The following is a 115,343-nucleotide window of genomic DNA, read 5'->3' on the forward strand; positions in this document are numbered from 1 at the left end:
TATATCGGCGGTGTCCACCTCTTCCCATTCCGAACAGAGAAGTTAAGCCCGCCAGAGCCGATGGTACTGCAGTAAAATGTGGGAGAGTAGGTCGGTGCCAAACCTTATCGTCTATAGGACGTTAAACCAAAGCCCCTTTACGAAAGTAGAGGGGCTTTTTTTGTGCCTATGCTTTTCGATAACAGCACCTCCCCACAGCCCCTCACCCTAAACCCGATAGGCGGGAAAGCTTTTGCGAAGCGAAGGATCCGGGCGTACGGGCAAAACTTGGACAGATAGCGGGGCCGAACCACCGCCACTGGCAGGGAATGCTCGTTTTCATATACTCTTTCGTATCTTAGTTTAAATGACCAACTACAATTTAAATTAAATGATAGATATGGAAATAGTCGCAAACCACAACACCTCTATAGAAAAGGGAAAAGCGCTTTTCCATATCACCTGGCTAACCGCACTGTATTTGATATTCCTCGCGTTAAACACCTACGTTTTTAAACTAAACTTCGTGTTGATCGGAGTTGTGCAGGAAATTATTACGATCCCTTTGATTCTTACCCAATTTGTGATCTGTGGATGGGCCTTGTATCGACTGATCAAGAGCGGTTTCAATTCAAGAACTTACCTGTTATGGACTTTTGTGATTTCGCTTTTAAATAGCGCGGCTGTGGTGGGGAGTTTTGTATGGTCGTAAAAATAGCAAAGCCGCACTTGGCGAGTGCGGCTTGCTAAACTAAACAATATTTCAATAGAGAAATTAAAAGGCGTTCTGTCGGGTGCCGGCTTTGTAGTAAAGCTCGGCGAGGGTTTTTTGGTAGCCGGCTACCATGCTTTCGCGTTTGATCTTCATGTCGATCAGTTTGGTTTCGCGACTGTTGATCAGGAACAGGGTGCTTTCGCCCAATTCAAATTTTTGGCTCTCGCCTCTTAGTAAGGTCTGCTGATTGTTGATGCTTTGTACCTGCACGGTCAGCTGGTCTGCATAGGCCGAAAGATCGTTATAAGCCGAACGGATATTGGTATTGATCTCGCGTCCGGTCTGTTGAAGGTCGTAATCGTTATCCAGTTGCTTCAGTTTCACTTCACGAAGTTTACCACGCTCCGAACGTAGGAACAACGGAAATGCAAAATCAAACCCAAATTTGTAATTGTTGCGATTGAAATCGTAATAGCTTGGTACGTAGCCGTCGAAACTGGTACGGGTCGATATCAATGTTCCGCTGATATTCAGCTTGGGTTTTAATACCTCCTGGCGATAGCTGCGCTCGATAGCCAGCTGACTGCCCTTGCTGCGCAATTTCAGCAACTCGGGATGTATGTTGGTGGCGTTACCCATCAAACTGTCCAGCATGATCTGGTTGGGTTTGGCGATTGCCCCGGGTATATCCTGCGGACGAGCATTCGCGGGTAACTCCATCGGGTTACCTTGCTCGCTCCATAGATGGTTTGATAGTACTAAACTGGCATTCTGCAACTCAATGGCCGACTTGGTCTTTTGGATGATGCGCTCCTGAACAGTGATATAAGCCTCTACCGAATCTATCGACGGCTTATCACCAAGGACGGTCTGCCGGGCCAAGGCGTCAAAACGGCGTTGAGCCAATTGTACACCCTCGTTAACCAGTTGATATTGTTTGTAGGCATAATACCAAGCCCAATAATCCTTAGCAATATCGTACCAGGTAGCGTTGATCTGTTTTACCTGCTCGGCCTCGGCATATTGTACCATTATTTTTGATTGACGCAGGGTATTCCTCCGCGCATCAATAATTAAGCCTTGCCCCAAAGGAATACTCAGACCAACGCCAGCCAAACCCGGCATCGGTGTGCGGGTCTCGGGGTTGGTGTAAGTGCCGACGCTGCGGTCGTAGCCAACTTTAAGGTCGGCACCGGCCAGCCATAGGGGGACCTTCAGTTCGCTGTTCCAGTTGTTATAATAATCGGTATTGCCGAAAACTTTTTGGCCAAAGCCTGCCTTTAATGCCGGGTCGAAATAACCCAAGGATTGCAGCACTACGGCGCGGGCGCTCTCGCTAAGCAGCCCCGCTTGTTTCATTACGGGATGATAGCGGAAGACCAGCTCCTGCAGGTCGCTCAGGGCGAATACTTTGCCTGTGTCGGTGGAGGCGGCCGCTTGTCGGATTTGCGCTATGCTTGCCGTTGATGTTAGTAGCATCGAGACGGACAGCAGCAGTGGCGCGAACCATTTTTTATTCAATTTCATCTGCACATTCCTCCCTTACTTCTTTTTGGCCGCGCTTTCGTCGGTCGGTTCTTTATCCAAACTTGGCGGGAAGCCGTTCAGCTGTCGCCATATCTCGTACCAAAGGGGCACTGAACGCAATATGATACGCCCGTAAACGCCTGAACCTTGGCGCAATTGTGTAGGCCATGGATCATCATTAGTAGGTACAGGATTTGCCGGCCTTATCAAGATACGGTATTTACCACTTGCGCTGCTTACCCTGTCTATCGCGCTTATCTTGCCGGCGAAAGTACCTACAGCTACCGACGGCCAGCCCGAGAATTGTACCGACGGCCAGCCTTCAAATTGTAAACGCACATCGCTGGTGTCAAGGATAAGCGGGACATCCATCGCGCTGACATACAGATCTACCGCCACCATTGGGTTGAGCGGTTGCAGGGTGGCTACCGATTCACCTTCTTTGATGTTTTCGCCGATACCGGCTTTTAAGGTCTTCACTACATAACCATCCTGCGGGGCACGGACCACGTACAAGCCACGGCGGACGCTGATATTGGCGATATCGTTACGCAACTTGGCTACATCCCCCTGGGCGCTGGCTTTGCTGGACAAGGCCGAACCCAGATCTGACTGTGCCTTAGCGATCGACTCCTGATATTTAGCCCGGATGTTATCCAGATCTATTACCGCGTTAAGCCAGTTCTGCGTAGAGTTATCCAGCTTGTTATTCGCGCTGATCACCTTGGCATTATCTTCCTGTAGTTTTAACCGGCGGGTCTCGATGTCGGTTAACGAGAAGAGGCCATTTTTGTAACCTTCCTCGTAACGCGCTAATCGAGCTTTGGTGGTCTCGTAAAAATTTTGGGCCGCTTGCAGGTCGGCGCTGTCCATTTTTACATAGTTGCGTGCTTGCTTCACCTTATTTTCGGCGGCCTTTAATTGCAGGGTGAGGCCGTTGCTCATGGCGCCCATTTGGTTGTTGGTAGCGTCAATTTTTTGCACTGCGGCAAGTTCGCTCGCTCGTTTAGCTTCTAACTGCTCGTTTAAACGCGTTGGTAATTCCGGGTCGAAGTAGGATTGGCTGGTCTCTGATATTACCAGAATGGTATCGCCTTTCTTCACTTCCTGACCTTCGCGCACGGCCCAACGCTCTATACGGCCGCCGATCTGGTTCTGTACGGTCTGCGGCCTGTCTTGCGGGCGTAGTGCCGTTACCGAACCCCTGCCGGGGATGGTCTGCCGCCACGGCATCAACAATAAGATGATGAATAATATCCCGAGCACCATCATGATCCGACCTAATTTTTCGGAGCCTTTGGCGTCAATTATTTTTTGGTTCGACTTTAACGACAATTCTTCCCAGTTTTGGATCCTCGCCAGATCTTTGTTTTTCTTAGCCATGGTTAGCTCCTCCTTCCTCTAACTCCAGGTCGGTAACAACGGCCAGTTTTTCGGCGCCGGTCACCATGTCAAAAACGGTATTCAGGTTGGTCATCAGTTTTTCTATCGCGTAGCTGATCTGTACAATGATCACCTCGGCGGCCACAAATTGGCCAAAGGTCATCTGGCGTTCTACCACAAAATAAGATCCCAGCAGCAACAGGGCACCCATCAACACGGTACGCAGGGCCACCGCGCTGGCAAAGAAACGCCTTAATAAACTAAAGTGATCGTTACGGGCTTGCAGGTAATTGGCGGTGATCTCGTCGGTACGGTCTACCACCTCTTTACGTTTGGCATCATTGCCGCGGTAAGCGTCAAGGTCGGCGGCCACATCTTCCAGATAGGCCACTACTTCGTATTTATAGTTCGATTCCTCGTAGCTGGTCTCCACCCCGCGGCGGAAGTATAGCGCCAGCACAAAGATCATCACCATCAGCACCAAAATGCCGAAGGCCATAAACACCGGATGATAGAACGACAGGATAATGGCGCTGAAAAATATCAGCACCACGGCTGCTACAATATCTACCAGTAGCTTGGTCAATCCTTTTTGGATGGTGAGGATATCAAAAAAACGGTTGACCAATTCGGGCGGGTTCTCGCCCTCTAACGCCGACCGTTTGATGCGCGGCAATCGGAAAGCGAATTCCATGGCCGCCCGGGCAAATATCTTTTGCTCGATCACCTCTACCAGCGTTAGTTGGGCAATGAGCAGCACACCGCCGATCACAATGCCGATCAATATCACGGCAATAAGGATGTAGGTAGAGCTATACATAGCCCCGTTGCTGAGCAGGTTAAATACCGCTGTGGTACCCAGCGGCAACGTAAGGCCGATAAGGCCGATCATGATAGCGTATAAGTAAATGTAGTTGATGGTGGCCCGCTCGTAGTGCAGCATGCCTACCAATCTTTCCCAGGGCGTTTGCGCACCGGCAGCATGGTTCTTTTTCATGTTTATTTCGTCAGGGTATTTAAGTACGAACACCGGCTGCTATTTGTTTATTGCACGGTGTAAAGTGGTAGAGATGGACAAGGCCTGCAGGACGGAACGGTAGGGATCGCACAAATAACCTTGCCACTATATTGTCGATAGCGAGGTTGATATATTATTTTATGAAGATCTGTTGTGCTGCACCCAAAGTGCTATCCGGCGGCTTTATTTAGCCGATGTGGTTGGGAGGCGGGGTGTGGATAGTTTGGGGCGGGGCCACCACATCTTGCAGCCTGTAACGGCATACCGGTTTGGCATGGCGGACAGGCGAATACTGCACATGATCGGCAAAGTTATGCCCGGCGAACAGTAGTTTTTTATCGCCTTTGTTAAACGACTCTTCTTTAGTGTCTTTGCCTTCTTCGGCATTTTTTTCGATAGAGAAATTTTCGGTGCACTTGGTAAAATGGCTCGCGAAAGCAACGCCCATTTTGAGCGTCATTGTGCAAAGCAATATGATCGCCAGCACGCTATTCAACCAATTTTTCTTCGACACTTTCATTTAAACTATCAGATCGTAAAGATAACAGACAAACGTTTAAATTGGTTTTATAGTTCGTCATGATCGGGTAAGGAGTTTATTAGAATGTGATTAGAGACCATGGAGTCGTCTGAACCGGAATTTATGAAATTAATGAATTAATAAATTGGAAGAAGCACTGACCTAAATCTCCCCGCTTGAGCGGGGATGCACTGAACGAACATTCAGCACAAACTTTGATAGGGGTGTGTCCTCTCGCGGACCTTGCAAACCAAGGACACACCCCTGACCCCGCTCAAGCGGGGAAGCGAGACTTAAACTTTTCGTCATCGCGAGGAAATTCTATCAGCAACGTGGCGATCAACGATACGCAGAGCAGCTATGTAGGTGCACTGCTGGTTATTAACGCCAGTCCGCTCATTGCCGCGGGGGCTATTTCTTTTGTCTTGAAACAAAAGAAACAAAAATTCAAGACAGCGCTAATGCTTCTCCGCACAGGCCTTTCCCCTGCATGCGGCCAATTGCCCGTTCCGCACATGCCAAATGCATTGACCGCCTCGTCTGAAGCCGGAGCGCTGTCGGGGAAGGTATTCTTTGCAACTTGTCAGTGCCAAAAGTCTGGTAAAGCCCAAGTTTCCCCTCTCAAGAGGGGACGCACTGAGCAAGCATATAGCACAAACCTTGATAGGGGTGTGTTATCGCAGACCTTGCAAACTGAACACACCCCTGACCGCTCTCAAGAGGGGAAGCGCGACTTTAAAGCATTATTAAGGATCTGTCATGGCGAGGAGCGGAGGGTAGGCTTTGAGCGATGGAGCGACGCGGCGATCTCATAGGCAGGCCACACCGATCGGCGCTAACTTCTTGACTCTTGACTCTTGACTCTTGACTCTTGACTCTTGACTCTTGACTCTTGACTCTTGACTCTTGACTCTTGACTCTTGACTCTTGACTCTTGACTCTTGACTCTTGACCCTGACTCACTCCTCACCCAGGCCCAAAACTGACGCCGGTGCAGATACTGCCCGTCCGACTCGTGCCGGTAGGCTTCGCGCTCGAAGATGATCTGGCGGTAGGCTTGCCGGTGGTTGCCGTAGCGGAACAGGTTATACAGATAGTTGACGATATATAACACATAAAAAGGCAGTACCAATAACTCCAGCTGCTGCCTCAGGTGGATACCCTCGTGCCGGAGCAGGGTAATAAAACACACGGCTTTTACCGATGGTTTCGAAAGCCTTCGAACTATAGTTCGTCAGGATCAAAGTCAAGTAATAGTTGCTTGTTAATCCGAGGCACCCCGCCTAATTGATCATTCAGATATTCTTTGTCGATGATAGCGTCGGAGCGAATAGGCTTTTCCCGACCATGTACGCTGGACATGCTGGACGCCCCGAATAGGTCTTTGTTAAGCAGGACCATCTGATCGCGACGCAGTTTTTTAAAAACTTGTATGTTATGTGTAGTTAAAATTGCTTGACAATGATTTCGGTTTAATGGTGAGGCGTTGAATAAATGTACGATTAGATTGACCAGGTGTGTGTGCAGGCGGGAATCAAGTTCGTCAATCCAAATGATTTCACCGTCGACAAGCGACTTTACAATCGGGCCGAGTAAGGAAACGAATTTTTGGGCTCCAGCGGACTCTTGTTCTAATAGTTCGAAATAAAGATGATCTACAGGTTGAAAATGCTCGTCAAATCGCTGGTGTCTTGTTTTAAGTTTATATTCCTTCAACTCTTCATCGTGTATTGCGTAAAAAGCAGCTTCTTTGTCTTTAAAGCGTGCAAGTCGTTCATCGAGTTCTTCTTTTATCGTTGAAAAACCCAAGTCAGACTTTTTAATGATATCGTATATTGTGGCGCGATATTTTTCGTCTTTTATCAGTGCGGCTGTCAGGTCAATATTACGGTCAATGCTATTGTCAGTATATAGTTTGTTGCAATAAAACCAATCGATAATTTTTTGTCCAAACTGTATATTAAATTTACCTAATACGGAAAGGAATAGAGCTTTGGGCTTTGTAAACTCTATCAGAACCTTTAGCTTTTGCTTTAAATCTGCCTGAAAACGTTTGTCAATTTGATAATCTGATCCATTTCGAATAAACACATTTTCCTCTTTACGTTTACTCGTCGTAAATAACCATTCTTGGTGTATGCGTTCCTTATCAGCAACAAAGCCGTATCTGAAACCGACTTGATTAATCACGAAATAAACTTCAAGCGTAGTTGGTTCATTTTCAGTCAGTTTGTTTAATGAAAAGGGCTGCACTGGGATTTTGAGTGCTGATATATTATCATTTGTTGAATTGAGCACCCAATACCTCATCACCATGAAGGCTTTGAAAAAATTTGATTTTCCAGAGTTATTAGCCCCAAATAAACTTATGTTTTTCAGCACTTTAATGTCTTGGGTGCCAAGTTGGCTATGAATCACATTTTTGGGAAATTCACGAATAGCACCGGCAGCTAAGTCTAAAGTTGCCGTTTCCATGAAGGATAAAAAGTTTTTTACAGTGAACTTTATTAACATTTTATCTATTGATGGTCAGTACTAATGTACCTTATTTTACTTAAAAACATTAAAATTTGTAAAATATAACGAATATGTTGCTAACAATCTTATGTTAATAAATAAAGGAGTAAAAAAATGAGTTTTTTGGAGAAGATCTCGTAGTTTTAACTGTTTTCTAACGAGGATGTTAGGATGCAGTTATTGTTAATTATATAACGTAATTGATGTGTTCTTTAAATAAAAAAGCCTGTTTGGACTGCCATCCAAACAAGCTTAAGTGTCTCGAAGTAAATCAGACCGGTTCATCACCGGGGATACACTTGTATGACGTCTTGTAAATTTTGTTGGGCGAAGCTAAAAAAAAGTTTCGTTTAAATTATTTCCTCTCCGGAAATAATTTTGTTACACCGTTCATATTCCCTTCTGATTACCGGAATGCTGCGCCAAACACGAGAAGTGGGCGCTGTCTGTTGCCTTTTTCCAAGGCAACAGACTATTACTTGACCATTAATTAAATAAACAATGGCAACAAACGGAAAATCAGGCGATGGACATCGCAATGGCGCGGTACGAGACCGCAGTCAAACATTTAATCCCAATACACAGCAATGGGTAAAGCGGGATACAGAAACGGGCAGATTCATGGACGTAAAAAAAGATGGCGATCCTTTTAAAGGCGTTCGTAAGGAGAAGTAACCATGTCTGTAAGTTATATACCTGCCAATGTTCGGCAAATACTATGGGGAAAGGCGGCGGGACGCTGTCAATATGAGGGTTGTAACCAAGCTTTGTTTTTTGATACGTTAACGAAAGGGGAATTTAACAGCTCCTATATCGCTCACATTTACGCCGATAGCAAAGGTGGGCCACGATACGATGAGGCTTTGTCGTTTAAATTAAAGTGCGATTTATCTAACCTTATGCTATTGTGCGATAGTCATCATAGATTAATCGATAAGCATGAAATCGATGGGCATCCTGCTCCGCGTTTACAGAAAATGAAGGCTGATCATGAAGCGCGAATTAGTATGTTAACAGACATCACTCCAGATCAGCAGAGCCACATAGTGTTATTTGGTGCAAATATAGGTCAGCATCAGATACCTCTAAACTATCGAGAAGCCGCTAACGCGATTATACCCCGGCGTTATCCCTCACAATTAGCGGCCTTAGAATTAGGTTTAAAGAACAGTGTATCCGAAGATGATCAACAAGCCTATTGGTTGATCCAGGACGAGCAAATTAAATCCGCTTTTCAAAAGATAATTGCACCACTTAAGGGGAGTGATAAAGTACAACATTTTTCGCTGTTTGCTTTAGCCCCAATACCGCTTTTAATGCGGATCGGTACGTTGTTTTCTGACATCTACGAAGTAGATGTTTTTCAGCGTCATCGTGAACCATCTACATGGTTGTGGCAGGATGACTCACCCGTTCTTGATTTTTTTATTCGTCGTCCCAGTTCATTTGACGGCGTACCCGTATTAAAATTATCTCTTAGCGCTAATATTACGGATAATAGAGTAACGGAGGTTATTGATGAAGAATGCAATATATGGGAGGTTACGATTAATGACCCCCACAATGATTTTTTGAAAAATGCTCTTACACTTCAAGCTTTTAGAAAAATTATCCGACTCGCATTCAATGAAATCAAAATTCGACACGGGCAAAATATCAAATTGCATGTAATGCCTGCTTTACCAGTTTCAGCTGCAGTTGAATTTGGACGCGTTTGGATGCCTAAGGCTGATATGCCTTTACTTATCTATGATCAGAGCCGTGTCCATAACCGATTTATTTCAACTCTAAATTTTAATTAAAATGACAACACAGTTTTTAACATACGCCGAACGGCAACGAGCCGGGAACGTTTTAGAAAGATTAGCCCAATCAATTGACTTAACCGACCGTCAGTATCAAGACGCTATCGCAAGATATGAAGCAGTAGCAACTTTTTTAGGAGACCCAAATGGTAATTTGGCTATTTACAATCCACATTTGGTTCCCCAAGGTTCGTTCAGAATCGGGGTTGTTGTACGGCCCGAACATGAGGAATGTGAATTTGATGTGGATACCACTTGTTGGCTGTATATTAATTTACCGGCAAGCCAGTACCGAATTAAGCAACTGATTGCAGACCGCTTCAAAAGTAATGCAACTTACGAGCGCATGCTTAAAGAGAAGCATCGTTGTTGGCGTTTAGGCTATAGTGAACAAACTCGCTTTCATTTGGATGTGGTACCAGCTGTTCCTGATAGTTATGAATGGCTTTTGAAATTGGGTGTTCCAGACAAATATGCTAAACATGCAATCAAAATAACCGATAATCAACGTTACAATTATCATCACCATACGGTTGATTGGCCTGGTAGTAATCCGGAAGGTTACGCTTTATGGTTTTTGGATGTCATGAAAGTCCAAGCTGATCATATCAGAAATCAGCTCTCGGCTGAATTGAAGTTGAGTTTGGATAAAATTCCAGAATATAAAGTCAGAACACCGTTACAGAGAGCTATCCAATTAATGAAACGTCATCGCGATCAGTTATATGGCGATCACGACCTTAAGCCGATATCTATCATTATAACAACGTTGGCAGCAAGAGCATATATGGATGTCATAAAACGTCATCAAGGCGGGTTGTTTTACGATATTGTTATCGCAATAGTTGAGCAAATGGTTGATCATATTGAAAGTCGTGATAATGTTAGGTGGATTGCTAATCCTGTAAATCCAACCGAAAACTTTGCTGATAAATGGCAGACTGATCCACGCCTTGCGGCAAAATTTCACGAATGGCACGGCAAATTTTTAGCCTTAGTTAACGGCGAAGAAATTACCAAATCATTTGATCGAACACCGGAATCATTAAAATTATCATTTGGCTCCAATACAGTTAAGCGTGCGTTTGAACCTAATAATGTGCCATCGTCAGTCGGTCAACTTGATCGTTTACGTAATACGGCTGCTATTATCGCCTCTGGTGTCGCACACACGGATAAGAATGCGCAAATTAATAACCAAAGTATTGGTGTAAAAAATCAAGAACATCGTTTCCATTTTAATGAGTAATGATACCTAAACGAAGAAATCATAAATATGCGTTTTTGACTTATCAGCAACGTTTGGTTGAAAGTAAATTTTCTTTTCTAAAATGCCATATTGGACGCAATGTACTGAAATGTGTCGGGTGGTTACAGCCACCCGATTGTACACATCGTTACAAAGTATTAATTGAATATGTTTTGGGCTACGAGCCTAAGACTACGGTATTGTTTCCTAATGTTAAGCCATCAAAACATATTCATATGTACAAAGACAAGAGTTTATGCTTAAGTTTTCCACCAGATTTGAAATGGACACAGAATAGTAGAATGGCGGAATTAACTATACCGTGGCTGGTAGAATGGATCATATTTTATGAGATATATTTGATTAACGGAAATATTTGGGAAGGCCCTGAATCGCCGGTACATTTGACTGAAGCTACCAGAAATATTAATATAGATGACGAGTAAATTGAATAAGTACCTCACCGTCGTTCTGCATTTGACAATCGGCCTTTCGTCCTCCTGCCTCACCACTTCACTCCCCCGCCTCCTTCACCAACTTATTCACCATCCCGAGGCTGATATTCAACGCATCGGCCATTTGGCGTTGGGTAAAACCTTGCGACTGGTAGCTGATCACGGCTTGCAGCAGTCGGTTGCGCTCTTTTATTTCGGGGTTAATGAGTTGGGTGTGTTCGGGCAGGGTGTCTACCGTGGTGAATTGCAGGAAGGGGCCGTCGCGTTCCAGATTGAACAGGCACACCTTGTTGGCCCCATAAGTTTCGGCAGCCGAACGTTGCTTTACCTGTTTAAGGTAGCGGTGGCCGGGTTGGGTGCAGCTTTCGGCCATGGCCATGGCGCTGTCGGCAAAGTTCATCAGCAGTTTGCTGCCGCCCAGATCGTTGCGGGTAATGGGCAGGCCGGCCTTGCGTTTGGGGGTATGGGCCAGCACCAATATGCTGAGGCCGTGGCGGGTCTTAAGCATTTTTAGCTGTTTCATCATGTTCAGCGCCTTGCCCGCGCTTTCGGCGCCCGGCCCCATGCAGGTTATGTTATCGATAATAAGCACCTCGGCGCCGGTGTATTTAATGCCGCGGTGCAGTTTGTAGGCCATAAACTCGGCCTGGTCGGCAAAGCCGGGCATAACGGGGGCTTCCAGGTTCACCTCGGCACGGTAAAAATTCTCGTGAAATTTGTAGCTGCCCCGGTTATCGGTATAGCGCTGCTGGAACTGCTTGGCGCTCAGCTCAAAGTCGACATACAATACGGGCGAGGGCGGGCGTTCCAGCTCGAAACCGTTGATGTGCTTTTGCCGGCTAATGCTATCGCCCAGCTGCACGGCCAAAACCGACTTGCCGATGTTGGTATCGGCAAACAGGATGCAGAGTTCGCCCTCCAGCCAAAAGTCGCCAAATAGGCGGCGGGCAGGCGGTTTCTGGCTTTCGTAGTCTATCCATTGGTTGGCGCTCTTAATATCTAGCAATGCGTCGGCCGGTGGTTGCCAATGGGCTTCGGTAGCGGCGCGTTGCGCTTTTTCTTCGGCGGTCTTAGGTGCTTTGTACGAGCCACGGATGCGTTCGATCACCTCTGGCCGTTGGTGCTGGTTCAGGTATTCCATCATGAAAATAAGTTTGTTTGCCCATGATCAGCAGGCAGTGTTAAAGAATTTCGTCCCGACGGGAGCGGGCAAAAGATCGGCTTATTGTTGTATAACAAATGTAGCAAGAATTTTTGAGGAATGCAAATTTTTTTAGTAATTTTTTAAGGGTATCAAGTATTGAGTATCAAGTATCAAGTCGGAAGTGTTAAGTCTTTTGGTAAGGCGACTTAGGACTTTGAACTTGAGACTTTGGACCTGAGAAAAGTCGCAAAAGTATGTTCACGGGTGTATCCCGACATTGGCTTTGTTTGTGTTCTGTAAATATTTGATAGGCAGTGGGTTGTGGCGGCGTGTTCAGCGACGGGGAAATGCTCATGTTCACGGCGTTGAAAATTAGTATTGATAATGAGGTTGTTACATTTGTCGGGTGCCCCATGTTCACGCGTGAACACGAGCGGGTGAATGGTGATTGCTTGTTAAGCGTACTTTAAATTGCTGTATCACAAAACTTAAATTTGTACGTTATTGCTTTATATTTGTAAGCACAGATCTAAATTACCATGGGACTACTTAAATTCCTCTTTATATCTATCCTTGTTTTGTATCTATTCCGCGTGTTGGTGCGTATGCTGTTGCCTATGCTGTTCCAAAGCGTGGTGAATAGAGCTGCCGAGCAGGCCGGTCAGCAGCAGTACCGCGAGCCTAAGCGCCCGCGCGAGGGTTCGATCAAGATCGATCATGCCCCGCCGGTAAAAAAGAGTTCGGTACCGGATAGTGAAGGTGATTTTGTAGATTACGAAGAAATTAAATAAACCCACCCCATGATACCTTTACCCGAAGACGTTTACAAACGCAAGCATTTTGGCACCCCCGAGTCGGTGATCCTGATCGTGGTCAACTACGTAGTGATGGCCGTGGGGATAGAAGTATTTGCCATGTGCCAAAAGGTGAACTGGTTCTTTTGGGTGATCGTTGGCGGATTGGCGGTGTATAACTACTTTAACCTGCGCCGCAACCGCGAGGAGTATGACAAGGTTAGGATCTACGCTTACATTGGCAGTATCGCGGGCTTGGTGCTGATGTTCTTCCTCTTCAGGCTGAAGGCAGGTAACTGCTAAGTTCAGCTCGCTGCAATTATTAATTCCTGTTATGCCTTAATTTTCTATTTTTGGGGGAATTATAATTAGTACCCTATTTTAGCAAATGAATAACTGGTTCAAGCAAAATGGTATCCACCTGGGTATCATCGCGATCTTTATCGGGATCTGCATTTTTTATTTCACCCCGGCCTTCAATGGTAAATCCCTGGGTCAAAGCGACGTGATCGGTGCACAGTCGACCCAAAAAGAGATCAACGACTATAAAGAAAAAGGCACCACCATCCTGTGGACCAACCAGATATTCGGCGGTATGCCTGCTTTCCAGATCTGGGCGCCATATCCTAACAACATTACTACCTGGATAGTTAAAGGCGTTTCCAATTCGTTCCCTAACCCTGTTAACGCGGCGTTGCTGATGATGCTGGGGTCGTACCTGCTGTTCAACGTGCTTCGGCTGAAGCCCTGGTTGGCGGCGGCGGGGGCTATCGCTTTCGCGTTCTCGTCCTACCATATCATCCTGCTGCAGGCCGGGCACGCCAACCAGGTGCTGGCTATCGCCTTTTTTGCGCCGATACTGGCCGGCATCATTCTCACGCTGCGTGGTAAGTACCTGTTAGGGGCATCGCTAACGGCTTTCTTTTTGGCGATGGAGATCCGCGTGAACCACATCCAAATGACCTATTATCTGATGATCGCGCTGATCATCTTTATCTGCATCGAGCTTTACCATGCCTTTAAGGGTAAAACCCTGGCGGCTTTCGGTAAAGCGATGGCTTACCTTTCAGCGTCGTTGCTGCTGGCTTTGCTGGTCAACGCGTCGTCGTTATGGAGCACCTACGAGTATGGTAAAGAGAGCTACCGTGGCAAGTCTAACCTGACCAAGAATACTAAAGAACCTACAGACGGTCTTGATAAAAATTATGCTTATGATTACAGCCAGGGTGTAGCTGAGTGCTTCACTTTCCTGGTACCTAACGCTTACGGTGGCCCGTCGGGTTTGCAGGCTTTGGATATCCCTGCATCTAAGGTGAATAAATATCTGTTGGATAGGGGCGTTCCGGAGGAGCAGTCGGTTGGCTTTGTGCAGCAGTTAGGGCAATATGGTTTGCAAACTTATTGGGGTAATAAGCCCGGTACATCGGGGCCGGTTTACTTGGGCGCGGTAGTCTGTTTCTTATTCGTGTTCGGTTTGATCATCGTACGCAGCCGTATGAAATGGTGGATAGCCGGTACGGTAGTGCTGATCATGTTCTTGTCCTTCGGTAAAAATTTGCCGTTCTTGTCAGATCTGTTCTTCCACTATTTCCCGCTGTACAATAAGTTCCGCACGGTCGATTCTATTTTGGCTATCGCTTGTTTGCTGGTACCGATACTGGCCTTGCTGGCCGTGCAGGAGGCTATCGAGAACCCTGATAAAAAGTACGTATTTAAACAACTTAAACTGGCCGGATATATCACTGGTGGTATAGCGCTGATATTGATCGTGTATCCGGAGTTGTTCCTGAATTTCCGTGGGGATTCTTTCCAGCAACTTACCGGCACGCTATCTGAAATATTTAAACAAGTGCCAACCTTTGCTCAGCAAAGTGCCGAAATGGCAAGCGGTTTAGCTAGCGCTTTAGTTAGCGATCGTGCCGCCCTGGCCCGTGCCGACGCTATCCGCGCGCTGATATTTATCGCGATCACCTTCGGTATGATCTGGGCCTTCATCGAGGCGCGTATCAACCTAACAGTATTTTCGGTAGTGCTGTTGGCTTTGGTGCTGATAGACCTGTGGCAGATAGATAAGCGCTACCTGAATGAAGGTAGTTTCCAGGATAAGCTAACCGCCGATGAGGTATTTAAACCACGTGAGGTAGATAATTTCATCGCACGTGATACCGACCCTAACTTCCGTGTGTTTGATGCTACCCAGCCTATCAAGAGCGATATGCTGAGTCCGTTCTTCCATAAGTCGATCGGTGGTTACTCGGCAGCGCGTTTAAAACGTTACGAAGAGTTGATGGATAATCAATTGTTGCAAGGCAACCAGAATGTGCTGGATATGCTGAATGCCAAATACATCATTTCTCCCGACGAAAAGAATGGTACCGCCAATATGCGTGCCAATAACACTGCTTGCGGCCACGCCTGGTTCGTTAACAAGGTGCTGTATGTAGATAACGCAGATCAGGAAATGGAGGCGATCAGCTCGTTCACGCCCCGTATCGAAGCGATGGTAGATAAGCAATACAAACCATTGATCGGCGATAATAATTTCGGCGGCGACCCTAACGCGACCATCGCGCTGGAAAGTTATAATCCGGATCATCTGGTTTATAAGTCAGGTTCGACAACCGAGCAGGTTGCCGTATTCTCTGAGATATTTTACGATAAAGGCTGGACGATGAAGATAGACGGTAAAGAAGCCCCTTACTTCCGCGTTAACTACCTGCTGCGTGCCGCCAAGATCCCGGTAGGTAACCATACCATCCAGTTCGATTTCCACCCGACATCGTACTACGCAGGAGAGAAGGTATCATTGGCAGGTTCTATCCTGTTGGTATTAGCCTTGGGCGGTGCTGCTTATACTGGTATTAAACGTAAAGAGAAAGTAGCTAAGGTTTAAGTTCTAAGTCTTGAGTCGAAAGTCTTAAGTCAGAAATACGAAAGGCGTTCCGATTGTCGGGACGCCTTTTTTGTTGTGGGATAGTGTTACTATTCTCCTTCGATACCTGCTTGCCTCAAGATACTTTTGGCTGTACCGATGGGGAGGTCTTTTTTGGATGAGGGACGACGGCACGTTTGCTGCTGTCGGGATGGATATAAATATGGTGGCTACCTTTTACCCTATCTAAAACGTATCCATTCTTCTCCAATATCTTTATGATATCGGATGAGCTATACCGCTTGCTCATGCAGTTAACAGGAGGTTGTACTCTAATACATCCGCGTCGGTAGGTATATCTTCACCATGTTCTTTCAAACTTTCGATATAAAGTTCGATAGCTTCCTTAGCGTTAACCTTGGCTTCCTCTAAAGTTTCGCCATAAGTTATACATCCCGGCAGTGCCGGCACATTCACTGTGTAACCGCCTTCTGGCTCGGGTTTTAACAGAATTCTGTATGTTAATGACATATGTTAAAGTTAGCGTTTTTTAAGACACTTGACAATTGTAATACAAAAAGCCCCGATGCACAAACGCACCGAGGCTCAAAATTTTGCTTCCGGACTTCGGCCTTTCCGACTTCCGGACCTCTCCGACTACTTCAATTGAGACATGATCTCGCTGATGGCTTTTTGCAGTTGCGGATCATTGTCATTCAATCGGTCTACAAAAGATGTCTTTACGGTAATGTCAGGCGCAACGCCGCTCATCTCCAGGTCCTGGCCATCTAAGGTGAAACAGCCCCAGGCCGGTACACGGTAGCTTGAACCATCAACCAAACCTTTAGCACTGGTGAAGATGATCCAGCGGTAAGTTTCGGTACCGATAACCTTGCCAAGTTTTAAGGCTTTGAAACCCGCGGTGGTCATCTCGCCATCGCTCAGGGTCTGCTCGTTAATTAGCAGGATGATCGGTTTGGCAGCCGGACCAAAGTTTGGCTGCGATGTTTTTTTACCATCGCGGTATTGCCATTGCAGGTAAGGGCGCTGCGACAGGAATTGCAGCACACCATCGTGCACGTTACCACCGGTGTTGTAACGCAGGTCAAGGATCAGGGCATCTTTGTTATACGCGTCGTTCACCATGTCCAGCTTAAATTGCTCTAAAGATCCGCCCGACATATCTTTCATATGCACGTAGGCAATGCGGTTCTTGCTTTTCTCGGTCACCTCATTTTTGTTGCGCTCTATCCACTCGTTATATAAGCCATCTTTAAGGTTGCCTTGCGGATGTATCTTCACGTTCACTTTTTTGCCCGCACGCTCAAAGGTCAGCGTCATTTCGGGGTCGATAGATGGCTTGGTGAAGTAGAAGTTACGGTCTTGTTTAGGGTCAACGGTAACGCCGTTAACAGCCACTAATCTGTCGCCGGTCACAATGTCGATGCCCTTGCGGTCGGCTACGCTTTCTTTTAGCACAGATGCCACTTTGTAAGGGTCATCATTGTCATAAATAACACCTGTCTCCATGGTGCGGTAACGCAGGTAAACACGCTCTTCCTGACCAAATGAATTGAAGCCCTGGTGCGATGAGTTCAATTCGCCCAGCATATCGTTCAACAACACACGCAGGTCGCCGCGACTGTTCACATACGGCAGGAATGCCTGGTATTGGTCGTGCACCTTAGCCCAGTTAGCGCCGTGGAAATTGCTGTCGTAATAATTCTCGTCCAAACCGGCCCAGGCCTCATCAAACATTTGGTTGAACTCGCCCGACAGGTTGCGGTTAAATTTGTAGCCTAAAGTAACCGGGTCCACGCGATTCTGGTCAAGGTTTAGTTTGTAAACCCCGCCGTTCGCAGCCAGGTAATACTTATCGCCGCTTTGGATCAGATCATAACCAAAGAACGCCGCGCCTGCCACAGGCTCGGTCTTATTGTTCTCGAATGGCTCGATAGTAGTGCGGTAAAGCTGCGGGCGACCTTCAGCTTGGTTAGAGCAGAAGTAAACAAAGGTTTTATCACCCTTTTGGATGACCGCGATAGAACGCTGTGTACCGAACGACGGACTGATCTGCTCGATACGGCGCAGGATATCTGCTGAATCGATCACAATATCAGACGGTGGTTTAGGCGCAGGCAGTGTCGACGGTTTCTTTTCGTCAGGCTTGGCCGCGGCTTTGTCCTTATCCTTGCTCTTATCTTTCTCTTTTGACTTTTTATCATCGGCAGGTTTGGCCGGTTCGTCTTTCTTTGGCTCGTCCTTTTTAGGTTCGGTGAACAGGTCGTTAAACTTGGTCAGCTTGTAATCCGGGTCATACTTTTGCAGTGGGATACGATAGATATGGGGATCGCGGCCACCGTAAGGATAATCGGGCTGTGTGCGCGACGATGCAAAGTAAATATACTTACCATCCGGCGACCAAACAGGCTCGGTCTCGCTGATGCCTGTTTTAGTGATATTGGTGATCTTACCGGTGCTCAGCTTGCATATAAAAATGTCCTGCTCAAAATTACGGTGCGATGTAAAGATCACATACTCGTCATTAGGCGAAAAGCCCGGCGCCGAATTTTGGAAACCCCACAACTCATCATGCGCAATGGTTTTGCTGGCCAAAGTTTTCAGGTCTATCGTGCGTACCTCATTACGGCCACTTAAGTAAACGCCCATGGTGTGTTTGCTGTTAACAGCTAACAAGCGGTTGCTGCCTTTATCTTTGGTCAGTTGCTTTGGTGTGCCGGTACCATCGGCGGCAATGGTGTACCAGTTGGTATAGCCACCCAAAGTTTGCGCATAGATCAGCGTACGGTTATCGGGCAGCCATTTTACTTCAGTAGCACGCTCGGTATTGCCGCGCTGGATCTGCTGCATAAACTTGCCGTCGGCATCGCTTACAAATAACTCGCCGCGCGATACCACAGCCATCTTTTTACCGTCGACAGAAACATCCGCGGATTCTATCCTGCCTGCGATGTCGAATTCCTGCTCCTTAGGCAATACGTTGTTACGGAAGATCACCAGGTTTACCTTATCGGCTTTTTTAGAGGCTACATCGTAAACCCACAATTGGTAGTCTTTCTCAAACACCACCTTCGAGCCATCTGCACTCACATTAGGGCGACGGATAGAAGAAGGGAATTTGGTCAACTGTGTTTTTTTACCGTTGATAAAGGTGTACAGGTTATATTCCTGGTTAGCCTCGTCAGACGCGAAGTAAACGTTGCCGTTCCTATCAATGGTGGTGTAAAAGTCCTTGCCGTTCCAATCGGTATATTGTTTGTAAGCTTTGGTTTTAGGGTTGTACGACATGATATCCGGGTTGTACGAACCCTTGTACCGCTTACGTTGTGCAAAGCGGTAGCTCTCCCAGGTATCGTTAAAAAACAGCTCACCGGTTTTAGGGTGCTCTACCACACCATGGATGGTATTAAAGTAATTGCCGAACAAACGTACAGGGGTACCGCCGTCCTTACCCACTTTATATTCAGAGAATGAATTATAACGACTTGAGGTAAAATAGATCGACTTTGAATCCCAGCTCCAGGAGTCCACCTCGTCACTGCCATCATGATAGGTCAATTGTTTGATGTCGCCGCCGCCGATAGGCATCACGTACACATCGTTATTACCATACTGGTTAGATGAGAAGGCGATCCACTGGCCATCCGGTGATACACGTGGGTTAACCTCGTCGCCCTGCATGGCCGTAAGGCGCGCTGCCACCGGGCTGTTCAGGTCGGCTTTCCACAGGTCACCTTCGTAGCTGAAGATAACGGTCTTACCGTCGGGCGTTAGTGCCGGGGTCGAAGTAAAATAAGCGTTGGTGCTTTGCGCCTGCAATGCAAAGGGCATAACAAGGGCGCATAAAAAAGGGTATAGTTTTTTCATGTACTGAAATGAAAGTGATAATGGGCTGTAAGTTACTTAATTGCCTTTAAAACGATGTAGGGCGAAAACACTTTTGTCTCGATAGGAAGTATTTTGGTGATGATCTTACCGGCCAACCAAATGGTCTTCACGATGCCTTTTACCAGTCCGCCTTGCTCGGCGCGGTTTTCTAACCAAACAGAGAATTTACCATGGTAAAAAGACTCCACCTCGGTAAGGCCTAACTCTTTACAGGTATTGGCCAACAATTGCAGATCCATGCTTTGGATATAGTGCTTGTCGTAATTGGCGCGGTCAAATTTGCGTTGGATCCAACCGTTCACACCCTTAAAGTTAGGCAGGGTGACAAACAGGACACCACCGGGTTTCAAAAAACGCAGGTGATGTTTTAAGATATCTTTGGTATCGCTAAAGTGCTCGATCAAACCGAAAGATAGTACCATGTCGAATAGTTTCTCCGGCTCGTAGCTGAACAGGTCTGATTCGATCACATGGATATCGCCGGCCTTTAAACCATTGGCCACAAGCAGTTGGTTGATGATAGCCACGTCGATGTAATAATCGAATAGGGTAGTATCCAGCTTTTGGTATTTTTTTAGGTAGGTAGCGTAATAGCCCGGGAAACCACCCAGCTCTACAGCATTCTTCACGCCCTTATCAGCGATCAGCTTAGCCATAATGCTGCCGAAATAGTAATCCTGCTTTATCGGAAAGATCAGATCTTTCTTAGATTCCCAAAAAGCCTTCCAAAAATTACGGTCTGTTAGATTTTGCTCCATTTAAAATATTTACTGCAAACTGCCACTGCCAACTGCTGCTCCTAAAATTCGCGCCGGGTTACCCACCACCACACAATTTGATGGCACATCTTTTACCACCACCGCTCCCGCGCCTATTGTTACGTTATCGCCAATGGTGATATCACCAATGATGCTCGCGTTAGCGCCGATATCTACATTGTTCCCGATCTTGGGCGAGCCGCTCATGGTGCCATCTGCCAATTTTTTGTGGCCGATGGTGACACCGTTACGCAGCACGCAATTGTCGCCCATTACTACCCGCAGGTTCACTACCAGTGCCTGACCATGATACAAAGCCAAACCTTTGCCAATGGTCAGTTTGCGGGGTAACTCAATACCTAAGCGCCATTCCACAAAAAAACGGTACCACATCAGGTAAGGGAAACAAACGATCTTGAGCACCGTGTACCGGTTGATATATTGCACCAGGCGGAATAGGAACATCACCAATTGCCCTTTAAAGTTGCCCCGGTTAGCTGCGCGGTCCTGAAAAAGATAGCTGATGATACCCATGTTTAATTGCTGATGCCGCCCGCTGTGCAAGCCGACACCAAAAGTAAAATTTTCATTTTTATAATCAGTATAATTGCGGTAAATAGCGCCCTCGGTATGAAAATAACGCTCATCAATACTACAGATGCCGGTGGGGGCGCTCCCGCTGCCTGCATGCGTTTGCTAAAAGCCTTATTACTAAAGGGGCAGGATGCACGGATGACCGTTCAGCAAAAAAAGACCGAACACCCTAAGGTGACACCCGTTGCCAATAGCTTTTGGACAAGGCTGATCGCCAAATACCATTTTTACCGCGAGCGTGTACCTTTTATGCTGTTGCTGTCGGCCGATAAGTCGGTGAACTTTGCGTTCTCGACGGCTAAGGTTGGTACGGACATTACTGACGTGGAGGATATTCAGGATGCCGACATCCTGCACCTGCACTGGACCAATCAAGGCTTTCAATCTACCCGCAACCTGACCGCGCTTACCCGCATGGGCAAACCCGTGGTTTGGACGCTGCACGATATGTGGGCTTTTACCGGCGGCTGCCATTACGCCGGCGAGTGCGACCATTTTAAACACAGCTGCGGCCATTGCTGGATGCTGAAATACTCGTACGCGAAAGATCTGTCCTACAAAGGGTGGAGACGGAAGATGCACTTATTCAGCGATCCGTCACTGATCACTTTTGTTACCTGTAGTAATTGGTTGGCTAATGAAGCCCGAAAAAGTTCTTTATTGAAAGGCTACCGTATCGAAGCTATCCCTAACCCGATAGATACTGATCTGTTCAGCCCAAAGGATGTTGCGGTAAACCGTGCTAAATGGAAAATACCTGCTGATAAAAAGATCATCCTGTTTGGCGCGGCCAATATTATGGATAGGCGTAAAGGCATCATTTATTTGGTAGAAGCACTGGAATTGTTGAAGCCGCTCTATAACGAAAATATCGAGATCGTGATCTTTGGTAAGAACAAGGCTTTTGATATGGAACTGCTGCCATTTAAAGTACACGAGGTCGGCTTGATCGACTCGGAAACTGATATTGCCGAACTATATAGCCTGTCCGATGTTTACGTTACCCCGGCCATAGAAGATAACCTGCCCAATACCGTAATGGAAGCCCTGGCTTGCGGTACACCCGTGGTGGCTTTTGATACAGGAGGCTTGGCTGACATGGTAGATCACCAGCAGAACGGCTACCTGGCAGAGTTCAAATCGGTGGCCGACTTTGCCGAGGGCGTAAAATTTGTGCTGAATAACCCTTCGGCCGATCTGTCAAACAATGCCCGGCAAAAGGTGCTGCAAAATTTCAGCAATGAGGTAGTGGCCGAAAAATATCTGGAAGTTTACCGATCTTTGCTTAACTAATGGCCGAGTTTCATCCTAAGTTATCTGTAATAACGATCGTTTATAATAATGTGCGCGATATTGAGCGGACCATGCTATCCGTTATGGGGCAGACTTATACTAATATAGAATACATCATTGTCGATGGCCTCTCTAATGATGGTACGCTGGATATAATAGCCAAACATCGCTCCGGCGTTAGCAAACTGATCAGCGAGAAAGATCAGGGTATTTACGATGCCATGAACAAAGGCCTTGCCGCCGCCACCGGCGACTATGTGATCTTTATGAACAGTGGCGATGAGTTTTATGATAAGCATACGGTCATCAAAGTATTCGCCACCGCCCCGGATTCCGATATTTACTACGGCGAGACCGAAATGATCAATGATGAATTGCAAAGCCTTGGCCGCCGCCGCCACAAAGCGCCGGATAAATTCACGTTTAAAAGCTTTAGATATGGTATGAGCGTCAGCCATCAGGCCATCTACATCCGCCGCTCACTTACCGAACCTTATGACAGGCAATACGAACTCAGTGCAGATATCGACTGGATCCTTCGCGCCGCCAAAAAAGCAAAAAGAATAGTTAAGGTGGAGGGCTATGTAGCCAAATACCTGGTAGGCGGCATGTCCAAAAAGAAACACCGCCAAAGTTTGACGGAGCGTTTCCATATCATGAAAAGGCATTACGGCCTGCTGCCTACCTTATTTAACCATGGGGTTATCGCTTTTAATATGGTGTGGCATAGGTTGCTGCATAAGACGATGAATGATTGAGTGCCCTTTGGGCAGTGATCAGAGGTTAGTGACCAGTGATCAGAGTTCGGGTCCAAGTCTCCCCGCTTGAGCGGGTATGCACGGAATGAACATCTCCCACTAACTTTGATAGGGGTGTGTCCTTTCGCCACTTTGTAACCGAAGGACACACCCCTGACCCCGCTCAAGCGGGGAAGCGAGACTCTCCAGCATCTATACATCAATTCCCCCTTCAGGAGTTTAGGGGGCTACTCCATCAACCTCCTGATCAGCTCTGCACTCTGTGTTTTCCCTTCATCCAGTCTATCCGCAAAAAAGGCCTGAACTTCGTTAAAGTGTTTTTTGTAGCCTTCCATATCCCCGTAACCGATGATGGCCGACCACTCGCGCACCGCGGAATGGAATTCCAGATCGTCGCCGCGAATGGTTTTATCGTATAGGGCGGTTTCGATAGATTCTTCTAACAGTTCGTCATCCTTAAACAGATATTCAGCAATACCTAAACGCAGGCGGAAAGGCGGCGTTTGGCAAATGAGGTTATCATACGGGTTAACGCCCAAGTGGTACCAGGCATCCACCATGCTCAGGATGCTGAGGTGTGAGTTGGGTTTGCGTAAATGCTGGTTATCAGCAAGAGAGAACTCCCGCATCACACTATCATTAAGCATAATGGGTTTGCGGCTTTCGTGAAACACAAAATCGCGGGCCTTGTATAAACGTTCACGAAATTCTTTAGCTTCTTCCTTGATCATCAACTTAAATAACTCAGACTCTGATCTTGCGTACTGCCTAACCTGTTGCTTGGCATATGGGTTAAGGATAGCCAAGCCTGCATATACGTGTGCTTTGTAGCTAAAGATGCGCAGGGTGGTCAGGATCTTTACATTGTCTATACCACCAATATAGGATGCATTTTCCCAGGGGAAGAAACCGGCGGCTTTCCAGGCAGTACCCATGCTCTCGAACCCGACGTGCGTTACAGCCTGGGTATCGGCTACGATCTTGTCGTGTTCGTGATAATCGGCTATCTCGACAATATCGGTCTCCAAACTGGCGAACAGATCATACATGGTGCGGTAAGCCTCTTTGCTGCCGCGATGCGGGATCAGGATCAGTTTTTGTCCCTTAGGCTCAAACCCCGGTCCGTGCATGGCATGGAAGGTGATGATCTGAACGTCGGCAGGCAGGTGTTTCTCAAAAATAGCGATCTCGGGGTGCTTAACAGACGTTTGTCCGGCTACGATAGCCCCGGCCTTAGTTGATGCAGCACACTCAGCAACTACCTTTTCCATACTGTCGGCCTCGACCGAATAGATGATCAGATCGCAAAGGCGGGAAACATCGCGGCCGTTATCTTTTATGATGATGCCCAAGGGCGACAGCTCTTCTGCCAGCTTTTCGTGATGAGCGGGCAGGTCGCATCCGCAAACCTCATAGCCTGCTTTGGCAAATGCCTTAGCATAAAGTTTGCCCATATCGCCTAAGCCTATAAATCCAATATTCATTTGTACGGTATCAGTTGCCGCTAATATAAGGCCTTGCTATTATTAAGTAGCGTATCTTTTTTATACTTTTAAGCTTATGGATCTGATCACCTGTAAAAATTGCGGCCAGGCCGGCACCGGCAAATTCTGTCATTCATGCGGCGAACCTCATTATCAACACCGCATTACGCTTGGCCATATGCTGCATGAGGCAGCGCACCTTATCACTCATTTTGATAAAGGTTTTTTGTAAACGCTTAAAGAAGTAGTGATCAACCCCGGCAACATGCAGCGCGAATACATTGAGAGTAAACGCAAAGGTCATCAAAAGCCGTTCTCGATGTTTTTTGTTTGCGGCACCATAGCCGCGCTTTGCCTGTATTGGATAAGCACTGCTACGGGTAAGATACACAAGGCTACCACCGATCATGAAGAAGAATATTTTTACCGTCATTATTTTGTGTTGATGCAGATGGTTCTGGTGCCGCTATATGCCATGGTAAATTATGTGGTATATTATAAAAGCAAATACAACTATGCCGAGTTTTTGGTGATGTTGCTTTACAACACCGCCTTTTTGTTTATGATAGTTGTACTGACATCCAGTCTTAAATTGATCTTCGGGCAGTTCGATACGACGTATATCGAGGCCGGGGTGGTAGCGCTTTATAACATCATTACTTATATCAATATTTTTAAAGAAGATAAACGTTGGATAGTGATATTAAAGGTTTTGCTCACCTCGGTGATCTGCATCCTGATCGCTAAGTTTGCCAGCGAAGCCTTTATAGATATCTTTTTAAATAAAGAACAGAAATTGATATCGTAGTTAAAAATGATCATCAGGCGTGGCTGATCGCCCAGTTCTGTTGGTAAATTACTAACAGTTAAGCTTTTGTATTTTATCGGCAAACTACTTGCTGTGCTAAAGTGTTAATTTATACCTTTGGTATGTAACTAAACTAAACTGATGATGCGTAAAGTAACAGCCGTATTGATATTAGCCTTAGCGTTTACGGGTCTTAGTCAGGCTCAGGATTCTTTAAAACCTAAGACCCTTAAACCGGTAGTTAAGCCAACCTACGCCCAGCCGGGTGCAACCAAGTACCGTACACCAAATACTTATCAGGCTAAACCGGCAGCCGGGCAGCCGTCTGTAACAACTTCAGGAACTGCGCCTGTACAACAACCAGTGCAATACGGCGAGACACCAGTAAGCACTGATAAAAGCTTGCGCGGACAATATCAATATATCCTAAGCAAAACTTACCGCTACCAGCAACCTATGATAGCCGCTTTGTGGAAGAACATTAACGATACCCTTAATGCCACAAAAAGGACGTTGAACGATACAAAAGCACAATTAGCGGAGAAGACCAAGTCGGTAGCTACTTTGCAAAGTGATGCAAAGAATAGCGAACAGACCCTTGCCGATGCCACATCCATGCGCGACGAGATCGGCTTGCTGGGTATCCCGATGTCTAAATCGGCTTATAATATTTTAATGTGGGGATTGGTGATAGGCATGGGTTTGGTTTTAGTTATTGTGATCCTGCGTACCGGCGGTGCTAATCGCGAAGCTAAATACCGCGTTAAATTATATGAGGAATTGAGCGAAGAATTTACCGCCTACAAAGCCAAAGCCAACGATAAGGAAAAGAAATTGGCCCGCGAACTACAGACCGAACGCAACAAGGTTGACGAGTTGATGGGGAGGGGATAGGGCAGTGGTCGGTTGATCTGTGATCAGTGACCGGTTGTGTAATACACCATCCAAAGTATAAAAGCGAGAACGCCCGATCGAAACATCGGGCGTTCTCGCTTTTACTGAATATGCTGGCTTCAGTTTTAAACTGAAGCTTGATAGATAAACAGAAGTCTGTGACTTCCGCAAGTCACAGACTTGCCCTCATCCATTAGGCGGTCAGTTTTAAACTGAAGCCAGAAATAAAACGGAGTCATCACCAACGTCATGGCGAGGAGCTTCTATCAGCGACGTGGCCATACCCGATAAGCAGAGCAACTATTTAGATAGCGGTTTAGCCCTCAAACGGCTATACCGTAGTTCTAGCAATTCGATAGCGTACGCTCCATCGGCTGCATTGCGGATGTAAAAACTTATCCAACCGCTGTTCTTAAAAAGATGATGGTCCTGAACGCGTCCATCCATTAATAACTGTTCCTTCACTTTACGGCCGAATAGCATATCCAGCAGGCCATTGCCATGGATATGGCCTATCTCCTTATCGCCATAATTAAATTGCAGCCCGCCATATTTATGTGCTGTTATCCTGACCTGTTCCCAACGTTTTAACTCCAATTCGATCTCGTCAACACGGTCAAGTACCCGGGGGCGGACAAAATAAGTGTGCAGTTTTAACCAGATATCAAAAACCTGCGGCAAGCCGGGGACAAATTTCAGGAAACCGAAATAGCTGATCACAAAGTTGAACATCACTTACGCTCGCTCAGTTCTTTAATATGGTCCATCACCCTCAAATGGACGTTGCGGGTAACGCTCTCGGCCCAAAGGTCGTAATACCAAACAGGGAAAACGTGCAGGGCATACCAACTGTTACCAGTTAGGGTGGTGGTGCCGTTGCCGTTATCCTGTAAAATGAACTGACCTTTTTGGATATCGATATGGCCCATGATCTCGGGATCTTTCGGTTGTTCGGTAATAGCGAAAGTGAGCTTTTTGTTCGGTTCAAATTCGGTGATCTTCTCTTCGAATGTGTAGCCATTACTGAATATACATTTACGACCCGCACCTAAACGATACCCAGTAACCGTAGACTGTACCGGACTTGGCATCCCCAGCCTGAACAGAAAATAACCTGCAGGCTTATTTATACGCTCGTAGGCTACCACGTACGGCCAAACTTTTTCTACCGGGGCGTTCACCACTATTTTATCAGCTACCATGTTTTGGTAGCTATGGCTTGTGGTATTATCTGCAATAAAGATCAGCAACAACAGCGACACGATGCTGACATTAAGTGTACCGTTACCGTAACCGAACATCCTGCGGCCAAAAAGCAAGCCGACACCGATAAAAGCAAATAACAATGGCGACACGATGACTAGGCAAATACTACCCTCGCCTAAAAACAAAAAGCTAAGGAGGATAGCTATAATGGTCAACATCCCGGCACGGCCCATGGCTTTGGCGGTGTTGTACTCCTCGGTTTTCCAAAACCAGGCACTAAAGATCCCCATTAGCATAGGCAATATCACAAACTCCGAAAATACAAGGTTACCACTACCATCGGATGCCAATAGTTTTGTGATCAACGCAATTAGGGCGGTACATAGGTTTGGGATGATAAAACCCAGCACCTTACGTGATAATAAGAGTTGTTTCATGACAAGGATATTTATGATGTCACAAACGTAAATGAATATTTTTAATTTTCAAAATATTCTGAAAGTTTGGTTTTGATTGTGGTCGCCATTAAAATAAAATGCAAAAGCCCTGACTCATCATCGGGGCTTTCTGCGTTTTTATCGAACCTTAAAGCTTATTGAGCAGCCGGTTTTGGCCAAACGTTGTTGCTTGGGTTAAAGTCAGGTAATGCTTTGTCGGGATCGTAGGTTACCGAGGTGATCTCTTCGGTTGATGGGTAACGGAACGTCCATACGGTGTTACGCTCCCAAACTTCGGCAGTGAATTTTACACGGTCTTTTTTACCGCTTTTGGTCACTATCTCTACCGTTACAGGCATTGCCATTTTCTCCAGGTTGTCCAGGGTAATGATAGCGCCTTTGGTCGCGTCGCCGCCAATGTATTTCACATCGCGTACGCCAACATCCAAACGCCAGTTGTTAACGAACCAGCCTCTCCAGAACCATTGTAAGCTTTCGCCGGCAGCATTTTCCATCGTGCGGAAGAAATCATCGGGAGCAGGGTGTTTAAATGCCCAGCGGTTGATGTAGGTCTTAAAGGCAAAGTCGAAACGCTCAGGGCCTAAGATCTGCTCGCGCAATAATGTCAAACCAAAGCCTGGTTTGCTATATAATAGCGTACCTGTGTTGTTCTCTTTCAAGTTCTCAGGATTGCTCATGATCGGCTCCAAGGTAGGGCGGGTGTAGCCATTAGCTAATTGTTGACCTGTAGGTGCCGGGCGGTTGAACTCGCCATTTAATGAGTAAGCAGTAGATAAGGTGTTGATAAAGGTGTTGAAACCTTCGTCCATCCAGCCGTAAAGGCGCTCGTTGCTACCCACGATCATTGGGAACCAGGTGTGACCGAACTCGTGGTCGATAACGCCCCAGCCGCCGCTTAAGCTACAGAAGATGATGCCCGGATACTCCATGCCCCCTGCTTTACCGGCAACGCTGGTAGCAGCAGGGTAAGGGTACTCGTACCATTTTTTTGAGTTGTATTCAACCGATGCTTTAGCCATTTCGGTAGCGCGCTCCCACTGGGCACGTAACGATGGGTTAGCCGAAATAGACTCGACAGGGTAAGCCGATATAGCGATAGACTTTTTACCGCTTGGCAGGTTGATCTTAGCTGCGTCTACGACAAAGGCTGCTGATGCACCCCATGCACAGTCGCGCGCATTCTTGATCTGGAAATGCCAGGTCAGGTCTTTTTTGCCCGTAGGGCGCGATCTTGGGTCAGTCACCTCGGCAGCGCTACGGATCATTACCGTTTTGTCGCTTTGGGCGGCTTGTGCCCAACGTTTTTGCTGCTCGGCGGTGTACACTTCGGTCGGGTTCAATAACTCGCCAGAGCATACAATGATGTCTTTAGCGTCGGCAGTGATCTTGATATCGAAATCGCCGTACTCGCAATAGAACTCGCTCTCGCCGGTGTAAGGCAGTGTGTTCCAGCCAACGATATCATCATACACGCATACACGCGGGTACCATTGCGCAAACTGGAATACTTTACCATTTTTAGATTGGCCACGGCCATCACCTTTCAGGATGATACCCATACGGTCAGATCCGTAATCAGGAGATATGAAAGAATACTCGATCTGTAATTTCAATTTACCGCCGTTAGCTTCCAGTTCTTTCGGAAGGAATATCTGCATGCGGGTATCATCTATCAGATATTTAACATCGGTAGCTACGGCGGTTTTGCTGCCTTTTGCGGTTGTCAATAACTTAACCGACTTGATCTTGTTGCCGGCATCAAAAACCTGGCCCTGGCCCCAGTTGCGGCTTTGCGGTATGCCTTGAGAATTTAACGGAACTTGTTTGTTACCGCGCGAATCTTGCTTAAATAAGTTCTGATCCAGCAGCATCCAAATAAAGCCCAGCTTTTGCGGGCTGTTGTTGGTATAGGTCATCACCTCGGTGGCGGTAACCTCGTTGGTCTCGTCGTTCAGCTTGGCCGACAGATCGTAATCTACACGTTGCTGCCAGTATTTGTGGCCCGGCGCGCCATCGGCTGCACGCTGGTCGTTACCGTTCTGGGTGTAAAAAAATGGCTTCCAAAGCTCGTGATAGCTGTAGTTGGTTGCAGGGGCATTGGGGTCTGCTACGTTTTGGGCACGTCCGGGCGCTGCTACGGGAGCGGCCGGCGGGGTAGTTTGCGCGTTTGCAGCAAAGGTACCTGCCATTAAAGCCAGCGACAGACCGGCTACCAGGTTAAGTTTCATAATTAATAGAGAGTTTGTTAAATGTTAAAACAATAATACACTTTATCAACCATAAAGCCCAGCCCCGTAAAACGATCGTTACAACCTATTTAGACTACCTTTTTTGTAGGAAATGGGTGGCATAAGTGGCCTCGTCGAAGCCAAAGAAAAGGAAACCGCCGTCCTCAATGACCGGGCGTTTGATGATGCTGGTCTTCTCTTGGAATAGTTTTAAGGCAGCTTCGGCACCGGTGATACTTGCTTTAGTGGCTTCATCAAGGCCGCGATAGGTCAAGCCCTGTTTGTTCATCACTTTTTCGTAGCCGGCTTTGTCGGCCCACTCGTTCAGTTTATCGGCGCTTACGCCCAGTTTTTTAAAGTCGTGAAATTCGTAAGCGACGTTGTTAGCCTTGAACCAATCTAAAGCCTTTTTAACCGTATTGCAGTTGGTGATACCATAAACTTTCATACGGCAAATCTATTAATTCCGCCCGCTTGCGGCATCATCGTTATTTATGCCCCGCTGATTTTTTTTGATCTCGGTATTCAGTCTGCCAAATTTGTAGTTGAAACTGATGTTGAACGTGCGATAAAAAATATTACTGGTGCTGGCGTTATCAAAATCATCGGTACGATAGCGGAAATCCAGTTTTAGGAATTTGCTGAACGGGTTGTTAGCATTTACCGCCACGCTGAGCGCTTTATTAAAAAAGTCTCGACTCACGTATAAGCCCCCGCCTAAAAAGTAATTATCACGACCTTGCAAAAATACGTAGCGGCTATCAAAGTTCACGTTCATGCCTATGCGGGTGCGGTCGTTAACCTTGTAATTATAATTGGTAAAAGCATGTCCCTGATAACCTGCATTGGATAGCAGCTGACCGTTATAATAGCCATTCAGCCAAATGTAGAGCAGTTCCAGGTTCAGATTAGCCGTCAGGCGTTTGGTGATGGGGTAATTAATGCTGGCATCTAATCCGGCTTGCCTGAATTTGCCCAGGTTGGCAAAGGTGTTGGTGGTGACCGTGCCGTTAACGGTGGACAGCGTTTGGATGGTATTGTTGGCGAACGAATAGCTGGCCATGATATTTACGTTTCCTTTTTTGGCGTTGTTGTAAGCCAGCTCAAAATTATTGTTCACCGCCGGGCGCAAAGCCGGGTTACCCTGACTGATCTGTTGCGGGTTACTGCTCTCGGGAAAAGGGTTCAACTGGTTGATCACAGGGCGCTGGATGCGACGGGTAAAGCCAAAGGTCAAACCTGTGCTCGCTGTCAATATTTTTTGCATAGATATGGAAGGCACCAGATTATTATAGGTGGTACTGAAGTTGCCGCCCGTGGTGTTGCTGAAGTTAGCTACTATTACGGTGCGCTCGAACCGTGCACCGCCCTTCAATACCCACTTAGGGTCGAATTTGTAGGTGTATGAGTTATAGGCGCTGTACACATCCTGGTGATAGTCGAAATTATTGGTCCGGTCAGGGTCGTTCACATAATTACCTCCGGTGGCCTGTTGCTCGGTAATAAAATTACTGAAGTTGTTGCGCAGGATCATTTTGCCACCGGCCTCAATGGTCAGTTTGGTAAGCGGGTGCAGGTAATCAATCTGGGTGGTATATTCTTTAGACCCCGACTTATTATCCTGACGAAAATTCGGCGTGCCTAACTGCCCAGTACGGATATCATTGAACAGACTATTATCCACAACAAGATATTTATAGGACACGGTCAGCAACTGCTGTTTATTCCGCTTAAAACCTAATTGATAGTTCAAACCCATATCCATCCCGCGGCCGTTGCCTGTGCCGCCGCTGGTCACGTTGTAGGCTTGGGTCAGGGCGTTGGCAGCATTATATTGTTGGGTGAACTGATCATTACCCTGTCTGTTATCATTGTTAAAAGCGTTGACCATGCCGGTGAGCAGGTTTAGCGAATCTATCTCATAACTCAATTCGGCATTGGCATAGGTGTTCTTATTTCCCGCCGACTTAAAACCGGTCTGGTTGACAGAGGTGCCTGCCTTAAGGTAATTGGTGTTATCTGTAAAATCGGTACCAATGTAGGGGCGTTCGTTAGATCCTGCAAAACCGTTAATGCCGAATTTGCCCTGCTTAACCGTGATACCCACATTTGCCCGGTAGCCAAAAACAGAATTGTAACCACCACTTACCGATCCGTTATAACCCTGCGCGCTATTTTTGGTAGTGATGATATTGATGATACCAGCCAAACCCTCCGCATCGTATTTAGCAGGCGGCGTGGTGATCACTTCTATCCTTACAATATTAGATGCCGGCATGGCCTTCAAAATGTCGGCAGGGTTACGCGCCATAAGCGCCGACTCTTTGCCGTTCAGTAAGATCCTATAATTTCCGCTGCCCCGCATGGTGATATTGTCCTGTGCGTCTACGGCAACTAATGGCACTTTGCGCATCATATCCAAAGCGGTTATGGATCGGCTTTCCGGGTCGGCGGCCACATCGTAACTCATACGGTCCACTTCCTGTTTCATTAACGGCTTTAACCCGCTTACCGAAACTTCTTTAAGTTGACTGTTTGATGGCGACAACATAATGTTGCCCAGCTTTACATCCGCGTCGCCCTTAATGCTGATGGTCTTGGTTTGATAACCTACATATATTAAAGATAGCTGACAAGCTTTTTGCGGCATGTTAATTATGGCGAACGTCCCGTCATCTTTGCTCAGCGTGCTTTTAGCCGGCTGTCTGGTGGCTGCATCGATCAATGCGATGGTAACATAACCCAAAGGTTTGTTAGTGGCTGAGTCGATAGCAGTGCCGCTGACATTAATGCCCTCCGGCGATGTTTGGGCAAGGGTGGTCGCTGATATCAGGCAAAAAATAGCAAGTAAAGCTTTGTGCATAAAAATGGTATTCGCGCTTATAGACAGCGCAAGTTGCAAAAGCGTTACAGGTTATTTTTTTATTTAACATTGTTTAACCGGGGGGAGTAGCTTACGAATTACCCCTTGTGAAAGAACCTGCAATTTGCACTGCCACTGCTTTCCCCTAATTTAGGGGAAGACCACGGATCCTGCTTTGGCACTGACGTTGCTAAGGGTAAATGGCGTGGGTGGGATAGGAGTGTTAGCCGAGTGGGTTATATTCCTTATAAAAGAACCTGCAATTTGCACTGCCACTGCTTTCCCCTAATTTAGGGGAAGACCACGGATCCTGCTTTGGCACTGACGTTGGTAAGGGGTAAATTGCGATCAATGACATCTATGTAACCCACACGTAATTTAAAGTATCTGCCCACACCTGCTATCAACCCGAACCAAAAATTGATTAAGTTTGCCGGATGGAACAAAATTTATTTGTTTACAATACATTAACCCGTACTAAAGAGCAATTTAAACCGCTTAATGCCCCGCACGTGGGTATGTATGTTTGCGGCCCTACTGTTTACAGCGATGCCCACATGGGTAACGCACGTACCTATATATCATTCGATCTGATCTTCCGTTACCTTAGCCATTTGGGTTTTAAGGTGCGCTATGTGCGTAATATTACCGATGCCGGTCACCTGGAAGGTGATGCCGACGAGGGTGAGGACAAAGTATCTAAAAAAGCCAAGCTGGAAAAGCTGGAGCCGATGGAGATCGTGCAGCGCTACACAGTTGGCTTTCATGATGTGATGAAGCAGCTGAACAACCTGCCGCCAAGCATCGAGCCGACCGCTACCGGGCACATCATCGAACAAATAGAACTGGTAAAAGAGATCTTGAAAAGTGGATTGGCTTACGAGGTGAACGGTTCGGTTTACTTTGATGTGGAGCATTATAACCAACAGCAAAAATACGGTGTGCTGAGCGGCCGTAATTTGGAGGATATGCTGAACAACACCCGTAACCTGGGTGGCCAGGAAGAGAAACGCGGCAAACTGGACTTTGCCCTGTGGATAAAAGCCAAACCTGAACACCTGATGAAATGGCCATCGCCATGGGGTGTGGGTTTCCCGGGCTGGCACCTGGAGTGCTCGGCCATGAGTAATAAGTACTTGGGGCATAAGTTCGATATCCATGGTGGTGGTATCGACCTGGTGCCTACCCACCATACTAACGAGATAGCGCAGAACATGGCCAGTTGCGGTGAGAACCCGGCAACTTATTGGGTACACACCAATATGCTGACGGTGAATGGCCAAAAAATGAGTAAATCATTAGGCAATAGCTTTTTGCCGCATGAGTTATTCAGCGGTGATAATAAGATCCTGAACAAGGGCTACAGCCCAATGACGGTGCGCTTTTTTATGCTGCAGGCACACTATCGCAGCACACTGGATTTTGGTAACGAGGCCATGGAAGCATCCGAAAAAGGCTTTAAGCGCCTGATGAATGCCTACGGGCTGATCGACGGACTGAAAGCGTCGCCGACCAACGAGACCGATATTGCCGCGCTTAAACAACGTTGCTATGATGCCATGAATGATGACTTTAACAGCCCTGTGCTGATCGCAGAACTGTTCGAGGCATCGCGCATTATTAATTCGGTACATGACGGTAAGCTGAAGATAGATGCTGATAACCTGGACCTGCTGCAAAAATTAATGAAGGAATTTATTAACGATGTGCTTGGCCTGCAAAGCGAGATAGCCGCCAATGATGACCTGCCAAAGGTAATGGACATGGTAGTTAACCTGCGCCGCGAAGCAAAAGCTAACAGCGATTACGCCACATCTGACAAGATCCGGAACGGTTTGCAAGCCATTGGCTTTCAACTAAAGGATAGTAAAGAGGGTACCACCTGGAATAAAATGTAATATGAAAAGGAGCGGCCCGCCGCTCCTTTTTTGTTGGTTGTCCATTGCAAATTTGTTTTTAAGGTGTCATGGTGAGCCGCGTCGAACCATGGTGCGGGGGACTTACACTATGCGAGTAGCGACCTTGCATTGCGATGTGGCCCACACACACATCGCCCTTCGACAGGCTCAGGGTGACATCCCTTTGTTTTATGTCGACATCAAGTTTCGATGGGGGCTAAAAACGATTAATAATGCAATGATCAGCAACGCCGGGCGTTAAAGCCGCGGGTGTGTTGATAATAAAAATAAAACAAGCTTGCCTGTGTTGCGTTTAATGGCTGATCAGTGTCCCGAACATTTTGAACAACATTTATAGCTTAACAATTATTACTAACTTGCCCCGGGAAAGCCGTTAAGGCGCCCGATACATCGCAAAAACATCTGCTGTCCGGCCACGCCCGGCGGCCCTTATGAAAACAAAAACATCGAAATGAAACGTTCTATTTTAACCGTTACCTTACTGTCGGCCTGCATTTTTACGGCATCGGCACAAAGGCCTACTGAAGTTGCCAAAGTACAGACCGTAGTTACAGCCGAAGAAAATTTTGCCAAGACTGTTGCCCGCAAAGGCATTAAAGATGGCTTTTTAGCTAATGCCGATGCAGAAGGCATCGTTTTTAAACCTGATGCTAAAAACATCAACGATTTTTATGCCGGCATAACCAAACAACCCGGCACCATGACCTGGTCGCCTAAATTTGCCCGTATATCGGCGAACGGCGATCTTGCTTTCACCGCCGGTCCGTACGTTTACGATGCCGATTCTAAAAAAGAGGACGACAAAGTTTACGGCGATTACGTGTCGGTATGGCGTAAAGATGGCGAAGGCCGTTTAAAGTTGCTGATCCAGGTAGGTGTACAGCACCCCGAGCCTGATGCTGCGGTAATGATAGATATGAAAGACCCTGACACCGCTATGCGTAAAGCGCCAAGCAAAGATCCATTTAGGGGTAAAGGCGTGATCATGGATAACGATAAGACATTCAATTATTCACTGACCAAATCGACCTTGGGTACTTATAAAGAATTTTTTACCCCTGCGGGCCGCTATTACTTCCCGGGTTACGAGCCGGTGACCGGTATCGATAAAACGATGAAGTTTTTAGATAACGAGGCTATCAACATTGCTGCCGAAACCGTCAGCGCCGGCCGTGCCAACAGCGGCGATCTGGCTTACAGCTACGGTAAAGCCCGTATAAAAAAAGGAAATATCGTGAGCAATTTTTATTACCTGCGTATTTGGGAGCTTGATGCCAAAAGCAATTGGAACGTATTGACCGAGATCTTCTCGGCCGTAGAGCAATAAAAATTATAATTGCAGGGGCTTTGGTCCTAAAAAGGCAGGTTATCAGGTGTATAAAACTTGGTAAGCTGCCTTTTTTGTGAAATTAACTTCCGAATTTTTCGATAATTGAAAAATATTATTGCTTTTATTCGGGTTTCATTAAAAATACTTTATAAATTACCCTAAATTTTCAATAAACGGACTATCGTAGTATGCAGGGATCAGGCTATTTTAATGAATATAATGCCATTGACGGCGTTTGGGACGAGATGTTCGGAGCCGATTCTGAAATTCGTGAGCATTACAGCAAGGTGATCAACTATTTGTCGCAAGAGTCGCCAGACGAATTGAAGCAAAAGGAGGATCTTGCCAAGCGCTTGTTCATGAGCCAAGGCATCACCTTTACGGTATATAACAGCGGCGAGGGTATCGAAAAGATATTTCCGTTCGATATCATTCCGCGTATTATCACCGCCAGCGAATGGGCATTTGTAGAGAAAGGCATTAAGCAACGCCTTACGGCGCTTAACCACTTTTTAAAAGACGTTTACCACAATCAGTTCATCATTAAGGATGGCATCGTCCCGATAGATATTGTTTACTCGTGCCCGCACTTTTTGCGCGAGATGTACCAATTACAGGTGCCTTATGATATCTATGTGCATATTGCCGGTATAGACCTGATCCGTGATCATGACGGTACTTTTTATGTGTTAGAGGACAATCTGCGCACCCCATCGGGTGTGAGTTATATGCTGGAGAACCGCGAGATCACTAAGCGTTTGTTCCCCGATCTGCTGCCGCAATGTAACGTGCGCAGTGTTACCGAATATCCAACTATCCTGTATAAGAACTTGATGTCGTTATCGCCAAGGGCTGTAAGTAACCCAACTATTGTGTTGCTAAGCCCGGGTATTTATAATTCAGCTTATTTTGAGCACACCACACTTGCCCGTTTAATGGGTGTGGAACTGGTAGAAGGCCGCGACCTGGTAGTAGATAACCATAAGGTGTACATGAAAACCACTAACGGCATGCAACAGGTAGATGTGATCTATCGCCGTGTGGATGACGAGTTTTTGGATCCGCTGGTGTTTAATCCATCCAGTATGTTAGGTGTGGCCGGTTTGATGGGTGCATACCGCAAAGGTAACGTGGCTATTGTGAATGCGATAGGTAACGGCGTGGCCGATGATAAAGCGGTTTACGCTTACGTGCCCGCCATGATCCGTTATTACCTTAACGAGGAGCCGATCCTGAAGAACGTACCCACCTATCAATTAGGTATCCCCGACGAAAAGGAATACGTTTTTGCCAACATAGACACAATGGTGGTAAAAAAGACGAACGGGAGCGGTGGTTACGGGATGCTGATGGGCCATGCATCGACCGAGCAAGAAATAGAGGATTACAAGAACGAGATACTAAAAGAGCCGCGCAATTTTATCGCGCAGCCGACCATCAGCCTATCAGCAGCGCCATGTTACATGCATGGCGAACTGGCACCACGCCGTATCGACCTAAGGCCATACGCGCTGTGCGGCCCTAACGGCATCGAGATAGTTCCCGGCGGTTTGACCCGTGTGGCCCTGAAAGAAGGTTCGCTGGTGGTGAACAGTTCGCAGGGTGGCGGTAGTAAGGATACGTGGGTGTTGGGGAGTTAAAAAGGTCCATGGTCCATAGTCAATGGTCCATGGCAGAAGAAAAGTTCATGGTCGATAGTCCATGAGCCATATAAGGAATATGTTATTTTAAGAAAACGCTATGGACTATCGACCATGGACTATGGACTAAGAAATGTTAAGCAGAGTAGCAGCAAGTTTATATTGGAGTAGCCGTTATATTGAGCGTAGCGACGGTCTGTTGCGTATGCTGAAGATAAACTACGCGTCGTCGCAGGATGCGGTGCAGGGTTTTACCTGGGAGCCTATGATGCGCCTTTACACCGGCGATGATCACGAGGCTGTGATGGAAAAATTGGGTAATGATAGTAGGGCAGTATTAAAATACATGATCACCTCAAAGGATAATCCTAACTCTATCCTTAACATCATTACCATGGCGCGTGAAAATGCCCGTGGCGTGCAGGAACATATTACCAAGGATCTTTGGCAATGCCTTAACGAGTATTATCATACCGTGAAAGATACCAAGCTGGATCGTATGCTGCAACGCGAGGATCCGATCGGTACGCTGGATATCCTGATCAAGCAGGTGATGCTTTACTACGGTACGGTAGAGATAACTATGGAGCGTGGCGAAGGCCGTAGCTTTATGAATATTGGCAAGTACCTGGAGCGGGCTATTCAGTCGGTGGATATTTTGGATACCAAATTCAATACGCTGAATGATAACCCGGAATTGCTGACGGATACCACGTATTGGAAGCATCTATTACTATCGATAGGCGGTTACGAGTTGTACCTGAAGACCTACCGCTCGGGCTTTGAGGCCAAGAATGTACTGGAGCAGGTAGCGTTGAATAATGATTTCCCCCGTTCGGTGATCTATGCGGTCAACCATATCCAACGATATTTTGAGCGCTTGAAGGGCGACCACGAGCGCGAGGAGTTCCGCCGGATGTCGTTCCAGATCGGCCGTTTGCAAAGCCGGATCAAGTACAGTTCGGTCAACAGCATCCGCGAAGAAGGTTTAAGCCCGTTCTTAAAACTGATCCGCAGCGAACTCTACGGCATAGGTAATGCCCTTAACGAAAACTATTTTGGAAATTATTGATCTGCTGCAGATCTGCAATTTAACAACCCAACATGCCCGAGTTTAAAATACAACATATCACTAAGTACACCTACGATGGCCTGGTGCGCGACAGCGCTAACCAGATCATTCTGTACCCTATACAAGATGAGTTTCAGAACGTGACCAAACACGAGCTGAAGATCACCGGCGACGCACCTGTAGACACTTATATCGACTATTACGGTAACAAGGTAGGCAGCTTTACGCATCGCGATCCCCATAGCCAACTGATCATCAGCTCGCAACTATGGGTGGATACTAAAGCACGTGCCTTGCCAACCAATGATATTTTCCCGCAGCAGCAGTGGAAGGATTACGAGACCTTAAAATACGTTGTCCCATACATCGATTTTTTAAAGCAGGAATATTTTGATGGACAGGCCGAGTTAAAGGCGATAGTTGACGCGGTGCTCGATACTGCTGATACGCCGTATCAGGCAATACTGAAGTTCAGTAAGTATATTTTCGATAACTTTAGCTACATCAAAGGTGTAACCACGGTAGAGAGCACGCTTGACGATGTTTGGAAACTGCGGGCCGGTGTTTGTCAGGATTTTGCCCACATTCTAATGGTGATGCTCCGCCTGATCAATATCCCGGCGCGTTATGTAAGCGGCTACATTTGCCCTAACCAGAACGGCATGCGTGGCGAGGGTGCTACCCACGCCTGGGCCGAAGCTTACCTGCCCGATTATGGCTGGCTGGGCGTAGACCCGACCAACAATGTGGTAGTTAACGATACCCACGTTAGATTGGCTGTCGGTCGTAATTTCTCTGATTGTTCGCCGGTGAAGGGTACTTATAAAGGTCAGTATAGTCACAGGCTGGAAGTTGCTGTATCGGTAGGCTACCACAAAGACGGCCAAATGACCGGGACCGAGATCGTAGAGGTTTTCGACGAGCCGATCATCAAACCCATAACGCCGGACCTGTCTAAGAACAGCTATCAGCGTTATATGGAGATGATCCAACAGCAACAGCAACAACAGCAATAGTTTGCAGGGGCGGTTTTTTGTTCGCAGTTCGTGGTCGACGAGTCGTTTTGTTGGTTAGGTCATCTACAGTCGAAGTAGTTCGGTCTTGCGGTTTTTAAGGTCGATATAGACGTGGGGTTAACCAAAAAGGTTTATCCTCTATCGATTTTTTAATTGCCTGATAATCAATAGTTGCAAAGTGTATATGGTGTATACACCCACACTGTATACACCTACACAGCTACTTTTTAGACAGTGCTTTGATCATATCCACCAACCCTTCATCCTCGATAATGCGCATGCCTAAGCGCTCGTGAGATATGCCGGGCTTTAATTTGTAGGTGTAGATGGCTTTGCCGTCGACCAGGTCTGTACTCAGGCAGTTAAAAAAGATATTATCCGCCGACCGTAATTCATCGGCTACTTCCACAATGTGGGTCGATATCATAAAAGCCGAACTTTTTACTTCGGTAAATGCCTTTACGATCTCCAGCGAAGCATCGTAAGCATCCTTCACATTGGTCCCGCGGAATAGCTCATCAAAGATCACCAGCAGTTTGTTTACCGTGCCTATCTTTTGGGCTACTTCTTTTATACGCAATACCTCGCGGTAAAAGTGACTATGCCCGGCAACGATATTATCCGACAGGTTAATGGTGGTGAACAATCCATTAAAAACGCTGGTCCGCATAGCGGTAGCAGGTACCGGGAAACCTAACTGAGCCATGTAAACGCATACCGATATGGACTTTAAAACCGTAGACTTACCCGCCATATTGGCCCCGGTAATAAAGCAGAGATTTTTGCCGCTATCGAATGTAATATCGTTAACTGCCGGCTTGCTCACAAAGGGATGGTAAAATCCGTTGAGGTTAAGCTCGGGTTGTTCAGTATCAATAAACTCCGGATAGCAGAAACCATATTGCCGACCGGTGAAACCTACGGCGTAAAACACATCGACGGTGTAAAGTGAATTCAAGAAATGCCTTACCGCCTCAACTTTAGTATTTCGGAATATGCGGTCGAGTTTATCGATATCAAATTTGCTCAGATCGCTAAGATGTTGGGTCGCGACCGGGATGGCTTTGAGCAGGTCCTCCGTTTGTTCGCGCAGTAATTTTAATGGGGCAGGTATATCATGCTGATGTTTCTCGAAAGATAGTTCCACCTTTTTGATCAGCTTAAATAGCAAACGCACCCCGCGACTGATGACGTAGTGCTGGTTTGTTGGCTTTACCCAGTTCCGCACACGATCATTAATTACTTTGAATTTCGACGCAGCGGTGTCGTTTTCCTGGTCGATGTAAAAGCTGATGAAATCGGCTTCCTCTTTATGAAGTGAGATATGCAGATCGGTCCGGTCGAAATAACGGATGGCGGCAGCACGGGCACGTATGGCATTGATATCGGTGAGCGGTTTGGCAAATAGCTCTTTAAGTTTAACCTGCCCGCCAATAGTGATGGGTTTAAAAAGGTCGATAATGGCAGGTTGGCCGTTTATCCCGGTCAGGGATAGGTCCTGCAATGTTTGCTGATCTGTTTGGAATGATGACATGCTTAAGGTTGACCCTTAAACAGTTTTAGCAGCGATTTATTGTGTTACTCGTCATCCTCTTGCGTGCTTTGACCAAAATGCAGGATGTTGCCATTATTATCCAAAATACTGAACTGGCGCATACCCCGATCCATCTGTTGCAGATCGCCACCGTTAGGGTGGATAACGCCATGCGGTTTGTATTCGGCATACAGGCTGTCCACATCGCTCACGTTCACGTAGCAGCCGGTGTTCTCGGCTATCTTGCGGTCGTCGGCAGGCCATAGATGGATGTTGACACCATCGCGACTAAAGATCAAATAACCGTCCCAGGCCGAGTGAAAAGTGAAGCCCAGTTTTTCGGTGTAGAATTTTATGGTCTCTTCTTCATTTAACGAGGCAAGGATGGGGATGGCGTAGTTGAGCATAAATAAGACAGTTGTTGATGATATTTAACAAAACCGAATAATATTTTATTAAGATAGAGATCTTGTAACAAACTTGTTAGTGCTTATTGCAAAAATTGCAATAAAGATCCGTTAAATTCGCTGATCACTTAATTAACTGACTGCAAAATGAAAAGAAATTTACTTCTATCTTCTTTATTGCTGGTTGCGGGTTTAACAAGTACTGCTTTTGCGCAGGAGCCTGTTGATGCTGCAATGAATGCAAAGATCCGCGAGGAAGGCCTTAACCATTCGCAAGTAATGGACATCGCCTTTAACATGACCGATGTATTAGGTCCGCGTTTAACTAACTCTCCGGGTTTAAAACGTGCGCAAGAGTGGGCTGTTAGCCGCCTTTTATCGTACGGTTTGGTTAACGCCAAGCGCGAATCATGGGGACAAAAATTTGGTAAAGGCTGGGAAGTTCAAAAGAATTATGCCGCTATCACCGTTCCTTACTACCATGCTATCATCGCTATCCCTAAAGCCTGGACAGCCGGCACTAACGGCCCTATCCGCGGCGAGGTTGTATTGGTGAAAGCTGATACCATTACCGATCTGGAAAAATACAAAGGCAAACTGGCCGGTAAGATCGTAATTATGGAAGCTGCCGGTTTAGCTCCTGAGCGTGCTATCCGCGCCGACATGGCCCGTTACTCTGATGGTCGTTTAGATACCATGAATAAAGAAGCATTTGCTCCGCCGCGTGCTTTTGGTGGTGGCGCCGGTGCTCCGGGTGGCCGTCGCGGCGCTGCAGGCGGCCAAGGCGGTAACCCTGCTATGATGGCTGCTATGCGTGCGCAAAGGATGCGCCCGATCATTGCTAACTTCCTGAAAAGCCAGAACGTAGCGGTGATCCTAAGCCAGGGCCGTGGTTCTGATGGTACCGTGTTCACTACTAATGGTGCATCTTACCGTGACACTGCTCAAATTGCAGGTGCCGAGTTAGAGACCAGCACTGAGGATTACCAACGCATTTTACGCTTGGTACGTGCAGGTCACAGCGTACAAATGGAAGCCGACATCAAAACTCAATTCTTTACAGATGAGTTAGAAGGTTACAACGTTGTTGCCGAGATCCCGGGTACTGACAAGAAATTGAAAGAGCAGATCGTAATGGTAGGCGGTCACTATGACTCTTGGCATGCAGGTACCGGTGCAACTGATAACGCTGCCGGTAGCGCTGTGATGATGGAAGCTGTACGTATCTTAAAAGCTATTGGTTACAAACCAAAACGTACTATCCGCATTGCTTTATGGAGCGGCGAGGAGCAAGGTCTGTTCGGTTCGCGCTACTATGTGGCTAATCACTTTGCCGATCGTGCCGATATGAAATTAAAGCCGGAGCACTCTAAATTATCAGCCTATTATAACCTGGATAATGGTACCGGTAAGATCCGCGGTATCTATCTGCAAGGCGATACAGCTACCCGCCCTATCTTCCAGGCTTGGTTAGCTCCTTTCAAGGATATCGGTGCATGGGCTGTAAATGCTAACAACACGGGCGGTACCGACCACCAGTCTTACGATGGTGTTGGTCTTCCGGGCTTCCAGTTCATTCAGGATGGTATGGACTATAACACCCGTACCCACCACAGTAACCAGGATACTTATGATCGCTTAGTTGAGGCTGATCTTAAACAAGCGGCTACCATTGTAGCATCATTTGTTTACCACACCTCAGAACGTAAGGATATGATCCCGCGTAAAGCGTTACCTACCCCTCCGCCGGCGCAAGCTGCAGGTGGCATGGGCAGATAATATTTCTGTATCACTAATTCACTTGAAAGAGGCATCCGCAAAACGCGGGTGCCTTTTCTGTTTTAAAGCGGTGCTGATAATAATTTGCGGCCTTCAAAAACTTTTAAGTTTTATTTGCATTATATAAACTAAATATTTAGTTTTGAATATGCGGATCAGGATATACATCCGCCAAACCAATTATACGATATGACCACGTTAAAAATTTTCCACCCAAAGATCTTTACTTGCCTTACCGTGGCAGTAATGGCATGTAGCACATTGGTACCGACGCAGGCTTTTGCACAGGTTAAAAACACCACTAAAAAAGTCCCGCCACCGCCGCCATTACCTGTCATCGATAAATTGCCGCAGTTTCCCGGCGGGCAACCTGCATTTTATACTTACCTTCAAAACAACATCAAATATCCTGATAGCGCAAAGAGGAAAAATATCAGCGGCAGGGTGCACCTAAGTTTTTTTGTGGAGACCGATGGTAACCTTAACGAGTTAACCGTATTGAGAGGCATAGGTGCGGGCTGCGATCAGGAAGCGTTGCGCGTAATGCGTAACTCGCCTAAGTGGGAGCCGTCAATAAAAAATGGCAAACCTGTAAGGGCTAAAATGACCGTGCCAATAGCGTTTACATTGGCGGGAAAGAAAAGCCCGGCTGTTAAAGCGCCCACAACCAAGCTTACAGTAAATGGTAAACAGGTGTACACCGCACCGGAGCAGTCGGCCGAATTTCCGGGTGGTATCCAGCAGTTTTACAAATATCTGGCTAAAAATATGAACTACCCTGAACTTGCCCGTAAAAATAACGTGCAGGGAAAAGTGTTTGTAACCTTTGTGATCAAAGATGATGGCAGCATCACAGATGCAAAAATAATACGGGGCATTGGATCGGGCTGCGACGAAGAAGCGCTAAGAGTACTGCTTAAAGGGCCTAAATGGAACCCGGGCATGCAAGGCGGACAAGCGATAAACCAGCAATACACCGTGCCGTTCAGTTTTAGCCTGGCAAAAGGATAATAAGATATCTGCAACCTAAACCTTATTTATCTGCCTCCCGCCTAAGGGCTGTTAGTTTATGTACAGGATAGCACTAACAGCAGAAAGGGCAGGGTGTAGAAGGCCGTTTTACCGGGATGGTAGGGCGGCCATTTTTATTATTTATCAAGCACAAAGTTTATTGGCACTGTAAATCGCTGGCGTACTAATGTGCCGTGGCGCTCGCCGGGTGCCCAACGCGGGCATTGGCTTAATATCCGCGCAGCTTCTTCGGCCATAGCGGCATCAGGTGATCTTAGGATACCGATATCGTTTACAGCCCCGTCTATCCCCACTACAAAGGTGATAAAAACCTTTCCCTGTGTACCTTTTAGCCTGGAGGACTGCGGATACCTCATGTTATTGCCAATAAAGCGGTATAGGCCTTCGATCCCCATTCTAAATTCGGGTGCCTTATCCGGCTGTGTGTAATTATGCTTGGCGCTTTGGCGGTCGGTGGATAAGCCGCTTACAAAACGCCCGTTGTCAAACTCTTCGGTATAAGTCAGTCCGGCTGCATCATTAGTACCGGTCCATGTACCGTGTTTTAGCCCGTCGGCAATAGGGCCCTGCTCAATGTCGAACAGGGCATCTTCCTCGTTCAAGAACCGCTCGGGACCTAATTTGGCGTTGCGTAGCGGCAGGTAAGTGACATAAGTACCATTCCCGTTAACTGTTAACGCTTTGCCGTCGCGGGCATTACAGGTCAGTATCCTGGTAAGGGTATTGTTGTCGGCATCATAGCTGAGTTCTTTAACAAGGTAGACTTGACCGTCGGGATAATAGATGGTCTCCATTGCCGGCTTGCGGTCTTTATAAATAATAGTTTTAAGGGGCTTGCCGGATAAGTAGTACTCCGTAAAATCTATATCAGGTACAATAAATTGGGGGTTACTGGTTTTACCTGAGCGGTAGACCTCGCCACTTGCAAATACTTCTTTAAAATCGCAAGTGCCGCTCGCCGGATCTTTTGCACTAATGCTGCAAACCAGTAGCGCACTATCCTTATTAGTAGTACGTGTTTGGTCGGCTTTTAAAAAATAGGTCTCTTGTGCCTCGCACGTTAACGATGCAAAGAGAAATAAAGTAAGGTAAAGGTTTTTCATTGTGATGTTTATTGCCGATCCTATTTGATCAGCTTATTATCATTATCGGGGAAAATGAGTATCGGCTCGTAAGCGCGGGCCTCGTCCTGCTCCATGTAAGCGTAGGACATGATGATCACCACATCGCCAACCTGAGCCAAACGTGCAGTAGCGCCGTTAAGGCATACGGTACCGGTGCCGCGTTCGCCTCTGATGACATAAGTTTCAAAGCGTGCGCCGTTGTTGTTATTAACGATCTGCACTTTCTCGTTCGGGATGATATTAGCCGCCTCGATCAGGTCCTCATCAATAGTGATGCTGCCCACATAATTCAACTCCGCCTGTGTAACCCTAACCCTGTGAAGCTTCGACTTTAATACCTCAATTATCATGGTGCAAAGGTAGTATTTTATTTAGTCGATGGTCAATAGCCAAAAGTCCGCTATCCGTAAAAAAATGCAAACCAAATTTTGACCATCAAAGTTCCGACTATGGACTATGGACTATGGACTATGGACTATGGACTATGGACTATGGACTATGGACTATGGACTATGGACTATGGACTATGGACTATGGATTAAACGATCACATTATCTATCAACCTCGTCTTGCCCACCTTTGCCGCCACCAAAGCCACTATCCTAGCCGACTTCTCGTCGGCCGGCTTCAAAGTATCGCCATCGGCAAGGGAAAGGTACTCCAGGTCCACACCTTCTTGTTTTTTGATCATCAGCGCGGCTTGCGCTCTTACCGCTTCCATTTTAGCAGGGGCAAAATTGTCTTTTAGCCAAAATAAAGCCTTTGACAGGATGAGTGCGCGTTGCCTTTCTTCGGCCGATAAATGCACATTGCGCGAACTCATCGCCAGGCCATCAGGGTCGCGCTGGATAGGGCACATAATTAGCTTTACAGGCAGGTTCAGTACACTAACCATTTTGCTGATCACTAAAAATTGCTGGTAATCTTTCTGTCCGAAGAGGGCAACATCGGGCTTAACAATGTCGAACAATTTAAAAACCACCTGGGTGACCCCTTGGTAATGACCGGGACGAAATTCGCCCTCGAGTAAAAATTCAAGCTCGCCCAGACCTAAATGCCATTGCTCATTATCGGCATACATCTCGTCCACTTCGGGATTAAAAAGTATGTCGCATCCGGCATTGGTAAGTTTCTCAATATCAGCCTCGATCGGGCGGGGGTATCGCTCAAGATCCTTAGGGTCAGTGAATTGTGTTGGGTTTACAAAGATGCTGCTTACTACAATGTCGGCATTTTGTTTAGCCAGCGCTATCAATGACAGATGCCCCTTATGCAGCGCGCCCATGGTAGGTACCAGGGCTATAGACCTGCCTTCGGCACGCAACATTCGCAGTTGCTGCAGAAGCTGTTTTTTTAGCTTAAAAAGTTTCAAATCAACTAAAATTACAAAAAGTGGGCTAAGTTGTACAATTGTTCCTAATAATGCAAACACTACTTGCAGTATCCATTGTAAATTGTTAGAATAATGCTTATATTTGCACACTCAAATTTTTTGAGTTCCATAGTAAATTTAAAAACACCGATAAAGATGGGGAAATCTAAGCTACTGTTTATAACTCATGAAATGTCTCCTTTCCTTGATATCACAAAGATCTCTGAAATAACCCGCCAGCTTCCTCAAGCTATGCAGGATAAAGGTTTCGAGATACGTATCCTGATGCCGCGTTTTGGCAATATCAACGAAAGGCGTAACCGTTTGCATGAGGTTATCCGTCTGTCAGGGATGAATATCATTATCAACGATAACGATAACCCGCTGATCATTAAGGTAGCTTCGATCCCTTCGGCACGTATGCAGGTATATTTCCTGGATAACGACGATTATTTCCAACGCAAGCATGTATTTGCCGATAAGGATGGTAAGTTTTATACCGATAACGACGAACGCATGATCTTTTTCTGCAAAGGCGCTATCGAAACGGTTAAGAAATTGGGCTGGTCGCCGGATATCGTTCACTGCCACGGCTGGATGAGCGCTTTGGTGCCTGTGTACCTGAAAACTACTTACAAGGATGATCCAACCTTTAAACACTCAAAAATAGTTTACTCTATTTACGATAAAGGTTTCACCGAGCAAATGGATGCCGAGTTTGCGAATAAGGCCATCATGAACGAGATGACCGAAGAGCACGTGGAAGCCTTTAAACCTGGCAACGCCGAGGCGCTTGATGCAGGTGCGATCAAATACTCTGACGGTATTGTTTTAGGTACTGCCGATGTAGCCGCCGAAACGTTAAATAATGTTAAAAACAGCCAAAAACCCGTTTTAGAGTTTGCCGACACCGCCGAATTCGAAAATTATTACAATTTTTACGACGAGATAACCAATGAGGAATTGGTGCAAGTAGGATAAGTTTTTTAGCGCGTATGAAATTTTTCAGAATAGACTTATTGACCCTGTTAATAAGTCTTTTTATTTTAAGTGGTTGCAAAAATCAGGATGGTATAGGCCTTGCGCCCGAACAACCTTTGAGCGGCTCGCTGTATGTGGATACCAATATCATCGTTAACACCGAAAAGGAGGATGATATTTACACCACCAGTTATATCAAGACACCTGTAGGTTTTTTAAAAGACCCCGAGTTGGGTACCACCGGGTCCGACGCAGCATTTGCGCTTAATTTGCCCGGTACCGTTGCTTACACCATCCCCACCGGAACCATCACCGTAGATTCGGCCGTATTGGTGCTGCGTTATAACGGCGATTTTTATGGCGACTCGCTTACATCAAGGTTTAAGGTTAATGTTTACCAGTTGAATGAGCGACCTTTGGTCACTAACAATTATTTTAGTAGCTACAATTGGGATTACCGTAAAAGCATACTTCTGGGTTCGCGCACGTTCAGTGCAAGGCCACGTACGCCGTTCAAAATAATGGATGTTGTTAAAGGAGGTGCCGATACGCTTAAGCGTGTACCTGCCCATATTAGGGTGCCAATAGATCCGGACTTTATTAAGAACAATTTTTTTGGGGCCGATCCATCTGTATTGTCATCTAATACATTATTCCAAAATTACATCAAAGGTTTATATGTAGCAGCCGACTCATTGCAAGCGGGCAACGGCGGCATGTATGCACTTACGCTCGACTCGAGCAGTGTGGCAGTATATTACCGGTCAAACACCGGTGGCTTGTTAGATACCGGTTTGGTGGCATTGCCGGTCGGTCACCACGCGTCGCGCATCACCCACAATTTTAGCGCGCCTGTTAAAGCTGCTTTGGCTAACAAGACCACTACCAGCAGCACGTTTTACATTCAGGGTGTTTTGGGTTTGCGTACCAGGATACAGTTCCCTAACCTGGCCGAGATCAAAGCAAAGGCAGGCGGTGATATCGTGATCAACCGTGCCGAGTTGGTGATCACACCCAATGCAGGCACAACGATTCCTTTCAGGCCGATACAAAAGATAACCATGTATGGTTTGGATCTGGCCAAGCAACGTATCCTGCTGCCCGATGCTACCGGTGCCTCGTCAACAAGTTTGGCGGATCCGCGCTTTGTTAGCGTTACAGCTTTTGGTGGGTACTATGGCGCTTATGCGCAAAGCCCTAACGAGTACCATTTTGTGATCACCGGCTTTATTCAGGATCTGATGAGCGGTAAGCTAAAAGATAACGGTACTTACCTTGGCGCGGTAGATGCAAGTAATTTTACATCGGTAGATTATTTGGCTGCACCGCAGGCCTTGGGCCGGTTGGTTGCCGCGGGGACGGTCACCGATAAAACATCGCCGAACTTTAACGGCAAAATTAAGCTGAATGTAATTTACACCAAGCTTACCAAATAAAATAAGATCCCCGCCAAGGGGATCTTTCATTTTATATACTTTTACAAAATATGACCCGGGTCTTTCGTTCCGGGTTTTATGGTTAAATAAATATCCTATCTATGTGTGGAATTGTAGGTTACATTGGGCATAGGGATGCCTATCCCATCATCATTAAAGGCTTGCACAGGCTCGAGTATCGCGGGTACGATAGCGCCGGTATAGCCCTGATCAATAAAGACCTTAAGGTTTATAAAAAGGCCGGCAAAGTAGCTGATCTTGAAAATTTTGTTAAAGACATTAACGTTGGCGGTACCGTTGGTATGGGCCACACCCGTTGGGCCACGCACGGCGCACCAAGCGATCGTAACTCGCACCCGCATTCATCGGGCGACCGCAAGCTCACCATCATCCATAATGGCATTATCGAGAATTACGCTACGCTTAAAGAGGCCCTGCAAAGCAAAGGCCACGTCTTTAAAAGCGATACCGATACCGAGGTGCTGATCCACTTGGTAGAGGACATCCGTAACGAGACCGGCCTGGAGATAGAAGAAGCGGTGCGTATAGCCCTGAATAAAGTTGTTGGCGCTTATGCCATCGTGATCATGAGCCAGGACCATCCTGATCTGCTGATCGCGGCCCGTAAAGGCAGCCCGCTGGTGATCGGTGTGGGTAAAGGCGAATACTTTATCGCATCCGACGCGACGCCTATTGTAGAGTACACCAAAAATGTGATCTACCTTAACGATAACGAGGTGGCCTATATCCGCCGCGATGATCTGCTGGTGAAGAATATCGACAACACGGTACAGATCCCTTATATCCAAAAACTGAACCTGCAATTAGAGGCCTTAGAGAAAGGCGGCTATGATCACTTTATGTTAAAAGAGATCTACGAGCAGCCCCGCTCTATTCGCGATTGTATGCGCGGACGTATCTACCCCAACAAAGGCCTGGTGCAATTGGGCGGTATTAAGGAATACGTTGAGAAACTGAAGAATATCGACCGTATCATCATTGTAGCCTGCGGCACATCATGGCATGCCGGATTAGTGGGTGAGTACCTGATAGAGGAATATGCCCGTGTATCGGTAGAAGTTGAATATGCGTCGGAGTTCCGTTACCGCAATCCCATTATATCCGAGAAGGACCTGGTGATCGCCATCTCCCAATCGGGCGAGACGGCCGATACCATGGCCGCTATCGAGTTGGCTAAAGAGAAAGGCGCGACCATATTTGGTATCTGTAATGTGGTTGGCGCGTCTATTCCACGCATTACCCATGCCGGCGTTTACACCCACGCCGGTCCGGAGATAGGGGTGGCATCTACCAAGGCATTTACTGCCCAGGTCACCGTGTTGACCCTGATGGCTTTCTACATCGCCCAGCAACGCGGTACCATCACCCAAAGCAAATTGATAGAATACCTGACCGAGTTGGACGAGGTGCCGGCATTGGTTGAGCGTGCCCTAAAGTCGAACGATCAGATCAAAGTTATTGCCGAGAAATTTAAGGATGCAGCTAATTTCCTATTTTTAGGTCGTGGTAGCTCGTTCCCGGTGGCTTTAGAAGGGGCTTTAAAGCTTAAGGAGATATCCTACATCCACGCCGAGGGTTATCCTGCGGCCGAGATGAAACACGGCCCTATCGCCTTGATCGACGAGAATATGCCGGTGGTGTTCATCGCTACCAAACATTCATCGTACGAGAAAGTGGTGAGTAACATACAGGAAGTTAAAGCACGTGGCGGACACGTGATCGCGATCGTAAGCGAAGGCGACACGATTGTTCGTGATCTGGCCGAATACGTGATAGAGATACCGCAAACAGGCGAAGCTTTTGTGCCGCTGCTTGCCACAATTCCGCTGCAATTATTGTCTTACCATATAGCCGTTATGCGGGGTTGCAACGTGGATCAGCCGCGTAACCTGGCCAAATCGGTAACGGTAGAATAAACAATGAATCAGAAATTAGACATTGAGAATTGGAACAGGAAGGAACATTTCCTGTTCTTTAAAACCTTCGATGAACCGTATTACGGTGTAACCGTTGATGTGGATATGACCCGAGCTTATGCCCGCGCCAAAGAGTTGGGTGTATCGTTCTACATCTACTACCTGCACAAAACCCTGCAGGTGATGAACGAGTTGGACAATTTCCGTTACCGTATTGTTGGCGACGAGGTAGAGATATGCGACCGGGTAGATATGTCGGCCACCGTGCTGCGCGATGATCATACGTTCGGCTTCTCGCACTTTATTTATCACCCCGATCTGCGCGAGTTTTGCGCAGGCGTAACGGCCGAGATCGCGCGGGTGAAGTCACTGCCGGGATTGTTCACGGTGCCGCCTTTACAAAATGTGATCCACTTTTCGGCGCTGCCCTGGATCAAATACACGCATATTTCGCAAGCTACCAAGCAAGCCCATGGTGATACTTGTCCAAAGGTATCAGTAGGTAAACTGACCGAGGTTGACGGGCGCAAACTAATGCCGTATAACCTGCATGTTCATCATGGTTTGGTTGATGGCTATCACCTGGGGCAATTTTTTGAGCTGTTCCAGGGGGTGTTGGATGAGTAGTTTTATTATTAGCCACAAAGGGTTTTGTAGAGACACGATACCTCGTGTCTCCCGCCGTATAGGTCAACCTTGCAATTTGCCTTGCAAATGGGAGACACGAGGTATTGTGTCTCTACAAATTAACCGCCCTTTGTGGTTAAATAACAAGCTTAATTAAAATACTGCGCAAACTCCTTCGCAAATTCTTCCAGGCTGATGTTGCCTTTTGCAGCACCCTGCGCATCAAGGTCGCTCCATAAGATACCGGTCCGTGCAGCTACGCCCAGTTCCACGTAGTTTTTAGACATATCGGCTGAAATGCCTGCTTGCTTCAATCCGTCATATTGTTGCTCGTCGGTAAATTCTACAAAGGGTAGTTTGGGTTTGCCAATGGCTGTGCCTAATATAGCTGCTACTTCGGTCGGGGTATGTTCGCTGCTGTAAACGTATTTGACGCTTTTGCCGCTGATGGGTTGTTGTATCTCTCGGGCGATAACCGTAGCGATATCCGCAGGGTGAACAAGGATCAAACGTGTGTCCGCAGGATAATTGCTGCCAAGGATGCCTGCTTGTTTGATCAGCCCGATATTCCCTAAAAAGTTGGTGTAAAAGAACGCCGGGCGGATGAAACGGACATCTACTCCATCTAACTTATTCAACTTGTTTTCGGCATCATGCGCGCTGATGATCGGTCCGGTGCCGCTACTGTGCTGAGCGCCCACGCTGCTTAGATGAACTACCTGTTTAACGCCCGACACTTTGATGGCCGCCACATAACTATCGCTGATCTGATTGGCCGATGCCCTAAAGTCCTCGGCAAATAAATTTGGTGGTATCATAGTATAGACCGCGTCGGCACCGGTAAAGGCGTCGGTCACAAATGCGGTATCCGTTAATGAGCCGATAGCTGCTGTCGCGCCTAAGGCTTCTATTTCTTTTGCCTTATCAGCATTGCTGCTGATGATGGTTACCTGATGGCCAGCGCCGATCAATTGTGTGGCTAATGGTTTGCTGATATTACCTAATGAGCCTGTTACTGTAATTTTCATGGTTTGGAATATTTATTTGTTTTTTGTTGATGACAAAGGTATTTTTGTACTTACTTTTTTACAAGTACTTACCCTAAAGTAGGTATGAAGTTTCATGAAGATCAAAGAGAACTCCACCATACAGGCCAATAAACAGGTAGCGTTAAATGAATGTCCCGTGACATACGTGATGGAAAAGATAGGCGGCTATTGGAAACCGATCATATTGTTCCATCTGCTAAGCGGCAGCAAACGTTACAGCGAATTGAAGAAGGCGATACCCGCTATTACCGAAAAAATGCTGATCCAGCATTTAAAGCAATTGGAAGCCGATGGACTGCTTATCCGCGAGGCTAAACCCGTTGTGCCTCCCTATGTAACTTACACGCTCACAAGCGCAGGTTCGGGTTTAAAGGATGTAATGTATGCCATGGCAGATTGGGCCTTTAAACAAAAGGATCGCGATAGCTCGGTCTCGGATAAAGACCCGCAGGTTCTGTTGGATCAGGGGGCGATAGCGTAGCGGTCAACAAATCCATACCTGTCTATAGAAAACAATGATGAGAATATTATCTTTGAATAGATTAAAGCTATAACTACTATGACCCTCGTTCAATTAGAGTATGCCGTCGCCGTAGATACCTACCGTAATTTTGTACAGGCCGCCGAAAAATGTTTTGTTACCCAGCCAACCCTGAGTATGCAGTTGCAGAAGCTGGAAGACAATCTTGGCGTAAAACTATTCGATCGCAGTAAGCAACCCGTAGTGCCGACCGAGATAGGGGAGGAGATCATTGCGCAGGCACGAATCCTTTTGGCCGAGAACCAAAAGATAAGAGAGATAGTTAGCGACCGCCAAAAAGAACTATCGGGCGAGTTAAAGATCGGCATTATCCCTACCGTTGCGCCTTACCTGTTGCCGCGGATCATTACCAAATTCATCGAGAAATATCCGCTGGTAAAATTGGTAGTGTGGGAGCAAACTACTGAGCAGATCATCCAACAATTGAAATTAGGTTTGATAGATTGCGGCCTGTTATCTACCCCACTGCACGAAGCCGGGCTGACCGAGATCCCCGTTTTTTACGAGAACTTTGTGGCCTACACATCCAAAAGCAGTAAGCTGAATAAAAAGAAAAATATCAGCCCCGAAGATATTGATCTGGAAGAGATCTGGATATTGAACGAAGGCCATTGCATGCGCGAACAGGTGCTGAACATTTGTCAGCGACGCCGGTCTACACAAAATTTCCAACACTTTGAATATAACACCGGCAGCGTAGAGACGCTGAAACGCATGGTAGATCAAAACAATGGCGCCACCATCCTGCCCGAGTTAGCCTTGTCTGAATTATCCGAAAAACAACTGGATAGGGTGCGGTACTTCAAGTCGCCCGAGCCGGCGAGAGAAGTGAGCCTGGTCATCCAACGGAATTTCTTAAAACGTCGCATGATAGAGGCGCTGAAAAACGAGATAATTGATTTTGTGCCAAAGCGTATGCGCAGCCGTAAAAAGAAAGAGATAATGGAGATCTAATACGCGTGCTTACTTGCGCAAACGTATATCGCTGTAGATCGGATAATGGTCGGACAATTTTTTGCGGATAACACCATAGGTCAGTACATCAAAATGTTTACTGGCCATAATGTAGTCGATCTGGTAGTTAGGAAAATCGCCGTTATAGGTGCGCCCCAATCCCGAACCTTTCTCGCGGAAAGCATTCTTTAACCCATTGGCCATTTGGTTAACAGCGTATGACGATGGCGTGTCGTTAAAATCGCCCATAACAATATAGGGGTAAGGGCTTTCGGCCATTTTACGTCTCATTTCAGCAACTTGCTCACTTCGTTTTAAAAAGGCACGTTTCAGTTTAGCGCCTATCCTACGCGAACTCTCCACATCTGCTTTACCCTCTTTAGACACGCCGCTTAGATATTGGTAGTCCTCCGGGTCGAACCTGATGGACTGTAAATGCACGGTGTAAACCCGCAGCGTGGTATCCGGACGTTTAAGGTCGACATATAGGCAATTATTGCTTCCTTCTGCTTCGCGGCCTGATAGCCAAAGGATACCTTTATTAACGATAGGGTATTTAGAGAAAACCGCTATACCGATGCCATCATCTTTGGTCCCCATAAATGGAACATAATAGTAATGATCGGTCTTAAGCCTTTTTTTTACGGAGTCGATCATCGCATATTCTCCCCGCTTGCGCGAAAAGAATTCTTGTATGCCGATCACATCTGGTTGCTCATGTGCAATTATCTCTAATATTTCGTGACGGGTAGAGCCATCGTTATTCTCGCCGTATTTTTTAAAATTGTGCACATTGTAATTCATCACCCGCAAAACCGAACTGTCAGATCGGTTCACGGTCCGGACAGGCATCCTAAATCCGATGTTGTTATTTAAAATATTCCAGCCGGCCAATATGCCAATAGCCGATAGTAACGCCCACTTATTGCTACGGAATAGCCAATACACAACAAATAAGGCATTGGCCAGCAATATGGGAGGATAAGCTAATCCAAAAAAAGCGACGGGCCAAAACGTACGGGGATCGGTCACCGGCGCAAAATAGCCGATGATCAAGGCGATCACAGCCCCCCAATTAAGCCACAATACAAACTTGTCGAAAAAGTTGAGACCGGTTTTCTTAATGATCATGCTCGCTGGCCCGTTTTAAGGTCTCTTTATCTTGTTTGCTTAGGCTATCGTAACCGTCGGCTGATATTTTATCCAGGATACGGTCTATCTCATCCTGTTTAGGTACAGTAGAGTTGGCCCGCCAGCGTTCGGCAGCACCGCCTACGATCACCTTCATTTTAGGTTTGGATGATAGCGCGCTGGTCACGGCTTTGTTCCAGTCGTTACCGCGCTGTAGTTGTTTCATATAAATAAAACCAATGAGCACCCCGCCAAGGTGTGCCATAGCACCGCCGGCATTAGCGCCTGCTACGCCTACCACATCAATGATCACTAAAAACATGGCCACCCATTTTAAAGGTACAGCACCGATCAGCATTAAATGGATGCGGTTATCGGGCAACAAGGTAGCCGTGGCCACAACAACGGCCATTACCGATGCCGATGCGCCTACCACGGTAGATGCTGCCAATAATGATGAACCGGCAAAACCAGGCAACAGGTTGTAACCTGCCAAAAATAACGCCGCCCCCGCAAGTCCGCCTAAAAAGTAAAGCAGCAAGGTGCGTTTATAACCGAGGTAATTCTCGAACATTTGCCCAAACCAATACAACCAAAGCATATTGAACAGGATATGCAAAAAACCGGCATGCACGAACATGTAAGTAATAACCGTCCAAGGCCGGTAAAGCAGTTTGCTTAGCGATGCCGGCAAGGCCAGATATTCGTTAGCAAAAGCCATCAGCGGCTGGTAGCCAAAATAAGTAGGCAGGTTAAAAATCACAAAAACGGCAACGTTGATAGCTAATATGATCCCAAGCTTACTGCCTGACTGCATGAATTTGTAGCGGGTGTCGTTCCAGATAGTTGCCATAGCGTATTGTGTTCTCTTAAAGATAACTCAAATGCCTAAAAAAAGTTGCCGTTACTGCGGTACCCCCAAGCTTTTATTATAATAAACCCAACAATGGCGCCACCAAGGTGGGCAAAGTGAGCGACAGAATCGCCACTGTGGTTGTTAACTCCCAGCACTAATTCCAATATTACATATCCCGGCACCAAAAATTTCGCTTTAATGGGCATAGGTAAGGGGAATATGATCAGCTCCATATTGGGATATAGCATTGCAAATGCCACCAGTACGCCGAATACCGAACCGGATGCACCTACCATACTGCCATTATAAATTCCGCCCAATTTAGTGGCATTATCCATCCCGTAAGACAGGTAAGGCGCGTAGGTAGCCACATTTGATGCATCAACGTCCGGAACAAATAAATGACCGGTGATCATTTGTATCTCTACAGCTTGCACGCCCCATTGGCATAGCAACGCCCCAAAACCACTGGCGAAATAGAGTATCAGAAAGCGTTTATCGCCGATGCTTTGCTCAATGATCGGCCCGAAAGATATCAGCGCGAACATGTTGAAAGCGATATGCCACAGGCCGCCATGCATAAACATGTAACTAACGATCTGCCATAACCTAAAATTAGGCGAGCCGGGATAGTAAACGGCAAGCCACTTATCCATATCAAATACGTTGGCCGATCCCAGCGCAAAAGCGCCTACAAAAAAAACGATATTGATCATCACCAGGTTTTTTACCACCGGTGTGAGGTTTGCGAAAGGGTTTTGTATCATAGTAGTGTTAGTCCGTTTATACGGGACTATTTATCAAATCGTTCTAATAATTCGTTCATGGTAAAGGTACTGATCACGGGCTTACCATTCAAAGCTAAATTTGGCATTTGGCAGGCAAAAAGCTGATCGATCAGTACATTCATCTCTTCTAAGGATAGTACCGTTCCGCTCTTGGTGGCCGCGTTGCGGGCCAGGGCACGGGCCAGGTTATCGCGCTTATCTAACTTTAAAATGGCCATGTTGTTTTTAAAGCCCTCGAGCAGGTGCTCTAATAAAGCATGTTCGCTGGTATTGCTCAGGTCGGCAGGCACGCCATCAACAACCACAGTATTCGGTCCAAACTCGCGGATGTCGAAGCCGAGTGCGCGGATGTCAGGCAATAATTCTTTCAGCAATTCAAAGTCGCTGCCGTGCAAGGTAACCGTTTGCGGGAATAAACTTTGCTGACTAACACCCGAGTGGTTATCCAATTGTACCAGATACCGCTCGTACAGCACCCGCTCATGCGCGGCCTGCTGATCGATCAGCATAAAGCCCGATTTGATCTGCGACAGGATGAACTTATTGTGGATCTGGAACAGTTGGCGCTCGCTGGTCTTGTGTACCGGTTTATCTTCTATAGTGATGGTCTCGGTATCTACCTCCATCTCGTGCTGTACCACTTCCTCGCGTTTGCTGATCTGATACAGCGTATCCCAATTGCTCGGTATCGCATTTCTTTGATAGCTGCCGCTGCCGCCGCTGTAGCTTGGGGCAGGGGTAATGGTACCTTTATTGTTCTTCTCGAATGGATTGAACTCCGGGTTGAAAGCGATGGTTGGTGCAACGATATCCTCTACCGCCATCGGCGTGATCATGTGCTGGATGTTGTTATCTATCTCAAAATCCAAACTTGGGGTAATATTGTATTTGCCCAAGGCCCGTTTAACCGCCGATCGGATGATGGCATAGATCGCCTTATCATCCTGGTACTTGATCTCGGTCTTGGTAGGGTGCACGTTCACATCTATCCGCGACGGATCGATATCGATAAAGAGTACATATAACGGGTAGCAATCATCAGGCAGCAACTCTTCGAATGCTGCCGACACTGCATGGTTTAAATAAGCATCCTTAATAAAACGATTGTTGACAAAGAAGAACTGCTCGCCACGGGTTCGGCGGGCAAACTCGGGCTTGCCAACGTAACCGTGCAGTTTGATGATGGATGTATCTTCCTCCACCGGTACCAGGCGCTGATTATAGTTGGTACCCAGCAAATGCACTATGCGTTGTTTAAGCGTAGCGGCCGGCAGGTGAAAAACCTCCTGACCATCATGATGCATGGTAAAGAAAATATTGGGATGCGCTAATGCCACCCGTTGAAATTCATCAATGATATGGCGCGTCTCTACCGGGTTGCTCTTTAAAAAGTTGCGTCGTGCGGGTGTATTATAAAAAAGGTTTTTGACCGAGATAGAAGTGCCCGCGCTGCATTGGCAAGGCTCCTGTTTCATCACCTCAGATCCTTCGATCAATAGTATCGTACCCAACTCATCATCATGACGGCGGGTCTTTAATTCCACCTGAGCAATGGCCGCTATGGATGCCATCGCCTCACCACGGAAACCCATGGTGCGGATGCTAAAAATATCTTCGGCCTTGCGGATCTTGGATGTGGCGTGGCGTTCAAAGCACATCCGCGCGTCGGTCACGCTCATGCCGCTGCCGTTATCGATCACTTGGATCAGGGCTTTGCCGGCATCTTTCAGTATCAATTGTATCTTATCTGCCCCGGCGTCTATGGCGTTCTCTACCAGCTCTTTTACGGCCGACGCGGGGCGTTGTACAACTTCTCCCGCCGCTATTTGGTTAGCCACCGCATCAGGTAAAAGTTGTATAATATCGCTCATTAAAAAGATCCCCCTATTTCGTTTTCGATGCTAAATTAAAAATTTGAAGCCATAACTTTACGGTTTGTTAATTGTATATAGCATTACACACTACCGTGCACTTAAACTGTGCCATTGCTGATCTGATGAAGAAATTACTGCCACTATTGCTGATAGCCGCCATAACGTCGTGCAAGCAAAAAGAATACAATGCCGACCTATTGGTGAAGAACGGACTGGTTTACACCGTCAATGATAAGTTTACCACCGCCGATGCTTTTGTGGTAAATGCAGGCAAGATAGTAGCCGTTGGTAAGGCCGATAGTTTAGAAGATATCTACCACGCCAAGACCGTCATCGACGCGCAAGGCAAGCCGGTTTACCCGGGTTTTATTGATGCCCACGCCCACTTTTATAACTACGGACTTAACCTGCAAACCGCTAACCTGGTAGGCACCCAAAGTTGGGAAGCTGTTTTAGATACCGTTAACAGTTTTGCTACCCGCAACGCCGACGGCTGGATAGTTGGCCGCGGCTGGGACCAGAACGATTGGAAAGTAAAGAATTTCCCCGAAAAGACATTATTAGATTCACTTTTCCCGCTACGCCCGGTGATCCTGACCCGTATTGACGGGCATGCCGCCATTGTTAATCAGGCCGCCTTAAATATTGCTGGTGTTAAACCCGGACAGACCATCGTAGGTGGCAAAATAGAAATGATCAACGGCAAACTGACCGGTATTTTGGTTGATAACGCCGTGGGCATAGTCACCCGTAAGATACCTTCGCCAACTGAGCAAATGACACAGGACGCACTGTTAGGCGCGCAGAATAATTGCTTTGCCGTTGGCCTAACCACTGTTGATGATTGCGGGCTGGATTACCAGATGGTGAATACTATTGATCAGCTGCAACGTAAAGGATCGCTTAAGATGCGAATTTATGCGATGCTGTCCGACCGACCTGAAAATTATGATTACCTCTTTAAACGCGGCGCGTTCAAGTCGCCGGGATTAAATGTGCGAGCCTTTAAAGTATATGCCGACGGAGCTTTGGGTTCACGTGGCGCATGTCTGCTAAAAGATTACGCCGACTCGGCTAAATGGCGTGGCTTTTTACTGAGTGACCGTAAACACTTTGAAGAAGTGGCCCAAAATATCTACGATAAAGGGTTCCAAATGTGTACCCACGCCATCGGCGACTCTGCCAATCGTGCTATCCTGCAGATCTACGCTAACCTGTTAAAGGGTAAGAACGATCGCCGCTGGAGGATAGAGCATGCGCAGATCGTATCGCCCGATGATGTGAAATACTTTGCCGATAATAATATCGTGCCATCCGTACAGCCAACGCATGCTACATCAGATATGGTGTGGGCTTTGAAACGCCTGGGCGATCCGCGCATCAAAACCGCCTACGCTTATAAGGACCTGATGAACACCAACGGCTGGATCCCGCTGGGCACAGATTTCCCTGTCGAGAACATTAACCCGTTATACACGTTCTATGCAGCGGTAGTGAGAAAAGACCTTGAGGGCCGCCCTGCTAATGGTTTCCAAATGGAGAATGCGCTTTCTCGTGTTGAAGCGTTGAAGGGTATGACCATCTGGGCAGCTAAGTCTAACTTTGAAGAGGCAGAAAAAGGCAGCATCGAGGTAGGCAAATACGCCGATTTTGTGATCTTGGATCAGGACATTATGAAAGTTAAAGGTGGCGAACTACCTAACGTGAAAGTGCTAAGTACTTACGTAAATGGAGAAAAAGTGTATGAGAAAAAATAGATGGGGGCTGTTCCCTGTGGTTGGTGCGGTTTGCATCCTGTTCAATACGGCATGTGCCCAAACCCCGCATCAAACCAATCTAAAATTTATAAAAGACCAGCAAACGGTGGCCAACACTACGGTGCTGCTCAACAACAAGCAATTCCAGATCCCTATCCGCGATCTGGCCAATGTTAAATTTGCCAGTGTCCATTTTCAATATCAGTTCGCTGCCCAATTTGATAGCTTGCTAAACAAATATGCCAAGGTAGATGCCATTAACGGCTCCGTCTACACCGGCCTGAAAAATATCGACAATCTGTCCGACGACCTGAAGATGTATAATACCATCATCCTGTCGTTAACGGATGTTGACCTGGACAACCCGGCTTTGGTCAATTACATCGTCAGCACGCAAAAGATCAAAAATTTGGTGCTGGTGGTATCGGGCAGTGGCAGCGCTTTGGCTAAGTTGGATGCTGTGGATGCGCCGATCATCTGGACCGAGCGTGCTAATGCGGTATCGGCCCAATACGTTGCCCAGGCAGTATTCGGCGGGGTATCCATCACTCAAACTTTGCCAAGGACATTCTCACCTAAGTACACCGCGCAAACCGGTTCGATAACTAACAAGACCCGCCTGCAATATACCGTACCGGAAGAGGCCGGTATCAATGCCGAGAATTTAGCCGGAATAGATAAAATAGCTGCCGAAGCCATCCGCGAACGCGCCACACCCGGTTGTGTAGTATTGGTAGCTAAAGACGGCAAAGTGATCTTTAACAAAGCCTACGGTTATCATACTTACGACAAGGTAGATCCTGATAAGGTCACTGATATCTTCGACCTGGCATCCATCACCAAAGTGGGCGCTACTACCATGGAAGCTATGCGACTATACGAGCAGGGCAAACTTGGCCTGGACAGCACCATCGGTACTTACATTGCCACCGCCCGCAAAAGCGATAAAAGCGATCTGAAGATCCGCGAACTGTTAACGCACCAAGCCGGACTGATCCCTGACGTACGCACCTGGGAAGACCTGAAACCGGCAGACATGCGCCCGGATTCATCAGCCGATTTCCCGACCAAGATCGCGGCAAACTTGTTCCTGCGTAAAAACTATTTCCGCGATGTTACCTGGCCTAAAATGCTGGTATCGCCATTGCGTACACGTGGCAAGTATGTATACAGCGACGTGAGCATGTATATTGTTAAAGAGATAGAAGAGACCATTACCGCGACCCCGCTTAATGTTTATACCCAAAAGAATTTCTATGATCCGCTGGGCATGCAAGGTGCGGGTTTCCAACCGCTATATCGTTTCCCTAAGGACCGTATCATCCCGACCGAGAATGACGCCACCTTCCGCAAGCAACTGCTGGTGGGTTATGTGCATGATCAGGGAGCGGGTATGCTAGCCGGTGTGTCTGGTCATGCAGGATTGTTCGCAACAGCAAACGACCTTGCTATCCTTTATCAAATGATATTGAACAAAGGCAGCTACGGCGGTACCCAATATTTTAAACCCGAAACGGTAGACCTTTTCACGGCCAAGCAATCGGCTGTTAGTCGCCGTGGTTTAGGTTTCGACAGATGGGACCCTGAGGTAAGCAAAAAATACCCGTCCGAATTGGCCAGTCCGGAAACCTTTGGGCATACAGGTTACACCGGCACCTGCTTTTGGGTAGATGCCAAACGTGGCTTGGTCTATGTATTTTTATCCAACAGGGTTAATCCCAAGGTGAGCGAGAAATTATCCGGATTATCCATTCGGGGCCGCATACAGGATGTGGCGATCAGTGCAATAGAAAAGGGGCTTAAATAAGCCCCTTTTTTTGTGTTTAGCCGGATTACCCCTTATTAACGCCAGTGCTTTAGCAGGGACAGTGGGTCTTCCCCTAAATTAGGGGAAAGCAGCGGCAGTGCGCTTTGCAATTGTTGATAGGACGTAAGCTCACGCCGAATTACCCCTTATTAACGCCAGTTCTTTAGCAGGGACAGCGGTCTTCCCCTAAATTAGGGGAAAGCAGCGGCAGTGCACTTTGCAGTTGCTTTGATAAGGGGTATTAACCGGCTTTACCGGTCACCCTATCACTTCTTCCTCACCCAATCCATCGTATCATCATTCTTGCTGTTGAACAGGAATGTGAAGGCCGTTTGCACGGTAGAAAAATCGGCATCGGTGGTGGTAGATGGTTCGGTCATGGCGCTGCGTAGCATGTAAACGCCCTCGCGCGATGTGATCACGGCAAATTCGCCCTTCTCGTTAGTGCTTACATGATCTACATAAACGTTACCGCTTGGTACCTTTACATATACATCCACATTGGCGGCGCGTTGGGGTTTGCCTTTAAAAAGCAGGGTGCCAACTATCTCGTCGCCGTAATTCATTTTATAAGGGTTCTTTTTCAGGGTGATCTCAAACTCGTGACCTAATTGCTTTTCAAAGTCGTTGCCTGTAGGTTTGTCAACCATGATCATGGTCTTTAAAAAGGTGGTCTTTTTTTCTTTAAAGGTAGATTGGTTGCTGTTGCCCACCGTTTCGGCCAGTTTGATCATGCCGTCCTCGGCCAGGCGTTTGCTGTAATCTTCGCGCTCCACACTGTTCACAGGTCCTCGGCGCACCATCTCTATCAGCGACAGGCCGATCGTGTTCATCGGGTTAACAAAAACAGGCGAGGCGCTGTCTTTAGCGGCCGGTTTAAGGTCGGTCTTTTTGCCGCCGATGTACCAGTTGAATTTTTCGGTAGCGGTAGAGTCGTATTTAAATTCGTCGATATCCTTGAACTGGTCGCCGCTGAGCAGGTAGATGTCCAGCTTATCGCCTTTGTGTACAAAATACTTTTGAGCGGCCAGATAGGTATCCTGTGCTTTTGCCGATACCGCAACTAAAAACAAGGCAAAAAAGGGTAGCAGAACTTTAAATTTCATGTTAATACTAATAACGTACAGAATTGCTCCAAACATACAAAGTTTTAAAAGATCATTAACTTAGCTGTGATGATCTTCGATAAAAAAAATCTCGATACCAACACTTTATTGGCGTTTTATAAGGCTTTACTATGGCCGCGCACTATCGAAGAGAAAATGCTGATCCTTTTACGGCAGGGCCGCATAGGTAAATGGTTCTCGGGGATAGGGCAGGAGGCCATTGCCGTGGGTGCTACTTTGGCCATGCAAAAAGATGAATACATTTTGCCTATGCACCGCAACCTGGGTGTGTTCACCACGCGCGGTATGTCGCTTACTAAACTAATGGCGCAATGGCAGGGAAAGGAGACCGGCTTCACTAAAGGCCGCGACCGCTCTTTCCACTTCGGGTCGCAGGAGCACAAGATCATTGGCATGATATCGCACCTTGGCCCGCAAATGGCGCTGGCAGATGGTATCGCTTTGGCCGATCTATTGTCGAAACGAAAGAAAGCGACGTTAGTGTTTACGGGAGAGGGCGCTACCAGTCAGGGCGATTTCCATGAGGCGGTCAATATCGCCGCGGTGTGGAATTTGCCGGTGATATTTTTGATCGAGAATAACGGTTACGCGCTATCGACACCGACGAACGAACAATACAAAACCACCAGCCTGGCCGGTAAAGCGGCAGGCTATGGCATAGAGGGCAGGGTGGTAGATGGCAACAACGTACTTGACGTTTATCACACTGTAAAAGAATTGGCTGAAAGCATGCGCCGCGACCCAAGGCCCGTGATATTGGAGTGCATCACCTTTAGGATGCGCGGGCACGAAGAAGCTTCGGGGGTGAAATATGTGCCGCCACAACTTATTGCTGATTGGGCGGCTAAAGACCCCGTTAAAAATTTTGAGGACTACCTGATCCGCGAAGGCATCTTGCGCGAGGATTGGGTGCCTTACCTTAAAAATGAGTTTGGCCCGGCGATAGAACAGCAGGTAGAGGCAGCTTTTAAAGAACTTGAACCTACTCCAGACGCCGAACGCGAAGCGGCCGATATGTACAAGCCATTTGCCTTGCCGGCCGTAAAGCCACCATCGCACTATGCCAATAAGCGTTTTATTGATGCCATTAGCGATGCCTTGCGCATGAGCATGTACAAATACCCCAACCTGGTACTGATGGGGCAGGACATTGCGGAATACGGTGGTGCATTTAAGATCACCGAAGGGTTTGTTGAGGTGTTCGGTCGCGGGCGGGTCCGCAATACGCCGCTGTGCGAGTCGGCGGTTGTGGGTGCTGCAATGGGGCTGTCGTTGAACGGCTACAAGGCCGTGATGGAAATGCAGTTTGCCGATTTTGTAAGCACAGGTTTTAACCAGATCGTAAATAATTTGGCCAAGACCTATTACCGATGGGAGCAAAATGTGGATGTGGTGATCCGCATGCCGACGGGCGCGGGGACAGGAGCGGGACCGTTCCACTCGCAAAGTAACGAGGCGTGGTTCACTAAAACACCCGGACTGAAAGTGGTTTACCCCGCTTTCCCTGCCGATGCCAAGGGCCTGCTAATGGCCGCCATTGCCGACCCTAACCCGGTAATGTATTTTGAGCACAAATACCTGTACCGAAGCATCACCGGCGATGTGCCCGATGACGACTATTACATAGAGATAGGCAAAGCCAACATCGTTAAACAAGGATCCCGGGCCACCATCATCACCTACGGGTTGGGCGTGCATTGGGCCTTGGAATATACTGACAAGCACCCTGACCTATCTATCGAACTGGTAGACCTGCGCAGCCTGCAGCCCTGGGACAAAGAAACGGTGGAAGCCAGCGTACGCAAGACCGGCCGTGCACTTATCCTGCACGAAGATACTTTAACCAGCGGCTTCGGCGCCGAAATAGCCGCTCATATTGCCGAACATTGCTTTTCCAGTCTGGATGCCCCGGTGATGCGTTGTGCAAGCTTAGACACCGCCATCCCCATGAGCCGCGCTTTAGAGGACGACTTTTTAGCGAAGGCGAGATTGGAAGAGGCGATGGGGAGGTTGTTGGGGTATTGATGAAGGCGATAGCTGTAAGAATACATTAATAGCTCATTGTCAAAGCTTAAATATTAGGTACTATTGTCGCAAAAGTATGTTCACAGGCATATTGCGTCAAAGTCTCATTTTTTTAGGTTAAATAATTGATAGTAAGGCTGTTGTGGCACCTCTCAATTTGCCTGATGTTCACGGCTCTGTAAAATAGCCTTGATATTGAGTGTGTTACACTTGTTGGGTGCCTCGTGTTCACGCGTGAACATGTGGCGTGTTTAGCGATCGGATGTCTTTCGGGTAGTAAGTTTTAACAGGCCCAAAAAAGCCCCGCGATGTGTTCGCGGGGCTTGGATATTATCGTTAGATAAAATTCTATTGCAGGTTTATATTTAATTTGGTTGCGTAGTTTTTGTACTGGGCCATATACTTATCGGCCAGTGCATCTTGATGGAAGGCTTTGGCAGTACGGATCTGGTTGCCCAGTACCTCAATGCTTATCTCAATATTCTCGTTATCTACCTGCTCTGATGCCTGGGTAGCTTTTACCGAGTAATCTAACAGGTTAACCACAACATCGTTCACCTCTTTAGACCATTTGGCGGCCAACTTATCAGCACCTGCACGGTAAGCAGTTTGCGCTAAAAACTCTTTAGAGTAGGCCACTGCCGGATAAGGGGTAAGGTTAGGCATCTCCGCATCAAATTTAGCCAATGCTTTTTGGGCCAGGTCGGTCCTGCCTTCTTTGATCAGGTGATCGGCCAGCAGTAGGAACTGTTTCAAGATGATCGGGTAGAACATCGTTAGCGACTCGTGATCCAAAAACTTAGCGTGTTTAAAGTTACCGAATTTAAACTTGGTCATCATGTTGTTATACATGGCCATCGTATTGGTAGCCTCTAACGGACGGTTGACCGCGGTATCGATAGGGATAGGCAATAAATGATATGTAAAACCTTCGTTGTACATATAGTTATCCAGGCCCATCATGTTGTCGCTACCAACAGTTATGGTAAAGTAAACCGGGCGTTTAAAGTTGTTATGCGATAGAATGTCCATCATGGCCAGGTTATCCTTGGTTACGTAGTTAGAGCGGTATTTCCACTCCATAATAGCCGGGATCTTCGCTTTATCTGCCGCAGGTATCACGCCGTCTTTCACTAACTGATCGGCGTTCAGCGTCATCTTCAGGTTTTTGGTAGGCAGGTAGTTCATTTCGGGTGCACCCTCAAACAACTGCTCTTTTACGGCATTGTCATCAGAAGTGATAAAATCGAACACATCTTTAAGCTCTGTCGAACCGGCTATGTTGCGATCTGCAAAGTAGGTCACATCGCGCACACCAGCTTGGAATTTCTCGTTAGGCATGGTGATCGGCAATGGGGCCGATTCGTTCATTTTTTGTTTCATCTGGCGGATGTACCAATCGGTACCCAGTAAGCTAAGGTTAACAATGCGGATATCCGGGCGGACATTCTCTACCTCTTGTGCGTACCACAGCGGATAAGTATCGTTATCGCCATAGGTGAACAGGATAGCATCCTTAGCGCACGAGTTAAGGTAATTGCTGGCCATATCGCGCGGGGTGTATTTGGTAGAGCGGTCGTGGTCATCCCATTCCTGGCTGGCCATTAGTATTGGCGCTGCCAATAAACATACTACGGTAGCTAAGATAGCGCCCATTTTAGGGTTGATCTTTTTGCTCAGGAATTCGGCTATGGCCAATACGCCTAAACCTATCCAGATCGCAAAGGCATAGAAAGAGCCTGCGTAAGCATAATCACGCTCGCGTGGTTGCAATGGATCCTGGTTAAGGTAAAGCACAATGGCCAAACCTGTAAAGAAGAACAGCAAGCCCACAATACCGGCATCTTTTTGCCTGCGCATAAAGTGGAATACCGCACCGATCAAACCAATGATCAGCGGTAGGCCATACATCTTGTTGAACGCTTTACTATCCGTAACAGTATAAGGATACGCCTTGCCACCTTTTAACGGGTTGGCCCAGTTACCATCTATACTGCCGCTGCTGTTCTGGCCATCCATCTCGTTAGTACGGCCCACAAAATTCCAAAGAAAGTAGCGGGTGTACATTTGATTGATCTGCCAGCTCAGGAAGAAGCCAAGGTTGGTAGCCAGTGTTGGCCTTTCATCTGGGCCTAACTGCATCCATTGCCTGTAAAAACGTGCACGCTCTTCCTTGTGCATCCGCGGGAATATGGTGTTATGATCGTAAGTTGTTTTTTGTTTATGACCGGCTATCTCGTATTTATCTTTGCCACGGCGATAGATCGCAGCGCCCTCTTCGCCGCTTGATTCGGGCTTGGCGTCAAAATAAGGGCCGTATAATAAAGGCGTATCGCCATATTGATCACGGTTAAGGTAGCTGTTCAGGGTGAAAGCATCTTGCGGATCGCTATTGTTCAGGTTGGTACCTGCTTTAGCGCGGATCACCAGCATTACAAAGGAGCTGTAACCGAACAAGATCATCATCACGCTCACTAATGCCATATTCAGGATATAGCGTTTTTGGCGGATCTTGACCACGTATTCTAACACTGCCAACGCGATAGCGCATACCACAAATGCCAGTATGCCGTTGCCTGCGCTGCTTGCGCCTGCACTTAAAGTAGCCAGTAATACCAATATGCCTGCAGCTGCGATAATGTATGCTGTGACCGGTTTAATAGTATAATAAACGCCAAGCACTAACGCCACTATCAGTAACAGGTAAAATAACACCGCGCCGCTGCCGAAGCCGAATCCTAACGAATTAACGAACAGCAGATCCAGGAATGCCGCGCCCTTTACCGAGAACTGGATCACTCCCCAAAGCACGATACCCAGTACAATTACACCCAGTACAAATGACCATATGGTACCGGCGGCAGTGGTCTCTTTTGAGCGACGGAAGTAGATCAGCACCGCGATAGCCGGGATAACCAGCAAGTTAAGTAAGTGGATACCTATAGATAAGCCCATGATGTAGGCGATGAATATCAACCAGCGATCGGCATATGGCTCATCGGCGTGGGCTTCCCATTTCAAGATGGCCCAGAAAACGATGGCGGTACATAGCGATGATTCTGCGTAAACCTCGGATTCGACAGCCGAGAACCAGAAAGTATCAGACCAGCTATAAGCCAAAGCGCCAACCAAACCTGCACCTATTATCAGGATAGTATTGGTCAGGTTAAGATCACCTTCTTTTTTGATCAAGATCTTTTTTGCCAAGGCCGTGATGCTCCAAAACAGGAACAAAATGGTGGCCGCGCTGGCCATGGCCGATGCCATGTTGCTCCAATAAGCTACCTTGTGGATATCGCCCATTGATAACAGCGAGAACGCTTTACCAATGATGGTGAATAAAGGCGCACCCGGTTGGTGAGCTACCTGCAAACGGTAGATACAGGCGATAAACTCACCGCAATCCCAAAAACTTGCAGAAGGTTCGAGCGTGAGGGTGTAGGTCACCGCCGCGATAAGGAAGGCCAGCCAGCCAAAAATGTTATTGATCTTAGCGTAATTCATGTCGAAGTTTACTATATAAGTGCTGTTTTAGTTGGCCGAAATTAGTAAAACATCCGGCATGTTTTATTATAAGGCAAAGAGTTTAACATAATTTAACGAGTGAAAGCGCGTTACGCGCGGGGGGAGTGCTGATAGATCAGGTTAATAGACAGCCGCTCATCCACAAACCCGATAGTAGCGGAAAGCCCCGACCAAAGGGAGGGCTTGCAGTGGATAGCGGGAACAAACTTTGATCAGTGCACCGGCATTGCTTTTCAAAAATAAACTTATCTTGTTGCGTCAAAAACCCACAATTAAATAATGACAGCAACCAGCCACCCCGACGATCTTCAGGAAACACCGACACGCTTACAGTCTTTAGATGCCCTGCGCGGCTTTGATATGGTTTGGATAATGGGGCTGGAGCCCGTTTTTCATGAGCTGGCTAAAGCTACTCACTGGCCGGTATTTGAATGGATGTCGACCCAGCTGATCCACCCGGATTGGAATGGTTTTAGGTTTTACGATCTTATCTTTCCGCTGTTCCTGTTTATGGCGGGAGTGTCGACGCCGTTCTCTGTTGGCAGCGCTTTGCAAAAAGGTGTATCGCGCAATAAGCTTTTATTGAGAGTGGTCAAACGTGGGTTGATCTTGGTTTTGCTCGGTATCATCTATAATAACGATGGACTACATCTAACGCCTATATCCGAACTGCGTTTCGGATCGGTATTAGGACGCATTGGTTTAGCATATATGTTTGCCGGCATTGTTTACCTGTACGCGGCCGAGCGGTGGCTGATCTTTTGGTTCTGGTCCTTCATCATTGGTTATTGGTTGATACTCATGTTTGGTTCAGCACCAGGCTTTCCGGCCGGCGATCTTACCATGGCGGGTAATTTTGCCTCTTATGCGGACAGATGCCTGATGCCGGGCAAGTTATATTTAGGGATACACGATCCGGAAGGGTTATTCTCAACCATCCCGGCGATCAGCACGGGATTATTAGGTATCCTCACCGGACTTACGCTTAAAAAGACCGGCTTGCCACAAATGAAGAAAGTTTGGCGGATGGTGATGGTAGGTGTGATCTTGATCGCATTGGCCTGGATATGGAATTTAGTTTTCCCTATCAATAAGAACTTGTGGACAAGCTCCTTTGTGCTGAACGTTGGTGGCATCAGTTTGTTGCTGATGGCGCTGTTCTACTACATTATTGATGTGAAGGGCTACACCAAATGGGCTTTCTTTTTTAAAGTGATCGGTATGAATTCGATCCTGATCTACATGATAAAAAAGTTTATCGACTTTAACTTTGCCAACTCAGCGCTGTTCGGTTGGTTGCATCAATTGCTGGGCGGGCCTTTTAATTTAGTGGTGGCGGCCTGCACATACCTGCTCATTAAGTGGATGTTTTTGTATTTCATGTATCAAAAGAAGGTGTTTTTGCGGGTGTGACGGATAGATGATGAAAAAAGTTTAAGAGGCCCTTCGAATAGAAATTCCTCTTAAACAGGCAGATATATTGACGTCATTTTGTGGTCAAAACAAAACTTTAAATTTTTTTAAAATTCAATTTTGAGATTAAAAATATCGCCGTATATTTGCAATCCAATTCGGGAGGTAACTCTCGGTAGTGGATTGCCTGATAGTATAATGGTAGTACGACGGTTTTTGGTACCGTTTGTCTAGGTTCGAATCCTGGTCGGGCAACTAAAAAATTTCGGACCTCGGATGTTCAATTTTGGATTTATATCCTTGAGCATTAGAGGTCCGAAATTGTTTAAACAGGTTGTGTATAGTCAAGCAGGGTAACATCCGACATCAAAATGCCTTTACAATTCAACACGGTCAAATTATTCTCAGGTTCAGGCTCAGAAGAGCTTGCTGCAAAAATTGCTGAAAAATATGGCCGCGAGTTAGGCGATGTAGCGATATCGCGCTTTAGCGATGGCGAATACCAGCCACACTTTAATGAATCGGTACGGGGTTGCGATGTGTTTTTGATACAGAGCACTAACCCGCCGGTCGATAACCTGATGGAACTGTTGATGATGACCGACGCGGCCCGCCGTGCTTCGGCACATTATGTTACTGCGGTCATCCCTTATTTTGGTTTGGCTCGTCAGGACAGGAAAGATAAGCCACGTGTGGCTATCGGATCAAAACTGGTGGCTAATATATTAGTTGCGGCAGGTATCAACCGTGTTATGACGATGGACCTGCATGCTGCACAGATACAAGGGTTTTTCGACATCCCGGTAGATCACCTGGATGCATCGATCATCTTTGTACCATATATTAAGAGCTTAAGATTGGCTAACCTGACCATCGCTTCGCCGGATATGGGCGGATCGTACAGAGCACGTACTTTTGCCAAGTTCTTTAACGCCGAAGTGGTTATCTGCGATAAACGCCGTAAACGTGCTAACGAGATTGAGTCGATGACGGTGATCGGTGATGTGGTCGGTCAGGACATTGTACTGATCGATGATATTTGCGATACGGCCGGTACGCTTTCAAAAGCAGCTGGTTTGATCATGGATAAAGGCGCGAATAGCGTCCGCGCGGTTTGTACCCATGCTTTATTATCGGGCAAGGCTTACGAGACGATCGAAAATTCGGTACTGACCGAACTGATCGTTACTGACACCATCCCGTTGAAAGGACAGAGTGACAAAATAAAACAACTATCAACAGCCGAGCTGTTCGCCGCTGCTATCACTAACGTGAACGAGCACGGGTCGATCAGTCAATTGTTTAAGGTAGACTAAAGGTTCATGGTTCATTGTTGATGGTTCATGGTAACCTCAATTTGAATTATGAGCGCTAAATAAGAGTTTATGGTAAGTAAGATCAATTAGAACAAGGATCTATGGCCCGTGAAGTAACAATAAACAAAAAAAAATGAAATCAATTGCTATTAGCGGTTCTCTAAGAGAGAACGTAGGGAAAAGGGATGCTAAGGAGCTGCGTTACCAAGGTTTGGTACCTGCTGTTCTTTACGGAGGGCCTACACAAAGCCACTTCGCAGTATCTGCAGCTGATCTGAGACCGGCGGTTTACACGCCTAATGTTCACTTTATTGACCTGGACATTGCCGGTGCAAAATCACAAGCTATCATTAAAGATCTTCAGTTCCACCCGTTGACAGAGCAGATCCTGCACGTTGACTTTTTGCTGTTGGACGAAGCAAAGCCAGTTACTATCGAGATCCCTATCACTTTGACCGGTACTTCGCCAGGTGTTAAAATGGGTGGTAAATTAGTGCAAAAACTACGTAAATTACGTGTTAAAGCATTACCTAAAGATCACTTAGACACTATCGAAGTTAGCATCGAAGGTTTAGAGGTAGGTAAATCTGTACGTGTACGTGAGGTCAGCGTGGAGAACTTGACCATCACTAACACTCCTGAAGATACTATCCTTTCTATCACCACTTCACGTGCATTGCGTCAAGCAGAGCAAGAAGCAGCTAAAGGCGGTAAAAAGTAATCAGTACTTTACTGAGGTAAGAAAAGCGATGGGTTTAGGCTCATCGCTTTTTTTGTTTTATAGGAACGGTTTTTGTAATTTTATATCAAATAGTATTAGCCATGACACTGACGGTAGAACTTCCTGATGATGCTAAAGATGTAATGACAGTTATCTCTAATTTGATAAAAGAGGCTGGAGGAAGTGTGTCTGTCGAAAATGATGACGACCTTACTCAAGAGGAGTTTGAGTTGTTGCAAGAGTCTTTCCGTGAAGTACTTCAAATTAAAAAAGGATTGATCAAACCAATACCAGCTTCTGAACTTTGGAATGACTAATCAAGTATTCATCTCAAAAGCTTTCAAACGAGAAGCTAAGAGACTCCTTAAGAAATACATTACCCTTAAAATATCTGTAGATCAGCTGATCAGTGAATTGACCACTGATCCTTACAAAGGCGTGCCGTATGGGGCTGGTATTTATAAGATCCGTTTGGCTGATGCAAGCAAAGGTAAAGGAAAAAGCGGCTCATTTAGGGTTCTTTACTTCCAGATCTTAAAAACGGAGAGCGGTACCGATGTATTGTTAATGTATATATACGATAAGTCAGAAAGGTCAACTGTAACAAAAGCAGATGCCTTAAAGAAGCTGAAAAGTATTTTAGAGGAAGAAGGGTTTTAAAAACGCGGATCCGATGATAAAAGCGATGGGTTTAGGCTCATCGCTTTTTTTGTATAATTGCAATTCGAAAATGGCTCCCCTTTAGGGGCTGGGGGTTTATGAAATATCTGATAGTAGGTTTAGGGAACATCGGCAGCGAATACGCCGATACGCGGCACAATGCTGGTTTTATGGTGCTGGATCGTTTGGCTAAAGAAGAAGGCTTGCAGTTCAGTAATATGCGCTTGGCTTATTATACCGAAATGAAGTATAAAGGCCGTGCCTTGCACCTCATCAAACCAACCACCTACATGAACCTAAGCGGCAAAGCGCTTAACCATTGGATGAAGGATCTGAAGATCCCTTTAGAGAATGTATTGGTCATTGTCGACGAGATCGCCATCCCATTCGGCAAATTGCGCCTGAAACCCAAAGGCAGCGCCGCAGGTCATAATGGTTTAAAGCATATCGAAATGACCTTGGGTACCGACCAATACTCCCGCTTGCGTTTTGGGGTAGGGGATAATTACCCTAAGGGCCGTCAGGTCGACTACGTGTTAAGCGGGTTCGACGATGACGAACTACCTGCCATCCCCGGTATGATCGACCGCTCGATAGAGATCATTAAAAGCTTCGCGACCATCGGCACAGAGTTGACCATGACGAAGTTCAATAATAAATAAAAGCTTTTCGTTAAGCCGCCCGATGATCATCGAGGCGGCTTTTTTGTGCCCTATTGGTCTGTCAGTATGCTAATTATAGGTTTTAACACCTATTTCCTCTATAATTTCGCTGTTACATATCCTTATTTAGACTAATTCTTATTAACTTCGTGCGCTCTTAAAATTTATCAACATCAATTAGTGATATGAAACGAATACTTACTGCAATTACAATGGTGTTAGCGCTGGGGGCACAAGCTCAGCAGCAAACTAACACCCTGCTCGAATCAACTTTTTGGCAAGGCAAACCCGAGGTAGAGGCTGTTAAAGCCGAGATCGCAAAGGGCGCAGATCCATCGCAACTGAATGCTAACGCATTCGATCCTGTTGTTTTGGCTATCAATGCTTCAGCACCAAATGCTACCGTTAAATATCTGATCGATCAAAAAGGTAACGATGTATCCAAATTGACCCATGATGGCCGTATCTACCTGCACTGGGCTGCTTATCGTGGCAATACCGAGATCATGGAATATGTGATCGGCAAAGGTTCAAAACTAAGCTTTGTGGATTCGCATGGTGCTACACCTTTAACTTTCGCCGCTGGTGCGGGCGTGACCAACACCGCTGCTTACGATCTGTTGGCCAGCAAAGGTGTCGACCTAAAGAAAGAAGTGAACAGCGAAGGTGCAAACGTATTATTATTAGCTATCAGCAACGATAAAGACCTTAAATTGACCGATTATTTCGTCAGCAAAGGTCTGGATATTAAAAGTGTAGACAAAGCCGGTAACAACGCTTTTAACTACGCCGCCCGTGGTGGTAACGTAGAGCAAATGAAAGCATTGGTTAAGCGTGGTGTTACCGTCCCTGCAACGGCTATGATCCTGGCTGCCCAAAGCGGTGGTGCCCGTCGAGGTGGTCCCGCTGTTCCGGAGACTGTGGCTGACCCGCTGGCGATCTACCAATTTTTAGATGGTGCCGGAGCTAAAGCTAACGCGGTGAACAAGACCGGTCAAAATGCTTTACATTACATTGTACGTAAGCCTAACCAGTTAGCTGTGATCAACTACTTCCTGGCTAAAGGTGCCGACATTAACCTGGCCGATGAAGATGGCAACACACCGTTCATCATTGCCGCTGCAAGCAGCCGTGACAAAGAACTGATCGACTTTTTGGCATCTAAAGTGAAGAACATCAACCAAGCCAATAAAGAAGGCTTAACAGCTTTAACTATGGCTGCCCGCAGCAACACGCCTGAGATGATCACCCTGTTGTTGAACAAAGGTGCTGATGCTAAGGTGTTAGATACTAAAGGCAATAACCTGGCTTATTACCTGATAGATGCTTACCGCCCGCCAGTGGCCGGCAGAGGTGGCATGCAAGCCCCGGCTGGTCCCGGTCCGGAGGACGTATTGGCTACTAAACTGCAATTATTGAAAGACAAAGGTTTGAACATCACTGCTCCGCAAGCAGGTGGCAACACCTTATTCCACGTTGCGGTCCTTAAAAACAATGTAGACCTGTTAAAACGGATCCAGGAAATGGGTGTAGACGTGAACGCTAAAAATAAAGAAGGCATCACCCCATTGCACAAAGCGGCTATGATCGCTAAGGACGACGTGTTGTTGAAATATCTATTATCTATCGGTGCTAAAAAAGAGGTTGGTACCAGCTTCAAAGAGACCGCCTTTGATCTTGCTACCGAGAACGAGGCCCTGACCAAAAAACAAGTTTCTGTTACTTTCTTAAAATAATATCAATGAACCGCTTTTTTAAAGTAAGCTTACTATTAATGGCCCTGATCTTTGCCGCAAGCACCAGATCATCTGCCCAAACTACCAAATACAAATGCATGATCCAGATGACCAACTACATGGGCGACGGCGCTTACATAGTGATATCACTGGTTGACCCTAAAGGCGAATACGAAAAGACCCTGTACGTTTTAGGCGACGACAAAAAATGGTATAAAAGCATGAAGGAGTGGTACAAGTTCCACACCAAAAAGCCAAGTAACCTGAGCGCTATTACCGGTGCATCTGTTACCGGCGGCGACCGCAGCGTTAACACCATTGAGATAGAGACCGCGAAACTGAACGCGGGTTACACCCTAAGGTTCGAGAGCGCGGTTGAGGACAAACCTTATCACATTAAAGATGTGGAGATCCCACTGACCACTGAAGCCCTTGGCGCTAAGACCGACGGCGACAAAGGTTACATCCGTTATGTGCGCTTCAGCGCTAACTAATTTTATCTATGACGATATCCGTATGGAGATACAGCCACTTAGCACTGGCTGTATCTTCTTTCCTTTTTATAGCGTTGGCGGCTATCACGGGTTTTATCCTGGCCTTTAAGCCCGTCAGCGAAAAGATGCCCGCCTACCGAGCCAAAGAATTTGACAAGGTCACCCTTGCGCAAGCGCTCCCTGCACTGCGCAAAGCATATCCCGGCGCTACCGATATTACGGTGGATGCCAATCAGTTCGTTACCCTTAAAGGTACTGATGCTGATAACAAAAAGATAAACGCTTATGTTGATCCCACTACCGGCAAGATTTTAGGCAATATACCACCAACGAATGAGTTCTTTCAATGGACAACCAGCTTGCACCGCTCGCTGTTCCTGCACGAATTAGGTCGTGGTTTTATGGGTGTGACGGCTTTCTTGTTGATGCTGATCGCCGTATCGGGTACGGTGCTGATCATCCAGCGGCAACAGGGTGTTAAGCATTTTTTCAAAAAGATCGTAAACGAAAACTTCGCGCAATACTGGCATGTGGTACTGGGCCGTTTAATGCTGATCCCCATCATACTGATATCGTTAACAGGCACTTATTTATCGTTGTCTCGTTTCCACATCATCCCCGAGTTTAAGGCGAAGCACAATGTGGATATCGACAACATTAAAGAAGACCCGCAGATAAAACCTGCTGAGTTCCCGATATTTAAACAAACGCTTTTAGCGGACGTGCAATCGGTAGAATTCCCGTTCTCTGATTTCCCGGAGGATCATTATAAACTGAAACTGAAAGATCGCGAAGTCATCGTCAACCAATTCACCGGCGAATTACTGACCGATATTAAATATCCAACAACGACTATACTGGCCGAGTTAAGCCTGGACCTGCATACCGGCCGTACTAATGCTATTTGGGCCGTAGTCCTGGCCATCGGCGCGCTGAATATCCTGTTCTTTATTTGGTCGGGTTTTGTGATGACCTTTAAACGTCTCAGTAACAAAGCCGAGAAGAACAAATTTAAAGCCGACGAAGCCGAATACATTATTTTGGTGGGATCTGAGAGTGGCACTACTTTCCGCTACGCCAACGCATTAAGTCAGGAACTGATCGCGCAAGGTAAAAGTGTTTACCTGACAGAGTTGGATAAATACGGCCTGTACCCGAAAGCTAACCATTTAGTGGTGATGACATCGACCTACGGCTTAGGCGATGCCCCGCCGAACGCTACCAAGTTCACTAAGCTACTGCCGAAGTATCCGCAAAAGCAAAAGATCCAATATTCGGTATTGGGTTTCGGTTCGCATGCTTACCCGGATTTTTGCCAGTTTGCCTTCGAGGTTAACCAATTGCTGAGCCACCAGGAATGGGCCGAGGCCTTGACCGACATCCATACCGTAAACGACAAAGAACCATCCGAAATAGCTCTTTGGGCCGAGGCATGGTCGCAACAGACCGAGTTACAGATCGACCTGCTGACCGGCATATCTGCCCAAACACCTAAGGATCTTAAAAAATTAACCGTCACCACTAATACAGCTACGGCAGAAGGGGAAACATTCCGGATCCGCCTAAAAACCCCGACCCGCGCCAAAGTAACATCCGGCGACTTATTGGCGATCTACCCGGCTAATGATCACCGCGAACGTCTGTACTCGATAGGTGTGGTAGGTAAAGAGATACAGCTGAGCGTACGCCTGCACCCGCATGGTTTAGGCTCAAGCTATCTGCACGGTTTAGAAAAAGGACGCACATTTAAAGCACGCATTGTAGACAACCCGCATTTCCATTTCCCTGAAGAGGCGACATCGGTAGTGATGATATCCAACGGAACAGGTATCGCGCCGTTCTTGGGTATGATCAGCCAGAACGATGCTCAATTGCCGATTCACCTTTATTGCGGTTTTCGCGAAAGCGCATCGTTTGAGGGATACAAGGATTTCTTGGCCGAACAGGAATCGGCAGGAAAGTTGGCGAAATTGAACCTTGCGTTATCCCGCGAGGGCAACAAGCAATACGTGAGCCACCAATTAGAGGCCGATAGCAAACTTATCGCTCAAACGCTACAGAATGACGGTATCCTGATGATATGCGGATCACTATCCATGCAAAAAGATGTATTGAATTTATTGGAGAAGATCTGTACCACATCTACTGATAGTCCGTTGAGTTACTATCAATCGCATGGTAGGATATTGATGGATTGTTATTGAATAGGGCGACCTCTCAACACCTCATCAACCATGTCATGCTGAGGAACGAAGCACCTTCTCCACGATCGATATCGGACCTGCATATCCGGAATTGCATCGTAGCGAAGTTCCTTCCTTCGTCAGGATGACATTGTTTGTTGAACTTTTAAAGCTTGGGCTGCTTCAACCCAAGCTTTTTTGATGCAATGATCTGCCCTTTATCGGTGATCATAATGTAGCTATACTTAGGGAATTTGCTGATCAGCTTTAAACCGGCATCCCTGCCCAGCACCATCACCGATGTACTGAAACCATTAGCTACCTCTGCCCTCGGACCAAATACGGTTACGCTGGTGAGGCCTGTGGATGGATAACCCGTTTTAGGGTTAATAATGTGCGCGTAACGCTTGCCGTTAAACTCCACAAATTTTTCATAACTACCTGAGGTTACAATGGCACTCTCGCGCAACGGCACTACGGCAAATATAGTGTCGGCTTTAAAAGGGTTGGTGATACCGATGGTCCAGGGTTTGCCGTTGGGTTGTTTGCCCCAGGTACGCATATCGCCGGTTCCGTTGATCAGTCCGGCTTTAATGCCTTTGGCAACCATGATGTCGCGGCATCGGTCGCCAGCATAGCCCTCGCCCAAAGCACCGAAACCGATCTTCATACCCGGCAGTTTTAAAAAGATGGTAGAGTTAATGCTATCAAGGATAATATTTTGATACCCCACCTTGGCCACCGAGTTTTTAATAGCCTCGGGCGATGGCATCTCGGTCATTGAACCGTCGAATTTCCATATCCTGTCCATTGCTGCAAAGCTGATATCGAAAGCACCGTTGGTCAGCTTTGATAGTGCAATGGCCCGTCGGGTCAGTTCAAAAACCTCACGGTCTACCTTAACAGGTTTAATACCCGCGTTCTGGTTCACTTGCGATACCTGTGAAGCAGGCTTCCAATCGGATATCAGGAACTCTATCCTTGATATCTCGGCAATGCAACTGTCCACATTCCTTGCCGCGGTGGCCGAGTCTTTAGCTACAATGGTGATCTCAAAACGGCCGCCCATCAGCATGGTGGTCTTTTTGCGGAGCACCTGTGCCGATGCGTTGAAACTACAGATCAGGAAGAGGAGTATCGCCACATTTTTCATGCATTGCAAAGATAACCGAACGCGGGTAAACAGATCGTCATCATTTAAGATCCTGAGTAGTTAAACCTCCCGTTTTAGTGAACATATCGCGGATGCGTTGATGATCTTTTTTATCAGCCACGTTATAAAATTCATCCAGCAGATCCGTGCTGATGGGCTTGGCGTTCGGGTATTTAAGTTTAGCCAAGAAATTGCGCAAGGCCAGGTTCATTTTATCCTCTCCGACCAGTTGGCTCAATTGATACATCACTACCGCGCCTTTAGAGTAGGAGAGATGCGTATCCTCGCCAAGCATTTTATAAAGCGGTCGCTCGGTGTTAAAGCCACGCTCGTCCAGGTAAATGCCAAGGTGCATCCGCAAGCGGTCAAGCATCTTTTCTTTACCGTACATCTGTTTAAGCAGCATCATCTCGGTGTACATGGCTAAGGTTTCTGTCAACAGAGGACTACCTTCTCTGTCGTCAGGGTCTATTTGGCTGTTGCCCCACCAAAGGTGCGATAGTTCGTGCCCGGCTAATTCATTCACCACATCCTGTTGTCGGTCGCCTTTGATGTTGGCGTGGAAGATTATGTCCTCGGCCATGTAGATCGTAGCCGGATAAGCCGTCGCCGCGAAGCCTTTAGTGAAAGACGATATCTCTGCAAAGCGGATGGTCTTAAAAGGGTAAGATCCAAAATTCTTTTCGCAATAGTCCATGGTTAGTTTGGCATTCTTCAGCAGGTGATCCACGTTCTCCGGATGTGCGGGATGATAATAGATCTCGAACCTCTTACCTCTGTAAAGCTCTTGTTTGATGGCATATTTGGCAGATGACACTGCGAACCGGAATGGTATGGGCGAACCTGTGCGGTACCTAAAATAGTTACGGCCTTTATCTTTCCATGCTTTAAACAATTCACCTACACCAATAGCGGTTTGGTTTGCCGATGTAGATACGGTCATATCTAAATTGATAAAGTCGTCGATAGCTGACTTGGGAGCATCTAAAGATCGGATCACCGTCGCTTTTCCCAAGTTGAATAGTTTACGTTGGTGCTCATCCTGTATCTCCATCCCGGCATTGTAGCCCAATTGCGGATAGTACCTGCTGATCCGCATAAAGGCACCATTATCTACTATGGCATTGAACGACTTGTGACCGTTAACAGCATACCATTTATAACTGATATCAAAGTTGAGCGTAGCCGTATCGCCGGGGAGCAGGGGATTTTGCAGTTGGATAAGTTGCTGGTGTTGCCTTACATCGACGCTTTCTTTTCCGTTACGATAGGTCATCCTGGCGACCTTCATGTCATCATCAAGACCCAGTAAAATGCTGCTGATCTTTGCCGCGGATCGGTTCACTAAAATATACTTCCCGCAGATGCGATATGCGTTCTGTTCCGGATCAAGATCGATCGTCGTGGTTACGTCGGTGATGGTCGGTTGCGGAAGGTTTTGATATTTGCGGTAGTCGCGCTCATAATTGGCCTGGGCTTGCAGCCCGGCGTTCTTGTTTTGCGGTTGGTAGTTGCTGATGAGGTCGGTGCCGGTGAATATCGTGCCTGCTATTAAAAATAGCGCGATCATTATCGGCATCAATTTTGATCCGGTTTTCTTTGTTTGCGATAGCGCCACTAACAGGCCGATCAATATTGCCCCGAATAGTAACCGTTCGGCATAAGCGCAGGTATAAGAGCCGAAGCCGTTCATATCGCTATGATCCCCGGCAAATGGCTGCAGGAATTTCAACAAGGGGTAACTGATCAGCTTTTTACCCAATGTGGTAGCAAATAGCACAACGAATACGATCGTGGCCGTCAAACCTGCGTATTTAGCATTGATCCATTTTTGTATCAGCATGATAGTCACGCACAACAAGATCAGCGGGAAAGTATTGAACAGGAATACGTCGGCATACACCCACCACTCGATATGCAGGTAGTTGTAAGCCAACTGAAAAAGGACCCCTTCGCCGATCATAAGAAGCGTGAACAATACCAGCACAATAGTTAAGGATAGGCACTTAGCATAAAAACTTGTCCGTGTATTGGACGTGCTATTTTCTATCAGGTGAAAATTAGCGTTGCGGCTTCGCCAAAATAATTCGTGTGCGTAGTAAATCAAAGCGATCATTCCAAGGGCGTGGAAGTTCTGTATGATAGTACTGACCATCAGCCCCGAGTTGGCATATTTTTGAGGGATTCGGATGCCTTTCTCTATCTCGGCATAAAGTTCCATGCCCACCATAAATAGCATGGCCATGGCGGTCAGTATAAAGGGTATGCTTTTTAGGATCCAGGTCAGGTCCATTTTTATAAAAGATAGGAGCGCTTGCCATTGGGCATTCGTGGTGTTGGATGTTGCGACCGGGTGATAGGTGCTTACGGTAGCAGGTTCTTCAAATGACCGGGCTTGTGTTTTTTTGCGTTTAGCGGTATCTATAGAGAATTTCTTAGCGCAGATGAACAACAAGCCTATAGATAGCAGAACAATCCCCAATCTGTTGTACAGAAATATACCCGTTAAAGATACCACCTCGCTATTCCGCTGCGGCACTGACCATTGCGCCGTTTGATGAAAGAAGGCCGAGAAACCGAAAGGGTCGATGATACCCGCGATCAATTGCGAGCGCTCCGACTGTGGCATGCTCTGTGCCATCATAGGCGAGCCGGAATAGATCAGCATGATCATGTAAACAATGTACAGCATCAGGCCGCTCACGTAAACCAGTAATTTGTTGCGACCGAGCCAGGCAACCGCGCTAAGTACGGCGGTAACGAATAGGGTATTGATCAACCCGAAATAAATGAACGGGGCTATGTACCAGGCTAAATTAAACCCGGTGACCTTACCTGCCGGGTTTGCCATGCCATGTCCAATAAAAAAGCTGATGAGCAGTAACAGAGTTAAGCCAAAACTCAAACTGAGCAAAGCCAAGTATCTGCCGGCGACAAAGCTCCCTTTGCTTAACGCTATGCTAAATAGCACTTGGCTAAAATTGCTGTCGCTCTCTTTAAACAGTAATTGCGCGGCGAACAATGTGCTGAAGAGCAAGGTGATCAGACTGATCAATGTCGTGATAAAACTGATCTGATAGGGGGAGTTATCAAAGAGTTCATCACTGACGGAGAAACGCGCATTCTGCCCTCCGAATATCCCGAATACGATGGTAAGCGTCAGCATCAGCCAAAAGCCCCAACGTTTGCCGTAGCTTTTAATGTCGAATAAAAATATCGCTTTCATGATCAGTCCTGATTTAGGGTTGCGAAATAGACATCCTCTAAAGTGGGCGCTACGGATATAAAACTGTCCGGGCCTTGATCGCCCGATAAACGGATACTCATTTTACCTGCGATGAATTGCGACGATATAACGGTATGGTCCTGCTTGTAGGTTTTTAACTCCGATCTGGTCACCTGTTTTTGCCAGATCTTGCCATCCAGTTGGGCTATCAGGACCTCGGGGTTGCCTTGGGCTAAAACAGTGCCGTTATTCATGATAGCCATTTTTGAACACAGATTACGGACATCCTCCACCAAATGAGTGGATAAGATGATAATGATATCCTCACCTATCTCGCTTAGCAGGCTGTTAAAGCGGTTACGCTCTTCGGGATCTAACCCCGCGGTAGGCTCATCAACGATAACGATCTTGGGGTTGCCCAACAGAGCTTGCGCCACGCCAAATCGCTGTCGCATCCCGCCTGAGAAGGTGTGGACCTCTTTTTTGCGGTGCTGATAGAGGTTCACTTTATCCAATAGCGCCAGTATTTGTTCTTTGCGTTCGGCAGAGTTGGTAACTCCCTTTAGTATGGCCAAGTGGTTCAGCAGGTCATAAGCCGAGGTTTTAGGATACACGCCAAAGTCCTGCGGGAGGAAGCCGAGGTGTCTTTTAACGGCAGTAGGGTCGGCCAGCACATCGGCACCGTTGAACGTGATCTGACCGCTATCCGGTTTTTGCAAACCGACAATGGTCTTCATCAATGATGATTTCCCCGCTCCGTTCGGGCCAAGTAAGCCGAATATGCCGGTGCCTATCGCTAACGATATATTGTTGATCGCCTTAACGCCGTTGGCGTAGGTCTTTTGTAAATTTTGGATGGATAACTGATGCATGGTCTTAAAAATTTAGGCAATACAATCCCGCACTCCCTTGCGGGGGCGTTTTTTAGGTTCAATAAATAGTGTTGTGAGTTACTCTTCTACATATTCCAGCACATCGCCGGGCTGGCAGTTCAGTATCTTACAAATGGCTTCTAAAGTGTTAAACTTAATACCCTTGGCTTTGCCCGTCTTCAGGATAGAGAGGTTGGCCGGGGTAATGTCCAGCCGCTCGGCCAGTTCCTTGCTTTGCATTTTGCGCTTGGCCAGCATCACATCAACGTTCACTACTATCGGCATGGTTATATGTATAGGTCCTGATCCTTTTGTAAATTAACCCCTTGCTGAAATATGGCAGCAATAAAGAGCGCAAATATGCCCATAATTATGTGCGCCGTTACCATTACCCCATACGGAAGATCTTCTTGCGATGATATCCCCAAAATGGCGAACATTATGGGGCAAACGATCAGGTTGGCGATGTAGAACAGCTTAAGGTGGCGGATACCCTGAACCGTAAATAACTTGGTTTGCCTGAAGGTTTTGAATACGTTGCCTAATAACCAAAAGAACAGGCCGTAAAACCCGATCACCATTACCATCTCGGCAATGTAACTTGCCTCGTAGACCGATCCTAACAAAAAGGGCTTATCCGTGAAGGGGTAACAGATAGCAAAACGGTTTTGCGGTAACATTTTTAACGTGGGCAACGTAAAAATGACCGAAATAAGCAAATGCAGCGTGGTCAGGATATAACCTGCAGATAATATCCTGGTCAGGTAAAATGCAATTGCCGAAATGATACGAACTAACCTCATGGAAAACAAAGTTTGTGATTTACATCGCAAACGTAATAATTAATTATTGTAAAACGATAATTAATTATTGAAAAATTCATCGATATTGGTTTGTTGGTACTCCTTGCACCATCCGTCGGCAAGTTTTTATTGCTTTTACATGACAATAAACTTGACTTTTTAAAAACTGTAGACTACTTTTAGGAATGTTTTATATACTGACCATTATCGCGTCCGCGCTGTTCTTAGCGCATGTTATTTTGCTGGTGCTATCGTTCAAAGGATCGGCTTTAGAGAAAACACGTTACTTCTACTCGCACCTTACCTTATGGTTAACAGGCATTGTGGTGTTTGCTTTGGCGGGCCTTTACCAAGGCACGGGCCGATCCGGCGTGCTGGATAATTTCGATAGTTTGCAAAAGCAGGTCTACATACTCGTATTTACTTTTGCACTTTCATTAGTGGCTCACTTGCTGGTCACTTATGTGGTATTGCCGTTAGTGGGCCGTAAAGGTTGATCCCTGTCACATACTTAGCTGAGATGATCGCAACAGATTCTTGACCAATGTGGTTAGTTCGGCTATGTTGAGGAATGGCTTTTTAAGGTATCCATCAGCCTCGCAAAGGGTGGCAAACTGGTTAACTTCTTCTAACGCTGATATCAGCAGTACTGGCTTGTTCCGCGTTTGTGGTTTGGATTTTAGGATGATGCAAATGATGTGGCCATTAATGTATGGCAGTTGTTCATCCAAAATATAAAGATCGGCGTTAAGTGCCAGCAGCGCATCAATATCATGCAGGGCCGACATGGTGGTGACCTGATACCCCTCCTCGTTCAGGAGGTGTTCCACCACCTCTAAAATATCCGGGTTGTCTTCAATAACAACAATATGTTCTTTCATCCGATGCTGCAACATCAGTATGGTACAATAGTTTAGCGTTATCGTCAAAACTACTTATATAAGTAATAGATCCGTCCATCAATATGATCAGGTTCAAGCGATCAGCGCGCCACCGATCAGGAATAGGCAGCACATCAAGATCAGCATGAGCAGTACCGGCCAAATAAATTTCAACCAGGTCTTATAGCTGATATTTACGAGGGCCAGTGTGGGTAACAACAGTCCGGTAGGGGTGAGGAAACCCATAATGCCCATGCCAAAAAGGTAGGCGTTCACCACCTCGCGACCTGGTGCACCGGCCATCACCGCCATCGATCCAAAGATCGGCATCGTCAAAACCGCCATCCCCGATGACGAACTGATGAACAGCGTAAATACGAGGTACAAGCCAAACAGGATCAGCACAAAAAGCAGCGGCGGCATATTGCCCACCAAGCCAGACGAATAGTAAAGGATGCTATCGGCGATGCGCCCCTCGTTCAATATCAAACCAACGCCGCGAGCTACACCAATGATAAAGGCCACACCCAACAACTCGCGTGCGCCATCAATAAACTGACCGATAAAAACGCTCTCGTTAGTGCGGGTGATCACAGCCACAATAATAGCCGATACCAGGAACAAGGCCGACATTTCGGGTAGCCACCATTCTAAAGCCATTACCCCGCCGATCATTACGGCGAATGTGAAGAAGAATATAGTCAATAAGATCTTATGCCGACCGCTTAACTTTACCGCCGGTCCGGAATGTACCTCGGCAAATGGTGACGCTACGGCGCCGTCTATTTGGTACACCAGGGAGGCTGTCGGGTCGCGTTGCACTTTTTGGGCGTAGCGCACCACGTACCATACATATACAAAACCCACGGCAACAAAAACGCCAAGGCGCTCTATCAACCCATCGGCCCAGTTGATGCCGGCCGCGTTAGATGCGATGATAGTAGCGAATGGGTTAGAGAACGAGGAGATATTCCCTAAACATGCCCCACCCATTACGGTGGCGACGGGTACGAGCAGGTCATACCCCGCAGCTAAAAATAGCGGCACCATCACGGGGTAAAAGATCAGGCATTCTTCGGCCATGCCAAATGATGAGCCGCCGGCGGCAAACAGGGTTGTCATGATGATGATCAGCCATGCTTCGCGCCCTTTCATACGGTGCGATAGCTTGCGGATGCCCTGCTCCATTGCCCCGGTTTTTTGAAAGACGTGCATAAAGCCGCCAATAAAAAGGATGAACAGGATGATATCGATGGTCTCATAAATGCCCTTAATGGGGGCTTGAATGATATGCGCCGGACCTTGTTTGTTACTCGGTAACTGATGATAACTGCCCGGCACAGCTACTGGTTTGCGGATATCGCCATTGGTAAATTTGGCCAGCGGTATGCGGATGCCCAGGCTATCCAGTGTATGTTGGGTGGCTGGTAAAACCTTGTTGCCCTTGGCCGACGCTATACTGAAAGTTTTGTCGGCATAGCTCAACTTATCGTACTCGCCCGATGGCAGCAACCAAGTAGCGGCGGCGGCCAATAAGATAACAATAACCAGTATAGAGATAGGTGAAGGTAGTTTTTTAAGTTTGGCCATAAGGTGAAAGTAAGGAATTAGTCGGGAAGTCCGAAGTCAAAAGTCCGAAGTCAAAAGTCGGGAGTCTGAGATGGATGATCGATGACGAGGCGCCGATAAGATATTTTTTAAGAACGAAACAGGTCGCCCATAAACTACTTTTAGCTTCGGACTTCAGACTTTTGACTCAAGACTTTCTCACCTCCTCCCTTTTCTCTACCTTTGCGCAAAATTATTGATGGACATGAAACGTGTTGTAATTACAGGCATGGGCGTGATAGCCCCTAACGGAAATAACATTGCTGAATTTTGGGATAACGTGATCAACGGACGCAGCGCCGCCCGCGATATCACCCGCTTTAACCCCGAGCATTTTAAAACACGTTTCGCCTCGCAGATATCAAACTACAACCCGGTCGCCGATCTTGACCGCAACGACATCAAACGCGGCGACCTATATTCGCAATACGCGCTCATAGCTGCCAAGCAGGCTATCGAGGATTCGGGCTTCGATATCAGCACCATGTCGCCCTTTGATGTGGGTGTGATATTTGGTTCGGCACAAGGAGGTTTTGAAACTTTTGAACAGCAAGTGGTAGAATATGCCGGTACCGGTCATCACCCGCACTTCAACCCTTTCTTTATCCCTAAAACGCTGATCAATATGGCGTCGGGGTTAATATCGATCAAATATGGCTTTATGGGCGTTAATTTTACTACGGTTACCGCTTGTGCAAGTGCCAACACAGCTATGATGGATGCTATGAACTACATCCGTTGGGGTAAGGCCAAGATCATTGTGACAGGTGGTTCGGATGCCCCGGTGACCGAGGCCTCTATCGGTGGTTATAACGCCCTGAAAGCATTATCTACCCGTAATGATGACCCGACTAAAGCTTCACGTCCGTTCGATATTGACCGCGATGGTTTTGTAATGGGTGAAGGCGCAGGTGTATTGGTATTAGAAGAATACGAACATGCCAAAGCCCGTGGTGCACATATTTATGCCGAAGTGGCCGGTGCCGCCATGACATCTGACGCTTACCACATTACCGCTACCCACCCCGAAGGCTTGGGCGCAATACAAGCAATGAAGTCGGCATTGGAAGATGCAGGTCTTAATAAAGAAGATATCGGTTTCCTCAACGCCCACGCAACGTCTACCCCGGTAGGTGACCAAAGCGAGGCTAAAGGTATCCACGCCGTTTATGGCGATAGCAAAAAGCTATTTGTAAGCGCAAGTAAATCGATCACCGGTCACTTGTTAGGTGCCGCCGGGGCTATCGAGGCCATTATTGCTGTTAAATCGATCACTGAGAGCGCTATCCCGCCAACCATCAATACTACTACCATCGACCCTAACATTCCTGCGGGCTTACAGATTGCTATCGGTGACGCTGTGGAAGTTGAGGTGAATGCCGCTATGAGCAATACTTTTGGCTTTGGTGGCCATAATGGTGTTGTGGTAATGAAGAAGGTGTAGGTGATCAGAATTTGCCGAATTTAAAGAATTTTCAGAATTGCGGTAAATTCCCTAATTCGATAAATTCCAGTTCAGACGAAATAGCAAGGCTCCGAAGGTCCGCTCAACACGAGGCACCTGCGGAGCCTTCCTTTTTACCGGCGATCAGCTATTAACACGTGATCCCGCTGGGATCTAAACTTGGAATTTATTGACTTACTGATTCCAGCGGGATCACGTGTTAATAGAAATGATAGGCTTTCCTAACTACAGACTCCGGATGGAGTCGCCTATATCGAACATAACCTTTCCGCTTAAATTAATTTCCACGCTCAAAAGCAACATTAAAGCAGTAATTTGCGTTATTAACAAGCTTTAAAAAACTATTAATGAAGTTCTTATTTACCTGTGCTTTTTCGGCCTTGGTTTCGGTGGCTTTGGTGTCGCCGGCTTTGGCCCAGAAAAAAGTTAAGATCATAGATAATACCCCCCTGGTAAATGTGTTTATTGGTACCGGCGGTCATGGCCATACTTACCCGGGAGCGACCACGCCTTTCGGGATGGTGCAACTGAGTCCGGATACGCGGCTGGAAGGCTGGGACGGTTGCTCGGGTTACCATGCAACCGACAGTGTGGTGTACGGCTTTTCGCATACGCACCTGAGCGGTACAGGCATCCCTGATTATTGCGACGTATTGTTTATGCCTACCACCGGCGACCCACGATTTAAGAACGATGACTATAAGTCGCCATTTAAAAAGAAGAACGAGGTAGGTTCGCCCGGCTATTACAAGACCCATTTGGATAAATATAACATCGATGTAGAACTGACCGCTACCACCCGCGTGGGGGTGCATAAATACAACTACCCTAAAGGCCAGCCTGCCAATATCATTATCGACCTGAAACATCGCGACGAGGTTTTAGACTCGTGGATAGAGGTAGTGAACGATCACGAGGTGCGCGGTCTGCGCAGGTCTAAGTCGTGGGCGGCGGATCAGCATGTGTATTTCTATGCCAAATTCAATAAGCCATTTAAGACTTATGGAATTGCTTTAGACGATAAGGTGCAGGACGGCAAGAACAAAGTGCAGGGCAAAAATGTGAAGATGTACCTGCAGTTTGACAACCCGGGGGAAGTGATATCCAAAGTGGGCATATCGGCCGTAAGTGCTGAGGGCGCATTAGCTAACTTGGATAAAGAGGTAACTGACTTCGACTTTAAACGCATCCAAAAGGAAGCCAAGACCAACTGGATAAACGAACTGGCTAAGATACAGATCGAAGGTGGTGCAGCCCCTCCGCCACCGGTTATGCCGACAGCGCAGAACGGCTATAACGGACGTAACCCGTACGGCGGTTACAACCCGTACCCGCAAGCACCGCGCCCGCAACCGATCGACTATGGCAAGATCAAACGCACCATATTTTACAGCGCTCTTTACCACACCATGCTGGCCCCCAACGTCTACAGCGATGTGGATGGGCAGTACCGGGGACTTGACCAAAAGGTACACACGGCTAACGGCTTTACATATTACACCATCTTTAGCTTGTGGGATACCTACCGCGCAGAGCACCCTTTGCTGAGCCTGATCGATAAAAAGCGTACGCTTGATTTTGTAAAAAGCTTTTTAGCGATGTATGATGATGGCAAACGTTTACCGATCTGGCCTGTAGGTTCGTCAGAGACGGATTGTATGGTGGGCAACCATGCTATCCCGGTCATTGTGGATGCGTATGCCAAAGGTATCCGCGATTTTGATACTGACAAAGCGTTACGTGCGATGAAAGAAGCCGTGAACCGTAACCAATACGGGCTGGACTCGTATCGTAAAAATGGTGTGGTGCTTTCCGATGATGAGCATGAATCGGTCTCTAAAACCTTAGAATACGCTTTCGACGATTGGTGTATAGCCCAATTTGCCAAAATGCTGAATAAGACCGACGACTATAACACCTTCATCAAACGCGCCCAATACTGGAAGAATCAATACAATAACCAGAACGGTTTTATGCAGGCCCGTGTGAATGGTAGTTGGTGGGCGCCTTTCGACCCGACGGAGGTAAACAATAACTATACTGAAGGCAATGCCTGGCAGTATGCTTTCCTTGTCCCGCACGATGTGGAGGGGCTGATCGAGCGTGCGGGTGGTAAAGAAAGATTTGAGATGAAACTGGATGACCTGTTCAACTCGCCATCTAAGATGACGGGCAGGGAGCAGTCGGATATTACCGGATTGATCGGTCAGTATGCGCACGGTAACGAGCCGAGCCATCATATGGCTTATCTGTATAATTTTACCGATGATCCAACCAAAACGCAGTTTTATCTGGGTAAGATCTTTAGGGAGCAGTACACCAACAAACCCGACGGCCTGGCCGGTAACGAGGATTGCGGACAAATGTCGGCCTGGTATGTGATGAGTGCTTTGGGTATTTATAACGTAACGCCCGGTCAACAGCAATACCAGATCGGTCTGCCGCAATTTGATAAGGCGACCATAAGTTTAGAGAACGGGAAGAAATTTGTGGTGACCAACGCCGCTGTCGCACAAAATAACTTTTATCTGCAAGGTTTGAACCTGAATAAAAAGCCTTATGGCAAGCTATTCCTCAATTACGAGGATATTGAGAACGGCGGCGAATTTGAATACTTTGCAGGCCGCTTGCCTAACCGCTTATTTGTACAGGAGCTGGAAAAGCCGACATCAAAGATCGCTGATAACCTGATCGTAGCTAACCCCTATTTTGTGGGTGGCACACGCACCTTTAAAGACAACCTATCGGTCGACATAAAAAGCGGCGATACGGGCGCAAAATATTATTACACGCTGGATGGTTCGGAACCAAGCGATAAGTCGACCGCTTACAGCACACCGATCAAGATCACCGCGACGACCACTGTCAAAGCTATCGCTTACAAAGACGGCAAGAGCAGCATGGTCAATTACGGAACATTTATTAAAGCCCGTAACGATGTGAAGCTAAGCCTGATCAACGAGTACCTCCCTAACTACCCCGCCGAAGGTGCTGACGCCTTAATAGACGGTTTGCGTGGAACGGCCAACTGGCGCATCGGTAATTGGCAAGGTTATCAGGGTAAGGACCTGATAGCGGTGCTGGATCTGGGTGCGTCAAAAAATGTTAAGAGTGTTAGCTTGAGCACGTTGCAGGATGCAGGGTCATGGATCGTGTTCCCTAAGTACATGATGGTGCAGGTATCCGACGATAACAAAGCCTGGCGCGATATTGGTAAGGTCGACACTAAAATAGATATTGACGAACCCGGCGCCAAAACGCAAGAGTTTGTGAAGGAACTGAATGTAAAAGCCCGCTACATTAAGATCACCGCCAAACAATACGGCGCATTGCCCGACTGGCATGAGAGCAAAGGAAATCCATCGTATATTTTTGCCGATGAGATAGGGGTGAATTATTAGACTACAAACGACCAAGGCTTTCCATTTCGGAAAGCCTTGGTCGCTTGTAGTATTTGCCACTTACCGCCAATGCCCCTCGCGCCAGTAATAGCCTGATCCGCCTTTAACCCATTCTCCTTTTACGTAGACGTGGTCTTTCTTAGGGTGATCCCAATGGCCGTTGGCATAGGTATATTGATGGCCTTTCCATTGCCAATCGCCGGGGATCCATATCGCATCGGCATAGGGCTTGGCAGGTTGTTCTTCTTGTGGTTGTTCGGGGCGTTTGGCTACGTAATAGCTGCGCACGCAGGATGTAAATAAGCCACCTGCGAGAGCTATCGTGATCAATATCTTACTGGTATTCATCTTGTCGGGATATCATCCCCAACGACAAATAACCACTAAAATAGTTTGCCTTAAACTTTGCTGAACTTAGGTGCTACCACCAATTCCTTACTGCCCGCGGTATATTTATAAAAACCACTGCCGGATTTTACGCCCAGATGCCCGGCAGTGACCATATTCACCAAAAGCGGACAGGGCGCGTATTTGGGGTTGCCCAAACCATCGTGCAGTACGCGTAGTATCGCCAGGCAAACATCCAGTCCAATAAAATCGGCCAGTTGTAGCGGACCCATCGGGTGGGCCATGCCTAATTTCATTACAGTATCTATTTCGGCAACGCCGGCCACGCCCTCAAATAAAGTATAGATCGCCTCATTGATCATCGGCATCAGGATACGGTTAGCTACAAAGCCGGGGTAATCGTTCACCTCAACAGGCACTTTATTCAGCTTTCGCGATATCTCCATTACCTTGGCGGTCACCTCATCGGTAGTGGCGTAACCACGGATCACCTCTACCAGTTGCATCAACGGAACCGGATTCATAAAGTGCATGCCGATCACCTTTTCGGGCTTGTTGGTAGCCGCGGCTATCTTGGTAATGCTAATGGATGATGTATTGCTGGCCAGAATGGCATCCGGCTTGCACAGGTCGCTAAGCTGTTTAAAGATATTGAGTTTGGTTTCGGGATGCTCGGTAGCAGCTTCTACAACCAGATCGGCATCTTTTACGCCGGTAGCCAGATCGGTGCCTGTAGTGATATTGGCTAAAGTAGCCGTTTTGATATCTTCGGTAATGGTCCCTTTACTCACTTGGCGACCAAGATTATTGGTGATGGTCGCGATAGCTTTATCCAGTGCCTCGGCTTTCATATCTACCAGTTGCACTTTGTAGCCATGCTGCGCAAATACGTGGGCAATACCATTGCCCATAGTGCCGGAGCCGATAACGGTGATGTTTTGCATAATTTGGAGTTATAATGGTCGCACCACCTTGTCATTGCGAGGAACGAAGCAATCGCGGATAGGCAGAGCGCTTGTGTAAAGTTCGCGATCGCTTCGTACCTCGCAATGACAAATTTTATATTTTTTAATTCCCCAACTGCTTAACTGCAATATAAGCCATCAACCCCGTACTCAACTCCAGCGCACTCTCCTCGATATCAAAAGTAGGTGTATGTACCGATGAGGTGATACCGCGTTCCTCGTTACGGGTACCTAAGCGATAAAAACAGCTATCAGCCACTTGCGAGAAGTAGGCAAAATCCTCTGCAGCCATCCAGATATCCAGATCGACCACGTTCTCTTTGCCTAAATATTCTTCGGCTGCAGCGCGGGCTGAAGCGGTCAGTACTGGTTCGTTGATCAGGAAGGGGTAGCCATGGCGTATCTCGAAATCGCAGCTGCCGCCCATGCTTTCGGCAATGCCTTCGGCCATCTTTTTCATTTTGATGTGGGCCTCTTTGCGCCAGGTCTCGTCCATGGTGCGGAAAGTGCCTTCCAGGTAAACCTCGTTCGGGATCACATTGGTAGCACCATTGGCGATCACTTTACCAAAAGATAATACCGACGGGCTTTTAGGATCAGCAAAGCGGCTCACCACTTGCTGTAGAGCGGTAAGGATATGCGCCATAATGATCACCGGATCCACGTTCTGTTGTGGCTGGGCACCATGGCCGCCCTTGCCTTTGATCGTCACATACAACTCATCTGTCGAGGCCATATACTTACCCGAACGGAAGCCCACCTTACCCGCATCGATCAGCGGCATCACATGTTGACCGATCACTGCCTGCGGTTTAGGGTTCTCTAAAACGCCTTCCTGTATCATCAGGTTAGCACCGCCGGGCAGTTTTTCTTCGGCTGGCTGAAAGATCAGTTTAACAGTGCCGCCAAACTCAGACTTTAGGCTGGTCAATATTTTAGCAGTACCTAACAGGGATGAGGTATGCACATCATGCCCGCAAGCATGCATCACACCCACGTTCTGCGACTTGTAAGGTACATCGTTAGCCTCGGTGATCGGCAATGCATCCATGTCGCCACGCAAGGCTACCACTTTATCAGATGGTTGATCACCTGTGATCAATCCAACCAGACCGTTACCCGCCATGCGTGTGTAAGGGATACCTAATTCATCCAATTTTGATGCTACGTAGGCCGAGGTTTCTACCTCTTCAAAGCTCAATTCAGGATGGCTATGCAGGTGGCGACGGTTGGTCACTACATCATTATATATCTCTTTAGACAGTTGCTGTATCTTTTCTCTGATCATTGCACAGGGGGATTGATCCTTTCGGGGATAACAAATAGGGTATGGAATATTGGCCGTAACTCCTGCACCAACCGGGTAGCCTCTAACCGGGTGCGGAAATCGCCCACGCGCACCTTAAAGTTAGGTTCGCTAAAGGTGATATAAGTACGATATTCCGGGTAGCGGGTTTGCATTTTTGCCTGCGCCGCATAAGCTTCGGCACGGCTGGAACCGAAGAAGAACTGCACCCGGTAACCCTGGGTTGAAATAGCTGGTGCGCCATTGGCCGGGTTATAAGCGGCATTGCCACCACCACGGGCCGCCTCCAACCTGCGGGCAGCAAGGGTATCGATACGTGGATCTTTAATTACTTCTACCGTACCACGGGTTTGCGCTTGCGATGCTTGCACCGCCAATAAAAGCAAACAGCATCCTATTATTTTGCGCAGGGCTTGATAATGGAATGCTGTTGGTTTCATTGTCTGTTGATGTTCTTTATTAATGCGTCATGCCGAACTTGTTTCGGCACCCCCTCACTTAGGTCAGCTTGCATAAAGTTAACTTTGCATGTGGGGTGCTGAAACAAGTTCAGCATGACTTATATTTATCTTTGAGCCCTCCCTTTAGGGAGGGTTGGGAGGGCCTTACGCTCCGTGGCAAGCTTTAAATTTCTTACCGCTACCGCAAGGGCAAGGATCGTTACGGCCTATCTTTTGTTCGGCTTTGATCGGTTGTTGCTTTACTGGTTCTCGGGTATCAAAGTCGTCCATTGGCATGCCGGTCTCCATATCCAGTTCGGGTTTAGAGGTACGCATTTGCTTCATATCCGTACGTGGCTGCGGTTTGGCCTCCTGCAATTCCTCCGGCTGCTGCTGGCCCGGGATAAATCCGCGGAACAGGAAGCTTACCAGCTCTTTGTTAACCGTAGCCAACATCTGGCGGAACAGTTCAAAAGCCTCGAATTTGTAAACCAATAACGGGTCTTTCTGCTCGTAAACGGCGTTCTGTACCGATTGCTTTAACTCGTCCATCTCACGCAGGTGCTCTTTCCAGGCATCGTCGATCAGGTGTAGGGTCACGTTCTTCTCGAATGATTTGAACACCTCATGACCATGGTTCTCCACCGCTTTTTTCAACGGAACGGTCACGTGCATTTCAACAATACCGTTAGTGAACGGAACAATGATATCCTCAACCTGCATACCGCGTTGTTCAAATACGTCTTTCAAAACAGGGTAAGCTTGTGCGGCTATACCATCTTGCTTGCGTTTGTAAAAGTCGCTTACCGCGGCAAAGGTCTCGTCAACCAATGCGGGTAGTTTTGTGGCAGCAAATTCAGCCTGGTTGCTATCCATATCTACCGAGAAGATACGGATGATCTCTAAACGGTAACCTTCGTAATTGTTTTGCTCTTTATATTCGGCAACAATATCCTCAACTACATCAAAAATGGTGTTGCTGATATCCACATCTAAACGATCGCCGAACAAGGCATTTTTACGTTTAGCGTAGATCACCGTACGTTGCGAGTTCATCACGTCGTCGTACTCTAACAAACGCTTACGGATACCAAAGTTGTTCTCTTCTACTTTCTTTTGCGCACGTTCGATAGATTTTGATATCATCGAGTGTTGGATCACTTCGCCTTCTTCGATACCCATACGTACCATCAGCGCGGCGATACGCTCTGACCCGAATAAACGCATCAGGTTATCCTCTAACGACACAAAGAATTGAGACGAACCCGGGTCACCCTGGCGACCGGCACGACCACGTAACTGTCTGTCTACACGGCGGCTCTCGTGACGCTCGGTACCGATGATCGCTAAACCACCGGCCTCTTTAACACCCTCGCCCAATTTAATATCCGTACCACGGCCGGCCATGTTGGTAGCGATGGTCACTGTGCTGGCTTTACCAGCTTCGGCCACAATGTCGGCCTCTTTTTGGTGTAGCTTCGCGTTCAGTACGTTATGTTTAATGCCGCGTAGTTTTAGCATACGGCTCACTAATTCAGATATATCTACCGATGTAGTACCTACCAAAACCGGGCGACCGGCTTGGGTCAAGGCAACGATCTCGTCGGCAACGGCATTGTATTTCTCACGCACGGTACGATAAACCAGATCCTGACGGTCGTCACGGCTGATGTTTCTGTTGGTCGGGATCTCTACCACGTCCAATTTGTAGATCTGCCAAAGCTCGCCTGCTTCTGTAACGGCCGTCCCCGTCATACCGCAAAGCTTGTGGTACATACGGAAGTAGTTTTGCAGCGTAATAGTAGCGAAGGTTTGTGTAGCGTCCTCAACCTTTACGTTCTCTTTAGCCTCGATAGCCTGGTGCAGGCCATCGCTGTAACGGCGACCATCTAACACACGACCGGTCTGCTCATCTACGATCTTTACTTTGCCCTCGTCAAGGATGTATTCGGTATCCTTCTCAAATAAAGTATAAGCTTTCAGTAACTGGTTAACCGAGTGGATACGCTCAGACTTGATCGCGAAATCGCGCATCAACTCATCTTTATGAGCAATTTTTTCTTCAGCCGTTAAGGTCGACTTTTCTAACTCAGCTATCTCGCCGCCAACATCAGGCATCACAAAGAAACCCGCATCTTCGCCTGATGCAGTGATCAGCTCGATACCTTTTTCGGTCAGCTCTACCGAGTTGTTTTTCTCATCGATCACAAAGAACAGCTCACTATCCACCTTAGGCATCTCTTTGCTTTGATCTTGCAGATAATGGCCTTCGGTCTTTTGCAGGATAGAACGGTTAGAGCCCTCACTCAAAAATTTGATCAGCGCTTTGCTCTTCGGCAAACCACGGTGGGCACGCAACAAGGCCAAACCACCGGTCTCGGCGTCGGTCTTGTTATCGTTAATTTGTTTCTTGGCTTCGTTCAGTACGGTATTGATGTAGTTCTTTTGGGCATTCACCAAACGCTCAATGCGTGGTTTCAACTCATAAAACTCGTGCTCGTCACCACGTGGGATCGGGCCTGAAATGATCAGCGGGGTACGGGCATCATCCACTAACACCGAGTCAACCTCATCCACCATCGCGAAGTGCGATTTACGCTGAACCAACTCCTCCGGTGTGCGTGTCATGTTGTCACGCAGGTAGTCAAAGCCAAATTCGTTATTGGTACCAAAGGTAATGTCAGCCAAATAAGCCTGACGGCGCTCTTCGCTATTAGGTTGGTGCTTATCGATACAATCAACAGCAAGACCGTGGAACTCGTACAACGGACCCATCCACTCCGAGTCACGGCGTGCCAGGTAGTCGTTCACGGTCACAATGTGTACGCCCTGGCCGGCAAGGGCGTTAAGGTAGGCAGGCAGGGTAGCCACTAAGGTTTTACCCTCACCGGTAGCCATCTCGGCAATTTTACCCTGATGCAATACCGCGCCACCGATCAGCTGAACATCGTAGTGTACCATGTTCCACTTGGTCTCTACACCGGCAGCAAGCCAGGTATTGGCGTGGTAAGCTTTATCGCCTACAATGGTAACGTTAGCTTTTTTAGCGGCTAAAGTACGGTCGAAATCGGTAGCGGTAACTTCCAGTTTATCGTTCTCGGCTAAACGCCTTGCAGTTTCTTTTACTACCGCAAAACCTTCCGGAAGGATATCTAACAAGATAACTTCCAGCTCTTTGTTGCGGTCTTTCTCCAGTTTATCAAGGTCGGTGTATAGGTTTACCTTTTCGTCTACCGGCATATCCAACTCGGTATCCAGGCGACCTTTTATAGCGGCTATATCGGCATCAATGTCTGCCAGGCCTTTAGCAATGGTCTCTTTAAATTTGATGGTCTGCGCGCGCAGTTCATCATTACTAAGCGTTTCAAGCTTGGCATAGGCGGCCTTTACCTTTTCTACCAAAGGCATAATGGCCTTAACGTCTCTGTCCGATTTGCTTCCGAAAAGCTTACTTATAAAATCTAACATACTAATTCTTCTCTGTGATGTACCACTCTATGATCAACAATTGCGCCATTGCAATTTGAAAGTCATAATGGCAGGGCAAGTTACGATTTTGCAGGCAAGTGCGGAAACCTGCACGACGGAAAGTCCGAAAGTTGGTCATTAAACTGACGTTTAACGTATAAATTGATGGGGATATGGAAACGTACGGTCGGTAGCGCTTAGGTATCGGCAGCCCCGCTATTGCTTATACGCCTGCAGGCATTCCGCTCGCGGCCGGTATTTGCCAGATGAGAGAGCAAAAATACCAAGACTAAAAGGTAACCCATATTTTATGATCGTTAAGAAATTTTAATTAACTGACCATCAGTGGCAATTGAGGTGTAGGTGGTGTATACACCCACGCTGTATACACCTACATACTGCTTAAAAACACAAGAACCCCGATAAATTAATATCGGGGTTCTTGAAAATTCTATCTTCCGGACTTCGCGTCTTTCCGACTTCCGGACTTTCTAACTCACCGCTCCTATTTTCTTCAACAGTTTCCTGTTCTCGCGGCGGTGTATCAGTTTGTACACCATAGCGTAAATGATCGGTAAGATCAGCAGGGTCAATACAGTTGATGTTACGAGACCACCGATCACAACAATAGCCAATGGTTTTTGCGTTTCGCTGCCGATGCCTGTAGATATGGCTGCCGGCATCAGGCCAATGGCAGCCATCAGGGCGGTCATGACTACGGGGCGCACGCGGGATATCACGCCATCCAATATAGCTTCATCCAAATGCATACCGGCATCCAGGTTCTTACGGAATACCGATATCAAGATCACACCATTTTGGATACACACCCCGAACAAGGCGATGAAACCGATACCTGCCGATATGCTGAAATTGATACCGGTAATATGCAGCGCCAGGATACCGCCTATCAGTGCGAATGGCACGTTCATGATCACCAATGTAGCATCCTTAACGTTACCAAAGGTTACGAACAGGATCAGGAAGATCACCAGTAAACAGATAGGCACTACGCGGGCCAAAGTATTTGATGCACGGATCTGGTTCTCGAACTCGCCATTCCAGGTGAATGAGTAGCCTTGCTGTAATTTAACAGCGGCACTCACTTTTTGCTGGGCCTCGGCAATAGTGCTGCCCAGGTCGCGGCCACGCACCGAGAATTTTACGGCGATATAGCGCATATTGTTATCCCGGTAAATAAATGCCGGCCCGGTGATCGACTGCACATCGGCGATCTCTTTCAAAGCGATCTTAGAACCATTCAGGGTAGGTACCATCAGGTTCAGGATCTTTTCTTCTGTATCGCGATCTTGTTTTTGGTAACGCAGGCGTATCTCAAAACGGCGCTCACCCTCGTAAACGTGCGTGGCAGCTTTACCGCCAATGGCCATTTCTATTACGGCATTAGCGTCGGCAGTGGCAACGCCGTAGCGGGCCATCTGGCGTTGGTGCAGGGCTATCCTTAATTCGGGCTGGCCGAGGTTACGCAGTATACCCAGATCTTCAACACCTTTTATCTTTTTAAGTACGCGCATCACATCATCTGCCTTGGTATCCAATTCATTAAAATCCGGACCGAATATTTTTACCGCCATTGATGCAGGCACACCGGCAACAGCCTCGGCCACGTTATCAATAATTGGTTGCGAGTAGTTATAAATGACACCCGGGTACTGGCTCAGCTTTTTGTCCATCTCGGCGATCAATTCTTCCTGGGTGATGCGGCGTCTCCATTCTTTTTTAGGGAGCAGGTCTACCTGTATCTGCACGTTAAAGAAACCCTTAGGGTCGGTACCATCGTTGGTACGGCCAACTTGCGATAGCGTCTGCTTAACCTCGGGGAATGTGCCCAAAATGTCGCGCATTTTATTGGTCAGGTTCACCGAGCTTTCTAACGATGTACTCATTGGCATCTGTGCGGTAACCCATAGCGCTCCTTCGTTCAGCTGAGGTAAAAACTCGGACCCCAATAACTTGGCCGACATAAAGGTCAACGTCATAAAGGCTATCGATACCAGCAAACTCAATTTTTGGTTGCGGTAAGTAAAGGTGAACATTCGGCGCACGCCATTCTCAAAAAAGATGACCACCGGGTTATGTTTCTCCCTTACGTTCTTACGCAGCAGGATGCTGGATAGGGCAGGCACCAAGGTAAGTGTGAAGATCAACGCCCCTAATAAAGCAAAACCTAATGTGTAAGCCAGCGGAGAGAACATTTTACCCTCCACCTTTTGGAAAGCGAAGATCGGTACCAGGCAGGTAAGGATGATGAGTTTAGAGAAAAATATAGCCTTGCCCATCTCGGCGCCCACGTTTTTGAACAAGCCCAATTTAGCCAGCTTGTTAAATCTCTCCATGCCAACTTCTTTGGCCTTATGGTCCAGCGCTACAAATATGCCCTCTACCATTACCACGGCCCCATCTATAATGATCCCGAAATCGACCGCGCCCATACTGAGCAGGTTGGCGCTCATGCCCTTCAATTTCAAACACACAAAGGCAAACAATAATGACAGCGGGATAATGATAGCAACTGTCAAGGTGGTCCTCCAATCCGCCATGAACAGGAATACGATTACGGTCACCAGTACAATACCCTCAACCAGGTTATGGATCACCGTTTCAGTACAAAAATCCATAAGATTGGTACGATCGTAAAACGTGCTGATCTTAACATCCTTAGGCAGGATGTTATTGTTCAGGTCATCTACTTTGGCTTTAATGCGGGTAAGTACCTCCGCCGGGTTCTCACCTTTCCGCATTACTACAATGCCTTCCAACACGTCGTTGTTTTTATCACGACCGACCTGGCCTAATCTTGGCAAGCCACTTTCTTTGATCTGGGCCACATCCTTGGTCAGGATAGGTACGTTATTTACATTCTTGATGATAATGTTCTTGATCTCATCGATATTATTGATCAGACCTATGCCGCGCACCACGTAAGCCTGGTCGTTCTTTTCTATCACGTCGCCGCCCACGTTAATGTTACTGCGGTTAATGGCCGTAAAAACATCCATAGATGTTAGCCCGTATTTTTGTAACAGGGCAGGGTTAACACTTACCTCGTAGTCTTTTTCCTCGCCGCCAAAGCTGTTCACGTCGGCTACACCCGGCAAGGCTTTAAACTGGCGGTCCAGCACCCAGTCCTGTATGGCGGTAAGCTCGTGCAAGCTCTTGGTCTTGCTTTTCAGCGTGTACCTAAAGATCTCGCCGGTGGGGCCATACGGTGGCTGTATCTCCGGTTGCACACCATCGGGCAGGTCTGCGTTCAGCAAGCGGCTCATTACCTGCTGGCGGGCAAAGGCATCATCTACATCGTCATCAAAAATGATGCGAACGTATGAGAGGCCGAACGATGAGGTGGTCCTCAGGTTAGATTTCTTTTGTACCGAGTTCAGCACGGTCTCCATGGGTATGGTGATCATTTTTTCCACCTCCTCGGCACTGCGGCCGGGCCATTGGGCTATAATAATGATCTGGGTATTGGTTACATCCGGGAAAGTCTCGATAGGGGTATTGGTATAACTCCACACACCCAAGGCGCACAGTACGGCGGTCATAAAGAACACAAAGTAGCGGTGCCTTAAAGAGAAGTATATGATATTTTTAATGAACTTGTTCATCTCTGTTGGTCATTTTCAGTTGTCAATAGTAATTGCATGAGTAAGTCAGGTCACTCCGGACTTAAGACTTCCGACTCAAGACTCCCGACTTATTCCGCTGTCAGCGCGTCGTATAATAAAAGCTGGTTCTTTGATATCACCTTATCGCCGGGCTGCAGGCCATTGCCTATGTAAGCCACACCATCAACTGTTTTAATGACCGATACCTGGCGTACTTTTAGGTCGCACTTGCTGTTATAAACCACCACATAGTTTTTGCTGCTATCAAAAACGATAGCTTTTGATGGGATAGATACCGCCTGCGCGTTCTCGTTATTAGTGATCACCACGTTGGTGAACATTTCGGGCTTTAACAGCATATCCGGGTTAGGCAGGGCGATCTTGATCTTCATTACCTTATTATCCGGGTCCAGTATCGAGCTTACCTCGTTCACTTTACCCTGGAAGGTTTTGTCAGGATAAGCGATGGTGGTCACCGCGGCATTGTAGCCAACTTTAACTTTGCTGATATCGCTCTCGAAAACGTTGGCCCAAACCCACACATCTTTCATATTACTAATAGTGAACATGCTGCCGCCGTTATCCTCGCGGATAAAACTGCCCGAGCTCACGTTCTTCTCTACAATGTAACCCGCTCTTGGTGCTTTGATCACCAGCATGCCATTCTCGGTAGTGTTACCGCCGCCATTAATAGCAAGGGCCGACTTTACCTTGCGGTTAGCTGCCTGGGCTTTGTTGTAATTCTCTTTAGCCTCGGTGTAATCACGCTCGCTGCTGATGCCGTTTTTGTACAGGTATTCGGCTTGTTCCATCTGGCGTTTGGCAATGGCCAGATCGGCATTGGTCGATGACAGGTCGGTATAGTTACCCGCCACATCGGCGCTGCGCATAACGGCCAGCACTTGTCCCTGGCTTACTCTATCACCAAGGGAAACCTTAACGTCGGTAACCTGTCCACTGCTGAAAGGGAATACACGTACCACATTATTGTCGTTGCTGGCAACTTCGCCGGTCAGGGTCAGTTCGTTCTTAATAGTGCTGGTCTTTGCTGTATCTATGGTAATGATCTTGGCTAACGAGTCGCTGATGCAAACTTCTTTGCTAACGGTAGCCTCTGGTTTTGGAGAGTGGCACGCGCTTAAACCTGCAATTGCAGCCAGGCCGGCCAGTATAAATACTTTGTTCATTTTTTTATGATTGTTTAATTAGGGTGCTTATGGTTTAATTACTGTGGTGCCGGTAGCATAGTTAAGGTCGGCGATAGACTTTTGCAAGGTGAACTGTTGTTGCAGCATCTTTAGCTTGGTATCTTTGTAGGTATCAAAAAAATCAACAAACTCTACCAGGCCTATCTGTCTTTCTTTAAAGCTCTTCAGCATATTGTCAAAAAGTTTATCGTACTGTTGGTTAAAGCCTTGCTCTTGCGTGCTGAACAATTGTTTACTCAGGTTATACTGGTTCACGGCGGCTACCACATCGTTCTTCAGGCGGGTCTCGCTGTCCTTTACTGTAGCTTCCTGGCTCATCACGTTATGTTTAGCCGACTTAATATTGCCTTGATTGCGGTTAAAGAAAGGCAAAGGCATGCCTATCTGTAAGCCGTAGTAATTCATGGCGTAACTGCTATTGCGGTCATAAGCCACACCCAGCGTAATATCCGGTACGGCCATCGCTTTTTGCAGGCTTAGGTTATGCGTAGCCGATTCCAGTTGATATTGGTTGCTCAGATAGTCTGCGCGGTTGATCTTTGCTTGCGCGATCAGATCCTGTGTATTCAGGATGCTGCTTTTATCAGGAGAGGGGTTAACTATCGGCGATACAAAGGTGGTCTCGCTGGTCTGCAACAAAGTTTTTAACTCAGTTTGCAGGTCGTTGATCTGCTTATTATTCTCGATCATATCGTTCTGCAACCCGAACAGCATCGCTTTCAGGCGTATAAGGTCCTTCATAGAGGTATTGCCCACGTCATACGACTTTTGAATGGCATTGACCAGGTTAGTGGCGGCTGATATCTCGTTCTGATAAACCTTACCTTGCTCGATCAATGTGGCCAGCTGACTAAAATCTAACTGCAGGTTATAGCGCAGGTTGCGCATCAGATCGTTAAATTCGGCTTGCTGTACTTTGGCATCGTCTTTAGCTACCTGCACTTGCTTGCCCCGTTTGCCTGCCGTGCGGAACACCTGGCTCAGCTGAACGAAGATCTGGCCCATTCCTTCGCCCTCATTATGATAAAAGAATTTTTTGCTGCCACCATCGTAAATATTCTGATCGGTGGTCAAATCGGGGTTGTCCCACAATTTGGCTTGATCGACCAGCGCCTTACTGGCCTCAACATTGTATTTTTGAGCAAGCAGGGCAAAGTTGTTTTGGATAAACTGTTTTTCGGCATCCTGAAAATTAAGCCGAAGCGTATCGGTCGTTTGCGCATCGGCCAAATGCGCTGCCCCGATCGCCAGGGTAAACAGCACCGCGGATGCCAGTTTGTGTTTTAGTAACATGAGTTTGATCAATTAGATGATGCAAAGGTTGACAACGCGTATGAAGATTGTGTGAAGAGGAAGAGGACTCACCCGCCCATCGCTTCGCTGGGGCACCCTCTCTTCGCCTTTGGCGGAACGAGGGTAGAAGATCTGCTAAAACTATTACTCGACACTCCCCGCCCTTTTTCCGCTTTAGCGAAGAAAGGGCAGACGCACTAAGTGCCGTCGGGAGAGTAACCCAGTAGGTAGAGCCACTTGCAAAGGACAAGTTCGATCACTATTTTTAGCTGGTATGCCTACCATCACAGAAATATGCAGAGAACTACGCCGACGTGAAACGCCGGCCGAAAAAGTTTTATGGCAACATTTGAGAAACCGCCAACTGCTTGGATATAAATTTCTGAGACAATATCCTATAACTACCCTATCTGCGGAAGGCCGAAGGATTTGCTTTATACCAGACCTATACTGTCATCAGGCCAAATTGGTGATCGAGGCTGATGGCCCTATCCATCTTTTAAAAAAAGAATATGATGTTTACCGGGACGAGGTATTATTACTTTTGGGGATAACAACGTTGAGATTTACTAATGACGAAATATTGTTTGATACAAACTCTGTACTTAATAGAATTTCCGAACAGTTGATGCGCAGATAACAAAGCCGACGAGTTTACTCACCCGCCCGTCGCTTCGCTGGGGCACCCTCTCTTCGCCTTTGGCGGAAAGAGGGTAGAAGTTGTCGTGTCGAACTAACGGGGGCAACTTTATCCATTATGCCTTCCGCCCTCTTTCCGCGCAGCGAAGAGAGGGCAGCGTCGTCGGGGTGAGTAGACCTGCAGGTAGAGCCATTTGCAAAGTATCAACAAACACCGATAAACCTATCAATTCAAAAATTCCCTCTTCCCCATTTCACCGATCTTTTATAGTTTAGGCATCGCAAAGCCGACACCAGCCATGAAGAAAGAACTGATCCTGGAGACCATTAATATCACCAAGAATTTTTTTGGCGATAAGTCGTCGGGGGTCAATAATATCACCTTGCTGATACCCAAGGGGAAGATCACCGGTATCGTCGGCGAAAGCGGCAGTGGTAAGACCACCCTGTTGAAATTGCTGGCCGGTACGCTGGTGCCGGATTCGGGCGAGGTATTCTTTCATCAGGAATTATTGCCCGACCGGGAGAAGAACCGTCAGGATGTCCATCGGTCCATCAAATTCCTTACGCAGGATAATTACGAGATGGACCTGCAAAGCACTGTTTGGGAGAACGTACGCGATGGCCTGGCCGAGAGCGAACAAAAATTCGAGACCAAAAAGGTGTCCGAAGCATTGACCCAATGGAGTATCCGCCACCTGCACGATCAGGTCTTTGGTAAACTCAGCGGCGGCGAAAAGCAACGAGTGACCATAGCCAAGGCCCTCATCAGTAAACCTGAAGTACTTTTATTAGACGAGCCTTTTAACCAGGTTGATGCCCACTATCGCGAAAGCCTGCAACAAGATATCCGCGACATTGTTGCCGGGCAAGGAGTGACCGCCATCCTCGTATCCCACGATCCCGCCGAACTGCTCAGTATGGCCGACCAATTGGTAGTCATTAAAGAAGGCGAGATCGTAGAAAGCGGCAGCCCCGAAGATCTGTACGAGTCACCACAATTATTATATACCGCACTGATCCTGGCGAGCGGTACCCAACTTACCCCCACCCAGGCTAAGGTTTGCGGCGTCAGTACCAAGCGTGGCTCGGTAGTGGTATATGCCGAGGATGTGAAGGTATCGCGGGGACTATCTAATAATTGGATGGTGAATAAGATCCTGTTCAAGGGAATTTATGAGGAATTGATCGTTGAATACAAAAACGTCCAACTACGGGTATTGAACCGCAGCAAGGGAAAATATAAGATCGGCAGCAAAGTGAGTGTGAGTGTTAAAAAGTACCATGAGTTTGGGAGGTGGTCTTGACCGCTGATTATTGACCGCTGAAGTGTTCTTTTGCAAGTGATTACGCTGATATTTGACCGCTGACTTTATCTTATCGTAGTTAATCTCGAAGATCCGCTGACCCTCGATATTCCAAACGCTCAAGTGCGTATCAGCGCCATCAGCGAAATCATGCTCTTCGGTGGTCATTCTCATCAGCGGTCGTTAATTTTTGTTAAATCAGCTTAGCGATCCCACATCATCCCATAATAAGTTTTACCTTTAGGCCAAGTTTGTTATTTTCGCAGGCAAACGAACGGTTATGGAAGAATTTGAGGCAAGTACATCGGCAAGCAAAACCAAAAGCATTTATATCTCTACCGTGTTCGGTATAGCTATGGTATTGCTGATGGTGGGTTTACTGGGGCTGATCCTGGTGCACGCCAGCAGCCTGTCCAAGTATGTGAAAGAGAATATCGTGGTCAATATTTTTGTTGACGAGAGCGCCCGCGAAGCCGATGTTATGCAGTTTGAGCGCCAGCTGGCCACCAACCCAATGGTGAAGCACTCGCAATACGTAAGTAAAGAGATAGCTGCCCGCAACCTGCAAAAAGAGTTAGGGTCGGATTTTGTATCGTTTTTGGGTTACAACCCCCTTTCGCAATCGGTAGATGTTTACCTGAAAGCCGAATTTGCTAATAATAAGGATATTGCCAAGTTTAAAGCCGAGTTGCTGAAGAATCCGTTGGTTAAGGAGGTGAAATACCAGCAATCACTGGTCGATAAAATGAACGAGAACCTGGGATCCATCACGCTGGTCATCCTGGTATTTGCAGGCATATTCATAGTAGTATCGGTAGGACTGATCAACAACACCATTCGTCTGGCCATTTACTCGCAACGTTTCCTGATCAAGTCGATGCAGTTGGTTGGTGCTACAAGGGGCTTCATCCGCAAACCGTTCCTGTTGTACGGCATCTGGCACGGCCTGTTAGGCGCACTGATCGCTATTGTGTTATTGATGGGTACGCTTTACCTGTCTTATAAAACCCTACCCGAGCTGGTGGTACTGCGTAACTATGCAGAGTTCGGTCTGGTGTTCCTTGGCATCATCGCTCTGGGTATCCTGATCGCCGGATTGAGCACATACGCAGCGGTGAGCAAATATTTACGTTCAAAGATCATTAATTTATACAGATAATAACAATGGCACAAAAATACGTTCGCCCTACAGCGGCAACCAAACAGACCGAAGTTGACAATGCACCGGTAACCCTGCTTTATGATAAGACCAACTACACCATCCTTGCCGTTAGCGTGCTGATCGTGGCTTTAGGTTTCTTTGTGATGTCGGGCACGACCGATATTTACAGCACGGCTAAGATCGTGGTTGCCCCGCTGATCGTTCTGGCCGGTTTTGGCCTGGGTTTTTACGCCATCCTTAAAAAGCCTGCCGCTAAGTAATGGACATGTTTCAGGCGGTCATCCTCGCTATCATCGAGGGCTTGACAGAATTTCTTCCCGTATCCTCTACCGGTCACATGGTGTTAGCCAGCTCATTTATGGGCATCGGCGAAAAGCCATTTGTAAAACTTTTTGAGGTGGTGATCCAACTGGGCGCTATCCTTTCGGTAGTGATCCTTTATTACAAGCGCTTTTTAAAGTCTGTTGATTTCTACTTCAAACTGGTGGTAGGCGTTATCCCGGCCGTTATAGTTGGGTTGCTATTTAAAAAACATATCGATCAATTGCTGGAGAGTCCACTGGTGGTAGCGTCATCGTTACTGGTGGGCGGTGTGATCCTTTTATTTGTTGACGATTGGTTTAAAAAGACCAACGAGGTTAAAGGCGAACCGCAAGAGATCAGCTATGCTACCGCTCTTAAAGTAGGCTTGTTCCAATGCCTGGCCGTAGTGCCGGGTGTATCCCGCTCTGCAGCTACCATTGTTGGTGGTATGAGCCAAAAGCTGACCCGCACAGCGGCAGCCGAGTTCTCGTTCTTTTTGGCCGTACCGACGATGTTCGGCGCGACATTGAAAGAGGTTTACGATTTTTACAAACATACCGAAGGTACGCTGTTCACCAACGAAGAGATCAAATTGCTGATCGTAGGTAACGTAGTGGCATTCATTGTAGCTATGCTGGCCATCCGCAGCTTCATCACTTTTTTGGAGAAAAAAGGTTTTAAGCTATTCGGTTATTACCGCATCATTGTAGGCGCGGCTTATATCATCGCTTATTTTGCAGGATATAGACTGGTCGAATAACAGAAGTGAAAAATATTGATGATGCCGGGCTTGGTCCCGGCATTTTTTGTTTATGGGAAAATATTTTTTTTATTTCTCTTGATTGTGTAAAGAATAATCTTTATATTTGTATTGCTCTGTTCTTTCGTAGAGACACGATAACTCGTGTCTCGCACCACGAAGGTTCACCATTGCAATAGTGAACCGAATTACATAGTCGACCTGCAAAACCTTAGACGCGAGGTGTCGCGTCTCTACAGAAAAAATATCTTTCATTCCATTCGGACAGTAGGTGACGGCTATTCCTTATCCGCTCCTTATATTGTCCTACCAATACAAAACCACATCTTACTACATGAAGTTAAGCCGCAAAATATTCACGTTAGCACTGTGTTCGGTCGCCGCTATCAGCTATAACCAAACTATCGCGCAACTAAAAAAAACAGCCAGCCCCATGAGGTCGGTCGAGACCGGATTTATTACCGCTCCTGCCGATATTCAGACCAGCGTTTATTGGTATTGGATATCCGACAATATCTCAAAGTCGGGCGTGGTGAAGGATCTGGAGTCGATGAAAAAGGTGGGTATCAACCGGGCTTTTATTGGTAATATTGGTTTGGACGATACGCCATATGGCAAAGTAAAGATATTTACCGACGAGTGGTGGCAGATCATGCACCTGGCTTTGAAAACGGCTACGCGATTGAATATCGAGATAGGTATCTTTAATAGTCCGGGTTGGAGCCAGTCGGGTGGACCATGGGTGAAGCCGGGTCAGGCGATGCGTTATTTGGCATCGTCTGAGGTATTGGTGAAAGGTCCGTTAGCTTACAAAGCAAAACTTGCGCAGCCCCATAAAGATTTTCAGGATGTGCAGGTGATCGCTTATCCGGTAGGTGATGATTTCGCGGCCGATATATTTAACCTGAAACCAAAGGTGAGTATCTCGCCTGAGTTGGACGGCATCGAACAGGTCAGCGATCGTAACGATGCTACCGGCATCAAATTTAAAAATGGCAAAAAATATACTTTAGATATCGTTACTGATGGTAACTACACCGCCCGCAGCGTCACCATCACCCCGACCGCCAACCCGACACGTTTAGAGGGCGACATCTTGGCCGCCGATGCTGACGGCACCTTTAAAACCATCAGACATTTCAACATTGACCGTACCAACCGCGACCTTAACGTTGGTTTTAAGCCTTATGGTGCAGGCGCGATCTCTATCCCGGCAACGTCGTCAAAAAATTTCAGGATCGTTTTTGATAAGGTGCAAAATGGCTCCGGTATAGCAGAAGTGAAGATATCATCGACACCGATGGTGGAAGATTATATCGAAAAGACCTTAGCCAAAATGTGGCAAACGCCGTTCCCTTATTGGGATGCTTACCAATGGAAAGCGCAACCTGTTGTGGATGATCAGCGTTTGGTGATAGATCACGCAAAGGTGATCGATATCTCTAAATTCCTGACTGCTGATGGCTCACTGAACTGGACCGTCCCTGCCGGCAATTGGGTGATCGAACGCACCGGCATGACACCTACCCAGGTGAAAAATGGCCCCGCATCGCCCGAGGGCGTGGGTCTGGAGGCCGATAAGATGAGCCGCAAACACATCGAAGCGCATTTTGACGCTTATTTAGGCGAAATATTAAGACGGATCCCTGCTGCCGACCGCAAAACCTTTAAAGTGACCGTGCAGGACAGCTACGAGACCGGCGGACAGAACTGGACCGATAGCTTTATTGCCGACTTTAAAACTACCTATAAATACGACCCAACACCATACATACCTGTGATGCAGGGCAAAGTGGTAGGTAGCCAGGATAGGTCGGACAGGTTTCTTTGGGATGTAAGGCGTTTGATTGCCGATAAAGTGGCTTATGATTACGTAGGTGGCCTGCGCGATATAAGTCATAAACACGGACTGCGTACCTGGTTAGAGAATTATGGACACTGGGGTTTCCCCGGGGAGTTTTTGCAATACGGCGGACAAAGCGACGAGATAGGCGGCGAGTTTTGGAGCGTAGGCATGCTGGGCGATATCGAGAACAGGGCGGCATCATCGGCGGCACATATTTATGGCAAGACCAAGGTATCGGCCGAATCATTCACCAGTGGCGATCCGGCATTTTCCCGTTATCCAGCCAAAATGAAACAACGTGCCGACAGGTTCTTTACCGAGGGCATTAACAACACATTGATGCACGTGTACATAGAGCAGCCTGATGATGCTAAAGTACCGGGTGTTAACGCGGGCTTTGGGGCGGAATTTAACCGCAATAATACCTGGTTTTATGATATGGATATCTTTATCAAATACCTAAAACGTTGCAATATGATGCTGCAGCAAGGACGGTATGTGGCCGATGTCGCTTATTTCATCAGCGAGGATGCCCCAAAAATGACCGGCGGCCGCGACCCCGAAATGCCAAAAGGATACTCTTATGATTATATTAACGGCGAGGTGATCAAGACCCGCCTAAAGGTAATTAACGGTCGGTTGACCCTGCCCGATGGTTTAAGCTATGGCGTATTGGTGCTACCAAAACTGGAAACCATCCGTCCGGAACTGTTGACCAAGATCAAAGAATTGGTTATGCAAGGCGCGATAGTACTTGGTCCAAGGCCGTCGCGCTCGCCGAGTTTGGCTAACTACGGTGCGGCAGATAAGCAGGTGCAGGCACTGGCGGCTGAGCTGTGGGGTAAGGTTGATGGCAGGTCAGTCAAGGTGAATAAATATGGCAAAGGTTTGGTGATGGACGGCATGACCATGCAAGAAGCGCTGGACCATATCAAAGTGAAACCAGACTTTATCAGCGGGAGCAATGATATCCTGTACATCCATCGTAAACTGACGGACGGTGAGGCTTACTTTATATCCAACCAAAAAGATGCCCCGGCAAAATTTGATGCCCGCTTTAAAGTGAACGGCATGGTGCCCGAATTGTGGGACCCGGTAACCGGCAGCATCCGTGACCTGCCCGCTTTCACCCAAAGCACCGACGGTACCGTTGTGCCAATGGAACTGGACAGAACTGGCAGCGCCTTTGTGATCTTCCGCAAAAAAGGTAAGCCGACAGGAGCAAAAGAGAACTTCCCGGTAGCGACGCAAACCGTAAAAATCAATAGCTCGTGGCTGGTAAACTTTGACCCGAACATGCGCGGACCAAAGCAGACCGTGAAATTTACCGAACTGATGGATTGGAGCAAAAGCCCGGTAGATAGCATCAAGTACTATTCGGGATCGGCCAGATACTACCAAAACTTTAAGCTGGACAAACAGGCAGCAGGTACTAAAGTGTTTTTAGATCTGGGTACGGTGACCGCCATTGCCAAAGTAAAAGTGAACGGCGTAGATGTTGGCGGAGTATGGACCGCTCCGTATAAAGTCGACATTACCAAAGCCCTTAAATCCGGCGATAACGAGTTAGAGATAAAAGTGACCAACAGTTGGGTCAATCGGTTGATCGGCGATAGTAAAATGCCTGCCGAGCAACGCCCAACATCGCTATATCATAACCCTTACAGGCCGAATAGTGGCCTGCAGACTTCGGGATTGGTAGGACCGGTGAAGTTAGAGGTGGTGAAGTATTAACATGTTTTAGATCCCTCATTGGGGAAGGATGAGAGAGGTTGTGCTGAAATGGCAGGGAGGGGTTCGCCGATATACATCGTGGCAAACCCCTCCCTGCTACCGCTCATTTCCGGCCCGCCTCTCCCCAAGGAGGGAATTTAGGAAAAACCTTACTTTAACCCGTAAGTAAGGTAACCGCCATCAACCACCAACTCTGTCCCGGTGATAAAACTTGCCGCGTCAGATGCTAAAAATAGAACGGTATTAGCAACTTCACTTGGATCGCCAATACGCTGTAACGCGGTGGCTGCTGCTAATAATGGTTTAGCTTCGGCTGGTACTGCGCCCTCTAAGCCAGGTGTTTGGATAGGTCCGGGACTGATGATATTAACACGGATATTTCTGGGCGCTAATTCATTTGCGGCTATCTGTGCGATCTTGTTCACTGCTCCTTTAGTAGCCGAATATACACTGGTGCCTAAATTGTTAGCCGTAGCAACGGTTGACGACGTGAATATCACAGCCGAACCATCTGCTAAATGTGGAATGAGTTTTTGAAGGGTGAAGAAATACCCCTTCACGTTGGTATTGAACTGTGCGTCAAAATCAGCTTCGGTGGCTTGTTCTATCGGCGCAAATGTCGCTATCCCGGCGTTAAGGAAAAGTACATCTAACTTACTGCCGCTGTCCGCTATAGCTTTCTCCAAGATAGTTATCCCATCTAAAGTGGATGTGTCTGAAACTACCGTCTTTAAATTTGGGCTGTTGATCTCTGCAGCTACTTTTTGTAAGTTGGCAGCGCTCCGGCTGGTGATCCATACAGTCGCACCGGCGTTAATAAATGCTTTGGCGGTTGCTGCGCCTATACCGGTGCTTCCGCCGGTTATTACTACGTTCTTGTTGTTGAAATTCATTTTAATTTTCATTAGTTAACGGCACAAACTTACAGCATATAGATTTATTTTAGTTACTTTGTAACTAAAAGTAACAGTAACATTTGAGTAACCAGGTAACTTATGACCGACTATGTTTGCCATCCGGGGCACAAAACCGAGATCATGGCCATTCACGATGCGATGGACGTATTAAGCGGTAAATGGAAGATATCCATTATATCGTCTCTTTGTTATTATAACCAAAGGCGATTTTCTGACATATTGAGCGACCTCAATGGTATATCCAACAAGATGCTAAGCAAAGAGCTGAAAGAATTAGAACAGAATAAACTGATCAAGCGGAACGTGCAGGATACCCAACCCGTGACCGTCCATTATAACCTGACCGAATACGGCTGGACATTACAAGGCATCATCCATGACCTTGCCGCTTGGGGAAAGAAACACCGGGATGTGATCGTGGGCAGCTGATAAACGATGACCTGATCGTAAATAAGCCTGCGGCCACTCTAATATTTTTGCTTGCCCCGTATAGGTTATAGGTGCGTTATCTAAATTTACATTCATAAAAACAAAAATTATAATTTAGGCTTATCTAAATTATAATTTTGACTACATTTGAATTGTAATTTAGAACTACATCAACCTATGAAAATATTGTCTACTACTTTTCTCATCCTCTGCGCCTTAAGGCTGCAAGCGCAAACTGCCCTGGTGACGGGTAAGGTCACTGCCGAAGGTAAACCTGTTCCTTATGCATCGGTTGTGATCAAGGGTGCCAGCCTGGGCGGTAGTACCGACGCGGAGGGCAAATTCCAGATAAAAAATGCCCCGGAGGGCAGCCGAGTATTGTTGATATCGGCTATCGGTTATCAAAAGCAGGAAGTAAAGGTCGACCTGAAAGCGGGCACGAACAATATTTCAAATATTGTCCTTGACGGGGAAGGCTCGCAACTGAACGAGGTGACCGTGACCGGATCAAGCCGGGCGGTAGAGTTAAGGCGAAACCCGGTATCGGTAGCGGTAATGAGCAAAAAGATGATGGATCAGAACACCAATACCAACCTGATAGATGCGGTGGTAAAAGGTGTGCCGGGTGTGAGCGCGGTCACCACGGGGCCAAATATCTCTAAACCGTTCATCCGTGGGTTGGGCTATAACCGGGTACTGACCTTGTACGACGGCTTGCGTCAGGAAGGCCAGCAATGGGGCGACGAGCACGGCATCGAGATCGATCAATACGGCATTGGCAGAGCCGAGGTGGTTAAAGGTCCGGCAAGTTTGATCTACGGGTCGGACGCGGTGGCCGGCGTGATCAACCTGATCCCTGCCAAACCCGAATATCAGGACGGCAAAATGAGCGGCGATGTAGCGCTGGACTATCAGGGTAATAACGGTCTGCTGGGTTCGTCCTTAGGTTTTAGTTTCAGGAAGACGGATTGGAAATATTCGTTCAGAGCGACATCTAAGCAAGCGCATAACTATACCAACCGCATTGATGGCTTTGTTTATGGCACGGCCTACAAAGAATACAACTTTTCGGCCAGTGCCCGGGTCGATAAGCCTTGGGGATCCAGCAAAATAGCCGCGACCATTTA

Annotated in this window: 91 protein-coding genes, 1 tRNA gene, 1 rRNA gene and 1 pseudogene (1 of these 94 running past the window's edge); 49 read left to right on the forward strand and 45 right to left on the reverse strand. The window is 47.2% G+C overall.

Annotated features, from left to right (window positions below; genetic code table 11):
* Nucleotides 1–103 (forward strand): 5S ribosomal RNA (rrf, locus tag IRJ16_RS17965); the annotation flags it as partial.
* A gap of 651 nt (nucleotides 104–754) precedes the next feature.
* Here the strand turns inward: rrf and IRJ16_RS17970 are convergent.
* The 5 genes from IRJ16_RS17970 to IRJ16_RS17990 form a co-directional block, all read right to left on the reverse strand.
* Entirely contained in the window at nucleotides 755–2,221 is a 1,467-nt protein-coding gene (locus IRJ16_RS17970; protein ID WP_194113027.1) for a TolC family protein, read from the reverse strand.
* Nucleotides 2,222–2,236: 15 nt separating this feature from the next.
* Entirely contained in the window at nucleotides 2,237–3,604 is a 1,368-nt protein-coding gene (locus tag IRJ16_RS17975; RefSeq protein WP_194113028.1) for an HlyD family secretion protein, read from the reverse strand.
* A complete protein-coding gene (locus tag IRJ16_RS17980) occupies nucleotides 3,597–4,601 on the reverse strand; it encodes an ABC transporter ATP-binding protein (RefSeq protein ID WP_194113029.1) in 1,005 nt (334 codons plus the stop codon). The genes IRJ16_RS17975 and IRJ16_RS17980 overlap by 8 nt, the downstream gene beginning before the upstream one ends.
* A gap of 208 nt (nucleotides 4,602–4,809) precedes the next feature.
* Nucleotides 4,810–5,142 (reverse strand): hypothetical protein, encoded by a 333-nt coding sequence (locus IRJ16_RS17985; RefSeq protein ID WP_194113030.1) that lies wholly within the window; start codon nucleotides 5,140–5,142, stop codon nucleotides 4,810–4,812.
* 1,224 nt (nucleotides 5,143–6,366) lie between these two features.
* A complete protein-coding gene (locus tag IRJ16_RS17990) occupies nucleotides 6,367–7,617 on the reverse strand; it encodes an AAA family ATPase (RefSeq protein ID WP_194113031.1) in 1,251 nt (416 codons plus the stop codon).
* Between the two features lie 543 nt (nucleotides 7,618–8,160).
* On the opposite strand from IRJ16_RS17990, the gene IRJ16_RS17995 reads away from it, so the two are divergent.
* The 3 genes from IRJ16_RS17995 to IRJ16_RS18005 are packed head-to-tail and all read left to right on the forward strand — an operon-like array spanning nucleotide 8,161 to nucleotide 10,713.
* Complete coding sequence (locus tag IRJ16_RS17995) at nucleotides 8,161–8,334, forward strand: hypothetical protein (protein WP_194113032.1); 174 nt, start codon at nucleotides 8,161–8,163, stop codon at nucleotides 8,332–8,334.
* A 2-nt stretch (nucleotides 8,335–8,336) separates the two neighbouring features.
* On the forward strand, nucleotides 8,337–9,461 hold the full coding sequence (locus tag IRJ16_RS18000; protein WP_194113033.1) for an HNH endonuclease: 1,125 nt from the start codon (nucleotides 8,337–8,339) through the stop codon (nucleotides 9,459–9,461).
* Nucleotide 9,462: 1 nt separating this feature from the next.
* The gene (locus IRJ16_RS18005; protein ID WP_194113034.1) at nucleotides 9,463–10,713 is read left to right on the forward strand and encodes a nucleotidyltransferase domain-containing protein; all 1,251 of its coding nucleotides are present in this window, start codon (nucleotides 9,463–9,465) and stop codon (nucleotides 10,711–10,713) included.
* A gap of 513 nt (nucleotides 10,714–11,226) precedes the next feature.
* Here IRJ16_RS18005 and IRJ16_RS18010 read toward each other — a convergent pair.
* A complete protein-coding gene (locus tag IRJ16_RS18010; protein WP_194113035.1) occupies nucleotides 11,227–12,312 on the reverse strand; it encodes an AAA family ATPase in 1,086 nt (361 codons plus the stop codon).
* A 539-nt stretch (nucleotides 12,313–12,851) separates the two neighbouring features.
* Here IRJ16_RS18010 and IRJ16_RS18015 point away from each other — a divergent pair.
* From IRJ16_RS18015 to IRJ16_RS18025, 3 genes are all read left to right on the forward strand, one after another.
* Complete coding sequence (locus IRJ16_RS18015) at nucleotides 12,852–13,103, forward strand: DUF4834 domain-containing protein (RefSeq protein ID WP_194113036.1); 252 nt, start codon at nucleotides 12,852–12,854, stop codon at nucleotides 13,101–13,103.
* A gap of 9 nt (nucleotides 13,104–13,112) precedes the next feature.
* Nucleotides 13,113–13,409, forward strand: a complete 297-nt coding sequence (locus tag IRJ16_RS18020; protein ID WP_194113037.1) for a hypothetical protein — start codon at nucleotides 13,113–13,115, stop codon at nucleotides 13,407–13,409.
* A gap of 85 nt (nucleotides 13,410–13,494) precedes the next feature.
* Complete coding sequence (locus IRJ16_RS18025) at nucleotides 13,495–15,999, forward strand: YfhO family protein (protein WP_194113038.1); 2,505 nt, start codon at nucleotides 13,495–13,497, stop codon at nucleotides 15,997–15,999.
* Nucleotides 16,000–16,114: 115 nt separating this feature from the next.
* Here IRJ16_RS18025 and IRJ16_RS18030 read toward each other — a convergent pair whose 3' ends face one another.
* The 5 genes from IRJ16_RS18030 to IRJ16_RS18050 form a co-directional block, all read right to left on the reverse strand.
* Nucleotides 16,115–16,288, reverse strand: a complete 174-nt coding sequence (locus IRJ16_RS18030) for a type II toxin-antitoxin system HicA family toxin (protein ID WP_228080313.1) — start codon at nucleotides 16,286–16,288, stop codon at nucleotides 16,115–16,117.
* A complete protein-coding gene (locus tag IRJ16_RS18035; protein WP_194113039.1) occupies nucleotides 16,285–16,509 on the reverse strand; it encodes a type II toxin-antitoxin system HicB family antitoxin in 225 nt (74 codons plus the stop codon). The genes IRJ16_RS18030 and IRJ16_RS18035 overlap by 4 nt, the downstream gene beginning before the upstream one ends.
* Nucleotides 16,510–16,635: 126 nt before the next feature.
* Nucleotides 16,636–19,866, reverse strand: coding sequence for a S41 family peptidase (locus tag IRJ16_RS18040; protein ID WP_194113040.1), 3,231 nt, complete (start codon nucleotides 19,864–19,866; stop codon nucleotides 16,636–16,638).
* 32 nt (nucleotides 19,867–19,898) lie between these two features.
* Nucleotides 19,899–20,645: a class I SAM-dependent methyltransferase gene (locus IRJ16_RS18045; protein ID WP_194113041.1), complete on the reverse strand. Its 747-nt coding sequence runs from the start codon at nucleotides 20,643–20,645 to the stop codon at nucleotides 19,899–19,901.
* 9 nt (nucleotides 20,646–20,654) lie between these two features.
* The gene (locus IRJ16_RS18050) at nucleotides 20,655–21,179 is read right to left on the reverse strand and encodes a serine acetyltransferase (RefSeq protein WP_194113042.1); all 525 of its coding nucleotides are present in this window, start codon (nucleotides 21,177–21,179) and stop codon (nucleotides 20,655–20,657) included.
* 96 nt (nucleotides 21,180–21,275) lie between these two features.
* On the opposite strand from IRJ16_RS18050, the gene IRJ16_RS18055 reads away from it, so the two are divergent.
* Both IRJ16_RS18055 and IRJ16_RS18060 read left to right on the forward strand, forming a co-directional pair.
* On the forward strand, nucleotides 21,276–22,532 hold the full coding sequence (locus IRJ16_RS18055) for a glycosyltransferase family 4 protein (protein WP_194113043.1): 1,257 nt from the start codon (nucleotides 21,276–21,278) through the stop codon (nucleotides 22,530–22,532).
* Nucleotides 22,532–23,290, forward strand: a complete 759-nt coding sequence (locus IRJ16_RS18060; RefSeq protein WP_194113044.1) for a glycosyltransferase family 2 protein — start codon at nucleotides 22,532–22,534, stop codon at nucleotides 23,288–23,290. Before IRJ16_RS18055 ends, IRJ16_RS18060 begins: the two co-directional genes overlap by 1 nt.
* Nucleotides 23,291–23,517: 227 nt before the next feature.
* Here the strand turns inward: IRJ16_RS18060 and IRJ16_RS18065 are convergent, their stop codons facing one another.
* Complete coding sequence (locus IRJ16_RS18065; protein WP_194113045.1) at nucleotides 23,518–24,774, reverse strand: prephenate dehydrogenase; 1,257 nt, start codon at nucleotides 24,772–24,774, stop codon at nucleotides 23,518–23,520.
* Between the two features lie 76 nt (nucleotides 24,775–24,850).
* On the opposite strand from IRJ16_RS18065, the gene IRJ16_RS18070 reads away from it, so the two are divergent.
* From IRJ16_RS18070 to IRJ16_RS18080, 3 genes and pseudogenes are all read left to right on the forward strand, one after another.
* Nucleotides 24,851–25,006 (forward strand): hypothetical protein, encoded by a 156-nt coding sequence (locus IRJ16_RS18070; protein WP_194113046.1) that lies wholly within the window; start codon nucleotides 24,851–24,853, stop codon nucleotides 25,004–25,006.
* Nucleotides 25,007–25,018: 12 nt separating this feature from the next.
* Nucleotides 25,019–25,582 (forward strand): annotated as a pseudogene (locus IRJ16_RS18075) (hypothetical protein); the annotation flags it as partial.
* A 141-nt stretch (nucleotides 25,583–25,723) separates the two neighbouring features.
* Nucleotides 25,724–26,476: a hypothetical protein gene (locus IRJ16_RS18080; protein WP_194113048.1), complete on the forward strand. Its 753-nt coding sequence runs from the start codon at nucleotides 25,724–25,726 to the stop codon at nucleotides 26,474–26,476.
* 300 nt (nucleotides 26,477–26,776) lie between these two features.
* Here the strand turns inward: IRJ16_RS18080 and IRJ16_RS18085 are convergent, their stop codons facing one another.
* The 5 genes from IRJ16_RS18085 to IRJ16_RS18105 all read right to left on the reverse strand — a co-directional run bounded on the left by IRJ16_RS18085 (nucleotide 26,777) and on the right by IRJ16_RS18105 (nucleotide 33,231).
* Nucleotides 26,777–27,208 (reverse strand): luciferase domain-containing protein, encoded by a 432-nt coding sequence (locus tag IRJ16_RS18085; RefSeq protein WP_228080322.1) that lies wholly within the window; start codon nucleotides 27,206–27,208, stop codon nucleotides 26,777–26,779.
* Nucleotides 27,208–28,119, reverse strand: coding sequence for an SRPBCC family protein (locus tag IRJ16_RS18090; protein ID WP_194113049.1), 912 nt, complete (start codon nucleotides 28,117–28,119; stop codon nucleotides 27,208–27,210). Before IRJ16_RS18090 ends, IRJ16_RS18085 begins: the two co-directional genes overlap by 1 nt.
* Nucleotides 28,120–28,274: 155 nt before the next feature.
* The gene (locus IRJ16_RS18095; RefSeq protein ID WP_194113050.1) at nucleotides 28,275–30,368 is read right to left on the reverse strand and encodes a M1 family metallopeptidase; all 2,094 of its coding nucleotides are present in this window, start codon (nucleotides 30,366–30,368) and stop codon (nucleotides 28,275–28,277) included.
* 94 nt (nucleotides 30,369–30,462) lie between these two features.
* Nucleotides 30,463–30,816, reverse strand: coding sequence for a Spx/MgsR family RNA polymerase-binding regulatory protein (locus IRJ16_RS18100; RefSeq protein ID WP_194113051.1), 354 nt, complete (start codon nucleotides 30,814–30,816; stop codon nucleotides 30,463–30,465).
* Between the two features lie 12 nt (nucleotides 30,817–30,828).
* Complete coding sequence (locus tag IRJ16_RS18105; protein ID WP_194113052.1) at nucleotides 30,829–33,231, reverse strand: TonB-dependent receptor domain-containing protein; 2,403 nt, start codon at nucleotides 33,229–33,231, stop codon at nucleotides 30,829–30,831.
* 437 nt (nucleotides 33,232–33,668) lie between these two features.
* Between IRJ16_RS18105 and cysS the strand changes: the two genes are divergently transcribed.
* From cysS to IRJ16_RS18130, 5 genes are all read left to right on the forward strand, one after another.
* Nucleotides 33,669–35,129, forward strand: coding sequence for a cysteine--tRNA ligase (gene cysS / locus IRJ16_RS18110; RefSeq protein ID WP_194113053.1), 1,461 nt, complete (start codon nucleotides 33,669–33,671; stop codon nucleotides 35,127–35,129).
* A gap of 472 nt (nucleotides 35,130–35,601) precedes the next feature.
* Nucleotides 35,602–36,477 (forward strand): Cif family virulence factor, encoded by an 876-nt coding sequence (locus IRJ16_RS18115; protein WP_194113054.1) that lies wholly within the window; start codon nucleotides 35,602–35,604, stop codon nucleotides 36,475–36,477.
* 191 nt (nucleotides 36,478–36,668) lie between these two features.
* Entirely contained in the window at nucleotides 36,669–38,120 is a 1,452-nt protein-coding gene (locus IRJ16_RS18120) for a circularly permuted type 2 ATP-grasp protein (RefSeq protein WP_194113055.1), read from the forward strand.
* A 133-nt stretch (nucleotides 38,121–38,253) separates the two neighbouring features.
* On the forward strand, nucleotides 38,254–39,192 hold the full coding sequence (locus IRJ16_RS18125) for an alpha-E domain-containing protein (protein ID WP_194113056.1): 939 nt from the start codon (nucleotides 38,254–38,256) through the stop codon (nucleotides 39,190–39,192).
* Between the two features lie 32 nt (nucleotides 39,193–39,224).
* Nucleotides 39,225–40,208: a transglutaminase family protein gene (locus tag IRJ16_RS18130; RefSeq protein WP_194113057.1), complete on the forward strand. Its 984-nt coding sequence runs from the start codon at nucleotides 39,225–39,227 to the stop codon at nucleotides 40,206–40,208.
* A gap of 220 nt (nucleotides 40,209–40,428) precedes the next feature.
* On the opposite strand, the gene IRJ16_RS18135 is transcribed toward IRJ16_RS18130, so the two are convergent.
* Nucleotides 40,429–41,742: a MutS-related protein gene (locus IRJ16_RS18135; RefSeq protein WP_194113058.1), complete on the reverse strand. Its 1,314-nt coding sequence runs from the start codon at nucleotides 41,740–41,742 to the stop codon at nucleotides 40,429–40,431.
* A gap of 44 nt (nucleotides 41,743–41,786) precedes the next feature.
* A complete protein-coding gene (locus tag IRJ16_RS18140; RefSeq protein ID WP_194113059.1) occupies nucleotides 41,787–42,149 on the reverse strand; it encodes a bleomycin resistance protein in 363 nt (120 codons plus the stop codon).
* A gap of 147 nt (nucleotides 42,150–42,296) precedes the next feature.
* On the opposite strand from IRJ16_RS18140, the gene IRJ16_RS18145 reads away from it, so the two are divergent.
* Both IRJ16_RS18145 and IRJ16_RS18150 read left to right on the forward strand, forming a co-directional pair.
* Entirely contained in the window at nucleotides 42,297–43,928 is a 1,632-nt protein-coding gene (locus tag IRJ16_RS18145; protein ID WP_194113060.1) for a M28 family metallopeptidase, read from the forward strand.
* 189 nt (nucleotides 43,929–44,117) lie between these two features.
* Nucleotides 44,118–44,939, forward strand: a complete 822-nt coding sequence (locus IRJ16_RS18150) for an energy transducer TonB (protein ID WP_194113061.1) — start codon at nucleotides 44,118–44,120, stop codon at nucleotides 44,937–44,939.
* A 137-nt stretch (nucleotides 44,940–45,076) separates the two neighbouring features.
* Here IRJ16_RS18150 and IRJ16_RS18155 read toward each other — a convergent pair whose 3' ends face one another.
* The 3 genes from IRJ16_RS18155 to panC form a co-directional block, all read right to left on the reverse strand.
* Nucleotides 45,077–46,063: an energy transducer TonB gene (locus tag IRJ16_RS18155; RefSeq protein ID WP_194113062.1), complete on the reverse strand. Its 987-nt coding sequence runs from the start codon at nucleotides 46,061–46,063 to the stop codon at nucleotides 45,077–45,079.
* Nucleotides 46,064–46,083: 20 nt separating this feature from the next.
* The gene (gene panD, locus IRJ16_RS18160) at nucleotides 46,084–46,434 is read right to left on the reverse strand and encodes an aspartate 1-decarboxylase (RefSeq protein WP_194113063.1); all 351 of its coding nucleotides are present in this window, start codon (nucleotides 46,432–46,434) and stop codon (nucleotides 46,084–46,086) included.
* 188 nt (nucleotides 46,435–46,622) lie between these two features.
* Nucleotides 46,623–47,456, reverse strand: a complete 834-nt coding sequence (panC, locus tag IRJ16_RS18165; protein ID WP_194113064.1) for a pantoate--beta-alanine ligase — start codon at nucleotides 47,454–47,456, stop codon at nucleotides 46,623–46,625.
* Between the two features lie 156 nt (nucleotides 47,457–47,612).
* Between panC and IRJ16_RS18170 the strand changes: the two genes are divergently transcribed.
* The 4 genes from IRJ16_RS18170 (at nucleotide 47,613) to IRJ16_RS18185 (ending at nucleotide 52,437) form a co-directional block, all read left to right on the forward strand.
* Complete coding sequence (locus tag IRJ16_RS18170) at nucleotides 47,613–48,437, forward strand: glycogen/starch synthase (RefSeq protein ID WP_194113065.1); 825 nt, start codon at nucleotides 47,613–47,615, stop codon at nucleotides 48,435–48,437.
* 14 nt (nucleotides 48,438–48,451) lie between these two features.
* Entirely contained in the window at nucleotides 48,452–49,873 is a 1,422-nt protein-coding gene (locus IRJ16_RS18175) for a DUF4270 family protein (RefSeq protein WP_194113066.1), read from the forward strand.
* 101 nt (nucleotides 49,874–49,974) lie between these two features.
* Nucleotides 49,975–51,810, forward strand: a complete 1,836-nt coding sequence (glmS, locus tag IRJ16_RS18180; RefSeq protein ID WP_194113067.1) for a glutamine--fructose-6-phosphate transaminase (isomerizing) — start codon at nucleotides 49,975–49,977, stop codon at nucleotides 51,808–51,810.
* A 3-nt stretch (nucleotides 51,811–51,813) separates the two neighbouring features.
* Nucleotides 51,814–52,437 carry a chloramphenicol acetyltransferase gene (locus IRJ16_RS18185; RefSeq protein ID WP_194113068.1) on the forward strand — a complete coding sequence of 208 codons (624 nt, stop codon included), beginning with the start codon at nucleotides 51,814–51,816 and terminating at the stop codon, nucleotides 52,435–52,437.
* 149 nt (nucleotides 52,438–52,586) lie between these two features.
* Here IRJ16_RS18185 and IRJ16_RS18190 read toward each other — a convergent pair whose 3' ends face one another.
* Complete coding sequence (locus tag IRJ16_RS18190) at nucleotides 52,587–53,465, reverse strand: NmrA family NAD(P)-binding protein (protein WP_194113069.1); 879 nt, start codon at nucleotides 53,463–53,465, stop codon at nucleotides 52,587–52,589.
* A 94-nt stretch (nucleotides 53,466–53,559) separates the two neighbouring features.
* On the opposite strand from IRJ16_RS18190, the gene IRJ16_RS18195 reads away from it, so the two are divergent.
* Together IRJ16_RS18195 and IRJ16_RS18200 are read left to right on the forward strand one after the other, a co-directional pair.
* Entirely contained in the window at nucleotides 53,560–53,967 is a 408-nt protein-coding gene (locus IRJ16_RS18195; RefSeq protein WP_194113070.1) for a winged helix-turn-helix transcriptional regulator, read from the forward strand.
* A 78-nt stretch (nucleotides 53,968–54,045) separates the two neighbouring features.
* A complete protein-coding gene (locus tag IRJ16_RS18200; RefSeq protein WP_194113071.1) occupies nucleotides 54,046–54,981 on the forward strand; it encodes a hydrogen peroxide-inducible genes activator in 936 nt (311 codons plus the stop codon).
* Nucleotides 54,982–54,990: 9 nt separating this feature from the next.
* On the opposite strand, the gene IRJ16_RS18205 is transcribed toward IRJ16_RS18200, so the two are convergent.
* The 4 genes from IRJ16_RS18205 to mutL are packed head-to-tail and all read right to left on the reverse strand — an operon-like array spanning nucleotide 54,991 to nucleotide 59,627.
* Complete coding sequence (locus IRJ16_RS18205; RefSeq protein ID WP_194113072.1) at nucleotides 54,991–56,112, reverse strand: endonuclease/exonuclease/phosphatase family protein; 1,122 nt, start codon at nucleotides 56,110–56,112, stop codon at nucleotides 54,991–54,993.
* A complete protein-coding gene (locus IRJ16_RS18210; protein ID WP_194113073.1) occupies nucleotides 56,102–56,965 on the reverse strand; it encodes a rhomboid family protein in 864 nt (287 codons plus the stop codon). Before IRJ16_RS18210 ends, IRJ16_RS18205 begins: the two co-directional genes overlap by 11 nt.
* Nucleotides 56,966–57,000: 35 nt before the next feature.
* Complete coding sequence (locus tag IRJ16_RS18215; protein WP_194113074.1) at nucleotides 57,001–57,735, reverse strand: rhomboid family intramembrane serine protease; 735 nt, start codon at nucleotides 57,733–57,735, stop codon at nucleotides 57,001–57,003.
* A gap of 26 nt (nucleotides 57,736–57,761) precedes the next feature.
* Complete coding sequence (gene mutL / locus IRJ16_RS18220; protein WP_194113075.1) at nucleotides 57,762–59,627, reverse strand: DNA mismatch repair endonuclease MutL; 1,866 nt, start codon at nucleotides 59,625–59,627, stop codon at nucleotides 57,762–57,764.
* Between the two features lie 95 nt (nucleotides 59,628–59,722).
* Here mutL and IRJ16_RS18225 point away from each other — a divergent pair, with 95 nt between their 5' ends.
* Both IRJ16_RS18225 and IRJ16_RS18230 read left to right on the forward strand, forming a co-directional pair.
* Nucleotides 59,723–61,387 carry an amidohydrolase gene (locus IRJ16_RS18225; RefSeq protein WP_317174017.1) on the forward strand — a complete coding sequence of 555 codons (1,665 nt, stop codon included), beginning with the start codon at nucleotides 59,723–59,725 and terminating at the stop codon, nucleotides 61,385–61,387.
* A complete protein-coding gene (locus tag IRJ16_RS18230; protein WP_194113076.1) occupies nucleotides 61,374–63,194 on the forward strand; it encodes a serine hydrolase domain-containing protein in 1,821 nt (606 codons plus the stop codon). Before IRJ16_RS18225 ends, IRJ16_RS18230 begins: the two co-directional genes overlap by 14 nt.
* A 266-nt stretch (nucleotides 63,195–63,460) precedes the next feature.
* On the opposite strand, the gene IRJ16_RS18235 is transcribed toward IRJ16_RS18230, so the two are convergent.
* Nucleotides 63,461–64,300, reverse strand: coding sequence for a DUF4198 domain-containing protein (locus IRJ16_RS18235; RefSeq protein ID WP_194113077.1), 840 nt, complete (start codon nucleotides 64,298–64,300; stop codon nucleotides 63,461–63,463).
* Between the two features lie 69 nt (nucleotides 64,301–64,369).
* On the opposite strand from IRJ16_RS18235, the gene IRJ16_RS18240 reads away from it, so the two are divergent.
* Entirely contained in the window at nucleotides 64,370–66,346 is a 1,977-nt protein-coding gene (locus IRJ16_RS18240) for an alpha-ketoacid dehydrogenase subunit alpha/beta (RefSeq protein WP_194113078.1), read from the forward strand.
* 348 nt (nucleotides 66,347–66,694) lie between these two features.
* Here IRJ16_RS18240 and IRJ16_RS18245 read toward each other — a convergent pair whose 3' ends face one another.
* Nucleotides 66,695–69,850 carry a glycosyltransferase family 117 protein gene (locus IRJ16_RS18245; protein ID WP_194113079.1) on the reverse strand — a complete coding sequence of 1,052 codons (3,156 nt, stop codon included), beginning with the start codon at nucleotides 69,848–69,850 and terminating at the stop codon, nucleotides 66,695–66,697.
* Nucleotides 69,851–70,150: 300 nt separating this feature from the next.
* Here IRJ16_RS18245 and IRJ16_RS18250 point away from each other — a divergent pair, with 300 nt between their 5' ends.
* The 10 genes from IRJ16_RS18250 to IRJ16_RS18295 all read left to right on the forward strand — a co-directional run bounded on the left by IRJ16_RS18250 (nucleotide 70,151) and on the right by IRJ16_RS18295 (nucleotide 79,077).
* Nucleotides 70,151–71,284 carry an acyltransferase family protein gene (locus IRJ16_RS18250; protein WP_194113080.1) on the forward strand — a complete coding sequence of 378 codons (1,134 nt, stop codon included), beginning with the start codon at nucleotides 70,151–70,153 and terminating at the stop codon, nucleotides 71,282–71,284.
* A 184-nt stretch (nucleotides 71,285–71,468) separates the two neighbouring features.
* Nucleotides 71,469–71,539, forward strand: a tRNA-Gln gene (locus IRJ16_RS18255).
* A gap of 116 nt (nucleotides 71,540–71,655) precedes the next feature.
* Nucleotides 71,656–72,600: a ribose-phosphate pyrophosphokinase gene (locus tag IRJ16_RS18260; protein ID WP_194113081.1), complete on the forward strand. Its 945-nt coding sequence runs from the start codon at nucleotides 71,656–71,658 to the stop codon at nucleotides 72,598–72,600.
* 133 nt (nucleotides 72,601–72,733) lie between these two features.
* Nucleotides 72,734–73,321: a 50S ribosomal protein L25/general stress protein Ctc gene (locus IRJ16_RS18265; RefSeq protein ID WP_194113082.1), complete on the forward strand. Its 588-nt coding sequence runs from the start codon at nucleotides 72,734–72,736 to the stop codon at nucleotides 73,319–73,321.
* A 101-nt stretch (nucleotides 73,322–73,422) separates the two neighbouring features.
* Nucleotides 73,423–73,638 carry a hypothetical protein gene (locus tag IRJ16_RS18270; RefSeq protein WP_194113083.1) on the forward strand — a complete coding sequence of 72 codons (216 nt, stop codon included), beginning with the start codon at nucleotides 73,423–73,425 and terminating at the stop codon, nucleotides 73,636–73,638.
* Entirely contained in the window at nucleotides 73,631–73,981 is a 351-nt protein-coding gene (locus tag IRJ16_RS18275) for a type II toxin-antitoxin system RelE/ParE family toxin (protein ID WP_194113084.1), read from the forward strand. Before IRJ16_RS18270 ends, IRJ16_RS18275 begins: the two co-directional genes overlap by 8 nt.
* Before the next feature lie 98 nt (nucleotides 73,982–74,079).
* The gene (gene pth, locus IRJ16_RS18280; protein WP_194113085.1) at nucleotides 74,080–74,643 is read left to right on the forward strand and encodes an aminoacyl-tRNA hydrolase; all 564 of its coding nucleotides are present in this window, start codon (nucleotides 74,080–74,082) and stop codon (nucleotides 74,641–74,643) included.
* Between the two features lie 185 nt (nucleotides 74,644–74,828).
* On the forward strand, nucleotides 74,829–76,379 hold the full coding sequence (locus IRJ16_RS18285) for an ankyrin repeat domain-containing protein (RefSeq protein ID WP_194113086.1): 1,551 nt from the start codon (nucleotides 74,829–74,831) through the stop codon (nucleotides 76,377–76,379).
* 5 nt (nucleotides 76,380–76,384) lie between these two features.
* Complete coding sequence (locus IRJ16_RS18290; RefSeq protein WP_194113087.1) at nucleotides 76,385–76,873, forward strand: DUF2271 domain-containing protein; 489 nt, start codon at nucleotides 76,385–76,387, stop codon at nucleotides 76,871–76,873.
* Nucleotides 76,874–76,881: 8 nt separating this feature from the next.
* Nucleotides 76,882–79,077 (forward strand): PepSY domain-containing protein, encoded by a 2,196-nt coding sequence (locus IRJ16_RS18295; protein WP_194113088.1) that lies wholly within the window; start codon nucleotides 76,882–76,884, stop codon nucleotides 79,075–79,077.
* 145 nt (nucleotides 79,078–79,222) lie between these two features.
* On the opposite strand, the gene IRJ16_RS18300 is transcribed toward IRJ16_RS18295, so the two are convergent.
* From IRJ16_RS18300 to IRJ16_RS18320, 5 genes are all read right to left on the reverse strand, one after another.
* Entirely contained in the window at nucleotides 79,223–80,209 is a 987-nt protein-coding gene (locus IRJ16_RS18300; protein WP_194113089.1) for an FAD:protein FMN transferase, read from the reverse strand.
* A gap of 40 nt (nucleotides 80,210–80,249) precedes the next feature.
* The gene (locus IRJ16_RS18305; protein ID WP_194113090.1) at nucleotides 80,250–83,435 is read right to left on the reverse strand and encodes an ABC transporter permease/M1 family aminopeptidase; all 3,186 of its coding nucleotides are present in this window, start codon (nucleotides 83,433–83,435) and stop codon (nucleotides 80,250–80,252) included.
* 2 nt (nucleotides 83,436–83,437) lie between these two features.
* A complete protein-coding gene (locus IRJ16_RS18310) occupies nucleotides 83,438–84,307 on the reverse strand; it encodes an ABC transporter ATP-binding protein (RefSeq protein ID WP_194113091.1) in 870 nt (289 codons plus the stop codon).
* A 78-nt stretch (nucleotides 84,308–84,385) separates the two neighbouring features.
* Nucleotides 84,386–84,592, reverse strand: a complete 207-nt coding sequence (locus IRJ16_RS18315; protein ID WP_194113092.1) for a helix-turn-helix domain-containing protein — start codon at nucleotides 84,590–84,592, stop codon at nucleotides 84,386–84,388.
* Between the two features lie 2 nt (nucleotides 84,593–84,594).
* Nucleotides 84,595–85,110 (reverse strand): DUF2975 domain-containing protein, encoded by a 516-nt coding sequence (locus IRJ16_RS18320; protein ID WP_194113093.1) that lies wholly within the window; start codon nucleotides 85,108–85,110, stop codon nucleotides 84,595–84,597.
* A gap of 185 nt (nucleotides 85,111–85,295) precedes the next feature.
* On the opposite strand from IRJ16_RS18320, the gene IRJ16_RS18325 reads away from it, so the two are divergent.
* A complete protein-coding gene (locus IRJ16_RS18325) occupies nucleotides 85,296–85,607 on the forward strand; it encodes a hypothetical protein (RefSeq protein WP_194113094.1) in 312 nt (103 codons plus the stop codon).
* A 6-nt stretch (nucleotides 85,608–85,613) separates the two neighbouring features.
* Here IRJ16_RS18325 and IRJ16_RS18330 read toward each other — a convergent pair whose 3' ends face one another.
* Nucleotides 85,614–85,991, reverse strand: coding sequence for a response regulator transcription factor (locus tag IRJ16_RS18330; protein WP_194113095.1), 378 nt, complete (start codon nucleotides 85,989–85,991; stop codon nucleotides 85,614–85,616).
* Nucleotides 85,992–86,084: 93 nt separating this feature from the next.
* A complete protein-coding gene (locus tag IRJ16_RS18335; RefSeq protein WP_194113096.1) occupies nucleotides 86,085–87,581 on the reverse strand; it encodes a YfcC family protein in 1,497 nt (498 codons plus the stop codon).
* A 223-nt stretch (nucleotides 87,582–87,804) separates the two neighbouring features.
* On the opposite strand from IRJ16_RS18335, the gene fabF reads away from it, so the two are divergent.
* Nucleotides 87,805–89,043 (forward strand): beta-ketoacyl-ACP synthase II, encoded by a 1,239-nt coding sequence (fabF, locus tag IRJ16_RS18340; RefSeq protein ID WP_194113097.1) that lies wholly within the window; start codon nucleotides 87,805–87,807, stop codon nucleotides 89,041–89,043.
* A 368-nt stretch (nucleotides 89,044–89,411) separates the two neighbouring features.
* On the forward strand, nucleotides 89,412–92,465 hold the full coding sequence (locus tag IRJ16_RS18345) for a GH92 family glycosyl hydrolase (RefSeq protein ID WP_194113098.1): 3,054 nt from the start codon (nucleotides 89,412–89,414) through the stop codon (nucleotides 92,463–92,465).
* Between the two features lie 60 nt (nucleotides 92,466–92,525).
* Here the strand turns inward: IRJ16_RS18345 and IRJ16_RS18350 are convergent, their stop codons facing one another.
* From IRJ16_RS18350 to IRJ16_RS18385, 8 genes are all read right to left on the reverse strand, one after another.
* Nucleotides 92,526–92,813 (reverse strand): YXWGXW repeat-containing protein, encoded by a 288-nt coding sequence (locus IRJ16_RS18350; RefSeq protein WP_194113099.1) that lies wholly within the window; start codon nucleotides 92,811–92,813, stop codon nucleotides 92,526–92,528.
* Between the two features lie 50 nt (nucleotides 92,814–92,863).
* Nucleotides 92,864–93,757, reverse strand: coding sequence for a 3-hydroxyacyl-CoA dehydrogenase family protein (locus IRJ16_RS18355; protein ID WP_194113100.1), 894 nt, complete (start codon nucleotides 93,755–93,757; stop codon nucleotides 92,864–92,866).
* A gap of 124 nt (nucleotides 93,758–93,881) precedes the next feature.
* The gene (locus IRJ16_RS18360) at nucleotides 93,882–95,066 is read right to left on the reverse strand and encodes a M20 metallopeptidase family protein (RefSeq protein WP_194113101.1); all 1,185 of its coding nucleotides are present in this window, start codon (nucleotides 95,064–95,066) and stop codon (nucleotides 93,882–93,884) included.
* The gene (locus IRJ16_RS18365) at nucleotides 95,063–95,524 is read right to left on the reverse strand and encodes an SPOR domain-containing protein (protein ID WP_194113102.1); all 462 of its coding nucleotides are present in this window, start codon (nucleotides 95,522–95,524) and stop codon (nucleotides 95,063–95,065) included. Before IRJ16_RS18365 ends, IRJ16_RS18360 begins: the two co-directional genes overlap by 4 nt.
* 165 nt (nucleotides 95,525–95,689) lie before the next feature.
* Complete coding sequence (secA, locus tag IRJ16_RS18370; RefSeq protein ID WP_194113103.1) at nucleotides 95,690–98,992, reverse strand: preprotein translocase subunit SecA; 3,303 nt, start codon at nucleotides 98,990–98,992, stop codon at nucleotides 95,690–95,692.
* 491 nt (nucleotides 98,993–99,483) lie between these two features.
* Nucleotides 99,484–102,618, reverse strand: coding sequence for an efflux RND transporter permease subunit (locus IRJ16_RS18375; RefSeq protein WP_194113104.1), 3,135 nt, complete (start codon nucleotides 102,616–102,618; stop codon nucleotides 99,484–99,486).
* A gap of 89 nt (nucleotides 102,619–102,707) precedes the next feature.
* Nucleotides 102,708–103,805, reverse strand: a complete 1,098-nt coding sequence (locus tag IRJ16_RS18380; RefSeq protein WP_194113105.1) for an efflux RND transporter periplasmic adaptor subunit — start codon at nucleotides 103,803–103,805, stop codon at nucleotides 102,708–102,710.
* 27 nt (nucleotides 103,806–103,832) lie between these two features.
* Nucleotides 103,833–105,119, reverse strand: a complete 1,287-nt coding sequence (locus tag IRJ16_RS18385; RefSeq protein ID WP_194113106.1) for a TolC family protein — start codon at nucleotides 105,117–105,119, stop codon at nucleotides 103,833–103,835.
* A gap of 274 nt (nucleotides 105,120–105,393) precedes the next feature.
* On the opposite strand from IRJ16_RS18385, the gene IRJ16_RS18390 reads away from it, so the two are divergent.
* From IRJ16_RS18390 to IRJ16_RS18415, 6 genes are all read left to right on the forward strand, one after another.
* Complete coding sequence (locus tag IRJ16_RS18390; RefSeq protein ID WP_194113107.1) at nucleotides 105,394–105,759, forward strand: endonuclease domain-containing protein; 366 nt, start codon at nucleotides 105,394–105,396, stop codon at nucleotides 105,757–105,759.
* A gap of 298 nt (nucleotides 105,760–106,057) precedes the next feature.
* On the forward strand, nucleotides 106,058–107,065 hold the full coding sequence (locus tag IRJ16_RS18395) for an ABC transporter ATP-binding protein (protein ID WP_194113108.1): 1,008 nt from the start codon (nucleotides 106,058–106,060) through the stop codon (nucleotides 107,063–107,065).
* Between the two features lie 280 nt (nucleotides 107,066–107,345).
* Nucleotides 107,346–108,224 carry a cell division protein FtsX gene (locus IRJ16_RS18400; RefSeq protein ID WP_194113109.1) on the forward strand — a complete coding sequence of 293 codons (879 nt, stop codon included), beginning with the start codon at nucleotides 107,346–107,348 and terminating at the stop codon, nucleotides 108,222–108,224.
* 5 nt (nucleotides 108,225–108,229) lie between these two features.
* Nucleotides 108,230–108,487, forward strand: coding sequence for a DUF3098 domain-containing protein (locus tag IRJ16_RS18405; RefSeq protein ID WP_194113110.1), 258 nt, complete (start codon nucleotides 108,230–108,232; stop codon nucleotides 108,485–108,487).
* Nucleotides 108,487–109,290 carry an undecaprenyl-diphosphate phosphatase gene (locus tag IRJ16_RS18410; RefSeq protein ID WP_194113111.1) on the forward strand — a complete coding sequence of 268 codons (804 nt, stop codon included), beginning with the start codon at nucleotides 108,487–108,489 and terminating at the stop codon, nucleotides 109,288–109,290. The genes IRJ16_RS18405 and IRJ16_RS18410 overlap by 1 nt, the downstream gene beginning before the upstream one ends.
* Nucleotides 109,291–109,624: 334 nt before the next feature.
* Nucleotides 109,625–112,870 carry a glycosyl hydrolase gene (locus IRJ16_RS18415; RefSeq protein ID WP_194113112.1) on the forward strand — a complete coding sequence of 1,082 codons (3,246 nt, stop codon included), beginning with the start codon at nucleotides 109,625–109,627 and terminating at the stop codon, nucleotides 112,868–112,870.
* Between the two features lie 149 nt (nucleotides 112,871–113,019).
* On the opposite strand, the gene IRJ16_RS18420 is transcribed toward IRJ16_RS18415, so the two are convergent.
* Nucleotides 113,020–113,763 carry an SDR family NAD(P)-dependent oxidoreductase gene (locus IRJ16_RS18420; RefSeq protein ID WP_194113113.1) on the reverse strand — a complete coding sequence of 248 codons (744 nt, stop codon included), beginning with the start codon at nucleotides 113,761–113,763 and terminating at the stop codon, nucleotides 113,020–113,022.
* Between the two features lie 102 nt (nucleotides 113,764–113,865).
* On the opposite strand from IRJ16_RS18420, the gene IRJ16_RS18425 reads away from it, so the two are divergent.
* Entirely contained in the window at nucleotides 113,866–114,216 is a 351-nt protein-coding gene (locus tag IRJ16_RS18425) for a winged helix-turn-helix transcriptional regulator (protein ID WP_194113114.1), read from the forward strand.
* 177 nt (nucleotides 114,217–114,393) lie between these two features.
* Nucleotides 114,394–115,343, forward strand: the beginning of a protein-coding gene (locus tag IRJ16_RS18430; protein WP_194113115.1) for a TonB-dependent receptor. The gene runs 1,507 nt beyond the window's last position; 950 of the gene's 2,457 nt are visible here — the first part of the coding sequence; it begins with the start codon at nucleotides 114,394–114,396; its stop codon lies beyond the right edge, outside the window.

The sequence above is a fragment of the Mucilaginibacter myungsuensis genome (assembly GCF_015222005.1).
In the GTDB taxonomy this organism is placed as follows: Bacteria; Bacteroidota; Bacteroidia; order Sphingobacteriales; family Sphingobacteriaceae; genus Mucilaginibacter; species Mucilaginibacter myungsuensis.

Excerpts from the sequence above, each read along its gene's own strand:
- IRJ16_RS17970 (WP_194113027.1), bottom strand. The coding sequence starts at position 2,221 with ATGAAATTGAATAAAAAATGGTTCGCGCCACTGCTGCTGTCCGTCTCG.
- IRJ16_RS17975 (WP_194113028.1), bottom strand. The coding sequence starts at position 3,604 with ATGGCTAAGAAAAACAAAGATCTGGCGAGGATCCAAAACTGGGAAGAA.
- IRJ16_RS17980 (WP_194113029.1), bottom strand. The coding sequence starts at position 4,601 with ATGAAAAAGAACCATGCTGCCGGTGCGCAAACGCCCTGGGAAAGATTG.
- IRJ16_RS17985 (WP_194113030.1), bottom strand. The coding sequence starts at position 5,142 with ATGAAAGTGTCGAAGAAAAATTGGTTGAATAGCGTGCTGGCGATCATA.
- IRJ16_RS17990 (WP_194113031.1), bottom strand. The coding sequence starts at position 7,617 with ATGGAAACGGCAACTTTAGACTTAGCTGCCGGTGCTATTCGTGAATTT.
- IRJ16_RS17995 (WP_194113032.1), top strand. The coding sequence starts at position 8,161 with ATGGCAACAAACGGAAAATCAGGCGATGGACATCGCAATGGCGCGGTA.
- IRJ16_RS18000 (WP_194113033.1), top strand. The coding sequence starts at position 8,337 with ATGTCTGTAAGTTATATACCTGCCAATGTTCGGCAAATACTATGGGGA.
- IRJ16_RS18005 (WP_194113034.1), top strand. The coding sequence starts at position 9,463 with ATGACAACACAGTTTTTAACATACGCCGAACGGCAACGAGCCGGGAAC.
- IRJ16_RS18010 (WP_194113035.1), bottom strand. The coding sequence starts at position 12,312 with ATGATGGAATACCTGAACCAGCACCAACGGCCAGAGGTGATCGAACGC.
- IRJ16_RS18015 (WP_194113036.1), top strand. The coding sequence starts at position 12,852 with ATGGGACTACTTAAATTCCTCTTTATATCTATCCTTGTTTTGTATCTA.
- IRJ16_RS18020 (WP_194113037.1), top strand. The coding sequence starts at position 13,113 with ATGATACCTTTACCCGAAGACGTTTACAAACGCAAGCATTTTGGCACC.
- IRJ16_RS18025 (WP_194113038.1), top strand. The coding sequence starts at position 13,495 with ATGAATAACTGGTTCAAGCAAAATGGTATCCACCTGGGTATCATCGCG.
- IRJ16_RS18030 (WP_228080313.1), bottom strand. The coding sequence starts at position 16,288 with ATGAGCAAGCGGTATAGCTCATCCGATATCATAAAGATATTGGAGAAG.
- IRJ16_RS18035 (WP_194113039.1), bottom strand. The coding sequence starts at position 16,509 with ATGTCATTAACATACAGAATTCTGTTAAAACCCGAGCCAGAAGGCGGT.
- IRJ16_RS18040 (WP_194113040.1), bottom strand. The coding sequence starts at position 19,866 with ATGAAAAAACTATACCCTTTTTTATGCGCCCTTGTTATGCCCTTTGCA.
- IRJ16_RS18045 (WP_194113041.1), bottom strand. The coding sequence starts at position 20,645 with ATGGAGCAAAATCTAACAGACCGTAATTTTTGGAAGGCTTTTTGGGAA.
- IRJ16_RS18050 (WP_194113042.1), bottom strand. The coding sequence starts at position 21,179 with ATGGGTATCATCAGCTATCTTTTTCAGGACCGCGCAGCTAACCGGGGC.
- IRJ16_RS18055 (WP_194113043.1), top strand. The coding sequence starts at position 21,276 with ATGAAAATAACGCTCATCAATACTACAGATGCCGGTGGGGGCGCTCCC.
- IRJ16_RS18060 (WP_194113044.1), top strand. The coding sequence starts at position 22,532 with ATGGCCGAGTTTCATCCTAAGTTATCTGTAATAACGATCGTTTATAAT.
- IRJ16_RS18065 (WP_194113045.1), bottom strand. The coding sequence starts at position 24,774 with ATGAATATTGGATTTATAGGCTTAGGCGATATGGGCAAACTTTATGCT.
- IRJ16_RS18070 (WP_194113046.1), top strand. The coding sequence starts at position 24,851 with ATGGATCTGATCACCTGTAAAAATTGCGGCCAGGCCGGCACCGGCAAA.
- IRJ16_RS18080 (WP_194113048.1), top strand. The coding sequence starts at position 25,724 with ATGATGCGTAAAGTAACAGCCGTATTGATATTAGCCTTAGCGTTTACG.
- IRJ16_RS18085 (WP_228080322.1), bottom strand. The coding sequence starts at position 27,208 with ATGTTCAACTTTGTGATCAGCTATTTCGGTTTCCTGAAATTTGTCCCC.
- IRJ16_RS18090 (WP_194113049.1), bottom strand. The coding sequence starts at position 28,119 with ATGAAACAACTCTTATTATCACGTAAGGTGCTGGGTTTTATCATCCCA.
- IRJ16_RS18095 (WP_194113050.1), bottom strand. The coding sequence starts at position 30,368 with ATGAAACTTAACCTGGTAGCCGGTCTGTCGCTGGCTTTAATGGCAGGT.
- IRJ16_RS18100 (WP_194113051.1), bottom strand. The coding sequence starts at position 30,816 with ATGAAAGTTTATGGTATCACCAACTGCAATACGGTTAAAAAGGCTTTA.
- IRJ16_RS18105 (WP_194113052.1), bottom strand. The coding sequence starts at position 33,231 with ATGCACAAAGCTTTACTTGCTATTTTTTGCCTGATATCAGCGACCACC.
- cysS (WP_194113053.1), top strand. The coding sequence starts at position 33,669 with ATGGAACAAAATTTATTTGTTTACAATACATTAACCCGTACTAAAGAG.
- IRJ16_RS18115 (WP_194113054.1), top strand. The coding sequence starts at position 35,602 with ATGAAACGTTCTATTTTAACCGTTACCTTACTGTCGGCCTGCATTTTT.
- IRJ16_RS18120 (WP_194113055.1), top strand. The coding sequence starts at position 36,669 with ATGCAGGGATCAGGCTATTTTAATGAATATAATGCCATTGACGGCGTT.
- IRJ16_RS18125 (WP_194113056.1), top strand. The coding sequence starts at position 38,254 with ATGTTAAGCAGAGTAGCAGCAAGTTTATATTGGAGTAGCCGTTATATT.
- IRJ16_RS18130 (WP_194113057.1), top strand. The coding sequence starts at position 39,225 with ATGCCCGAGTTTAAAATACAACATATCACTAAGTACACCTACGATGGC.
- IRJ16_RS18135 (WP_194113058.1), bottom strand. The coding sequence starts at position 41,742 with ATGTCATCATTCCAAACAGATCAGCAAACATTGCAGGACCTATCCCTG.
- IRJ16_RS18140 (WP_194113059.1), bottom strand. The coding sequence starts at position 42,149 with ATGCTCAACTACGCCATCCCCATCCTTGCCTCGTTAAATGAAGAAGAG.
- IRJ16_RS18145 (WP_194113060.1), top strand. The coding sequence starts at position 42,297 with ATGAAAAGAAATTTACTTCTATCTTCTTTATTGCTGGTTGCGGGTTTA.
- IRJ16_RS18150 (WP_194113061.1), top strand. The coding sequence starts at position 44,118 with ATGACCACGTTAAAAATTTTCCACCCAAAGATCTTTACTTGCCTTACC.
- IRJ16_RS18155 (WP_194113062.1), bottom strand. The coding sequence starts at position 46,063 with ATGAAAAACCTTTACCTTACTTTATTTCTCTTTGCATCGTTAACGTGC.
- panD (WP_194113063.1), bottom strand. The coding sequence starts at position 46,434 with ATGATAATTGAGGTATTAAAGTCGAAGCTTCACAGGGTTAGGGTTACA.
- IRJ16_RS18170 (WP_194113065.1), top strand. The coding sequence starts at position 47,613 with ATGGGGAAATCTAAGCTACTGTTTATAACTCATGAAATGTCTCCTTTC.
- IRJ16_RS18175 (WP_194113066.1), top strand. The coding sequence starts at position 48,452 with ATGAAATTTTTCAGAATAGACTTATTGACCCTGTTAATAAGTCTTTTT.
- glmS (WP_194113067.1), top strand. The coding sequence starts at position 49,975 with ATGTGTGGAATTGTAGGTTACATTGGGCATAGGGATGCCTATCCCATC.
- IRJ16_RS18185 (WP_194113068.1), top strand. The coding sequence starts at position 51,814 with ATGAATCAGAAATTAGACATTGAGAATTGGAACAGGAAGGAACATTTC.
- IRJ16_RS18190 (WP_194113069.1), bottom strand. The coding sequence starts at position 53,465 with ATGAAAATTACAGTAACAGGCTCATTAGGTAATATCAGCAAACCATTA.
- IRJ16_RS18195 (WP_194113070.1), top strand. The coding sequence starts at position 53,560 with ATGAAGATCAAAGAGAACTCCACCATACAGGCCAATAAACAGGTAGCG.
- IRJ16_RS18200 (WP_194113071.1), top strand. The coding sequence starts at position 54,046 with ATGACCCTCGTTCAATTAGAGTATGCCGTCGCCGTAGATACCTACCGT.
- IRJ16_RS18205 (WP_194113072.1), bottom strand. The coding sequence starts at position 56,112 with ATGATCATTAAGAAAACCGGTCTCAACTTTTTCGACAAGTTTGTATTG.
- IRJ16_RS18210 (WP_194113073.1), bottom strand. The coding sequence starts at position 56,965 with ATGGCAACTATCTGGAACGACACCCGCTACAAATTCATGCAGTCAGGC.
- IRJ16_RS18215 (WP_194113074.1), bottom strand. The coding sequence starts at position 57,735 with ATGATACAAAACCCTTTCGCAAACCTCACACCGGTGGTAAAAAACCTG.
- mutL (WP_194113075.1), bottom strand. The coding sequence starts at position 59,627 with ATGAGCGATATTATACAACTTTTACCTGATGCGGTGGCTAACCAAATA.
- IRJ16_RS18230 (WP_194113076.1), top strand. The coding sequence starts at position 61,374 with ATGAGAAAAAATAGATGGGGGCTGTTCCCTGTGGTTGGTGCGGTTTGC.
- IRJ16_RS18235 (WP_194113077.1), bottom strand. The coding sequence starts at position 64,300 with ATGAAATTTAAAGTTCTGCTACCCTTTTTTGCCTTGTTTTTAGTTGCG.
- IRJ16_RS18240 (WP_194113078.1), top strand. The coding sequence starts at position 64,370 with ATGATCTTCGATAAAAAAAATCTCGATACCAACACTTTATTGGCGTTT.
- IRJ16_RS18245 (WP_194113079.1), bottom strand. The coding sequence starts at position 69,850 with ATGAATTACGCTAAGATCAATAACATTTTTGGCTGGCTGGCCTTCCTT.
- IRJ16_RS18250 (WP_194113080.1), top strand. The coding sequence starts at position 70,151 with ATGACAGCAACCAGCCACCCCGACGATCTTCAGGAAACACCGACACGC.
- IRJ16_RS18260 (WP_194113081.1), top strand. The coding sequence starts at position 71,656 with ATGCCTTTACAATTCAACACGGTCAAATTATTCTCAGGTTCAGGCTCA.
- IRJ16_RS18265 (WP_194113082.1), top strand. The coding sequence starts at position 72,734 with ATGAAATCAATTGCTATTAGCGGTTCTCTAAGAGAGAACGTAGGGAAA.
- IRJ16_RS18270 (WP_194113083.1), top strand. The coding sequence starts at position 73,423 with ATGACACTGACGGTAGAACTTCCTGATGATGCTAAAGATGTAATGACA.
- IRJ16_RS18275 (WP_194113084.1), top strand. The coding sequence starts at position 73,631 with ATGACTAATCAAGTATTCATCTCAAAAGCTTTCAAACGAGAAGCTAAG.
- pth (WP_194113085.1), top strand. The coding sequence starts at position 74,080 with ATGAAATATCTGATAGTAGGTTTAGGGAACATCGGCAGCGAATACGCC.
- IRJ16_RS18285 (WP_194113086.1), top strand. The coding sequence starts at position 74,829 with ATGAAACGAATACTTACTGCAATTACAATGGTGTTAGCGCTGGGGGCA.
- IRJ16_RS18290 (WP_194113087.1), top strand. The coding sequence starts at position 76,385 with ATGAACCGCTTTTTTAAAGTAAGCTTACTATTAATGGCCCTGATCTTT.
- IRJ16_RS18295 (WP_194113088.1), top strand. The coding sequence starts at position 76,882 with ATGACGATATCCGTATGGAGATACAGCCACTTAGCACTGGCTGTATCT.
- IRJ16_RS18300 (WP_194113089.1), bottom strand. The coding sequence starts at position 80,209 with ATGAAAAATGTGGCGATACTCCTCTTCCTGATCTGTAGTTTCAACGCA.
- IRJ16_RS18305 (WP_194113090.1), bottom strand. The coding sequence starts at position 83,435 with ATGAAAGCGATATTTTTATTCGACATTAAAAGCTACGGCAAACGTTGG.
- IRJ16_RS18310 (WP_194113091.1), bottom strand. The coding sequence starts at position 84,307 with ATGCATCAGTTATCCATCCAAAATTTACAAAAGACCTACGCCAACGGC.
- IRJ16_RS18315 (WP_194113092.1), bottom strand. The coding sequence starts at position 84,592 with ATGCCGATAGTAGTGAACGTTGATGTGATGCTGGCCAAGCGCAAAATG.
- IRJ16_RS18320 (WP_194113093.1), bottom strand. The coding sequence starts at position 85,110 with ATGAGGTTAGTTCGTATCATTTCGGCAATTGCATTTTACCTGACCAGG.
- IRJ16_RS18325 (WP_194113094.1), top strand. The coding sequence starts at position 85,296 with ATGTTTTATATACTGACCATTATCGCGTCCGCGCTGTTCTTAGCGCAT.
- IRJ16_RS18330 (WP_194113095.1), bottom strand. The coding sequence starts at position 85,991 with ATGAAAGAACATATTGTTGTTATTGAAGACAACCCGGATATTTTAGAG.
- IRJ16_RS18335 (WP_194113096.1), bottom strand. The coding sequence starts at position 87,581 with ATGGCCAAACTTAAAAAACTACCTTCACCTATCTCTATACTGGTTATT.
- fabF (WP_194113097.1), top strand. The coding sequence starts at position 87,805 with ATGAAACGTGTTGTAATTACAGGCATGGGCGTGATAGCCCCTAACGGA.
- IRJ16_RS18345 (WP_194113098.1), top strand. The coding sequence starts at position 89,412 with ATGAAGTTCTTATTTACCTGTGCTTTTTCGGCCTTGGTTTCGGTGGCT.
- IRJ16_RS18350 (WP_194113099.1), bottom strand. The coding sequence starts at position 92,813 with ATGAATACCAGTAAGATATTGATCACGATAGCTCTCGCAGGTGGCTTA.
- IRJ16_RS18355 (WP_194113100.1), bottom strand. The coding sequence starts at position 93,757 with ATGCAAAACATCACCGTTATCGGCTCCGGCACTATGGGCAATGGTATT.
- IRJ16_RS18360 (WP_194113101.1), bottom strand. The coding sequence starts at position 95,066 with ATGATCAGAGAAAAGATACAGCAACTGTCTAAAGAGATATATAATGAT.
- IRJ16_RS18365 (WP_194113102.1), bottom strand. The coding sequence starts at position 95,524 with ATGAAACCAACAGCATTCCATTATCAAGCCCTGCGCAAAATAATAGGA.
- secA (WP_194113103.1), bottom strand. The coding sequence starts at position 98,992 with ATGTTAGATTTTATAAGTAAGCTTTTCGGAAGCAAATCGGACAGAGAC.
- IRJ16_RS18375 (WP_194113104.1), bottom strand. The coding sequence starts at position 102,618 with ATGAACAAGTTCATTAAAAATATCATATACTTCTCTTTAAGGCACCGC.
- IRJ16_RS18380 (WP_194113105.1), bottom strand. The coding sequence starts at position 103,805 with ATGAACAAAGTATTTATACTGGCCGGCCTGGCTGCAATTGCAGGTTTA.
- IRJ16_RS18385 (WP_194113106.1), bottom strand. The coding sequence starts at position 105,119 with ATGTTACTAAAACACAAACTGGCATCCGCGGTGCTGTTTACCCTGGCG.
- IRJ16_RS18390 (WP_194113107.1), top strand. The coding sequence starts at position 105,394 with ATGCCTACCATCACAGAAATATGCAGAGAACTACGCCGACGTGAAACG.
- IRJ16_RS18395 (WP_194113108.1), top strand. The coding sequence starts at position 106,058 with ATGAAGAAAGAACTGATCCTGGAGACCATTAATATCACCAAGAATTTT.
- IRJ16_RS18400 (WP_194113109.1), top strand. The coding sequence starts at position 107,346 with ATGGAAGAATTTGAGGCAAGTACATCGGCAAGCAAAACCAAAAGCATT.
- IRJ16_RS18405 (WP_194113110.1), top strand. The coding sequence starts at position 108,230 with ATGGCACAAAAATACGTTCGCCCTACAGCGGCAACCAAACAGACCGAA.
- IRJ16_RS18410 (WP_194113111.1), top strand. The coding sequence starts at position 108,487 with ATGGACATGTTTCAGGCGGTCATCCTCGCTATCATCGAGGGCTTGACA.
- IRJ16_RS18415 (WP_194113112.1), top strand. The coding sequence starts at position 109,625 with ATGAAGTTAAGCCGCAAAATATTCACGTTAGCACTGTGTTCGGTCGCC.
- IRJ16_RS18420 (WP_194113113.1), bottom strand. The coding sequence starts at position 113,763 with ATGAATTTCAACAACAAGAACGTAGTAATAACCGGCGGAAGCACCGGT.
- IRJ16_RS18425 (WP_194113114.1), top strand. The coding sequence starts at position 113,866 with ATGACCGACTATGTTTGCCATCCGGGGCACAAAACCGAGATCATGGCC.